General features: G+C 44.2%; 86 protein-coding genes and 1 other annotated feature (1 of these 87 only partly in view). Of the genes, 70 read left to right on the plus strand and 16 right to left on the minus strand.

Going from position 1 to position 102,260, the window contains the following annotated elements:
- The 8 genes from ASG89_RS07825 to ASG89_RS07860 all read left to right on the plus strand — a co-directional run.
- Window positions 1-464: the 3' portion of a helix-turn-helix domain-containing protein gene (locus tag ASG89_RS07825; protein ID WP_057310040.1), read on the plus strand. Its footprint begins 370 nt before the window's first position; the window shows 464 of its 834 coding nt (coding positions 371-834); its start codon lies off the left edge, out of view; the stop codon is at window positions 462-464.
- Between the two features lie 122 nt (window positions 465-586).
- Complete coding sequence (locus ASG89_RS07830) at window positions 587-1,594, plus strand: zinc-dependent alcohol dehydrogenase (RefSeq protein ID WP_057310041.1); 1,008 nt, start codon at window positions 587-589, stop codon at window positions 1,592-1,594.
- An 11-nt stretch (window positions 1,595-1,605) separates the two neighbouring features.
- Window positions 1,606-1,977 carry a Gfo/Idh/MocA family oxidoreductase gene (locus tag ASG89_RS07835; RefSeq protein WP_057310042.1) on the plus strand — a complete coding sequence of 124 codons (372 nt, stop codon included), beginning with the start codon at window positions 1,606-1,608 and terminating at the stop codon, window positions 1,975-1,977.
- Window positions 1,978-2,239: 262 nt separating this feature from the next.
- Window positions 2,240-2,773, plus strand: coding sequence for a hypothetical protein (locus ASG89_RS07840; protein WP_057310043.1), 534 nt, complete (start codon window positions 2,240-2,242; stop codon window positions 2,771-2,773).
- A gap of 138 nt (window positions 2,774-2,911) precedes the next feature.
- Window positions 2,912-4,306: a spore germination protein gene (locus tag ASG89_RS07845; RefSeq protein ID WP_157276562.1), complete on the plus strand. Its 1,395-nt coding sequence runs from the start codon at window positions 2,912-2,914 to the stop codon at window positions 4,304-4,306.
- A 26-nt stretch (window positions 4,307-4,332) separates the two neighbouring features.
- Window positions 4,333-5,472, plus strand: coding sequence for a Ger(x)C family spore germination protein (locus ASG89_RS07850; RefSeq protein WP_162259685.1), 1,140 nt, complete (start codon window positions 4,333-4,335; stop codon window positions 5,470-5,472).
- Window positions 5,469-6,560 carry a GerAB/ArcD/ProY family transporter gene (locus tag ASG89_RS07855; protein ID WP_057310045.1) on the plus strand — a complete coding sequence of 364 codons (1,092 nt, stop codon included), beginning with the start codon at window positions 5,469-5,471 and terminating at the stop codon, window positions 6,558-6,560. Before ASG89_RS07850 ends, ASG89_RS07855 begins: the two co-directional genes overlap by 4 nt.
- A gap of 119 nt (window positions 6,561-6,679) precedes the next feature.
- Window positions 6,680-7,186, plus strand: coding sequence for a hypothetical protein (locus tag ASG89_RS07860; protein WP_057310046.1), 507 nt, complete (start codon window positions 6,680-6,682; stop codon window positions 7,184-7,186).
- 46 nt (window positions 7,187-7,232) lie between these two features.
- Here ASG89_RS07860 and ASG89_RS07865 read toward each other — a convergent pair whose 3' ends face one another.
- Window positions 7,233-7,637 carry a CBS domain-containing protein gene (locus ASG89_RS07865; protein WP_057310047.1) on the minus strand — a complete coding sequence of 135 codons (405 nt, stop codon included), beginning with the start codon at window positions 7,635-7,637 and terminating at the stop codon, window positions 7,233-7,235.
- 289 nt (window positions 7,638-7,926) lie between these two features.
- Between ASG89_RS07865 and ASG89_RS07870 the strand changes: the two genes are divergently transcribed.
- Both ASG89_RS07870 and ASG89_RS07875 read left to right on the plus strand, forming a co-directional pair.
- A complete protein-coding gene (locus ASG89_RS07870; protein ID WP_057310048.1) occupies window positions 7,927-9,225 on the plus strand; it encodes a DUF4309 domain-containing protein in 1,299 nt (432 codons plus the stop codon).
- Between the two features lie 43 nt (window positions 9,226-9,268).
- On the plus strand, window positions 9,269-10,237 hold the full coding sequence (locus ASG89_RS07875) for an NAD(P)-dependent alcohol dehydrogenase (protein ID WP_057310049.1): 969 nt from the start codon (window positions 9,269-9,271) through the stop codon (window positions 10,235-10,237).
- A gap of 87 nt (window positions 10,238-10,324) precedes the next feature.
- On the opposite strand, the gene ASG89_RS07880 is transcribed toward ASG89_RS07875, so the two are convergent.
- On the minus strand, window positions 10,325-11,137 hold the full coding sequence (locus tag ASG89_RS07880) for an ABC transporter permease (protein WP_057310050.1): 813 nt from the start codon (window positions 11,135-11,137) through the stop codon (window positions 10,325-10,327).
- Window positions 11,134-12,156, minus strand: coding sequence for an ATP-binding cassette domain-containing protein (locus tag ASG89_RS07885; protein ID WP_057310051.1), 1,023 nt, complete (start codon window positions 12,154-12,156; stop codon window positions 11,134-11,136). Before ASG89_RS07885 ends, ASG89_RS07880 begins: the two co-directional genes overlap by 4 nt.
- Window positions 12,157-12,330: 174 nt before the next feature.
- Here ASG89_RS07885 and ASG89_RS07890 point away from each other — a divergent pair, with 174 nt between their 5' ends.
- From ASG89_RS07890 to ASG89_RS07920, 7 genes are all read left to right on the plus strand, one after another.
- Window positions 12,331-13,071 (plus strand): hypothetical protein, encoded by a 741-nt coding sequence (locus ASG89_RS07890; protein WP_057310052.1) that lies wholly within the window; start codon window positions 12,331-12,333, stop codon window positions 13,069-13,071.
- A gap of 3 nt (window positions 13,072-13,074) precedes the next feature.
- Complete coding sequence (locus tag ASG89_RS07895) at window positions 13,075-13,452, plus strand: GntR family transcriptional regulator (protein ID WP_057310053.1); 378 nt, start codon at window positions 13,075-13,077, stop codon at window positions 13,450-13,452.
- 1 nt (window position 13,453) lies between these two features.
- The gene (locus ASG89_RS07900) at window positions 13,454-14,143 is read left to right on the plus strand and encodes an ATP-binding cassette domain-containing protein (protein ID WP_057310054.1); all 690 of its coding nucleotides are present in this window, start codon (window positions 13,454-13,456) and stop codon (window positions 14,141-14,143) included.
- Between the two features lie 54 nt (window positions 14,144-14,197).
- Complete coding sequence (locus ASG89_RS07905; RefSeq protein WP_057310055.1) at window positions 14,198-14,908, plus strand: DUF4386 domain-containing protein; 711 nt, start codon at window positions 14,198-14,200, stop codon at window positions 14,906-14,908.
- Between the two features lie 140 nt (window positions 14,909-15,048).
- Entirely contained in the window at window positions 15,049-15,693 is a 645-nt protein-coding gene (locus ASG89_RS07910) for a peroxiredoxin-like family protein (RefSeq protein WP_057310056.1), read from the plus strand.
- A 103-nt stretch (window positions 15,694-15,796) separates the two neighbouring features.
- On the plus strand, window positions 15,797-17,275 hold the full coding sequence (locus ASG89_RS07915; RefSeq protein WP_057310057.1) for an Lsa family ABC-F type ribosomal protection protein: 1,479 nt from the start codon (window positions 15,797-15,799) through the stop codon (window positions 17,273-17,275).
- 187 nt (window positions 17,276-17,462) lie between these two features.
- Window positions 17,463-18,173: an AAA family ATPase gene (locus ASG89_RS07920; protein WP_057310058.1), complete on the plus strand. Its 711-nt coding sequence runs from the start codon at window positions 17,463-17,465 to the stop codon at window positions 18,171-18,173.
- 25 nt (window positions 18,174-18,198) lie between these two features.
- On the opposite strand, the gene ASG89_RS07925 is transcribed toward ASG89_RS07920, so the two are convergent.
- Together ASG89_RS07925 and ASG89_RS07930 are read right to left on the minus strand one after the other, a co-directional pair.
- A complete protein-coding gene (locus ASG89_RS07925) occupies window positions 18,199-19,164 on the minus strand; it encodes a TIGR03943 family putative permease subunit (RefSeq protein WP_057310059.1) in 966 nt (321 codons plus the stop codon).
- A gap of 21 nt (window positions 19,165-19,185) precedes the next feature.
- A complete protein-coding gene (locus ASG89_RS07930) occupies window positions 19,186-20,187 on the minus strand; it encodes a permease (protein ID WP_082592871.1) in 1,002 nt (333 codons plus the stop codon).
- Window positions 20,188-20,454: 267 nt separating this feature from the next.
- Between ASG89_RS07930 and ASG89_RS07935 the strand changes: the two genes are divergently transcribed.
- From ASG89_RS07935 to ASG89_RS07950, 4 genes are all read left to right on the plus strand, one after another.
- On the plus strand, window positions 20,455-21,162 hold the full coding sequence (locus ASG89_RS07935) for a metal ABC transporter ATP-binding protein (protein WP_057310060.1): 708 nt from the start codon (window positions 20,455-20,457) through the stop codon (window positions 21,160-21,162).
- Window positions 21,108-21,977, plus strand: coding sequence for a metal ABC transporter permease (locus tag ASG89_RS07940; protein WP_057310061.1), 870 nt, complete (start codon window positions 21,108-21,110; stop codon window positions 21,975-21,977). The genes ASG89_RS07935 and ASG89_RS07940 overlap by 55 nt, the downstream gene beginning before the upstream one ends.
- Before the next feature lie 13 nt (window positions 21,978-21,990).
- A complete protein-coding gene (locus ASG89_RS07945; RefSeq protein WP_057310062.1) occupies window positions 21,991-22,920 on the plus strand; it encodes a metal ABC transporter substrate-binding protein in 930 nt (309 codons plus the stop codon).
- A 105-nt stretch (window positions 22,921-23,025) separates the two neighbouring features.
- Complete coding sequence (locus ASG89_RS07950; protein ID WP_057310063.1) at window positions 23,026-24,234, plus strand: GTP-binding protein; 1,209 nt, start codon at window positions 23,026-23,028, stop codon at window positions 24,232-24,234.
- 333 nt (window positions 24,235-24,567) lie between these two features.
- On the opposite strand, the gene ASG89_RS07955 is transcribed toward ASG89_RS07950, so the two are convergent.
- On the minus strand, window positions 24,568-25,605 hold the full coding sequence (locus ASG89_RS07955) for a stalk domain-containing protein (protein ID WP_057310064.1): 1,038 nt from the start codon (window positions 25,603-25,605) through the stop codon (window positions 24,568-24,570).
- Between the two features lie 456 nt (window positions 25,606-26,061).
- Between ASG89_RS07955 and rpoN the strand changes: the two genes are divergently transcribed.
- Complete coding sequence (rpoN, locus tag ASG89_RS07960) at window positions 26,062-27,387, plus strand: RNA polymerase factor sigma-54 (protein WP_057310065.1); 1,326 nt, start codon at window positions 26,062-26,064, stop codon at window positions 27,385-27,387.
- A 34-nt stretch (window positions 27,388-27,421) separates the two neighbouring features.
- Here the strand turns inward: rpoN and ablB are convergent, their stop codons facing one another.
- Window positions 27,422-28,279, minus strand: a complete 858-nt coding sequence (gene ablB / locus ASG89_RS07965) for a putative beta-lysine N-acetyltransferase (RefSeq protein ID WP_082592875.1) — start codon at window positions 28,277-28,279, stop codon at window positions 27,422-27,424.
- Window positions 28,280-28,464: 185 nt separating this feature from the next.
- Between ablB and ASG89_RS07970 the strand changes: the two genes are divergently transcribed.
- Genes ASG89_RS07970 through ASG89_RS07990 form a run of 5 tightly spaced genes read left to right on the plus strand, consistent with a single transcriptional unit; the run spans window position 28,465 to window position 32,797 of the window.
- Window positions 28,465-28,728, plus strand: coding sequence for a YokU family protein (locus ASG89_RS07970; RefSeq protein ID WP_056621642.1), 264 nt, complete (start codon window positions 28,465-28,467; stop codon window positions 28,726-28,728).
- Between the two features lie 32 nt (window positions 28,729-28,760).
- Complete coding sequence (locus ASG89_RS07975) at window positions 28,761-30,113, plus strand: aspartate aminotransferase family protein (protein ID WP_057310066.1); 1,353 nt, start codon at window positions 28,761-28,763, stop codon at window positions 30,111-30,113.
- Window positions 30,110-30,844 (plus strand): CoA transferase subunit A, encoded by a 735-nt coding sequence (locus ASG89_RS07980; RefSeq protein WP_414813250.1) that lies wholly within the window; start codon window positions 30,110-30,112, stop codon window positions 30,842-30,844. The genes ASG89_RS07975 and ASG89_RS07980 overlap by 4 nt, the downstream gene beginning before the upstream one ends.
- Window positions 30,811-31,473 carry a 3-oxoacid CoA-transferase subunit B gene (locus tag ASG89_RS07985; protein ID WP_057310068.1) on the plus strand — a complete coding sequence of 221 codons (663 nt, stop codon included), beginning with the start codon at window positions 30,811-30,813 and terminating at the stop codon, window positions 31,471-31,473. Before ASG89_RS07980 ends, ASG89_RS07985 begins: the two co-directional genes overlap by 34 nt.
- Window positions 31,474-31,507: 34 nt before the next feature.
- On the plus strand, window positions 31,508-32,797 hold the full coding sequence (locus ASG89_RS07990) for a peptidase (protein ID WP_414813251.1): 1,290 nt from the start codon (window positions 31,508-31,510) through the stop codon (window positions 32,795-32,797).
- A 436-nt stretch (window positions 32,798-33,233) separates the two neighbouring features.
- Here the strand turns inward: ASG89_RS07990 and ablA are convergent, their stop codons facing one another.
- Window positions 33,234-34,631 (minus strand): lysine 2,3-aminomutase, encoded by a 1,398-nt coding sequence (gene ablA, locus ASG89_RS07995; protein ID WP_157276563.1) that lies wholly within the window; start codon window positions 34,629-34,631, stop codon window positions 33,234-33,236.
- 119 nt (window positions 34,632-34,750) lie between these two features.
- Window positions 34,751-36,190, minus strand: coding sequence for a sigma-54 interaction domain-containing protein (locus ASG89_RS08000; RefSeq protein ID WP_057310070.1), 1,440 nt, complete (start codon window positions 36,188-36,190; stop codon window positions 34,751-34,753).
- Between the two features lie 175 nt (window positions 36,191-36,365).
- On the opposite strand from ASG89_RS08000, the gene icmF reads away from it, so the two are divergent.
- The 3 genes from icmF to ASG89_RS08015 all read left to right on the plus strand — a co-directional run bounded on the left by icmF (window position 36,366) and on the right by ASG89_RS08015 (window position 42,489).
- Window positions 36,366-39,644 (plus strand): fused isobutyryl-CoA mutase/GTPase IcmF, encoded by a 3,279-nt coding sequence (gene icmF / locus ASG89_RS08005; protein ID WP_057310071.1) that lies wholly within the window; start codon window positions 36,366-36,368, stop codon window positions 39,642-39,644.
- Between the two features lie 91 nt (window positions 39,645-39,735).
- Window positions 39,736-40,503 (plus strand): sugar phosphate isomerase/epimerase family protein, encoded by a 768-nt coding sequence (locus ASG89_RS08010; RefSeq protein ID WP_057310072.1) that lies wholly within the window; start codon window positions 39,736-39,738, stop codon window positions 40,501-40,503.
- 654 nt (window positions 40,504-41,157) lie between these two features.
- On the plus strand, window positions 41,158-42,489 hold the full coding sequence (locus ASG89_RS08015) for a sensor histidine kinase (protein WP_057310073.1): 1,332 nt from the start codon (window positions 41,158-41,160) through the stop codon (window positions 42,487-42,489).
- A gap of 51 nt (window positions 42,490-42,540) precedes the next feature.
- Here ASG89_RS08015 and ASG89_RS08020 read toward each other — a convergent pair whose 3' ends face one another.
- Window positions 42,541-43,587, minus strand: coding sequence for a rod shape-determining protein (locus ASG89_RS08020; protein ID WP_057310074.1), 1,047 nt, complete (start codon window positions 43,585-43,587; stop codon window positions 42,541-42,543).
- 217 nt (window positions 43,588-43,804) lie between these two features.
- Between ASG89_RS08020 and ASG89_RS08025 the strand changes: the two genes are divergently transcribed.
- The 9 genes from ASG89_RS08025 (at window position 43,805) to ASG89_RS08065 (ending at window position 55,343) form a co-directional block, all read left to right on the plus strand.
- On the plus strand, window positions 43,805-44,599 hold the full coding sequence (locus tag ASG89_RS08025; protein ID WP_057310075.1) for a Nif3-like dinuclear metal center hexameric protein: 795 nt from the start codon (window positions 43,805-43,807) through the stop codon (window positions 44,597-44,599).
- A 5-nt stretch (window positions 44,600-44,604) separates the two neighbouring features.
- Complete coding sequence (locus tag ASG89_RS08030) at window positions 44,605-45,195, plus strand: GrpB family protein (RefSeq protein WP_321166483.1); 591 nt, start codon at window positions 44,605-44,607, stop codon at window positions 45,193-45,195.
- 47 nt (window positions 45,196-45,242) lie between these two features.
- Complete coding sequence (locus ASG89_RS08035) at window positions 45,243-46,226, plus strand: glycoside hydrolase family 43 protein (RefSeq protein WP_057310077.1); 984 nt, start codon at window positions 45,243-45,245, stop codon at window positions 46,224-46,226.
- 33 nt (window positions 46,227-46,259) lie between these two features.
- Window positions 46,260-47,219: a D-2-hydroxyacid dehydrogenase family protein gene (locus tag ASG89_RS08040; protein ID WP_057310078.1), complete on the plus strand. Its 960-nt coding sequence runs from the start codon at window positions 46,260-46,262 to the stop codon at window positions 47,217-47,219.
- Window positions 47,220-47,434: 215 nt separating this feature from the next.
- On the plus strand, window positions 47,435-48,874 hold the full coding sequence (locus tag ASG89_RS08045) for an SWIM zinc finger family protein (protein WP_321166484.1): 1,440 nt from the start codon (window positions 47,435-47,437) through the stop codon (window positions 48,872-48,874).
- A 24-nt stretch (window positions 48,875-48,898) separates the two neighbouring features.
- The gene (locus ASG89_RS08050; RefSeq protein ID WP_057310080.1) at window positions 48,899-50,737 is read left to right on the plus strand and encodes a HEAT repeat domain-containing protein; all 1,839 of its coding nucleotides are present in this window, start codon (window positions 48,899-48,901) and stop codon (window positions 50,735-50,737) included.
- Window positions 50,713-51,804 carry an ATP-binding protein gene (locus ASG89_RS08055; protein ID WP_057310118.1) on the plus strand — a complete coding sequence of 364 codons (1,092 nt, stop codon included), beginning with the start codon at window positions 50,713-50,715 and terminating at the stop codon, window positions 51,802-51,804. Before ASG89_RS08050 ends, ASG89_RS08055 begins: the two co-directional genes overlap by 25 nt.
- Complete coding sequence (locus ASG89_RS08060) at window positions 51,762-54,128, plus strand: DUF5682 family protein (protein WP_057310081.1); 2,367 nt, start codon at window positions 51,762-51,764, stop codon at window positions 54,126-54,128. Before ASG89_RS08055 ends, ASG89_RS08060 begins: the two co-directional genes overlap by 43 nt.
- Window positions 54,129-54,131: 3 nt before the next feature.
- On the plus strand, window positions 54,132-55,343 hold the full coding sequence (locus tag ASG89_RS08065) for a VWA domain-containing protein (protein ID WP_057310082.1): 1,212 nt from the start codon (window positions 54,132-54,134) through the stop codon (window positions 55,341-55,343).
- A gap of 125 nt (window positions 55,344-55,468) precedes the next feature.
- Here ASG89_RS08065 and ASG89_RS08070 read toward each other — a convergent pair whose 3' ends face one another.
- Complete coding sequence (locus tag ASG89_RS08070; RefSeq protein WP_057310083.1) at window positions 55,469-56,329, minus strand: helix-turn-helix transcriptional regulator; 861 nt, start codon at window positions 56,327-56,329, stop codon at window positions 55,469-55,471.
- Between the two features lie 108 nt (window positions 56,330-56,437).
- Between ASG89_RS08070 and ASG89_RS08075 the strand changes: the two genes are divergently transcribed.
- The 3 genes from ASG89_RS08075 (at window position 56,438) to ASG89_RS08085 (ending at window position 61,422) form a co-directional block, all read left to right on the plus strand.
- Complete coding sequence (locus tag ASG89_RS08075) at window positions 56,438-57,439, plus strand: glycoside hydrolase family 130 protein (RefSeq protein ID WP_082592879.1); 1,002 nt, start codon at window positions 56,438-56,440, stop codon at window positions 57,437-57,439.
- A 54-nt stretch (window positions 57,440-57,493) separates the two neighbouring features.
- Window positions 57,494-57,749, plus strand: a binding site (T-box leader).
- Between the two features lie 83 nt (window positions 57,750-57,832).
- A complete protein-coding gene (gene ileS, locus ASG89_RS08080) occupies window positions 57,833-60,916 on the plus strand; it encodes an isoleucine--tRNA ligase (RefSeq protein WP_057310085.1) in 3,084 nt (1,027 codons plus the stop codon).
- A gap of 62 nt (window positions 60,917-60,978) precedes the next feature.
- Complete coding sequence (locus ASG89_RS08085) at window positions 60,979-61,422, plus strand: cell wall hydrolase (protein ID WP_057310086.1); 444 nt, start codon at window positions 60,979-60,981, stop codon at window positions 61,420-61,422.
- 61 nt (window positions 61,423-61,483) lie between these two features.
- On the opposite strand, the gene ASG89_RS08090 is transcribed toward ASG89_RS08085, so the two are convergent.
- Window positions 61,484-62,578, minus strand: coding sequence for a phosphodiester glycosidase family protein (locus tag ASG89_RS08090; RefSeq protein WP_057310087.1), 1,095 nt, complete (start codon window positions 62,576-62,578; stop codon window positions 61,484-61,486).
- Window positions 62,579-62,759: 181 nt separating this feature from the next.
- Between ASG89_RS08090 and ASG89_RS08095 the strand changes: the two genes are divergently transcribed.
- From ASG89_RS08095 to ASG89_RS08140, 11 genes are all read left to right on the plus strand, one after another.
- Window positions 62,760-63,338: a TetR/AcrR family transcriptional regulator gene (locus ASG89_RS08095; protein WP_057310088.1), complete on the plus strand. Its 579-nt coding sequence runs from the start codon at window positions 62,760-62,762 to the stop codon at window positions 63,336-63,338.
- 76 nt (window positions 63,339-63,414) lie between these two features.
- Window positions 63,415-63,675: an SDR family NAD(P)-dependent oxidoreductase gene (locus tag ASG89_RS38180; protein ID WP_268795597.1), complete on the plus strand. Its 261-nt coding sequence runs from the start codon at window positions 63,415-63,417 to the stop codon at window positions 63,673-63,675.
- Between the two features lie 20 nt (window positions 63,676-63,695).
- Window positions 63,696-64,160, plus strand: a complete 465-nt coding sequence (locus ASG89_RS38185) for an SDR family NAD(P)-dependent oxidoreductase (protein ID WP_268795598.1) — start codon at window positions 63,696-63,698, stop codon at window positions 64,158-64,160.
- A gap of 46 nt (window positions 64,161-64,206) precedes the next feature.
- Window positions 64,207-64,539: an NIPSNAP family protein gene (locus ASG89_RS08105; RefSeq protein ID WP_057310089.1), complete on the plus strand. Its 333-nt coding sequence runs from the start codon at window positions 64,207-64,209 to the stop codon at window positions 64,537-64,539.
- A gap of 46 nt (window positions 64,540-64,585) precedes the next feature.
- Window positions 64,586-65,128: an NAD(P)H-dependent oxidoreductase gene (locus ASG89_RS08110; protein ID WP_057310090.1), complete on the plus strand. Its 543-nt coding sequence runs from the start codon at window positions 64,586-64,588 to the stop codon at window positions 65,126-65,128.
- 82 nt (window positions 65,129-65,210) lie between these two features.
- Window positions 65,211-65,444, plus strand: a complete 234-nt coding sequence (locus ASG89_RS08115; RefSeq protein WP_057310091.1) for a tautomerase family protein — start codon at window positions 65,211-65,213, stop codon at window positions 65,442-65,444.
- Window positions 65,410-66,546 (plus strand): NAD(P)H-dependent flavin oxidoreductase, encoded by a 1,137-nt coding sequence (locus tag ASG89_RS08120; RefSeq protein WP_235549661.1) that lies wholly within the window; start codon window positions 65,410-65,412, stop codon window positions 66,544-66,546. The genes ASG89_RS08115 and ASG89_RS08120 overlap by 35 nt, the downstream gene beginning before the upstream one ends.
- 248 nt (window positions 66,547-66,794) lie before the next feature.
- Window positions 66,795-67,568: a pirin family protein gene (locus ASG89_RS08125; protein WP_057310092.1), complete on the plus strand. Its 774-nt coding sequence runs from the start codon at window positions 66,795-66,797 to the stop codon at window positions 67,566-67,568.
- A 12-nt stretch (window positions 67,569-67,580) separates the two neighbouring features.
- Entirely contained in the window at window positions 67,581-68,057 is a 477-nt protein-coding gene (locus tag ASG89_RS08130) for a MarR family winged helix-turn-helix transcriptional regulator (protein ID WP_057310093.1), read from the plus strand.
- A gap of 99 nt (window positions 68,058-68,156) precedes the next feature.
- Complete coding sequence (locus tag ASG89_RS08135; RefSeq protein WP_057310094.1) at window positions 68,157-68,864, plus strand: DNA alkylation repair protein; 708 nt, start codon at window positions 68,157-68,159, stop codon at window positions 68,862-68,864.
- 170 nt (window positions 68,865-69,034) lie between these two features.
- A complete protein-coding gene (locus ASG89_RS08140; RefSeq protein WP_057310095.1) occupies window positions 69,035-69,643 on the plus strand; it encodes a class I SAM-dependent methyltransferase in 609 nt (202 codons plus the stop codon).
- Between the two features lie 45 nt (window positions 69,644-69,688).
- On the opposite strand, the gene ASG89_RS08145 is transcribed toward ASG89_RS08140, so the two are convergent.
- The 3 genes from ASG89_RS08145 to ASG89_RS08155 are packed head-to-tail and all read right to left on the minus strand — an operon-like array spanning window position 69,689 to window position 73,514.
- Complete coding sequence (locus tag ASG89_RS08145; protein WP_057310096.1) at window positions 69,689-70,771, minus strand: GerAB/ArcD/ProY family transporter; 1,083 nt, start codon at window positions 70,769-70,771, stop codon at window positions 69,689-69,691.
- On the minus strand, window positions 70,768-71,946 hold the full coding sequence (locus ASG89_RS08150) for a Ger(x)C family spore germination protein (RefSeq protein ID WP_057310097.1): 1,179 nt from the start codon (window positions 71,944-71,946) through the stop codon (window positions 70,768-70,770). The genes ASG89_RS08145 and ASG89_RS08150 overlap by 4 nt, the downstream gene beginning before the upstream one ends.
- Window positions 71,943-73,514 (minus strand): spore germination protein, encoded by a 1,572-nt coding sequence (locus ASG89_RS08155; protein ID WP_057310098.1) that lies wholly within the window; start codon window positions 73,512-73,514, stop codon window positions 71,943-71,945. Before ASG89_RS08155 ends, ASG89_RS08150 begins: the two co-directional genes overlap by 4 nt.
- A gap of 362 nt (window positions 73,515-73,876) precedes the next feature.
- On the opposite strand from ASG89_RS08155, the gene ASG89_RS08160 reads away from it, so the two are divergent.
- The 7 genes from ASG89_RS08160 (at window position 73,877) to ASG89_RS08190 (ending at window position 80,627) form a co-directional block, all read left to right on the plus strand.
- A complete protein-coding gene (locus ASG89_RS08160; protein ID WP_057310099.1) occupies window positions 73,877-74,611 on the plus strand; it encodes an MBL fold metallo-hydrolase in 735 nt (244 codons plus the stop codon).
- Window positions 74,612-74,627: 16 nt separating this feature from the next.
- On the plus strand, window positions 74,628-75,155 hold the full coding sequence (locus tag ASG89_RS08165; RefSeq protein WP_414813252.1) for a DinB family protein: 528 nt from the start codon (window positions 74,628-74,630) through the stop codon (window positions 75,153-75,155).
- A gap of 157 nt (window positions 75,156-75,312) precedes the next feature.
- The gene (locus tag ASG89_RS08170) at window positions 75,313-78,480 is read left to right on the plus strand and encodes an ATP-binding cassette domain-containing protein (protein WP_057310100.1); all 3,168 of its coding nucleotides are present in this window, start codon (window positions 75,313-75,315) and stop codon (window positions 78,478-78,480) included.
- Window positions 78,481-78,637: 157 nt separating this feature from the next.
- On the plus strand, window positions 78,638-78,976 hold the full coding sequence (locus tag ASG89_RS08175; RefSeq protein WP_057310121.1) for an ArsR/SmtB family transcription factor: 339 nt from the start codon (window positions 78,638-78,640) through the stop codon (window positions 78,974-78,976).
- 50 nt (window positions 78,977-79,026) lie between these two features.
- The gene (locus ASG89_RS08180; RefSeq protein WP_057310101.1) at window positions 79,027-79,545 is read left to right on the plus strand and encodes an SRPBCC family protein; all 519 of its coding nucleotides are present in this window, start codon (window positions 79,027-79,029) and stop codon (window positions 79,543-79,545) included.
- 138 nt (window positions 79,546-79,683) lie between these two features.
- Window positions 79,684-80,172: a MerR family transcriptional regulator gene (locus tag ASG89_RS08185; protein WP_057310102.1), complete on the plus strand. Its 489-nt coding sequence runs from the start codon at window positions 79,684-79,686 to the stop codon at window positions 80,170-80,172.
- Window positions 80,173-80,186: 14 nt separating this feature from the next.
- Window positions 80,187-80,627, plus strand: a complete 441-nt coding sequence (locus ASG89_RS08190; RefSeq protein ID WP_057310103.1) for an SRPBCC family protein — start codon at window positions 80,187-80,189, stop codon at window positions 80,625-80,627.
- An 89-nt stretch (window positions 80,628-80,716) separates the two neighbouring features.
- Here the strand turns inward: ASG89_RS08190 and ASG89_RS08195 are convergent, their stop codons facing one another.
- Window positions 80,717-81,154 (minus strand): DUF6376 family protein, encoded by a 438-nt coding sequence (locus tag ASG89_RS08195; RefSeq protein ID WP_057310104.1) that lies wholly within the window; start codon window positions 81,152-81,154, stop codon window positions 80,717-80,719.
- Window positions 81,155-81,335: 181 nt separating this feature from the next.
- Between ASG89_RS08195 and ASG89_RS08200 the strand changes: the two genes are divergently transcribed.
- The 10 genes from ASG89_RS08200 to ASG89_RS08245 all read left to right on the plus strand — a co-directional run bounded on the left by ASG89_RS08200 (window position 81,336) and on the right by ASG89_RS08245 (window position 101,597).
- A complete protein-coding gene (locus ASG89_RS08200) occupies window positions 81,336-82,913 on the plus strand; it encodes an ABC transporter substrate-binding protein (RefSeq protein WP_057310122.1) in 1,578 nt (525 codons plus the stop codon).
- Entirely contained in the window at window positions 82,901-83,893 is a 993-nt protein-coding gene (locus ASG89_RS08205; RefSeq protein ID WP_057310105.1) for an ABC transporter permease, read from the plus strand. Before ASG89_RS08200 ends, ASG89_RS08205 begins: the two co-directional genes overlap by 13 nt.
- On the plus strand, window positions 83,890-84,747 hold the full coding sequence (locus tag ASG89_RS08210) for an ABC transporter permease (protein WP_157276564.1): 858 nt from the start codon (window positions 83,890-83,892) through the stop codon (window positions 84,745-84,747). Before ASG89_RS08205 ends, ASG89_RS08210 begins: the two co-directional genes overlap by 4 nt.
- Window positions 84,748-84,778: 31 nt before the next feature.
- Complete coding sequence (locus tag ASG89_RS08215) at window positions 84,779-85,696, plus strand: ABC transporter ATP-binding protein (RefSeq protein ID WP_057310106.1); 918 nt, start codon at window positions 84,779-84,781, stop codon at window positions 85,694-85,696.
- Window positions 85,697-85,739: 43 nt separating this feature from the next.
- On the plus strand, window positions 85,740-86,294 hold the full coding sequence (locus ASG89_RS08220; protein ID WP_321166485.1) for an ABC transporter ATP-binding protein: 555 nt from the start codon (window positions 85,740-85,742) through the stop codon (window positions 86,292-86,294).
- A gap of 256 nt (window positions 86,295-86,550) precedes the next feature.
- A complete protein-coding gene (locus ASG89_RS08225; RefSeq protein WP_057310108.1) occupies window positions 86,551-87,618 on the plus strand; it encodes a metallophosphoesterase family protein in 1,068 nt (355 codons plus the stop codon).
- Window positions 87,619-87,635: 17 nt separating this feature from the next.
- Entirely contained in the window at window positions 87,636-88,568 is a 933-nt protein-coding gene (locus ASG89_RS08230) for a D-2-hydroxyacid dehydrogenase (RefSeq protein WP_057310109.1), read from the plus strand.
- Window positions 88,569-88,887: 319 nt separating this feature from the next.
- Window positions 88,888-97,578: a fibronectin type III domain-containing protein gene (locus ASG89_RS08235; protein ID WP_057310110.1), complete on the plus strand. Its 8,691-nt coding sequence runs from the start codon at window positions 88,888-88,890 to the stop codon at window positions 97,576-97,578.
- A gap of 138 nt (window positions 97,579-97,716) precedes the next feature.
- On the plus strand, window positions 97,717-98,388 hold the full coding sequence (locus ASG89_RS08240) for a response regulator transcription factor (RefSeq protein ID WP_235549663.1): 672 nt from the start codon (window positions 97,717-97,719) through the stop codon (window positions 98,386-98,388).
- The gene (locus ASG89_RS08245; RefSeq protein ID WP_157276565.1) at window positions 98,385-101,597 is read left to right on the plus strand and encodes an ATP-binding protein; all 3,213 of its coding nucleotides are present in this window, start codon (window positions 98,385-98,387) and stop codon (window positions 101,595-101,597) included. Before ASG89_RS08240 ends, ASG89_RS08245 begins: the two co-directional genes overlap by 4 nt.
- The last annotated feature ends 663 nt before the right edge of the window (window positions 101,598-102,260 follow it).

Here is a 102,260-nt window from a genome sequence, read left to right on the forward strand (position 1 = left end):
ATGAACTCATGCTTTCCATGTCCAGGAAAGGGCACTTGCCCAATGTTATATTACAAAAGGCAAAGTCGCTGGAATTACTGTATTTGCTCCTGGATAATGCTTTGGGGAGTGTCAAGCCAGCAATCGAGAGTCAGCCTTCTCACAGTTTTTTATCAATCCTGCTGAAAATTGTTAATCAACCTAAAGCGTCGTTTACACTCGCCGATTTGGCTGCCGAACTACACATGAATCCAACCTATGTCAGCAATCATTTCAAAGCCATGTTTGGCAAATCACCGATTCTACTTCATCGGGAAATTAAAATTGCTAAAGCCAAGTCACTGCTCGAAATGCAAGAAATGACGATTACAGAAATCAGTGAAATCCTGGGCTTTAACGACATTCAAACATTTACGCGACTTTTTAAAAAATATTCAGGGATCTCCCCCCGTCAATATAAAGAACTATTTAGTAAAACGCATTAAGTGGTGTTTTAACCACCTGTATAAGTGTTAAATTTCAGCAAATGTTTGCTCTGTTTTCCATAGACGTCTCGCTCTACACTTAACTCAAGGGTATAGAATTCCCACTTTAGGAGGTAAAGTCAATGGAAACAGTCAGCATCATTTTTTCAGAAAAGCAGAAGGTGGAGGTCCTCAAGCAATCTTTTGACGCTACCCTCGGCCAGACGGAGATTTTATGTGCGGCGATCACTTCGCTGATTAGCACAGGGACAGAGCTTCAGTGCCTGAGAGGCGTCTTTGATCCGGATACCAATTGGTCAAGTTGGGTGCAGTATCCGTTTCATCCCGGCTATTCCATGGTGGCAGAAGTGATGGAAGTGGGGGCGAATGTACAACGCATTCAAAAAGGTGACCGCGTCTTCGTGGAAAACGCACACACGCAATTCTTCAAAGCGGAGGCATCTCATGCTGTACTTTTGCCGAAGGAGATAAGTTCTGAACAAGCCGCTTGGGTCAATTTATCCAAAACGACACAGCTTGGCGTGAGAAGAGCAGAGCTGTTTCTCGGGGAAACGGTTGGCGTGATTGGTCTTGGGTTGCTTGGTCAACTGGTGACGCAATATCTGTATCTGTCCGGTGCCAAAGAAATCTACGCAATGGACCCTGCGGAGAGCCGCGTCCAGCTTGTACAGGATCGGCCGGGCATTCACCGGCTGGCGATGGACGCAGGTGCAGCGAAAGCGCAAATCGCGGATGAAACTAAGGGCAAGATGTTGGATGTTGTCTTTGATATTACTGGGCATCCTGCTGTATTAGCACAAGCGACTCAGCTGGTTAAACCATTGGGGCGCGTCATTCTGTTGGGAGATACCGCTACGCCATCCGTGCAGGGAATGGGCCGCAATGTCGTTTCCAACTCTGTCTCCATCTTAGGCATTCATGCGCTAATGAATTATAGAGGATGGCAACATCCGGAGATGGCGGATCTGTTCTTAACCTATCTCATGCAAGGAAGAATGGATGTCACACCGTTAATCACTCACCGCTTCTCCCCGCTGGATGCACCACAAGCGTACGATTTGCTCGTTCACAATCGAAGCTCAGCGATGGGTGTTCTTTTTGATTGGACTCGACTTGGGGTAGAGAGCTGAGGGGGGGCGCGATGAAGAAACCATTGCAAGTAGGACTTATTGGCTGCGGAGCGATCATGCAGCGTCGTCATTTACCCGAATACCTTTCTCATGCTGGTGCCGAGGTTATAGCGATCTGCGATCTGAATATAGAAAGAGCGCAAGCCGTTGCTAGGGAGTATGGGATTCCGTTTGCTTATGCAACATTCATCATTTTATCGACGGTATCCTATCAGGTAACGGGCATGATATTACCGGTGAAGATGGTTATGCCGCGCTTCAGGTCATTCTATCTGGAACGAAGACTCAGGAGCTTAGGCAGGTTGTCGATATTCCATTGGCGAGCTACTGATGAAATAAGCAATTGTACCGCTAAGCCCGAAAATGAGAAATACAGGATGTAGCTAATATTCAACCCTGAATATGTCAATATTGTATCTCGACTTCAAATTATATTGGATTATAATTACAAACATACTCCTACGACACTCAGAAATTTGTAAGGAGGAGGTGTTAATGTGCCGGAAAAAGATGCTGGCCAGCCAAAGAAAGGTTGGTATTGGGCGTTTAAAGTGTTCTTAATAGAATTTCGGTTGAAGTAATAAATTACTAAAATTCGCTAAATTGAACCGTACAGAATGAAAAAGAGATTCGGGAGTAATTCGCATGCGAAACAAATGTAAACTGATTTTGGTTGAAGGTTTGTGCGGCACTGGCAAATCGACACTTGCAGAAAGATTACATGACTACCTTGTTCAGCAAGGTATTCCCTCTAAATTCTATGATGAAGGTGCTCAAGAGCATCCAACGAGTTTGAATTGGCATGCTTTCTTTCGCGAAGAGGAATATAATGAACTTCTGTTGCAAAACCCAGATTATGCTGATGTAATCCGTTCATTGGCGGTCAAATATGGTCTCAATTATCTAATTCCGTATCGTCATGGCATCGCCAATCAGATTGCTGCTTTGAATCCCGTAGTGATTTATTTGACCCAACCTGATGTGCGAGAACAGCAGACTTGGATCTCTACCATTCGTTCAAGACCCAACTTTGCCACGGAACAAAATATTAAGTTTATGGAAAACCGCAAACGGATCGAATTGCGGCTGCTTGAAGTACTGCCATTTTCAACTTGTATAATTGAGAATAAATGCCTTGACTGGGAAGAGGTCTTAAGTAAAATGGTGGAGGCCATATAAACAAGCGAAAAGATAATTTCACGTCATTAATCCTAGGAAGCACTGCCACGAGCAGTGCTTCTCTTCGTTTTACTCGCATAAGGCAATATCTAAACGCGCATAATATTCTAAGAAATTTATGGAAAGGGGGGAGATGAAGTGGCAAGTCTACCTATGAATGTGAGCGAAAGCATACAAGTCAATCATAATGCGTTGCGGGACATTTTCCATAACTGTGCTGATGTCGTATTTAGACCGTTACAATTATCTGATCACGTCAACGTTCTACTTGTTTATATTGAAGAATTAACGGATTCTAGCAAATTGGAACAGATTATTTCAGCATGTATGATAAGTCGTGATGTGGATCGTCTGACACAGTATAATAGGGCCATAAACTTTTCAGAAATCGTTGCAAAAGTCCTCAAAGGAAGTACGGTCATCTTTATTGAGGGAGAGGCTTATGCATATTTGGCAGATATAACTGCATTCAAACAACGTGCAATCAATGAACCTTCCAATGAGGCATCTATACGCGGCCCGCGCGAGGGATTTACCGAAGATTTAAAAACGAATTTAAGCATGATTCGAAGAAAAATAAGTAATTCGAAACTTAAATTTGAAAATCATCAAGCAGGTAAGTTGACCAATACCTCATTTGTTGTTGCGTACATTGAAGATATAGTCAAACCAGAATTGCTTGAAGAAGTTAGGGCGAGACTTCATTCTTTCCAAACAGATCAACTTCTGGATTCAGGTTATATCGAAGAATTTATAGAAGACAAAACCTTTTCTCTTTTTCCACAAATTCAAAATACAGAACGTCCAGATACCGTTACCGCAAGTTTATTGGCTGGAAGAATAGCCATAATCGTTGACGGCTCACCGAACGTACTGCTGTTGCCAATGACTTTCTGGGCAGGATTTCAAGCAGCAGAAGACCATTATGAACGCTTCTTATACGTCTCATCCGTCCGAATTTTACGATTCCTATTGGCTATTATGTCTTGCTTACTTCCATCTATCTATGTTGCTCTGACGACGTTTCATCCACAAATGATCCCTCTTGCCCTGATGCTCAGCATTTCAGCTTCTAGAGAAGGCATTCCGTTTCCATCTGTCATTGAAACTTTGTTGATGGAGCTTATGTTCGAAGGTTTACGTGAAGCAGGACTTCGTCTGCCTAAAGCCATCGGTTCAGCTGTGAGTATTGTGGGTGCCCTGGTTATTGGGGAAGCAGCTGTCCAAGCTGGCTTTATTTCTGCTCCTATCGTGATGATTGTGGCTGGTACCGGAATTGCATCGTTCGCCTTTCCAAGCTATAGTCTGGCTTTACCTTTTCGAATTCTGCGTTTTCCTCTTTTGATTTTAGGCGGAGTCCTGGGATTGTACGGTATTGCGATTGGCATTATATTTATTCTGATTCATCTTGTGACACTCAAGTCTTTCGGTATACCTTATTTAACACCGTTTGCGCCAATTGGTTCAAATTTCTGGAAGGATACGCTGATACGGATGAATAAACGGTATGTTTCAGCAATACGAAAACAATGAAGAAAATAAGGAATTTCATCATTTTTTTGATACTGATACTGATACTGATACTCTCTGGATGCTGGGACAGAAATGAAATAAACGATTACGCCTTCTGGATTGGAACAGCCTTAGATATAACGGAAAATGGTAAGCTTCAAAAAAGCGCTCAGATCGCGGTTCCTGCTGATTTCAGGAGTATCCGAGGCGGTGGGGGAAAGAGTGAAAGGGCAAACATTGTATTAACGGCGACAGGATCGTCAATCGTAGATTTGACGCAACAAATTCAAGACAAACTGCCACGTAAAGTTTTCCTAGGGCATCGCAGATCTATTTTTGTCGGAGAAAAGTTGGCACGAAAAGGGCTCATCGATGTCATGGATCAATTCACAAGAAATACGGATACACGTCTGCGGACAGATATTTTCGTTGTGAATAACGGAGAAGGAAAGGAAGTATTGAATATTAACTCTCCTTTCAATCAATTTTCATCCATCGTAGCAGTTGATCAAGACCGTTATTGTCGTTTAGGTGACACTGCCTTGCGAGATGTATTAATCGATGTGCGGAGGGATGGCGTTCGCCCTGCTATGCCTATGATCGAGATTTCCCCGATGAATAACCAAGAGAAAGACAAAATATTTAATGTCAGATCAGTCGCTATCTTTAATAAAAATTTGCAAATGGTTGGAGAGGTGAGTGGAAGAGAATCTCTTGAACTATTTTGGGTAAAAGGAGTATTGAAAAATCAATTCGTGACAGAAGAGCTAGAGGAGGGAAGCATAGCTTTATATGAATCGAATTTAAAACAAATCATCCGAACTAGTTATGTTGGAAATAAATTAAAGGCTTACATCAAACTAATGGGAACTGGAAGAGTACTTGAAAATAATACAGATATTGATCTCTCTGTATCCAAGGATCGTCTGTATGTAGAAAAAAAGCTGAATGAAATTAAAGCAAAGAGAGTAGAAGAAACAATAAACAATATACAGTCTCAGTTTGGGCAGGACGTGTTCGGAATCGGCGAAGAATTTCATAGAGAACATCCTTATCAATGGAAAGAAATTCGAGAGCGGTGGGATGATATATTCCCGACGATTGAAGTGGCCGTTGATGTCAAGTTGAATATTCAGAGTACGGGAGATATCCGCAAGCGAATCGTTAGGAAAGGAGGAAAAGAATGAAAATTTCAACGTGGCAGTTATTTTGGATATTTACCACATTAGAAATTTCAATGTCGATTTGGTTGACGATTTCGCCTACGATCGAAATCGCAAAACAAGACGCGTGGATCTCGCTTGCGGTTGCGGGTTTAATTGGTGTGTTCGTAACATATATCATCGTTCGAGTAAGTCAGCTGCACGCATCACAAACGTTGGTAGAGTTTGCTCAGAAGCTTTTTGGAAAGTGGATTGGAAAACTAATCAGTCTGTTGTATATTCTGGTATGGTATTCCGTTTGTGCAGATATTTTACGTATATTTTCATTATTTATTAAGCAGATTCTTTTTCACGATACGCCCGTATGGAGTATTTCAGCATTGATGATGGCAGCGATGATATACATAACCATCGCAGGCAGCGTTGAAGCCATTGCACGTTTTAGTGAGTTGGCTGGACCTTTGATTCTTCTCGGCATTGTGATCACATTTGCCTTAAACATACCCAATTTGCATCTAGCGCTCATTCTGCCCATTTACGCGGATACAGGTGCTATCCCGATCATGAAGGGATCATTAGTAAATGCTTCTTTCCTTGGGGAGTCAATGATGCTAATGATGTTAACGCCATTTATTGCTAAGCCGGAAAAACTGCTCAAACCGATACTCTTGTCAATATGCATTCCATCTTTGCTCGCAATTATTGCGACAATGATGGTTATTTCAACATTCGGGATACATATTGGATCGAGCATGTACTTTCCCTATTTTGCCATGGTACGCTTTATTAATTATTTAGATTTTATCCAAAATATGGATGTGTGGATTGTATTCATCTGGATTTTTTGTGTATTAGTCAAGTTGTCTATTTACTTGTTCATCAACAGTTATGGAACTGCTCAATTAGTTGGAGTTAAGAATTGGCGGAGAATGATCGCAATAGCAGCTCCTGTCATTTTCGCTATTTCCTTAATACCAGCAAACATCTTTGGGATATTAGATTACGCGAACTTAGTCTGGACTTCCTATATTTTCCCTATTTTCATCGTAGGACTTCCCTTAGTTATTCTACTTGTTAGTCATATTAGAGGAAGACATGTGCAAGAGGTGTGAACATGCGTAGAGAGGCATATACGTGAATCAGTTTATGAATATTTAAGAAATGCTTTATAAGGAGTTAACTTCCATTGATTATCTTAGAGGTAAGAAGATATCAAGGAGATTCTAACATAATGAAAAACTTTTCTATGACAAAGAAAAAATGGATGTTAAGCTTACATATTTTATTTGCCGCGATTATGTTAGGTACAAGTGTGACATTTCTCATCTTGAGTCTTACAATCGCGAGTACCAGTGATTCTAAGTTAATACTTTCATGTTATAAAGCCATGCATGTATTGGCTGAGACCTCGGTACGAGCATCTGTGATCGGGACAATCGTGACAGGAGTGCTTTTATCACTCGGGACTCACTGGGGTTTGCTAAAATATTATTGGATCATTGCCAAAGAAGTGCTTACCGTTGTCGCGGTAATTGTAGGGCCTATAGGTATGTACATTTGGACATTGAATGGCATATCATTGTTGACAGAAGTTGGGGGAGAGAGTGCGAATCAAGGAGCATATGTTTCCAATATGCTATCGTTATTTATAGGGATTGGACTTCAATTACTTTCATTAATCGCCATGTATCTACTATCGGTGTTTAAACCTTGGGGGAAGAGAAAAAGCAGAGGATAGGAAAGGGAGAACCCTACTCTTATCCTCTGCTTTTTGATGTAACAGATTAATCCGTAATATTTCTTGTATAATATTCGATAATGTCCTTGCGTCGAATGATACCAAGGAAAACGCGATCCTTATCTACAACGGGAACAAAGTTCTGGTCAGCAGCTAGTGCTAACATATCTTCCATATGTGCATCGATGGCGACGCACTCGTTATAAATTCGTTTTCGAATGTTGGTTACAGACACTTCATCCATGTTAACGAAGGACAGGCCGGGCGTGCACTTCAGCTTCCATAATAAATCTCCTTCGGATAAAGTGCCGACATATTTCCCTTCCTCATCGATAATTGGAATCGCTGTATAATGGCAGGCTTCCAGTCGCTCTATCGCTTCTTTCATCGAGGCCGATGTCGTCAGATAAGATACTTTGTCTTTAGGTAGTAAAAACGATTTAATTTCCACTTTGTTTCGCTCCTTTTCATCCCGAATTAGTTTCACTATTTAATTAAAACATAAATCCGACCTAAAGAGTGCACAATTGACGAGTGTAATAAATGGAAATTTGAAAAAAGTTGATTTTTCGTAACATTAGAAACGATTGAAAATGTAAATAAATTTCCAAATAATCCATTTCACACAGAACATTCCCATGCTGCACACGTCTAATTGAATAGGAATGAGTTGGAGGGATGAGATGAGCAAATGGCTATTTGTAGCGACTTAGAATGAATGTAACCGTGAGGAGTGAGAAATGAATCTGATGACAAAAAAATATGTAGTGATCCTTATAAGTGTGTTAATCGTAGGGTTAGGATGTGGTTATTCAATCGCAAATCTCACTACTAAGTCTGAAACGGAGCTAAGTATGGAATCGACTCCGACGCCTATAGGGGAAAGTAACCAAACTCCAAGTGTTGCGAAGATCAGTACGAATCTAAAGGATAGAGATACCCTATTGCGCATATTATCTAGAGTTCATGATAGCACAGAAGGTTACGAATATACGGAAGATCAGCTAAAAGAGCTTCAAGTTAATCAAGAAAATAAGGAATACAGCAAGGTTCTGCAAAAGTTCGTCCAGTCACGGCTAAAACAGGAAATCACATCCTTTCAAACGATTGGTAAATCCGTAAATCCTCGTTCTGTACTCATAACTACTAGCGATCAACAAGTCTATATGGTCTATATGAAAAAAGATTATTCTCACGATGGAATCTGGATCATAAGTGCTTTTATGGATTATATGCCACAAGAAGATCAAATTAATGAGATCTATACCTCGCTTCCGCTCGCAGAAGCACCTGAGGATGTAAAAGAGTGGGCACAAGCTTTATTGAATCAGCCAGAGTGGAAAAAAGAATTTCGCACTTTTGGTGATCGCACGTATGCATTGATTAAATCATCTTCGTCTTTTTCGGATTCCGTGGAGTTGGAGGAAGTCATGAATTCGGCAGGTGAAGTGTTTATTTCTTATCAGTCGTATCAATATGCCGCGAATAGCAATAAGGATTTGATCAATGATTATCTATTTTTGGAATTAAAAGGTCCAAGTATTAGGGACGTTACCTTTGAGAATACCTACTCCAATGTTCCGCTTGTGGATGGAAAGGAGCCTATACCTGGAGATGAGACAACGATCTCACATTTGAAGGAAGCTATTGTGTTGAATCAGAAATTCATGGAGCTAGCTGCGATGGGAAAAATTCGAGGAATTGAATATGGCATCGGTGCCACAGAGGCTGAAGTGAGGGCAAAATGGGGGAAGCCTCATGAAATCGGTTCTAGGCAAGTGGAATTTCAGCGGTGGTATAATTATCAGTTAACTTTCTGGTCGCCAGATCATAAGCTCGGTGCCATTCGTATTCTTGGAGCTTCCGTGCCATATACCTTGCCTCAAGTCAAGAAGTCATTAGGAAACCCCAAAAGTGAAGTGAATGGGGTAGATGGCGTTTGGAGCTTATTGTACCAAGCTGGTGATTATGACTTGTATGTCAATGCTACAACCGAAGATGGGCAAGTTGAATCCGTGATGTTAAAAAAGAAAGAATAGCTGGATTGAAATGAAGAGTTGAATTATAAGAGGAGGTGCAGACATGAAGGCGGTAATCTACACGAAATACGGTACTCCGAATGAGCTAACATGTATAGAAGTGGAAAAGCCGCAGCCTAAAGATCATGAAGTATTGATTAACGTTCATGCGGCATCGATCAATTCATGGGATTGGGATCTATTGCGAGGCACTCCGTTCTTAGTGCGAATAGGAGCCATTCTCAAGCCCAGATATGCCATTCTCGGAGCAGATATTGCAGGGCGTGTTGAAGCGGTTGGTAAAGGAGTAAAGCAGTTTGTTCCGGGAGATGAAGTATTCGGAGACATTTCAGGCTGTAGGTGGGGCGGATTTGCAGAATATGTGTGTGCATCAGAAAAGGCATTGTCACTGAAACCAGCTCGTATATCCTTTGAGGATGCCGCGGCTATTCCCCAGGCAGCTGTCTTGGCCTTGCAGGGTTTACAGATCAAAGGTCTACTACGAGAAGGCGCTAAGGTGTTAATCAATGGTGCGGGTGGCGGTGTTGGAACATTTGCGATTCAACTGGCCAAATTATATGGAGCAGAAGTGACTGCAGTGGACAGTACGACAAAGTTGCCCAAACTCCAAGCGCTGGGTGCGGACTTTGTTATGGATTATACGAAAGATGATTTCACCAAAAGTGGAAAAAAATATGACTTTATTCTAGATGTCGTTGGTAATCGGTCCCTATTCGACTGCAAACGAGCCTTAAACCCAGATGGTCATTATGTAATGGTTGGCGGTACGGTGCCTCGAATTTTTCAGGTAATGTTTCTAAGTCCATTGATTTCCTTATTCAGTAAAAAGAAGATGGGGCTCTTAATGCACAAGCCTAACCAAGCAGATCAAAATGAATTGATGGCGCTTTGGGAGTCCGGCAAACTAAATCCAGTGAGGGATCGTCAATATCCGTTAGATGATGTTGCAGAAGCTTTTAGTTATTTTGGAAAAGGGCAGCACATCGGGAAAGTTATGATTCGTGTAAAATAACAGGGTAATTGTACTTATTAATCTAATTACTTAAAAGGCTGATCTTAGTAGAAACCCTACTTGAGATCAGCCTATTTATGTGGAATGTTACGTACGGCGCATATAAGCAATAACCGTAATAGGCGCAAATATAGCTACAATGACGATAGCTCCGAAGAGAGAAATCGTGAGATCCCAGCCTACCGTACCTTGATTTGCAAGCTGACGAACAGCTGAGACGAGGTGTGAGATCGGGTTTATTTTTACAAACCATTGAAGCCAGTTAGGCATCGTATCAACAGGAACGAACGCGTTAGATAGGAACGTAAGTGGAAATAGGACAAGCATCGAAATCCCCTGAACACTGGATGCTGTGCGAGCAATGACGCCGAAGAAAGCGAAAATCCAGCTGATCGCCCATGAGCAGAAAATGACAAGCAGCGCAGCGATTGCTACATTAGCCAAGCCACCTTCAGGTCGATACCCCATGATGAAACCCATGGAGAACGTAAGTACCGTCGCAATGGTATAGCGGATGGTATCCGCCATTAAGGCTCCGGCAAGAGGCGCTATACGTGCGATTGGCAGTGATTTGAAACGGTCGAAGACGCCTTTATCCATATCCTCTCGCAACTGGGTACCGGTAACAATGGAAGTTGTAATGACGGTTTGAACAAGAATACCTGGAATAATGACTGGCAAATAACTTATAACGTCTCCCGAGATGGCACCACCGAAAATGTAAGTGAACATGAGTGTGAAGATAATCGGTTGAAGTGTGACGTCAAACAATTGCTCTGGTGTACGTCGGATCTTGAGCAGACCTCTATAGCCCATTGTCAAGGAATTACGTACGGATTGACGGAAGCTTGTGTGGTTCTTCAAATGCCGTTCGGAAACGGGTTTAATCGATGCACTCATACTCTTGCCTCCTGTTTGTGACTTGTTGCAGTAGATATCTCAGCATCGTTCTCTTGTACACCATGTCCTGTAATGGTTAAAAATACTTCATCCAACGTTGGCTTTTGTACACTCATCTCGGCCAAGTGAATACCTGCTTCGCGCAGGGAAATAAGCAAGTCAGTCACACGATCAGCATTCGCCATTGGAGCGGATATCTTACCGCCAACAACAGTTGAAACTACCTTCAGTACTTGCTCAACGGTTCTGCGTGCTTGTTCAATATCTAACGGATTTGTGACACTAAGCTGCAAGGATGAGGTGCCGACAGAAGCTTTAAGCTCATCTACAGTTCCCTCAGCGACAACGCGCCCACGATCGATAACTGCAATCCGGTCAGCCAGTTGGTCGGCCTCTTCAAGGTATTGTGTTGTAAGCAATATCGTTGATCCTGTGTCGACCAGTCGACGGATGGTGTCCCACATCTGAGAACGTGTCCGAGGATCTAGCCCTGTTGTCGGTTCGTCCAAGAAGATGAGTGGAGGCTGCGCGATAAGACTCGCGGCGAGATCGAGTCGGCGTCGCATACCGCCAGAGAAATTCTTCAACGGGCGCTTAGCCGCTTCGGTTAAACCGAATTCTTCTAGTAATTCGTCTGACTTTTGACGAGCCTCTTTACGGCTTAGCCCGAGAAGGCGAGAGAAAATAATTAAATTCTCTGTTGCACTTAATGTTTCATCGACTGATGCGAATTGTCCGGTCACACCGATCAATTGACGGACGATATGCGATTCTTTCACGACATCGTAGCCAAAGATTTTGGCCGAACCTGCATCAGGTCTAAGAAGGGTCGCCAACATATTGATCGTGGTCGTCTTCCCAGCTCCATTCGGACCTAGAACGCCGTAAATTGACCCAGCCTTCACATTCAAATTGACACCATCTACCGCGCGATTTTCTCCAAAAGTTTTGACAAGGCCACTCGCCTGTACAGCCCACTCGCCTTGTTGCGCTGCTTCTTTTCTTTGTAAAGAATCCAAAGTAATTCCTCCTAGACAACAATTGATGTGGTGATTGTAACGTACATATTTAAACTGAATGTAAACAAATGTATATTTTTATTGTTTTGACTATTTACATGTTCTAATGAATTAGTGTACTATAACATTAATACAATTTTCGTGACATTTTTACGATAATAAGGAGTGATCAGGATGAGAGCTTGGACAGCATTATTTTTAAAAGATTTTAGAATAACAAGGTCCATTTTTTTTATAGGGCTTGTAATGAATGCACTCATTGTAATGCTGACGTTATATCTGGGGATGATAGCAAATGATAGCTTACTTATTTTCTTGCCCCTCGTTGCGGCAGTTATTTTTCACGTTTTATATATGCCGATCACACTTTTGATCAGTTTGAAAACAGAGGCCAACCAGCTCCATTTGTTGCTGCATAATCCGCGACCTGCATCGATATTGATGCTTAGTAAGCTTGTTAATAGTTTAATTATGATAGTTTGTTCATTATTGATGTTATATCTGATGTCTGGCTTACTAATCATTCCTAAGTTCAGTTTAATTGAATCGTATTGGACGGATACATGGAATTCAGGAATACTCATCGCCCTTCATACGATATTGATTTCTATCGTATTTGGGGTATGGATAATCCTGCTCTGGACGTTATTCCATTTCCTCAAAAATAAAATTGGGCGATGGAGTTGGTTCCTTCTTATTGCTGCTGTTGTCGTACCAAGTTGGATAAATGCCCTATTTGAAAATACCCCACTCTATCAAGTTTTGACAAAATGGGGAGGCATCACATATTACTTTCCTTCATTTAATATATCGCCGATACAAACGTATGCAGGTGAATATGTGTATAGCTTCCTTATCATTATTGGCTTATTCGCACTGACAGCATGGATCATAGACAACAAAGTTGAGGTGTAAGGAATGGAAGAATTTAATGCTTCAAAACCAATTTATCTTCAACTGGCTGATCGAATCAAACGGCAGATTGTAAGTAACGAATTGAAATCAGGTGAGAGGCTGCCTTCTGTACGGGATATGGGGTTAAAATACAGCGTAAATCCAAACACCATTCAACGTACGTACAGCGAGTTGGAGCGAGAAGGCATTTTGGAAACGAGAAGAGGACATGGCACTTTTGTTACGGAGAAAGAGGGGCATCTAACACAACAACGGGAAAATTTGAAAAATGAACAAATCCTAACCTTTGTCCAGGTCATGCAAGAAATGGGCTACAGCTCATATGAAATCATCTCGGGTGTTCAGGACCATTTGAATAAAATTGATAAAGGAGATGAATAAGATGATTCATTTGACGAATGTTTCTAAAAAGTATGTTAAACAGACCGTGCTCACCAACCTTTCAATTTCGCTTCCCATTGGTAAAATTATTGGCATTGTTGGTGAGAATGGCAGTGGAAAGTCTACGATATTAAAGCTTATTTCCGGATTAGCGCATCCCACGAATGGGAATGTCACTGTATTTGGGGAGAAAGCCAACCGTCGAATCAGCAAATTTGTTTCCTATTTATCCGAGCTAGGTGCATATTATTCTTTCTTCACAGTAGATGAAGCAATGGAATTTCACGCTTCGCAGTTTGCCGATTTTAACATGGGCAAAGCAAAGGAAATTATGAGTTTCATGAAGCTAGAACCGCATATGAAAATCAAAAATCTATCGAAAGGAAATCGAGGACGCTTAAAAATCATGCTTACTCTAGCCAGAGAAGTTCCCTACATTCTGATGGATGAACCCTTGTCAGGACTTGACCCTATGGTGCGAGACGCAATCGTGAAAGGTATGATTTCCTATATGGATTTGGAAACGCAGTCACTCATTATGACGAGCCATGAGATTATGGAAATTGAATCCTTACTCGACAGCTTCATTGCGATCAAGGAGGGTTCCATACTTCGAATGGCCGATGTAGAGGAGCTGTATGAATCGGAAGGTGTTGGCATCACGGATTGGATGAAAAAGGCGTATGTCTAAATGCAATTGAGTCGACCAGTAAGCAAATCTTGATACACGAAAGGTGAAAATCAAATGAATGTAAATCGAAGAACTGCAATCAAGGTAGGTATACTTTTTATCGTTGCGGCGCTAACCTCCATCATTGGTCTTATTTTGTACAATCCGCTTCTGAATGATGCTAATTATCTGATTCAAGGCGCAGAACATGCAAATCAAATTATCCTAGGTGCGATATTCGAGCTAACACTTGTTGTTTCCGCGATTGGGACGTCGATCCTGTTGTTTCCAATACTCCGCAAACATAATGAAAGCATTGCACTTGGGTATGTCTGCTTCCGCTTCCTGGAAGCCATCGTGATTATGATTGGTATCATCAGTGTTTTATCCCTATTGACGCTAAGTCAGGAATTTGTAAATACAGTCGCACCGAATGAATCTTCGTTTCGAACTTCCGGCACTCTTCTAATCGCGATACATGACTGGACCTTTTTGCTTGGACCAAATTTCCTGCTTGGCATTAATACGATGATGTGCAGTTATTTACTGTATAAGACCAAACTAGTTCCCCGATTTATTTCCTATATGGGTCTTACAGGTGCAACACTTATTTTCATTGCTGCTTTGCTAGAAATGTTCAGTATCATCGCGCAGCTTTCAACGTGGGGGGCTATCTTAGCGATTCCTGTAGCCGCATATGAAATGACGTTAGCGGTGTGGCTGTTAGTTAAAGGATTCGATGCTCCATCAAGTACTTCATCTGGAAAAATAACTATAAACAGCTAACATTCCTGATTATCCCCTTGTCATTAATTGGATATATGCTACAATAAAAGATACCATACGGTATCTTTTATTGCGTTAACAGCATGTAAGTATGCAATTTACAGAAGAGAACCATGCCCAAAAAAAAGGAGAGATGCACGATGTCTTTGAAAGAACAGCTGGAACAAGCTAAATCGGGATTTATAGCTAGGGTACCTGTTGATGCACAGACACAGATTTTTCGTCACATAGCAGAGCAGCTGCAAGAGGGAAGGGTTAACGGTTTACAAGTAGGAGACACCGCTCCGAATTTCGACTTAATCAATCCGCTCGGAGAGTTAATAACGCTATACGATGAGCTGGCCAAAGGTCCGGTAGTCCTCACCTTTTACCGCGGCAGTTGGTGTCCATTTTGCAATATTCAGTTAAGAGCGTATCAGGAAATTCTGCCAGATATTCATGAGCTTGGTGCCCAGCTGTTGGCTATTTCACCGCAAAGTCCAGACAATTCGCTAACGCAGAAAGAGAAAGAACAGTTAACTTTCCAGGTACTAAGTGATCCAGATGGTCTTGTCGCGGATCGTTATCAACTAATGTTTGAAATGCCAGACTATCTTCAACATACATTCAAACATTTTCTAGGTAGAGATCTTGCTGTGTTCAATGAGACCGACCGGTGGATCCTGCCGATTCCGGGCATCTTCTTGTTAGATAGGGAGAGGGTCGTCCGTTACGCGCATGTGAGCCCCGATTTCATGACTCGTTTGGAGCCGCAAGAGCTCATCTCTCAATTAAAGAAGCTATAATGGACTGGAGAATTTATCTATAGTTATCCTTTCCTTCGAAATGGTAAATCCTAATATGCTATGATGAGTTCATGCATCACGCATGGTACAGGAGGATCCTAACATGTCATTAATTAATGTTACAAACCTAACGTTTGCCTACGATGGCAGCTACGATAATATTTTTGAGGACGTCAATTTTCAAATTGATACCGATTGGAAGTTAGGCTTTACAGGTAGAAATGGAAGAGGGAAGACAACTTTTCTGAGCTTGTTACTTGGCAAGTACGAATACAGCGGACATATTTCTGCGAATGTCAGCTTTGAATATTTCCCTTTTCATGTTAACAACAAAGAAGACCAAACGCTTGATATCATCAATACGATTGTGCCAGATTATCAGCATTGGGAATTAATGCGTGAGCTCACTTTACTTAGGGTTACTGAGGATGTACTTTATCGATCCTTTGATTCATTGTCGAACGGTGAGCAAACGAAAGTCTTGTTAGCTGCTTTGTTTCTGAAGGAAAATAGCTTCTTGTTAATTGATGAACCCACCAATCATCTCGACATGAATGCAAGAAAGCTGGTCAGTGAGTACCTTAATACGAAAAATGGGTATATCTTAGTGTCTCACGATAGATCATTTCTGGATAACTGTGTCGACCACATCCTATCTATCAATAAGACCAATATTGAGATTCAGAAGGGTAATTTCTCGGATTGGTGGGAAAATAAGCAAAGGCAAGATCACTATGAGCTCGCAGAAAATGAGAAGCTGAGGAAAGATATCAAACGATTATCCGATGCGGCTAAACGAACGAGCAACTGGTCTCATGAAGTCGAGAAAACGAAGAATGGGACTCGAAATTCGGGCTCCAAGGTAGATAAGGGGTATATTGGCCATAAGGCTGCGAAAATGATGAAACGCTCTAAATCCATTGAGCAACGACAAGAATCTGCCATCGACGAAAGGTCTAAGCTGCTCAAAAATATAGAAAGTGCTGAAGACCTCAAGATTACCCAACTCGCCTACCACAAAAACCAACTTGCTGCGCTTGAACATGTCTCGATCCATTATGGTGAGAAAATAGTATGCCAAGATGTTAGTTTTACGATCGATCAAGGTGAGCGGATTGCGCTGTCAGGTAAAAATGGTTCAGGCAAATCAAGTATAATCAAGCTGCTCTGTGGGGAGCACATCGACTATACAGGGATCTACCGAAAGGGAAGCCAACTTCAAATATCCTATGTATCCCAGGACACCTCGCATTTACATGGTAATTTAACGGACTTCGCGAAGAAGAATGGGATTGAGGAGAGTCTGTTTAAGGCGATTTTGAGGAAGCTGGATTTCGCAAGGGTTCAATTCGAAAAAGATATATCTTCCTTTAGCGGCGGTCAGAAGAAGAAAGTGCTGATTGCTAAAAGTCTGAGCGAGAAAGTACATCTGCATATTTGGGATGAACCGCTAAACTTTATTGATGTGATTTCACGGATGCAGATCGAAGAGCTATTGCTTGAGCATGCACCAACACTTCTATTTGTAGAGCACGATAGGGAATTTTGCGACAATGTTGCGACGAAGATTATTGAACTTTAAGGATATGAAGGTTAGGAAAAATGCATCGAATAGATGGTGGAAGGGCCTGAGAAATCAGGCTTTTTTATATTTAATGGGGTTAATATTTAATGTTGTTAATCATTGAGATATCCGTGAATCTTTACTTCGACCTAGAAACCCTTAGAATAGAAGTATACTTTGAAATTTCAATGGGAGTTGATATATCATGTATTTGAGAAGACTAGAAGTTCAAAAGAACGAGCATTTCGATCCTGGAAAGTATCCTTTTTCCATACCGGCCATCCAATCGTTAACTTCGATTTCGTTTCAGAAGAATGTTACTTTTTTCGTGGGAGAGAATGGTTCAGGCAAATCAACAATCCTTGAAGCCATCGCATACCAATGCGGGTTTAACACGGCGAGTGGTGGGAGAAACAATGTGTATGACGTCGATGCAGCTCATTCCACTCTGGGGGAGCATTTACGTCTGTCTTGGATGCCGAAGATTACGAATGGCTTTTTTCTGCGAGCAGAAACCTTTTATAACTTCGCTAGCTATTTAGACACGATGCCTGAAAGCCTCCCCTATTACGGAGGCCGCTCGTTACACGAGCAATCGCATGGTGAAGCGTTTCTCTCACTTTTTAAGCATCGGTTTGGGAAAAAGGCGATCTATCTATTAGATGAACCAGAAGCAGCTTTATCTCCAGCAAGACAGTTGGCCTTAATGCGGGTTATCAAAGATTTGGAGAAGGAAGCTCAGTTCATTATCGCTACGCATTCTCCGATATTGCTTGGATATCCAGATGCGGAGATTCTTAGTTTCGATGATCAACCCATAAGTGACATTCCATATGAGGAAACGCTTCACTATATGATCACCAAACGGTTTCTTGACAATAGAAAAATGATTCTAGATGAGCTGTTCAAAGATTGATTAAGATCAGCTCATTGTCGCTCAACTACTTGAGAATTGTAAGTGGTTCGAAATTGGGATAGACATACGGCGAACTTGGCGCCTCAATTTTCTCAATTTTAGCAGCTTCTATTTTGAAAATATCGTTGCCATTGTAATGACCATTCTGAATGGTTCCGGTAACTTTCACCCACATATCTTGCGGGTAATTTGTCGCTGTAGGGAACTCCACCAAGACCCCGTATGGAGAAGCATCCGCTGAGCAGCAACTAACCGCGAATCGGCCAACTACGATTTGATCCGTCCTCATTTTGTCCTCTTCACGATACACAAATCCTGTTAACTCTATTTCCTTACCTATAAAGTTATCCTGGAATAGATCTATCGTCGACAGGATCTCCATGTAAATATCTGGCTGCACGAGAATACGATCCTTTTGATAAAGAATGACGCCCATCTTGGCAAAGTCTTCGTTCCACTCGTCAGGGGACTTAAATAGCTGCTCAATCTCAGACTCTGGCTGAGCTGTTTGTGCAGCTTCAGGCTGACTATCTCGCAAAGTTTGACTGCTAGTGGCAGGTTTAGGGATGCTAGGCATATTATACGATTCGGTACGAGAAGTTGTCATACTGGTTGTGGCAGCAGAAAGATTCATCCCTTTGGCAGCGACCATGGAGCTATTTAACGCAGTATCTGGAAGTAGAAAGCCGATCATCAGTGGAAGAACGAGTATCCCATATGCCACACTATTTCGCAGGATGGATCGCGGAGCTTGCGGGTGGCAGTCACAGGCTACTGGTTTTCTCCAATAGGATCGAAGTGCCATGAAGCCTTGAAAACATGCGATGATATACAAGACAACGGAAGCTATTTTGACGTAAATCATCATACGCGGGGCGATATATAACTGTAGTGCATCTGATTTTGATAGGACAACAATATAGCTAGAGAACCCAAGCAAAATCAGTGTACGAAAAAAATGATGATAGCTGGATTTACGCGTGTGATTCACATGAATCCCTCCTAGAATTAGTTAAAAAATGTATTCCCAAAGCAATGAGCAAAGGAGCACCGTGCATGAGATTAATAATGTCAGAAGTAAGACGAATCTGATTTTAAACACAGAAAGCAACATTAGCGTACTTTTGAAATCCAACATAGGACCGAAGACAAGGAAAGTTAGCAATGAACTGGATGTAAATGAGGTTTGGAATGAGGAAGCTACGAATGCGTCTGATGTCGAACAAATGGAAAGAATATACGCCAAACCCATCATGAAAAAGTGAGAGGAAAGAGGGCCTTGCCCAATGGCAAGCAGGCTCTCGCGCTGCATGAACACTTGGATAAGTGCAGTGAGTAGTGCGCCAAAGACAAGAAATTTACCCATTTCAAAAAACTCGCTTGAGCTATGTACGAAAAATGTCATTACTTTACTGGGTTTACCATTTTGTTTGTGATGATGATCATGGTCATGATGATGATGATGATGATGATGATGATGGTGATGGTGATGGACCTCATGCAGAGGCACTTTCGATTCCTGATTTGGAGCTAGTCTTAAAGGACTTTTCTTTACTAGCCGATAGAGAATCAAACCAATAATGATGACTACAAGGAAGGCAAGTCCCATTCGGGAGTAGGCGATGGAAGGGTGATTGCGAAACGCCATCAGTGTAGCCGCGAATACAATTGGATTGAGTATGGGGCCAGCGACAATAAAGACAACGGCAATGTAAACGGGCATGCCTTTTAAGATCAGTCTACGAACAATCGGAATCATACCACATTCACACATGGGGAAAAGAATTCCTATTAAACAAGCAAATAATATACCAAGAATGGGGTTCCGAGGTGTGAAGCGGCGAATGGTTGACTCGGGCACGAATGTTTGTAGCAAGGACGAGAGCAGTACGCCAAGTAAAATAAACGGTAATGCTTCAAGAATAAGGCTGATGAAAATTGTTTTAAAAGATTGCAGGCGGTCAACTGTAAAAAAGTTGTCTAGAAATGCAATAGGATAGGAATTACTTAGCATGTTGGAGACTCCTTTGTGTCCACATAGTTAAATTTTAAAAGTAATATTTACGATTAAAATCATAAGCTAATTTGGTATTTCTTGCAAGCACGATATTGACAGGATGGAAAAAGCAAGTTATATTACATTTTGTAATGCGTAAATTTTACTATTAAAAGTCGCCAAATGAGCTGATAATGGTGAATTTTCCTAGTTAGTAAATGAGCTTCCATTCATTCTATGATATATTCGTAAAATTTACGCATAAAATTCGAGGGAGTTGAAGTAATGTTAATTGCCTCTATGCAGCAGGTGGAGTTCGGGTATGCGGATACTCCCTGTATTCAAGATGCACAAGTGGACATCCAGTCTGGTGAATTCGTTGCTGTCATTGGACCCAATGGCGCAGCAAAATCGACCTTATTAAAACTCATGCTGGGTTTGATTGTGCCATGGAATGGTCATACGTTTTTATCACAGACGAATTCGAGAGGAGAGAAATTGCAAGTAGGCTACGTATCCCAGCAGATCGCAGGTTTCAATAGTGGTTTTCCAAGCAACATCTTGGAGTTTGTTCGCTCAGGTAGATTTTCCCGGGTTCCTCTGTTTAGCAAACTACGCAAGAATGATGAAGATGTAACCGAGACATCCCTTCGACAACTGGGGATGTGGGATATGCGCAAACGGAGAATCGGTGAGTTATCCGGTGGTCAGAAGCAGCGGATTTGTATAGCTCGAGCACTAGCGCAAGAACCAGATCTGCTTGTACTGGATGAGCCAACAACAGGTATGGATTATGATAGCCGTATAGGATTCTATCAACTGATGCATCTTCAAGTGAAGACGCTGGGCAGAACGGTTGTCATGGTCACACATAATCTGGAAGAGGTGCTTCCTTACATTAACAGAGTCATTGCACTAGAGAGAAAGGAGGAAGGGGGATGGAAATGCTGCACTACGACTTCATGCAACGGGCATTTTGTGCCGGTGGGCTAATAGCCATCATCGCTTCGTTACTAGGTGTGTATCTGATGCTTCGCCGACAAGCGTTAATGGCCGATATGCTTTCACACGTTTCGTTAGCTGGTGTGGCTGGTGGTGCGTATCTCCATATTCATCCAACAATAGGCGGCTTTGTCGTAGCAACGCTAGGTGCTGTCCTTGTCGAATACGTCAGGCGGTCGTATAAAGCCTTTAGTGAGATTTCAGTCGCGATTATTATGATCGGGGGTCTATCGTCAGCCGTTATTATCATGAGCTTAAGTCCCAGCATGAACAAGGGTTTATCCTCTTATTTATTCGGGTCTGTTGTGGCTGTAAACGAAACAGAACTTGTGCTCATGTTTATTGTAGCAGTTATCGGCGGCTTATTTTTCTACCTCTTTCGTCGTCAACTGTACCAAATCAGCTTCGATGAAGATACTGCGAGAACGAATGGCATTCCTGTCAAATGGATTTCACTTGGATTTAGCGTCTTAACAGGGATGATTGTTTCAGCAGCTATGCCAATCGTTGGGGTATTGCTTGTTTCATCGCTCATTGTACTTCCTGCTGCCTTAGCCATACGCATTGCACGCAGTTTTACAGCTTCTCTTTTGATTGCAATGGGAGTGGGGTTACTAGGTGTGTTTTCAGGTCTTACAGCATCCTATTCATTCAGTACACCGCCAGGCGGAACGATCGCGATCCTACTATTGTTCATTCTTATCTTAGGCTTAGGTATCCAGAAGGTTGTGGTGCGAATCCGTAAAACAACGAATAAGAGTATTGTTGAAGATAGAGTCCCCGTGCCTGTATTTCAAACTAATTAGGAGGAATTAATAGATGAAAACGTTATGGCTTACAAAATCACTGATGCTTACTGGCCTATCAACCATGCTGATGACAGGATGCGCAACGAACACCGCCTCAAGCGATGGTAAACTTGATGTCGTGACAAGCTTCTATCCGATGTATGAATTCACGAAACAAGTTGCTGGCGAGCATGCGAATGTTATCGCGTTAATACCAGCGGGTTCAGAGCCACATGATTGGGAACCGAGTGCCAAGGATATGAAAAAAGTGAAGGAAGCTGATGTATTTATTTACAATGGCATCGTTGAAGGGTGGGCAGAGCAGGCTTTGCAAAGCACTGCGAATACCAAGCGTGTTGTCGTTGAGGCGAGTAAGGGCATTGATCTCATTGAAGGTTTACATGAACAGGAGGAAGAGGGAGAAGGTCATAGTCATGATTTGGATCCTCACGTTTGGTTATCCCCGTCGTTAGCTCAACGTGAAGTAGAAGCGATCGCACAAGGACTGATAGCGGTAGATCCCACACATAAGGATGATTATCGGAGTAACGCTGATACGTATATCGCTAAACTCAAAGCGCTGGATGAAACGTTCCGTAATACGCTTGCAACTGTGAAACATAAAGAGTTCGTAACCCAACATGCGGCATTTGGGTATTTGGCCAAAGAATATGGATTAACGCAAGTTCCTATCGCTGGTCTTTCCCCGGAAGAAGAGCCCGCTCCTGACAAAATGGCGGATATCATTCAATTTGCGAGAGAGAAGCAAGTGAAAACGATCTTTTTTGAAACGTTAGTGGATCCTAAGGTTGCGACAACTATTGCCAAGGAAATCAACGCCCATACGGATGTCCTTAACCCACTTGAAGGTTTAACAGCTGAAGACAAGAAGAATAACCTGGATTACATAAGTGTCATGACGAACAATCTCCAAGCATTGAAGAAAGCCTTAGTTGAATAACAATGAATGGTTAGCTTGATGTGATGATGTAATGCAAACCTAAGTTTGCTTTTTATTTGAGATAAATACGTAAAATTTACGATTAATCGAAAGGGGGCATTGTCTATGCAGACAATACCTGTGACAGTACTAAGCGGTTATTTGGGAGCCGGAAAAACAACCTTGTTGAACCATATTCTACATAATCGAAATGGTTTGAAAGTAGCCGTGATTGTGAATGATTTAAGTGATGTTAATATCGATGCGGATCTCATTAGACAAGGCAATGGACTCTCTCGTACAGAGGAAAGTTTAATTGAAATGTCCAACGGTTGCATATGCTGCACCTTGCGCGACGATCTGTTGAAGGAAGTTGAACGGCTTGCCAAAGAAAACAAATTTGATTATATTCTGATCGAATCTACAGGTGTTGGTGAACCGTTGCCTGTTGCTCAAACCTTCACCTATTCGGACGAAGAACAAGGTATTGATCTTTCCCAACTGTGTCGATTGGACTGTATGGTGACCGTTGTGGATGCTTACCGATTCTGGACAGATTATTTCTCAGGAGAAACGCTGCTCGAACGAAGTCAAGCTGTTGGCGATCATGACACGCGAGAAGTTGTTGATCTGTTGATCGATCAGATTGAATTTTGTGATGTTCTTATTTTGAATAAATGTGATAAGTTGGAGGCAGAGGAATTGAATGAGTTAGAAAGTGTACTCCGACTACTACAACCTAGGGCAAAGTTTATTCGCTCAATACAAGGTCAGGTAGATCCTGCTGAAATTATGAATACACAGTTGTTCAACTTCGATGAAGTTAGTGCGTCACCTGGTTGGATGCGAGAATTGGAGAAAGGATCACACACACCTGAAACGGAAGAATACGGCATTTCTTCTTTCGTTTATGAAAGAGCTCGCCCCTTTGAGCCGTCGCGACTAATGTCTTGGATGGCAGACTGGCCAGCAGAAATCGTCAGATCCAAAGGGATTATGTGGTTGGCAACGCGCCAACATTACGCTCAAAGCCTCAGCCAAGCGGGGCCGTCTATCCGTTTTGGTCCTTCTGGCTATTGGATTGCAGCGCTTCCTGAAGAGGAAAGAATAGCTGTTCTGGAAGAGGATGCCGATGCACTCACACATTGGGATGACACTTATGGGGATCGAATCAATCAAATCGTTTTCATTGGCATTGATATGGATCGTGATGAAATTATGACATCCCTTGATGCATGTTTATTGACAGATGCTGAGATGCTAGGAGATTGGAAGGAGTTCCGCGATGAGCTGCCTAATATCATCATGGAACTCGAGGAAGTCTGTGTCCTATAGTTCAATTGAGCTGTGTTATACAGCACTATACAAAAGGTGGTTTGGGCTGAGCGGCACTGGAAGATGCGTTGCAAGCTTATCGTCCTGACTCCCGGCTTTAAGGCCCGAAAAGGGCGATCCGCGGCAGCACGTGAACAACCAATAGCGCCCCAAAAGGGCGCTATTACCTCAGTATCGCTGCCCTAGCGGCGGCTTCGCCCGACTTAAGGCCCGAAAAGGGCCTTATAGGCATGCGTGGCAGCACACGAACAGCCAATAGCGCCCCAAAAGGGCGCTATTACCTCAGTATCGCTGCCCTAGCGGCGGCTTCGCCTGCTTTGGGAACAGTATTTGTTAAAACAGTCTCCTTGCCGTAACAAATCGCTTCTTCCACTTCTCGTCGAATGCTGTGATGTGAACACCTAGCTCTTTGGAATACGTTTGAAGGATCCGACCATTGCCTGCATAAATACCTACATGACCGATATCGAGCCCGCGTGCCGTGAAAAAGAGGAGATCCCCTTTGCGAATGTCGTCAATCCCAACTTCTTTCCCTTGCCGTGCTTGGTCATAAGAAACTCGTGGCAAATCTATGGACAATATGTTGTCAAAAACGTATTGAACGAAAGATGAGCAATCGAATGTATGCGTTTGCCCTGGAGCAGCACCGAACTCGTAAGGTGTTCCAACAAATTTAGACCCGAAGGTAATTAAAGCATCTGCTTGCTTCGCCTCTATCGACGTGTTCGTGTAATCCGAATACATCGGGGCAGAGGAGATGAAACCTATTGTACCGTCTTGTACTTGCACCTCTAACCAATCCGAGTTGACTTCGCGAATGACGTGGATTTTTTCAGTTTTCGCAAGCATACGAATAATGTGGGTATCATTATCTTTAACTGGTGTGTCGCGTAAATTGACACCATATAGGATCGTACTTTCATAGTCGTGAACAGATGAAATTGTAATTGAGCGAGAGTAGTCATGCCATTTTACAAGGTTACCTAGTGATTCACTAATAAATCGCAGTGGCATCATCGTAAAGCCTTCAATAATTTTACCAGGTATGGGCAGTTCTAACCGATCTTTATTTAAATAAGCAAATTTGTCTCCGATGTGATAACTTACCGTGGTTCCTTCTTTCAGAGCTGTCACTGTTCGCGTGTTCTCATTCCATGTAATTGTAGCGCCTTCCGCCTCAAATAGAGCTCGCATAGGCACGAGGCTGAAACCCTCTTCTATAACAGGAGATGTTTGAAAGGACAGCTGAAGACCGTCCAAATATACAGTAGGCGGTGCATTCTCCACTGCCTTTACAGCTGTTGCATGGAGCAGCATCGTACTCAGTAATGCAATAGAGGCACCTCGATAGAGCTGATTTCTAATCCTCATGTTTGTAGTCCTCATACTTTCTGTTAATGCCTATATATTTCGTTAAGCAAGATTTCCTTGTGTCCGTATGAGGTGGAGAGATGGGGGATTCACTTATTCAGCATGTAATAATAAAGAAGACTGCCCTAAAGTAGACGAATCTACTTATCGGACAGCCTCTTCGACGGTGCGTTAATTGATGGAGCTCTTGCCTTGAACCTTACTTCGCTCGGTAACTACCTCATCACATCATTGCAGTACTGATACTACAGTAAGTTGTATGCGGCACATCTCCTCGCCTCCATATGGATTCAATAACAAATTCCCTTGTGTAAATTGTCTGCGACACAACACCTCACCACTGCGTCACCGTCATAAAATAGTATGTCCGCTCTCCTCCAACAATATACACAGATTTGGTTAAAAGTAATCCTTCATGAATACATATAGAAACAATAAGGAAAAGGGGTGATGTACATGCGCCCAGGCTACGGCATGTTCCAACAGCAAACTGCGAAGATGCGGATAACACCTCAACTACGTAAAGCGATTACGATCCTCAAGCTCTCGACACCGGAATTGATGGAAGTTATTCACCAAGAGGTAACTGAAAACCCGGTATTGGAAATAGCCGGCAATACATGGGACGCTGACTACCACACGCCAACATTTTTCCAAGTAGCTAGAAGAACTGATGACAACTATGACCCTTTACTTCACGTGACATCGAATGAGGTATCCCTAGAGAGGCACTTAAAGGAGCAATTAGGTTTTATCAAAAAAATACCGCCACCCATTCGACAGACGGTCTTATTTATGGTTGGAAATCTAGACCGTAATGGCTATTTGAGATCCCCCTTGCCTGAAATTTCTGAGGTGTGTAAAATCGAGCTTTCTCAAGTAGAGCGTGCTTTAAAAATCTTGCAAAGTTGTGAACCATGCGGCGTAGGGGCACGGGATTTGAGGGAATGTTTGCTTCTTCAAGTCCAGTCGATGGCAGATTCCTTTCCATTAGTCTCTTTATTAATTCAAAATCATTTGAACGATATTGCGAATTTCCACATTCACAAATTAACGACGATGCTGAAGGTATCTACACAAGAAATTCAGTCTGCGATCGATGTAATCAAAGGGCTGAATCCCAGACCCGGCGCAGCCTTTCATATAGAAGCGGTTCATTATATCATTCCGGAAGTCATTATTGAAAAAGCAGGTGAACAGCTCATAGTACGGCTACTTCAAACAGCTTCGCCGCGACTTTCGCTTAATGGTTATTATGAACGAATGGTCATAACGACTAGTGACAATAACGAGTTAACTAGGTTTCTCTCTGGTAAATTACATGCCGCGAAGTTCTTCCTGAAGTGCTTGGAGCAAAGACGAAGAACGATAGTCCGTGTAGTGCAAGCGATTGTTGAGGAACAAAATGATTTTTTCTGGCATGGAGCCGTTTATCTTAAGCCAATGACCTTAAAGCAGATTGCTGATAAATTAGGTGTACATGAATCAACGGTAAGTCGCGCTACAACTGGGAAATACGCTCAAACCCCCTGGGGTATCTTCGAATTGAAATACTTCTTTCCCTCTGGGCTGCAAATGGATTTAGGGGATTCGGCTTCATCAGAACATGTGAAATCGAAAATCAAGGCATGGATTAGTGACGAAAACCCCAAAAAACCATATTCCGATCAAAAGCTGGCTGATCTGATGAGGGGGGAGGGCATCTCCATTTCGCGTCGCACCATAACCAAGTATCGGGAAGAACTCGGTATTTCTTCTTCTGTGAGAAGGAAACGCATATAGTTGGAAGGGAGGAGCGAGCGTATTCGGCAGTACATCACTTCAATGATTTGGTCCACAAGTTCATGTCCTCAAATTTATCATAAATATCACAATTTTTCGTAAGTCTGCCGTAATATCGGTACCCCAGTTGGTAGAACACTGCATTCATACTGAAAGAAAGAGCCCTTGATAAAGAATAAGCGCAAGTAACTTGCCGCGCAATCAATTCATCTTCCAAAGCATGTATCAGCAGTCGCATGAGACCTTGATTACGATAAGCCGGGAGCGTAGCACAATCCGTCATTTCAGCATTCGCGTAGACCGAATTGATCTCTGCGGAAGCGGCGCTTATGAGTTGATCCTGCAATTCGATGAGATAATAGATTGTTCCTTCCCGCATCGTTTTCTCTACATACATGGAATCATTCATCGGTGTCGGATAGGTTTGGAAAATGTGGCTGTACAGAAGGGAGAGCTGTTCCGCATCCTCCAATCGAGCTAGTCGCATCGTCATACTGCTGGGAATCAATGGACGATCGAACTTAACCGGAAGAGTAAGAACTTGCTGAAGAATCTGATCTTCTTCAAGCCAGTAGTCGCTAGTCCGACGCGCGAGGTCATCATACATGGCCATACAGTAGGCATCGTTTCCATTAAAATATCCTTTATAAATACCTTCCAACATACATCCCTTCGATAAAAAAGACTGCCAATCCACTTCTCGTGATTTGATAAACACCTTGGTCAAAGCATGTGTTTTGGCTATTTCGACTACTCGCGTATAAATGACATCTATCTTTCCCGAATAGTCATCCACCCGCAGCCTTTTATTCGTAAAATCAAGGCAAAACATAATCCTATACTCGGTACCGTTCTCAACTTGATTCGTATAGGTTGGCAGATCACTTGGCATACAGCATCCCCCTTAACCCTCAATTTGCTGCAAAAATCTAACAACTGCCAAAAATTTTGCGGCTTTACCGCCTAATGAGCCTACGGAGTGCACAAATACCCCGTGAGGAAAGTTGGCATCCTTTTTGCATGAGTACCCGTTAGGCGTAAGAATGTTCTATACCATATGAGGGAGGTAGCACGCATATGAATTGCATGTGGTGTGAAACGGAAGATATACGTGAAAGTGTGAAAGATTGCTACTGGATTATGCCTGATGGGAGACTTGCGGTTCAAATACTTGACATTCCTGCGCTTGAATGTGCCAACTGCCGTACGTATGTCTTAGAGAGCACTGCTCAACAAATTGAAGAGACCTTATATTGGCATGATGTTTCTGCACTTGGAACAGCATTTCGTTATGAAGATCTATTAAAGGCTCCGCGGGTTAAGAATATGTTTCTCAAATAGAACCTTAGCCGCAAAATTTGTGGGGGTGCCTTATGAAGCGAGAGCATGTGATCAAGCCAGTTATGGATCACCATTATCCCACGATTCAATATGGGAAAGGCGTGTATCTCTACGATGAGCAAGGCAAAGCCTATATCGACGGTTGCTCGGGAGCGGTGACAGCTGGCTTAGGGCACGGAGTACAAGAAATCATCGATGCGATGATGGAGCAAGCGAACAAGGTTTCCTTCGTGTACCGTTCACAGTTTACAAGTGAGCCTGCTGAGAAACTGGCAGCCAAACTGAGCGAACTTGCCCCTGGCAACGATTATTGGAGCTTCTTTGTGAACAGTGGATCAGAAGCTACGGAAACGGCGATGAAGATTGCTATCCAGCATTGGCAGGAGAAAGGGAGACCTGGTAAAAATAAAGTAATTTCTAGGCGAATGAGCTATCACGGTATTACGCTAGGTGCACTTTCGATGTCAGGTCACGTTCTGAGAAGAAGGAGATTCATCCCCTTATTGGAAGATTTCCCAGTTGTTATGCCCCCATATTGCTACCGTTGTCCATTAGGGCAAACCGTAGGGAATTGTCAATTAGCGTGTGCAGACGATTTGGCAACTGCGATTAAGCGGATCGGAGCAGAACATATCGCCGCGTTCATCGCGGAGCCGATCATCGGAGCTGCGGGGGGAGCGATTGTACCGCCAGAAGGCTATTACAAGAGGATAAAAGCAATTTGCGAACAGTATGATATCTTATTTATCGCCGATGAGGTCATGACCGGAATTGCCCGAACGGGAGCCATGTTCGGTATGCAGCACGATGAGGTTGAGCCCGATCTTATGGCATTGGGCAAAGGGATGAGCGCCGGCTATACGCCGATGGCTGCAACACTTGTCAAAGATCATGTGATGGAGCCCATTCTGAAGGGGAGTAAAAGTATCATGTCTGGCCATACGTACAGCGCCAATCCGCAATCTGCTGCGGTATCGTTAGCGGTTCTTACCTATATCGAAATGCATCAGTTAGTCAGCGCAGCAGAAATTAAAGGTGTCTATTTATTGAACCTACTGCGTCAATTGGCAGATGGGATTGAGATCATTGGTGATGTGAGAGGCAGAGGATTGCTGCTGGCGATCGAATTTGTTGCGGATCGGACTACTAAACAAACATTTCCACCAGGATTACGTGTTGCATCGCGAATTATTGAGAATGCCTTTCAGAAAGGGTTGCTTGTTTACCCGGCTGCTGGAGCGATCGACGGGGAGGGGGATGCGATTATCATCGCACCGCCTTTCATTATCTCCGAATCGGAAATGGACCAACTTGTGCAGATATTATCTGATTCCATTCGGGAAGTCATGGCGGAGATTACCCCATCCACATCGGAGGAGATATGATGGTGCCAAGTGAGAATTCACGTGAGAACGAAGGCGACGGCAAAGTGAGAAGCTTGGATGATGCGCTTGAAACGATATCTAATGGCTGTACATTGATGTTCGGCGGGTTTGGAGGAATCGGAACACCGCCAACATTAGTCGAGGGCATCCTCCAAAAAGGCGTTGAGGACTTAACCATTATTGGAAATGATACGGGATTTCCCCACATCGGTATTGGCCGTTTAATCACGGCAGGACGAGTGAAGAAAGTCATCGCTTCTCATATCGGCTCTAATCCTAACGCTGGTCAAATGATGGAGCAGGGCACCATGGAGGTCGTCTTTTATCCGCAAGGAACACTATGTGAGAAAATTCGGGCCGGCGGTGTTGGTTTAGGAGGGATCTTAGTGGATGTCGGTATCGGAACCATCATGGAGCAGGGGAAGGACACCGTAACCATCGACGAGAAAACATATCTGGTAGAGCCAGCACTGACAGCGGATGTTGCCATCGTACATGCGAAAAAAGCCGATCCGTTTGGGAACCTTGTTTACGATAAAAGCGGTAGAAATCTGAATCCGCTCGTTGCCATGGCTGGCAAAATAACGATTGCCGAAGTCGATGAGATTGTACCACTCGGCGACTTAGACCCTGAAAGTATTGTCACACCAGGCATTTTCGTAGATATGGTGATCTTGAGCAGAGGGGTGACTTGGGAATGGGTATGGGAAAAGACACCCGCAACCGAATAGCAAAGCGGGCTGCTCAGGAGTTGAAGAACGGCATGGCTGTCAATCTCGGTATCGGTATTCCGACGAAGGTTGCGGATTATGTGCCGGACGGTATTCATGTCGTATTTCATGCAGAGAATGGGATATTGAGCGCTGGTGGCGCGCCGCTTCAAGGAGAGGAAGATGCATTTCTGTGCAACGCTGGCGGATATCCCATCACGATTCATCCAGGTGCATCCTACTGCGATAGTGCGATTGCTTTTGCCATGATACGAAGAGGCTGTATCGATATTACGATACTTGGGGCTCTTGAGGTGAGTGAGCGAGGAGATCTCGCGAATTGGATCGTACCTGGGAAGCGTGTAGCTGGAATTGGAGGAGCGATGGAGCTTGCGCAAAAAGCCAAAAAAGTCATCGTTCTGATGAACCATGTGAACCGTAATGGCGAGTCTAAGGTGAAAAAACAATGTGACTTGCCCTTAACTGCGGTGGCTTGTGTGAAATTGATTATAACGGAAATGGCTGTCATAGAGGTTTCGGAGCAGGGTTTGATTTTAAAAGAAGTCATGCTGCCCTATACGATAGATGAGGTTGTCCGACATACGGAAGCTGCCTTGCTTATTCCTGAAACCATTTTGTACATCCCTTAATAAGTCAGTGTAAGGCTTGAAGGAGGGAAATCCTTTGCCTAATGAGCATGTTGAGCTGCAAAAGAAAATACATGAATGGATAAGTCTTCATCGTGAGGAAAGTACAGCGTTTCTACAGAAGCTGGTAAGGATGCCTAGTACACAAGGAAATGAGCAGCGGGCGCAATTCCTCATCGCCGACAAATTGCTGGAACTATCGCTCGACGTTGATCTATGGGAACCAGACGGTATGACACTCGCGTCACATTCGTATTTTTGTTCCCCTAGAAATCATTTTATAGGGAGTCCGAATGTGGTTGGAGTTTTGAAAGGTGTCGGAGGTGGACGTTCTCTCTTACTAAATGGTCATATGGATGTTGTGCCTGAAGGAAATCGAGCGCAATGGCATGATGATCCATTTAGCGGCAATGTAGTTGATGGGAAGATGTATGGTCGCGGGGCAACGGATATGAAAGGCGGGAACGTCTCACTGCTTTTGGCGATCGAGGCTATTCAGAGTATCGGAATAAAGTTGAAAGGTGATGTTATTTTCGAAAGTGTCATTGAAGAAGAAAGCGGAGGAGCAGGGACTCTAGCGGCCATTCTAAAAGGATATAAGGCCGATGCGGCTCTCATTCCCGAGCCTACCAATATGGGCATTTTTCCAAAGCAACAAGGCTCCATGTGGTTCCGTATTGAGGTCAAAGGGCGTTCGGCTCATGGTGGAACACGATATGAGGGTGTAAGCGCAATAGAGAAAAGCATCGCTGTCATTCAGCATATTAGGGAGCTTGAAGTAGAACGAAATGCACGGATCACAGATCCATTGTATGCCAATAACCCAATCCCGATCCCTATTAACATTGGCGTTATCCAGGGAGGCAATTGGCCATCGTCCGTATCTGATACGGTTAAGTTGGAGGGGCGCATGGGTGTCTCACCGGAAGAAACACTTGATTGTGCCAAGGAGGAAATGCTTCACTGGATGGCGAGGCTGAGCGAGAAAGATCCTTGGTTTGAAGCACATCCACCAACGGTGGAATGGTTTGGTGCACAATGGGTACCAGGGAGCGTCGATCCTGAACATGCTTTCATGCAGGTGCTTATACAGCAATTCCGTGTGGTTAAACAGGAAGAGCCGACGATAGCAGCCTCGCCCTGGGGGACGGACGGCGGATTGCTCACCCAGCTCGGTGAAACGCCTTGTATTGTTTTCGGCCCGGGGATCACACAAGTTGCCCATTATCCGAATGAGCACATCGTACTGGACCATGTGTTCGAGGCTGCGGAAATTATCGCCTTGACCATCATTCAGTGGTGTGGTTGGGAGGGAATGGAAGGGTAGGGTAGGGTAGGTAATGCGATAGCAAGTTCGTGGTGTTTGGGATCGGAGATAACCTTTTACAGAATTAAAAAGCACCCAATTTGGGTGCTTTTTGTGTATATTTGCTATTTTAACTGTTCTAGGCGGGGTGTTTAGCCCATGATACAACAATAAATGGAAAACCTACAGCTAATTTCAATTCATTCCCGCCAAATCTGAGATTAACTGGAAAATTTCCAGTTATTTCAGCTAATTTGAGGCGTTCTAAGGAGAATATAGCCAAATTAGCTACAGAAAATCCAGTTATTTATCTAAAGTGGGGCTTTTTCGCCAAATTACCTACATGAAATCCAGTTATTTGCCTGACGAGTACCATTCCGTTGAATCACCTGCAGAATACGTAGATACCACCTCGCGATGGCAGAGTTTTCACCAAATTTAGCTGCAGAAAATCCAGCTATTCAACCGGCTGCTCATCTGCGCTCCCTTTCTTCTCTTTCTGCTGAGATTTCATCAATTTGTCCTTCATTTCATCCCTCATCGGACGTCGATCCTTCAACGACAGGTGATCTGGTGTTTCCTGATACGTTTTCCGTCTACCAATTCGGCGCAAATTTTCTGGCACTAAGTTAAATTTTTCATCTTTCATGAGGGCGATAATGCCGGTACTTTCCGACTGTTTTTGGATGCCATACATTTCGTTGAAATATTCATCTGCACGGCCGGGTATATAGTTTTTCGGCTCGGGGTAACCCACGATAACACCTTCGTAGTTGCGTAGAATCACCTTATCCTGACTTTGTGAGATGAGATAGTTTGGTTGAAGTGCGATTTTCCCGCCTCCGCCAGGTGCATCAACGACAAAGGTAGGTACGGCATACCCTGAAGTGTGACCGCGAAGAGATTCAATGATTTCAAGTCCCTTGGAAACTGGTGCACGGAAATGACCGATGCCTTCGGATAAATCGCATTGATAAATGTAATAGGGACGTACACGTATTTTCACCAGCTCATGCATGAGCTTCTTCATAATGTAGGTGCTATCGTTGATGCCCGCGAGAATCACGGATTGATTGCCAAGCGGAACGCCAGCGTTCGCAAGCATTTCGCAAGACTTCTTCGCTTCTTCTGTTATTTCCAAAGGATGATTAAAGTGTGTATTCAACCAGACGGGGTGGTACTTGCGAATGATATTGCACAGATGCTCTGTAATTCGCTGAGGGAAAACAACAGGCGCTCTAGTGCCGATCCGGATGATTTCCACATGGGGGATCGCCCGCAAATTTTTCAAGATATACTCCAGAATATTGTCGTTAATTAATAAGCCATCTCCACCAGACAGCAGCACATCACGTACTTCTGGCGTATTCCGAATGTATGCAATCGCATCATCCAACTGCTTCTTGGGAACGCCCATGCCTACCTGACCTGAGAAACGGCGACGTGTGCAGTACCTGCAATACATGGAACATTGATTTGTTACCAAGAACAGTACGCGATCAGGATAACGATGTGTTAATCCAGGTGTAGGGGAATCTTCATCTTCGAAAAGGGGATCTTCAAGATCGTATTTGGTTTTCAATAATTCGGCGGAAATCGGAACAGATTGCATACGAATAGGGCAGCGTGGATCATCGGGATTCATCAAAGAGGCATAGTATGGCGTAATATTTAAAGGAATGGTTTGCGTTGAAATGCGAACGCCTTCTTCTTCCTCAGGTGTTAAATTCACGACCTTTTTCAGATCATCTAGTGTTCGAATGGTATGTGTTAGCTGCCATAGCCAATCATTCCATTGCTCATCTGTCACATGTTTCCATAGCTCAACTTGTTTCCAGTCACGTCGTTCCATCATTGCACCTCCAACATGGATGTCTTCTCACGATTAGTAAGATGCAAGAAGGATGCCAACATTTCACTTTTTCCAATAAAAAAGAAAAAGACCCCAACAGGAGTCATACTAATCCTATGATATTAGGGCTTCCTTACAATGCCGTAGCGGTTCAGCTTATACTGTAAGGCTTGGCGCTTGATCCCGAGTGCTTGAGCGGTGAGCGTGATGTTATATTGATGTAATGCGAGCGCATCCGTGATGGTTTCTTTTTCCATTTGCTTCACTTTATCAGTTAATCTACTGGTCGGGAAATCTTCTATATGTTCGCTCCGACGAGTGGATTGAAGCGCTGTTGGTAGTGTATTTCCCAATAGATAGGCGGGCAGATGATGATCTTCAATCCTTTCGCATTCCAGCTCCATCATATTATAGGTAGATTCGATCGCATGGCTTAATTCACGAATGTTGCCTGGCCAATGGTAATTCATTAAGGTTGCCAATCCCGATGGAGAGATACCGTTTATTTTCATGCCGAATAAGTGATTGAATTTTTCAATAAAATGGGAAGTGAGGAGCGGAATATCATCTTTTCTGTGTCCTAGAGGAGGTAGGTGCAAATTCACCACGTTGAGTCGGTAATACAGATCGTTTCTAAGCAAGCCTTGGGCCAATGCTTCCTTCGGATCGATGTTCATGGCGGTAATGATGCGGACGTCGACTTGCTGCTCATGAGTTCCACCGACTCGGCGAACGATGCCATCTTGAAGGACTCGCAATAGTTTGGCCTGCAGAAATAAATCCAAGCTATTTAATTCATCTAGAAAAAGTGTTCCCCCATTAGCTTGCTCAAATAATCCAGCACGATCAATCGCGCCAGTAAACGCGCCTCTAGCAGTTCCGAACATAATCCCTTCCATCAGCTCGTTAGGAACTGCTGCACAGTTCTGAGCAATAAACAAGCGGTTCCGACGGGCTCCTGCATTGTGAATGCTCTGGGCGAACAATTCCTTTCCCGTACCGGTAGGTCCTGAGATCAGTACGGGCGAACTCGTGCGAGATGCCTTTTTGGCGAAGGCGATAGTGTGTAAAAAGGACTCGCTCTGGCCAATTAAATCGCTGAAATGGTAACGGGCAGCGCTTGTGTTTTTTTTATCCTTGGATGGTGATTCATAGATTTGATGCCTGAGATCCAGAATTTGATCATGGAGATGAACAATACTCGTGATATCCTTGGCTACCTCTAAAGCGCCGATGATTTCGCCATTTTCCAAGAGCGGGTACGTGCTATTAATAGTCGTAATTCTTTTCCCTGTAACATTCACGTACGTTTGGATTTTTTCGCGGATTTCAATTCCTGTCTGCAGTACTTTCATGAAAGTACTAGTTTCGTTCGTGAGTGAAGGGAAGAGGTCGAAGAAATTATTCCCAATAACTTGTTCCCTTTGTAAACCATCCGTCTCTGCCATCTTCTCGTTATAAAAAATAGTAATTCCCTTGTTATCAATCAGGTGAACACCGACATCAATGATCGTCAACATCTGCTCAAAATATTTAGATCCATAATCGTTCTGCTCGGACATTTGGTTCACCCGCCTCAAGAAGAATGGTTCAGTGGTTCAATTAACAGCTTATGATTGTATGCTTGGAAACATGACACGGACATGATTTGCAGCTCATTTGCATAGAAATCGAGTGAAAAGTGATAACAACGCTTGGATGCATCGACGACGACAATGATAAAAAGGTGGGTTTACTGTGAACACTCAAGTCTATCGGCCCAAGAATCCTGTACGATTTGTTACGGCGTCAGCGCTGTTTGATGGACATGATGCGACCATTCATATTATACGAAGGATTCTGCAAGCATCGGGAGTTGAAGTGATTCATCTAGGTCATAACCGCTCCGCTCAGGAAGTTGTTCATGCTGCGATTCAAGAAGATGTGCAAGGGATTGCAATTAGCACCTATCAAGGAGGTCATATTGAGTATCTGACTTACATGTACGATCTTCTCCAGCAAAAAGATGCCGGGCACATTAAAATATTCGCAGGCGGCGGAGGTGTCATCGTTCCTTCCGAGATCCATCATTTACAGCAATATGGTATTGCCAAAATTTTTTCGCCTGACGATGGTCGAGAGCTTGGTCTACAAGGCATGATCAATCATATGATTCGTGAAGTTGACAACCCAACGCCAAAGAAGGTATCAAATGACATAGATGATCTGCACATTTCGAAAGAAAACCATTGGCGTATAATAGCAAGCTTGATCACTGCGGCTGAAGAAGTCGTTGGCAGCGGACAGTGGGAACAATTGGCACCTATTTTAGCGCAAAAACAAGCTTCTCAAGCACCAGTACTTGGCATCACAGGAACAGGGGGAGCTGGGAAGAGTACACTAATAGATGAGTTGGTCAGACGATTTCTCGCCCGATTTCCCGATAAATGCATCGCAATTATTTCAATTGATCCTTCCAAAATGAAAACAGGAGGAGCACTCCTCAGTGACCGGATCCGCATGAATGCGATCAACAGTTCTCGGGTATATATGCGCAGCTTAGCAACAAGAGGCGCGAAGTCTGAACTGAGCCTTGCAACAAAGGAAGCCATTCAAGTGGTTCAAGCTGCTGGCTATCATTTGGTGGTAGTGGAGACAAGTGGGATTGGACAAGGCGACTCGGCGATTGTCAAGCTATGTGATGTGGCGATGTATGTGATGACAAGTGAATTTGGCGCAGCCACTCAATTGGAGAAAATAGATATGATCGATTACGCCGATATGGTCGTCATTAATAAGTTTGATCGACGTGGCTCGGAGGACGCATTGCGTGATGTACGTAAACAATTCCAGAGAAGTCATGGCTTATTTGATACACCTGCGCAGGAAATGCCTGTATTTGGCACGATAGCAAGTCAGTTTAACGACTGTGGAACAAACGTTCTATTCGAGTTGATGTTGAAGTTTATTGCGGAGAAAACAGGCGGAGATTGGCCTATTGTTGTGAAGGAGAAATTGCAGCCGGTATCAACTAAGCATGTGATCATACCCCCAAACCGTACCGGCTACCTCGGAGACATTGTACAAACGATTCGAACATATAGGCGATTTACTACTGTGCAGGTGGGGATCGCGCGTAAGCTATATCAACTTCGGGGGACGAAAGCGCTGATGCTGTCTGAGCATTCTAGTTTAAATAACTCTGGGGAACAAACAGATGCTATGATTGGCAAAATAGATGACATGATCGCACATTATCAGGCGAATCTTCACCCAACATGTCTCAAGCTGCTTCAAGAATGGCCGCACATTCGTGAAGCTTACTCGCAAGATGAACTCGTCTCTCGCGTTCGAGATCGTGAATTGAGATCTGCCTTGTTTACTGAATCGTTGTCTGGGAGTAAGATTCCTAAAATCAGTTTGCCAAGGTACGAAGATGAAGGGGAAATCCTTCAATGGTTATTGCGAGAAAATTTGCCAGGTTACTTCCCTTACACGGCAGGCGTGTTTCCTTTTAAGCGAACGAGTGAAGAACCTAAGCGTCAATTTGCCGGAGAAGGTACACCTGAGCGCACCAACCGACGATTCCACTATTTATGTCAGAATGAAGAAGCCAAACGATTGTCAACAGCATTTGACAGCGTTACTTTGTACGGCCATGATCCTGACTATCGCCCCGATATTTATGGGAAAATAGGGAACAGCGGAGTAAATGTGTGTACATTAGCAGATATGAATAAACTCTATGCAGGATTTGATTTATGCCATCCTTCCACAAGCGTTTCTATGACCATTAATGGACCTGCGCCGATGATCTTGGCCATGTTCATGAATACGGCAATTCAGCAGCAAGTTGAGAAATTCGTCCAGAACACGGGTATTCAACCTACGGATGATGAGTATGCAGCAATCAAAGCTTGGACGCTTCAAACCGTCCGAGGTACGGTGCAAGCAGATATTTTGAAGGAGGATCAAGGGCAGAACACATGCATTTTCTCAACTGAATTTGCTTTAAAAATGATGGGGGACATGCAGCAATATTTCATTGATCAAAAGGTGCGTAATTACTATTCGGTCAGTATTAGCGGTTATCATATTGCTGAAGCGGGAGCAAACCCCATTACGCAGTTGGCTTTTACATTAGCAAATGGCTTCACATTTCTTGAATATTATTTGAGCCGCGGTATGCATGTTGACGATTTTGCGCCGAATTTATCGTATTTTTTCAGCAATGGACTCGATCCTGAATATACCGTAATGGGCAGAGTTGCACGTCGGATCTGGTCAACGGTCATTCGTAATCAATATGGCGGCAATGAACGCAGTCAGAAGTTAAAGTATCATATTCAAACGTCAGGTCGATCTTTGCATGCCCAGGAGATGGACTTCAATGATATTTGTACCAGCCTGCAGGCGCTCATGGCGATCTACGATAATTGCAATTCCTTACACACGAACGCTTATGATGAAGCGATTACGACACCGACAGAGAATTCTGTGCGCAGGGCGATGGCGATCCAATTAATCATTAATAAGGAATTGGGCTTGATGAAGAATGAGAATCCACTGCAAGGTGCCTTTATTGTGGACGATTTAACGGATCTTGTGGAAGAAGCCGTGTTAGCTGAATTTGAGCGAATTCATGAACGTGGCGGTGTGTTAGGGGCAATGGAAACGCAATATCAACGTGGTAAGATTCAAGAAGAATCCCTCAATTATGAGTATAAAAAGCATGCCGGAGAGCTGCCGATAATTGGGGTAAATACGTTTGTTAAGTCAAGCGAACATCATCCTACGATTGAAATCGAGCTGGCGCGTTCAACCGTTCAGGAGAAGGAATCGCAAATTACTGGGCTGCAAGCCTTTCATGAACAGCACAAGTTGGCATGTCCCGATGCTATTGAACGTTTAAAGCAGGTAGCCCGCCATAACGGGAACCTATTTGAAGAACTGATGGAAACGGTTAAAGTAGCATCGCTGGGGCAAATCACAAATGCGTTATATGAAGTAGGCGGACAATATCGCAGAAATATGTAAATTACAAAAATTTCATAGAATCATATAGCTCATCTGTCCATTCCATGATATATATGAGAAGGTGCCAAAAAAGTTGAATGGAGTGAGATGAATGAGAATCGCCACGCAATTGTATACAGTTCGTAACTATCTACAAACCCCTGAGGATATTCGCGACAGCTTGAAGAAAGTGAAGCAAATGGGGTACCAATCGGTGCAAGCGTCAGGTGTTGGTCCCATTGGTATTCATGAATTTAAAGCGCTTACGGATGAAGCGGGTTTAAGCATTTGTGCTACACATATCGGGTATAACGATTTATTAAACGATATGGATTCCGTCATTGAGAAACATTTGGCCTGGGATTGCAAGTATGTTGGATTAGGTGGACTTCCGCCGGAATTCCGTGAAACGAGCCAAGGCTATGCAGCTTTTGCCAAGCAAGCATCCGATTTTGGCAGACAATTGAAAAGTGCCGGTTTACAGTTCATCTACCATAATCATGATTTCGAATTTGCTAAATATGATGGAAAAACGGGTATGGAGATTTTATTTGACGAGTCTGATCCCGAAGCAGTAGATTTTGAACTAGACGTTTATTGGGTGCAGGCTGGCGGAGCCGATCCCATTGAGTGGATTCGCAAAGTGGACGGACGCATGAAAGTTGTCCATTTCAAGGATATGTGCATAACGCCAGATCGGAAACAGCGTTTCGCTGAAATCGGTGAAGGTAATATGAATTTCAAAGGCATTATTCAAGCCTGCGAAGAAATCGGCGTGGAGTGGGCCGCGGTCGAGCAGGACGACTGCTACGGACGTAATCCGTTCGAAAGTTTGGACATTAGCTTCGCCAACCTTGCTAGTTTAGGATTAAAGGGATAGATTTGCTTGAGTGAATATGGAGCTAGGCGCTTTTGCGCGCTTGGCTCTTTTGTTTGTGGGCAAAATGCTCGCTCGCGTACACCACTAATGGATTTATTCGACTGACTCCTGATTGAAGCTCCGAATAGTCCGAATTTGCTTCGGCCAAATGCTAAAGTGATCTGTAGTACCTAACCGTTCTAACTATTAACTCCGGAGTATATTGTAGGGATAGTACAGGAGTTGTTAGGGAGGTTGATCACAATTGCCTGTATACTTCATGCTCATGCAGCTGCAAGTGTACGATCAGAAATAGGCAGTACAGCAGCAACATGATGCCATATATCGGGTTAAAGCAAACGGAAAGAACGGATATCAATTTTTCTAAAAGGAAGGATCACACATTTCACTCTCCAGTTACCATAAATATGTGTGCGAACTCCTATTCCACGAGGTGTGAGAGTTATGTTATAATCACGGAGTCATAATACCTGGCTTACAACCACACATGGTTGTAGGTCTTTTTTGCAGGAATCTGCTAGATATCGCAATGACAACTTAGGAAAATGCGGAAATTATCAAACAATTGTGATATTGAAAGTAGGTTCATTTATGAATTTTATTCTAATGGCTGCTATGTCTTTGGTGCCTCTGTTTTTAGGAATGTCGTGTAAAATGTTGTTTAAAACGAAACTTACCAATGCCATGGTACTATTCATGTTCTTCATGTCTATATGGCAATTAGATGTCAGTGTGTTATATAGCAACGACGTCATGAATAAGGATTCGATCTTATTTCTGTTCCAGCTCTTGCGAATTGGTTCGATCATGCTTCCTCCAGCTTTTTTGTATGTGGGCTATATTTCTCTAAAATATCTATCCAAAGATGAAGCAAAATGGATGAATCTAATCATAAATAAGTATACACTTATGGCTTATGGCTTGTGGTCTGTATTTATTTATATCATCAATTGGACAGATCTTGGCGTATTAGGGTTAAAGTCGATTCAAGGAATCGGTAATCAGGTAACTATCTTGTACCCAATCTATGGTGAATGGGGCAGTCTATTTGTTAACCACATTAAATTATTAATTGTAAGTATTCTATTGACATTAATTGCAAGTAGGAAAGTGGCGGATAAGTACGTGAGGAATTTCTTGACCTTATTCAGCCTTACCTTTCTATTAACCTATATGATCGGTGTTCTAAACTTACAGGCAGGCACTTTCATTTATTCAAGCCAAATTGCGGTCATGATGTTTTCTATCATTATTTTCTTTATTTTTGTTCATATGAGTACAAGGATGATCAGAGATACTTCTCAAATTCTGAAAAGAAAAGAGAAAGAAGAACAAATTGAAATATCGACTTCTGGACTCATTCATGAAATGAATAATCCACTTACTGTTGTGAAAGGATATTCCGACCTCTTGTCACGAAATGAGGAGTTGGACGGCAGCGCCAAAGGGATGATAAATCATATTGGAATTGCTGGAGACCATATGAACAGTATCCTTATTAACTATAATCAATTTATTAAAAGCGGCAAAATTCAAACGGAGGAAGCTGACATTCTGGATGTACTTAAAGAATCCATAGCCTTGACTTCCATACATACACAAGAAAAGAATGTAAGCATCGAATTCATCTCGCATAAAAATATTATTGTTTCAATAGATAGAGATAAAGTAAGGCAAGTCTTCATCAATTTAATCAATAACAGTATGGATGCCATGGAGAAGTCAGTTCGAAAAGTTCTCAAGATTGACTACTATACGAAGAACAATGAAATTCATATTCTACTCACAGACACGGGCTCTGGTATTCCTGAGGAGGATTGGGATCACATTTTCACACCATTCCATACTACCAAAAAAACAGGTATGGGTTTAGGCTTGTCGATTTCGCAGCGCATTATCAACTCACACGGCGGTTATATTGAAATTGTAAACAGTACGGAAGAAGGTACACAACTGAAAGTGATCATGCCGCTCTGGTCCGAATAACCAAAAAGCTTAGTCTACGGGACATCGCCTCGCAGACTAAGCTTTTTATCATTAACTAACAGCAACTTGGTCATCCTTCAAGTCTTCCTGCATAAGAGGTTTGCTCTTTGATCTGTATACGCCAAGCATTAAACCTGTCCCTAGTGCTGTGCATTCCAGAGGATGTTCAGCGATATGAACGGCAACGCCAGTATCAGCACGTATACGTTCATCAATTCCTTCCAGCAGCGCGCCACCTCCACAAAGCAATATGCCTTGTTCCATGACATCGCCAGCAAGTTCTGGCGGACAAAGCTCTAACGTAGACCTGATAGCCTCGATCAATGCATCCAAGAATTCATTAACTACTGTGTATATTTCACTTGAGACTAATCGGATAGAGCGGGGTAAACCATTAACCAAATCACGACCACGGATCTCTATCGAACGTTCTTCCGTTGCTGTGGTGGCAGTTCCGATTTGCATTTTGATAAGCTCAGCGGTCCGTTCCCCAATTTCCATGTTATATTGACGTTTTACATACTCCATAATATCGCGATCGATGGACAGACCACCGCGGTTGATCGTATGGCTAGCGACGATTCCGCCAAGTGACAACACGGCTACTTGACTTGTACCGCCACCAATATCCAGGACTAAGTGACCTACCGGTTCGTCGAGCATTAGTCCGGCTCCAAGCGCGGCTGCAATAGGTTCCTCGACTGCAATCGCTTTTTTGGCTCCCCGATGGACGATGGTTTCTTCAATCGCTCGTTTTTGCACGTTCGTAATGCCGCACGGCACCGTAATATAAATTTGCGAACTACGAAGAAAAGAGGGTCTACCTTGAATTTTTTTTATAAAATAGTTCAGCATCGTGCTGGTCTTGTCAAAATTAGCAATGACTCCATGTACCAAAGGATACGTGATATCCACATGCGCGGGTGCTCGTCCAATCATCGCTTGTGCTTCGATTCCTGCGGCTAATAATTCACCTGTCTGTTGATTAAATGCGACGACGGAGGGTTCATTAAGCACAATACCTTTACCCTTTTCGAAAATAACTGTGTTGGAAGTACCTAAATCAATCCCAAATAACTTATCGAACTGTTTGAACATTACTTGTTTCCTCCTTTGAATTGTAATTAGGCTTGATGGGGAGGTGGCATTCACGTCTGTATAGTATTCTTGTGCATTTGCAGATTTAAGGGGGCTGACGACAAAGGAAATATTTATGAGACCACGAATAGATAACTAAACCCAAGGTTCGAGCGGGAAATCCAGAGAATAAAGGAGCGTCGGATACAATTAAATGGAACGATGAGAGGGACTTACAATGCGAGTAAACATACAAACAGTTATCGATGCGTTGATATCTCCGGTCGCGAGGCTTGAGCAAACTGTCGATACCTTGAAATTCGGCCATCCAGATACCGAGGTAACCGGAATTGTGATCGCTTTCATGCCGACACAATTCATCATTGAGCAAGCGATTAGAAGCGGAGCCAATTTAATAATTTCTCACGAAGGACCCTTTTTTTCACATCATGATGATACGGCAATTCTGAAAGATGATCCTGTCTATGAGGAAAAGCGACGACTCTTGGAAACATCGGGTATTGCGTTATTCCGGTTCCACGATTACTTACATCGCTATACACCAGATGGTGTCATGGAAGGTTTGATTCAGAAACTCGATTGGATGCCATACGTACATAAGCATCATGCTGCTTTCTCCATCCTGCAAATTCCCACTGAAACTGTATTCAGTATCGCAGAGCATGTGAAGAAACGCCTTGGAATTTCTTTCCTAAGGGCACATGGTAATCGTGAGCTGATGTGTTCGAAAATCGGCGTGCTCGCAGGATATCGTGGTGGTGGTCAGAATACGCTGCCACTATTTGAAAGAGAGCAACTGGATCTAGTTATTTATGGAGAAGGACCTGAATGGGAAACGCCTGAATACGTAAGGGATGCTGTCTATCAAGGAAGACATAAGGCATTAATCGTGCTTGGTCATGCGGAGAGTGAAGAGCCAGGTATGGAATTCCTGGCCAATAAACTTAGAAGCTTGTACCCCGAGATTCCTGTTCACTACGTGAAAGAAAGACCGATTTTCCAAGTATTATAGACAAAATGAAGTCTTTGAAGTCGAATAGCGTGCAGGAACAGGTACTGCTATCCTGCAAGTCCGATTACTTCATAAGGGGGATATCTTTGGTACAAGAGGTCGTTATTACAGCCTATAAATCAGATTGGATTCGAGAGTTCGAGAAAGAAAAGAAGAAGATATCTGAAGCTTTATCGAGCAGTGCCATTCAAATTGAGCATATCGGAAGCACCTCGATCGCTGGGATGCCTGCCAAACCCATCCTAGATATCGCTGTTAGTGTGAATCATCTGGACGAAGCAGACTTATTTATTGAACCTTTAAGAACGCTTGGCTATGAATATGTTCCCAAATTGGAGTTTCCCAATCGTAGGTTTTTTCGAAAGGGAGAGTGTAAGAAGGGCACACATCACCTTCATATTTACGAATGTAGTAGTGACGAATGGGGCAATAACCTTCTCTTCAGGAATTATCTTAGAAGCCATCCAGAGCAAGCAGCAGCTTATGCCGAGCTCAAAAAGCACCTTGCTTCCTTATATGTTGAAGATAGAACGACATATACGCTAAGGAAAGCGCCTTTCATTCAATCAATTATTGAATTGGCCCAAAAAGAGTAGAGCTAAATTCGGTTATTGACCACACCTTATAAAGGAGTTGATTTCATATGCCTGTATACAATTCAGCTTGTGATGTGAATTCTCCACAAAAAGGGCTCCAACTGTCAGAGATTCCTGCACATGACCCTTTTATATTTGCCGATAACCTTACTGGTGTTTATTATTTGTACACAGGTGGATCACCGAGGATTCATGGGATGGAAAGTTATGGTGTCCTCACGTATAAAAGCACGAACCTATCCGAATGGGAAGGTCCTTATATCGTATTCACTGTTCCTGAAGGATGTTGGGCTAATCCGCAGCATGGTGCTTGGGCACCAGAAGTTCATGCGTATAAGGGGCGTTTCTATCTGTTCGTAACCTTACATAATAATGACAGACGATTAGAAGGGGAACCGATTCAAGGGTTTACCAAACATTGGAGAGGGTCCGTAATAGCTGTTAGCGATTCATTGGAAGGCCCTTTTCAACTGTTGAATGAAGAATCCCATGTTCTTCCAGAAACGATGATGACCCTTGACGGAACTTTATATGTAGACGAAGATGAGATACCTTGGATGGTTTACTGTCATGAGTGGATTCAGACCATTGATGGTACAATCGAAGCTGTGAGTTTGAAAGAAGATTTATCCGAAGCGGTTGGTGAACCGATCCAATTGTTCAACGGGTCGGAAGCACTTTGGGAAAACAATGAAGCACTTCCCGATGGCGACATTCGTGTTTATATAACGGATGGCTGCCAATTGTATCGAACTTCAGGTGGTCATCTGATTATGCTGTGGTCCAGTTATCAGGCAGGTAGTTATGTGCAGACCATCGCCCGGTCGATTACCGGTAATTTGAAAGGTCCGTGGGAACAACTTCCTCCTCTTGTGAAAGAAGACAGTGGTCACGGGATGTTGTTCCGTACATTTGAAGGAACCTGGATGCTCATCCTTCATCAACCTTTTCAAATGCCCAAATCAAGATGCAAAGTGTTCGAAATGGTAGACACAGGGGACAGCTTCCAAGTGGTTCGACAAATAGATTAAAGTAACCATGACAACTACGAAGGAGATATATTTATGGCGAAACTACGCTGTGCAATACTAGATGATTACCAGCAAGTAGCTTTGACTTCTGCGGATTGGTCGCAGATCATAGATCAGGTGGAGGTCAAGCGTATCGATCGGTATATCGACCACATGGATGAGCTGGTTGAACAGATCGCAGACTGCGAAATTGTCGTCATTATGCGTGAAAGGACGCCTTTCCGCGCAGCATTACTTGCAAGGCTTCCCAAGCTGAAGTTACTTATAACGACTGGCATGCGCAATGCTTCTGTCGATATGACCGCCGCTGCGTCGCAAGGCATTATCGTATGTGGTACGGGAGGGGCTGGCAATGCCACAGCCGAACTCACGTGGGCGCTGTTATTAGGCCTCGCACGTAACATTGTCACGGAACACAATGCGGTTCGTAATGGACAATGGCAAAGTACGGTTGGCGCAGATTTGTACGGTAAGACACTTGGCGTTATTGGACTCGGTAATCTAGGCACTAAGATTGCCAAATTTGGTCATGCGTTCGGCATGAATGTGATGGCTTGGAGCCAGAATCTAACGAAAGAGCGGGCCGATGAGGTTGGTGTGAGACTAGCAGCTTCTAAAGAAGAGCTGATGGCGAACAGTGATTTCGTGTCAATTCATCTTGTATTAAGTGACAGGACAAGAGGATTGATACGTGAGGAAGACCTTAAGCGGATGCGGCCAACGGCCTATCTCATCAATACGTCAAGAGCTCCGATCGTGGATCAGGCAGCGCTAGCGGAAGCCTTGCAGGGGGGATGGATCGCTGGAGCGGCGGTGGACGTGTTTGAAGTGGAACCATTGCCTAAGGATGATATTTATCGGTCACTCCCGAATCTACTCACCACACCACATATCGGCTATGTAGCCAAAGCGAATTATGAAGCCTTTTACAAACAAGTCGTAGAAGATATTGAAGCTTATTTATCTGGTGAGCCTATTCGAAAGTTAAATTAATTAATACCATTAACTATTAACGAAAGTGACTTAGATAAACGCGATGAACAATCGAAACTAGGAGGGTTGTTCATGGAATACGTGAGAGAAAATGGAACCTGAGACTATGTCTCAGGTTTTTTACATACATATGCATTATGGCGAGATTTGCCCATGAAAAAGGAAATACAGGAATTGTGTGGAAATGGGATGTATAACCAAGTTATGAGGAGTGCATGATGAAACATTTAACGGAAGCCTATGTGGACAGCCTGGCACTCAATAGCAGTGCGATCAAGAATGGCAAAGATTTGGTGAAGAAAAACAGCTTTCCGCTGCTTTGTCAGTCAGAGGATGAAACGATCATTTTTGGGGAGTGCAAGGGAAGCGGTAAGGATCCCTATCAATGTTCAGTCGATGTAATAAAAGAAGGCAATCCCGTCTTCCGGTGCACATGTCCAAGCCGACAATTCCCTTGTAAGCACAATCTTGGATTGATGTACGCATTCACTTCCGGTAAGACATTTACGATTGCCCCCATTCCTCAAGATATTGCTGACAAAAGAGAAAAAGCTGAAAAAAGGGAAGAGAAGCAGAAGGAAGCTACCGCCACGGATGCTCCTGTTCCTAAGCGTAAACCGAACAAGACGGCGCTATTCAAAAAAATAACGGCACAGTTAGAGGGAATAAGTATAGCTGAGAAATTAATTCTCCAACTGGTTACGTCTGGACTTGGCAGCTTGGATAAGAAAGCGCTTCAAACCGCGGATGAGCAAGCGAAACAGTTAGGTAACTACTTCATCCCAGGCATCCAATCATCACTTAGAGAGTTCATCCTGATATTCAGAAGCGAGCAAGAGCGAGAAAAAGTGTACCCTGTTAGCATTGAACAGCTTACAATCTTACATACGCTGCTTAAAAAAAGTAAAGAGTACCTGAGCAGTAGATTGGAGAATCCGGATCTGCCAATCGATGCAGAAACAACATTGGAAGAATGGATAGGACATGCCTGGCAAATCGCCGAGCTTAGAGAACTTTCCCGTATACGCAACGACATTGAGTTGCTGCAATTATCGTTCCGTTCATACTCGGATCCTGCAAGGGGGGAGTACATCGATGAGGGATATTGGGCTGATCTTCAAAGTGGCCAAATCCACCTAACACGAACCTACAGACCATTTCGAGCAGCCAAATATATTCGTGAAGAAGACTCTGTTTTTCAGGTAGTACGTGCGAAAGAACTTGCCGTTTACCCTGGTGAGCTGAATACAAGAGTACGCTTCGAGGAAGCGACATTCCGCGAGGCGGGACCGCATGATTATCACATTATCCAACAATTAGCTTCGAAATCATACACAGAGGTCATTAAACAAGTGAAAAATCTCATCAAGAACCCAATTTCTGACAAGCATCCGGTTGTATTGCTTCATTATTCAGAAATAAAAAAGACAGAAACTAGCTATGTATTAATGGATGAACATGGTAAGCAACTACCCCTTGCCGACATTCCGTATCTTCATGAGCCAACAACCTCATTGATTTCCATGTTAGCGAAGCCTGACCTCGAGAATCGGGTGATGCTTGTCATGTTTGAACATAACTGGGCGAATAATCAGCTTGAGGCACAGCCACTGAGTATAATTTCTGCAAATGAAATCATTCGCATGCTGTATTGATGAATAGAATTAGGAGACGATTCCATGAGTATAGCCATATTATTTGAGCTGCAGCATGAAGTGAGGCGTTTGTTTATCGCAGGGAGCGGGATGGCGGCAGGCGATTTACGTTTGCAGAAAATACTTCCCCAATTAAACAAGCTGGGCGAATCAGCACCGGTTTTTAAGCGAATAGCACAGTCCGTTGGTTTAGTTCTGGAATCGGGAACAAGCAATTCCGCTGAGAAGCTGTTGGAGCTGGGTACACTACTGAACTCGGTACTGTATACACAAGGGAAGACGGAATCACAAGATGAGCTCACCTCTGTAGTGGCAGTTGATACTGCTCGTACACCTCCCACTACGATTCCTTATCGCAAAGTGTATCCGCTGATTGAGGCGTTGACGCAAAAGGGGCAAGGACGAATGGAGCAGCTGCGTCGTGGGCACGAAGAGCAGTTGTATCATGATTTACGCGTAATACCTGCGGCCGTTGCTGCACTGGAAGACAGCTATGCGGAAATCCCAGACTTTCTGCAAAATATGGTAATACCTGCACTCGGCGCGGCAGCGCTTCCTGCTCTGAAGCAGCAATTCAAGTTGGACGGTGGAAAAGGGGATGCCCGACGGCTGGAGCTCCTTCATCGTCTACAACCGGCAGCAGACTTAGAACTGCTTCTACAAGCGGCCAAAGATGGATCGACAGAAGTCCGCTCTATGGCCATAGAGCTTATGAGTGACTTCCCTGAGCAAGCGGATTTCATTCTGGAACAGGCTGATGATAAGAAAAAGGAGATCCGCAGAGCCGCACTGTTCGCCTTGTCTCGTCTTGGAACAGAGGAAGCCATTGCTCGCTTATATAAAGCGCTCAATTCTAAGGATCAAGATATCGCTATTGAGCCGATCCAATTATGCGAAGCAAATGAGCTGACACGAAGCATTATTGATCATGCTGCTGTGATGATTAACCACATTAACCATCGGACGAATGTCGTCGAATCCGCGCAACAATTAATGGCCTATTTACGCAGTTTGCATGGTAAAAGAATGCCTGAGGTCGCTAGCCTATTAGAGCAAATGCTGTCTACGCCTGGCTTTATCGTTCCAGAAACGGAAGCCCTACAGGAGGCTGCTGCGAATTTATTGCTTGAATTGGATCTGCCGGAGGCGAATCATTTCGCAGTTTCGTTGCATAAGGCTTACAACCGCAAGTTCATTTCGTACAGCTTCCGAGCTGCACTACGAATACTGCCTCCTGAGGATGTTTATGAACGATATTGCCATGAACTCCAAGACAAAAAATCATCAGCAGCCAAGGATGTACTTCGTGTTCTGTTCGAGGTGACGCCATCGTTGCCTGCACAATTGTATGCCAATGATGCTGTAGTTTCTTCCGAACTTTCGCAATGGGATCCTAGATGGATGAACCACTTCATACAATTAGATCAGGAAGAGCTGGTATGCAGGTTTGCTCAAGATACAGACCCGAAAGTGACAGCTTATCTCGTTAAGAAGTGTGAAAATCATCAAAAGTTTTCACATTCGCAAACATCGCATTCCTTGCTGATCTTATTCCGTCAGAACGCTCCAGAAGCACCTCAACTTCTCATGAACCTTCTGGAGAAAGGCGGAAATAAGCAATTCTACTACTTGGATCGTATAGAATTGTTACTGATTACTCTGCTGCCTAAGTCTTATGCGGAAAGACTGCGACAATTCGCAGAAGGCTTATCCTATCAGGGCATGAAAAGTCAATTGTTGGATATCGCTGATACCATTGCGGCTAAGCCAGAGTTAGATCCAGAGAAGGAAATGAGAGCTAGTTCAAACTACGGAGAGAAGGGACAGGGATTATGGGGATGGATCAAAAGCAAGATGTCGTAAGATTGCCCTCCGAGAGGCTGTATATTGAAGAATTAGAGGCATTGAAAACGTTAGATCAGGATGCCAAACCTGCTGGCTGGCAGCTCTCTCCGAAAGCCGTGCTTACTTTTCTAACAGGCGGACAAGTGAAAGGGATAACCATCACACCCAAATATATCGGGAATAAAAGATTAGTTGAAATGGCCATCGCTACGTTATTAACAGATCGAGCCTTGATGTTAATTGGGGAGCCAGGGACAGCGAAGTCGTGGCTTTCGGAGAATTTGACAGCTGCAATAACTGGGGATTCCGGCAAGGTCATCCAAGGAACAGCTGGTACGAGCGAGGAGCATATCCGATATTCATGGAATTATGCGATGCTGCTGGCCCAAGGACCTTCTGATCAGGCGATTATTAAAAGCCCTATATTCCGCGCGATGGAAACTGGCCAGATCGCACGATTCGAAGAGATTTCTCGCTGCGCGTCAGAGGTACAGGATGCTCTGATCTCGATTCTATCGGAGAAAACCATATCGATTCCGGAATTGGGTAGAGAGCTATTCGCGTCCAGAGGTTTCTCCATCATCGCGACGGCCAACACGCGTGACCGTGGCGTGAATGAGATGTCAGCGGCATTGAAGCGCCGCTTTAACATCATTGTGCTTCCGTCACCATCGGAGATCGAGACGGAAGTAGAGATTGTTCGCAAGCGGGTCAGCGAAATCTCGGCCAGCTATGAACTGAAGGCGACACTTCCGGACGAGGAGGCGGTGCGGAAAGTTGTGACGATTTTCCGCGAGTTGAGAAGCGGGATGACGCTTGACGGCAAAGAGAAGGTGAAAGGGCCGAGCGGGGTTATCTCGACAGCTGAAGCGATTTCACTGCTGACTGGCAGTATGGCACTTGCTGGAAGCTTTGGCAGCGGCCGCATCAGTGAGGAAGATATCGCAGCAGGGCTCCAAGGTGCGATTGTCAAGGACGAAGAGAAGGATCGCGTCGTATGGAAAGAATATCTTGAAAATGTGATGAAAAAGCGGGGATCGACATGGAGAAATCTGTACTTCGCGTGTTCGGAGATGAACAATTAAACAATAGTCCGGGGTTTCATGTATTCGGTATTCGTCATCTATCGCCAGCAGGGGCGCTTCATCTTGTAGCTTTTTTAGAAGAAATAAAGCCTACGATTGTACTTATAGAAGGACCTAGCGATGCAAGTCATTTGATTCGTGAATTGTCATCACATGGGGTTGTGCCGCCGATTGCCATATTAGCTTACACCGATGGGCTGCCGGTAAGGACACTCTTATATCCGTATGCCAATTATTCGCCGGAATATCAGGCCTTTGTGTGGGCAAGCCGTAATCAGGCACAAGCAGCTTTTATTGATTTACCGTCTGTGCATGCTTTGGCGTTATATGAACAGCGGCAGCTTAAGCGAGCTGTAAGGGATTCTCAATCGCAAGAGCGAGAAGACTTTTCCATGTATGCTACGGAACAAAGCAATCTATATCAACGAATCGCTGAACTGTCCGAGGAGCCGGACTATGAGGCGTATTGGGAACGGCATTTTGAACATAATTTGAATAAAGATGCGTATCGGCAAAGTATTCATCAGTTTTCTGTGCAAATGCGTGAGCTTACTTCAAGGCAGGAGATGCAGCTTGCCCCACAAGAAACAGCATACAATGAAATCCGGGAAGCATATATGAGGCGTAAAATTCAAGATGCCATAGCGGATGGTCATGCCCCGGATAAAATTGTTGTCGTCACTGGTGCACATCACGCCTCAGCGATGAATTTACAAGCCCCAGCAATGACGGATGAAGAGTTAAAAGGTTTGCCACAAACAACAACAAAACTGACGCTGATGCCTTACTCGTACTATAAGCTGTCTTCGCATTCTGGATATGGTGCTGGGAATCAGGCTCCTGCGTATTATGAACTGTTTTGGCAGTGTCTGCAAAGCGGAGATCTTCACAAGCTGCCTGCACTTTATTTCTCACAAGTAGCGGCTTATCTACGAGCTAATGGCACTTATCGGTCTACCGCATCGCTTATCGAGGCTGTAAGGCTTGCAGAGGCGCTTGCCTCCATGCATGACGGGAACTTACCGACCTGGAAAGATTTGCGCGACGCGGCGATCGTATGCCTTGGTTTTGGCGAGCTTTCGACGATTGCTGAGGCATTGGCAAGAACTGATGTTGGCACGGCCATTGGTCGTTTACCCGAAGGCGTTAGTCAAACGCCAATTCAAGACGATCTGAATAGAGAGCTTAAGAGACTTAAGCTTGATAAGTACAAAACAGCGGTAGCCACGACGCTAGAGCTGGACTTGCGGGAAAACCGAAGAGTGAAGTCTGAGGAAGCAGCGTATCTGGACTTAAAGCGTTCTGTTCTTCTACAGCGATTGGAACTGCTAGGTATTCAGTTTGCCAGGAAGGAACGTGTCCATCAATCCTCAGCTTCCTGGGCAGAGAATTGGGTGCTTCGTTGGACGCCAGAAGCCGAAATTCAGGCGGTGGAGTCCACCTTAAAGGGAGAGACCATCGAGCTGGCAGCAGCTTTCGTACTTAAGGAGAAGCTTGAGGCGTGCGCAGACATCGCGGAAGCTTCACACATGATTCGTATTGCCTGCGACTGTAATTTAACTGAGCTCATGGATCAAGCTATAACCACGCTGCAAGGTCTTGCCATTGACGCGGGCAACTTTGAACAGATAGCTGGCGCAGCTTATGAACTATCCGTTCTGATCCGATATGGATCTATTCGCCGCATTGAAACAGAAACGTTAGTTCCGCTGCTCCAGCAGCTGTTCCTTCGGGGAACGCTATTGCTTGTCGATGCTTCTGGCTGCAACGATGATGCTGCTGGGGGCATGGTGCGGGGGATTCAGTCGCTCCATACCGTTGCTCAAGAACATTATAACCAAGTCGATGACGGGTTATGGATCAACAAACTGCAGGATTTGGCTTCACGTGATGATCGGAATGCGAAGTTGTCAGGCTTCGCCTTCGCTATACTGCTTGAACGTAATGAGATCGCGGATGAACAGGTCGAACGGGAGGTTTCGCGCCGACTGTCTCCTGGGATTCCCGTCGATTTAGGTGCAGGATGGTTCGAAGGGATGTCCATGCGTAACCGATATGCCCTATTATCAAGAGTGACACTGTGGCAACAACTAGATAGGTATATCGGTTCGTTAGAGAAGGACGCCTTCCATCGCTCGCTTGTCTTTCTGCGCCGAGCTTTCAGCTCATTCGAGCCTAGAGAGAAGGCGGCAGTGGCTGAAATGATGGGAGATATTTGGGGTGTAGGTGCAGATACAGCAGGTGCTGCTTTACAGCAACCTTTAAGTGAGGAAGAGAAGGAGAAGCTGGATGAGCTCAATGAATTTGATTTTGGGGATTTGTAGCCTATGACAATGATCAATCAAGAGCAAATGAAACGTTGGCGCTTGATATTGGGCGCAGCTTCCGAAGAGAAGCTGCAGTCGTACGGCGCAGGAGAAGTTATGCTCGACGAAGAGTCTCGTCTAATGGATGAAGCACTCGCAGCCATTTATGATGACACGGGCGGAGCCATCGCAGAGGATGCCTACCAGACCGGCAATTCACGTAAAGCAGCCGGACTAGGGCCATCGTCACCCAAGCTTGCCAAGTGGCTTGGCGATATCCGTACCTTTTTCCCTCCAGATGTCGTTTCTGTCATTCAGTCAGATGCTATCGAGCGCAAGGGATTGAAGCAGTTGCTCTTTGAGCCGGAACTGCTTTCTCAAGTAAAGCCGGACATTCAGATGGTCGCGACATTAATGGCGCTCAAAGGCAAAATACCAGAGAAAACGAAAGATACTGCGAGACAACTCGTAAAAGCGGTTGTCGATGAAATCGTGAAACGACTTTCACAGGATTTACGACGCGCTGTTACTGGTGCGCTCAACCGGAGACAGCATTCACCACTCCCATCTGCTTCGGGTTTGGACTGGAACACAACCATCCGCAAGAATTTGAAGAACTACAACCAAGAGAGGGGACTCTTGCTGCCAGATAAGGTATATTTCTTCGACCGCGCAAGGCGGAGTAAGGAGTGGACAGTCATCCTAGATATCGACCAGAGCGGTTCCATGGCGGGCTCAGTCATTTATGCTTCTATAATTGGTTCGATCTTCGCCAGTATGCCTGCGTTGGATACGCGTGTGGTGGCTTTTGACACAGAGGTTGTGGATTTAAGTGAACAATGTGCAACGGATCCCGTTGACATGTTGTTTGGGATTCAGCTTGGCGGGGGGACGGATATTAACAAATCCCTTGCTTATTGCTCTTCTTTTATAGCAGAGCCGAAGAAAACGTTGTTTATCCTGGTCTCGGATCTCTATGAAGGCGGCAACCGTACTGAGATGATACAAAGATTGATCGACATGCACCAATCTGGTGTGAAAACAATCTGTTTACTTGCTTTAACAGACCAAGGTGTTCCTTCCTACGACGATGTTGTTGCGAAAAAGCTGGCTCAGCATGGCATTCCATGTTTTGGCTGTTCACCAGATAAGCTGCCTGAGTTGATTGAGGGCGCCTTGAAAGGGCAAGACCTTGCAATGCTTGCTGAACGCGTGAAGCAGGGGCAGAAGTAGTAAAATTAAATCCATTTATTCATTAGGCGCACAGGAGAGTTGAGAAATTCCCATGTATTTCCGACACGCGCAAAAAATAACCGACCGAGCATCAACTCAGTCGGTTATTTCTATTTCTGCGACCTTCAACTGCCCCGCATAGAAGCCCTATACATGGTCGGTGAAATCTCCACAAGCTTAAGGAAATTACGACTAAAGCTAGCGAACGATTCATAACCGACTTCAAACGCGATATCCGTTACCTTCATTTCGGTTGTAGCTAACAAACTACAGGCGTGTCGGATCCGAGTTTCCTGAAGCAAGGTTACGAAGGTCACACCAAGATGTTGGGATAAGATTTGCGTCACCCTCGATGGATGACAATGGAAATGGGCGCCGATCAACTCCAACGTGAGCGGGTCACGATAGCGAGTATGAATGTAACGTAATATTGCCCATGGCAATGCGGTTTTTGATGGCAATTCAGATACATTCGGCTGATCTTCTGAGCGGCTCGGATGAAGCCTGTGAAGAAATGCCAGTATGCGTTGGAGTTCTCCTTTTAAGAGTAGAGCCTGCCAAATATCAGTGGATTGTTCATATTCACGCAGCATGCCATGCAGTTTCTGTCTGACGAGCTCACATTGTTCAGCATTCAAGTCATAATGTGTGAGGAAAGGATTATGATCCGAGAGGAGCAAGCGCTCTGCAGGATCCCCAAGCAGCTCTAAGCCAAACATACAGTTGAACAGAATGAGTGGACAACCTGGGTTCGCAGTGATTTCATGCACTTGATAAGGAAGCAATAGGGTAAAGGTTCCTGGTTGCATGGGATGGACTTGCCCGTTAACAGTTTCATATCCATAACCCTCAACAACCAAAGAGAACTCCAGGAAATCATGACGATGGCTGGGAAAATGCTGATCAACCCGATTAATGGAAAGATGAAATGGAAATGCACCGATATTGGGATAATCCGATAACTGCTTATTGATGGGAAATGTCATGAGAATCACAGCCTATTCAAGAAATGAGAGGTTTGTTCAAGGATTGATAGGTATAGTAAGCACACCTATTGTAACCTATTGATAGATAAGATTGAAGGAGGAACTCTCATGACATTAACCATTGGTTCATTAACGTCAAGTTCTGTTATTACAAGACATCCTGCTAATCCCATCCTAACGGCAGATTCCGTGCCCTATCCTACAGCGCTTACATTCAATGCAGGTGTTACCAAATTCCAAGGCCAATATATCATGGTGTTCCGTAATGACCACGGCTCCGTGAAAGATCAAACGTTAGAGCCATCGCATACGACAGATCTAGGCCTTGCCTACAGCAAAGACGGCATACATTGGGATGTACAGTCGAAACCATGTTGGAAGCTGTATGATGAGGAAATCACACGCGTTTATGACCCTCGACTGACCGTGATGGACGGTCGGGTTTACATGTGCTTCGCAGTAGATACGCGCCACGGTGTTCGAGGTGGGATAGCGGTAACGGATGACTTTGATAAGTTTGATATTTTGTCCATGTCAGCACCTGACAACCGGAATATGGTACTGTTTCCTGAGAAAATTAATGGCAATTATGTTCGTCTGGAACGTCCTTTCCCAGTTTACAGTCGTGGGAAAGATCAATTTGACATTTGGCTTTCACAATCGCCTGATCTTAAATACTGGGGAGAAACGGATCTCGTCCTAGGTGTTGAGCATGTGCCGTATGCGAATGATAAAATTGGTCCTGCCGCACCTCCAATTCGTACATCCAAGGGATGGCTAACGACGATCCATGCCGTTGATATCGATCCAAACCGTGGTAAAAATGGCTGGGAGTCGACGTGGAAAAAGCGCTATACCGCAGGTATTATGCTGCTTGATTTGGATAACCCGAAGAAGGTTATCGGACTGTATAAGGAGCCATTACTAGCACCCGAAGTTAGCTATGAAACGGATGGCGGCTTCCGGAATGATGTCATTTTCCCAGGTGGTATGATTCTAGAAGATGATGGTGAAGTGAAAATCTATTATGGAGCAGCAGATACCGTTGAATGTTTGGCAACTGCACATGTGGATGATTTGGTGAAGTTATGTTTGGAAGGAAATAAATAGCGCCTGTTGACATTTGTTGATGAAGATGTAAGAATGAGTTAACTGAATGTTCGAACAAATTCATTGACGAGAAAGAGTATAGGAAGCCCTTGTTCCACAGAGAGTTGGCACACGCTGAGAGCCAATGTTCAAGACTTCGTAGAAAATCCTCTCCGAGAAGGAAAGCTGAAGTAGGTGAGTAAGCTGACCCGGGTTCCAGCCGTTACTAAGGATGCGTATGATGGTACGTAGTTAGAGGTGTCGTAGGATTATGGTAATCATAATCCCTACGGAACTAGGGTGGTATCGCGAGATGAATCTCGTCCCTTATGGGACGAGATTTTTTGTGTTTTTCAATGAACCTTTTCGTCAAGGAACGAACGTTAAGTGGGATGAAATGAGAGGATGAGACCTATGAGAAAAGTGGATGTGAAAGAAAAGGCAAGGACGCGAGAACTCCGAGTTCTTGAACAGTGGAAACGTAATGATACTTTCCGTAAATCAATTGAAAACAGGGAGGGTCAACCCAACTTTGTTTTCTATGAAGGCCCCCCAACTGCGAACGGTGAACCGCATATCGGACATGTATTGGGACGTGTGATCAAAGATTTCATCGGTCGCTACAAAACTATGGCAGGCTACCGTGTCATACGCAAAGCGGGTTGGGATACACATGGACTTCCTGTCGAGCTTGGCGTAGAGAAAAAGCTTGGTATTTCTGGCAAACAAGAAATTGAATCCTATGGGGTTGCCAAGTTCGTGGAAGCGTGTAAGCGCAGCGTTTTCGAATATGAGAAGCAGTGGCGTGACATGACCGAAGCGATTGCTTACTGGACGGATATGGAGAACCCTTATGTCACACTAACTAATGATTATATCGAAAGTGTTTGGCACATTTTATCTACCATTCATACGAAAGGACTGTTGTACAAAGGGCATCGCGTAAGCCCGTACTGTCCTGATTGTCAAACAACACTCAGCTCACACGAAGTAGCTCAAGGCTATGAAGATGTGAAAGATTTGAGTGCTACTGTGAAATTCACAAATAAGAACGCAGATGAACATTTTCTTGCATGGACGACGACACCATGGACATTGCCTGCCAATGTTGCTTTAGCTGTAAATAAAAATGTGGACTATGTCAAAGTCAAACAACATGGTGAAGTTTACATTGTAGCAAGCAACCTTGTTGATAGGGTCATCAAAGGGGAGTATGAGCTCCTATCCATGCATAAAGGATCTGAATTTGTGGGAACACCTTATGTGGCACCTTTTGGTTATGTAGATGTGACGAAAGGTCATATCATCGTAGACGCTGACTATGTTAGCGACAGCAGTGGCACGGGGATCGTCCATATTGCGCCAGCTCATGGTGAAGATGATTATCGCACAGTACGCCAGCATGAATTGGATTTCGTGCATGTTGTTGATGCGAAAGGTCGTTACGTGGATCAGATTTCAGATTTTGCCGGTCGTTTTGTGAAGGATTGTGATATCGATATCGTAAAAAACTTATCTGAACGTGGTCTGTTGTTTAGCAAGGAACGTTATGAGCATAGTTATCCATTTTGCTGGCGCTGTAAATCACCGCTTCTCTATTACGCGACCGAGAGTTGGTTCATCCAAACAACAGTAATTAAAGATCAGCTAATCGCGAACAATAGCACAATCACTTGGTATCCTTCTCATCTGCAAGAAGGTCGGTTCGGGAAATTCTTAGAAGAACTCGTTGATTGGAATATCAGTAGAAATCGCTATTGGGGTACTCCGCTGAATGTTTGGATTTGCGAGGATTGCAATGAGGAATATGCACCTCACAGTCATAAGGATCTTCGTGATCGAGCGACCGATCCGATAGAGGGAAATCTTGAATTGCATAAGCCTTACGTGGATCAAGTGAAGCTGCGCTGCGCTTGCGGTGGTACCATGCATAGAACCTCAGAAGTCATTGACGTCTGGTTCGATAGCGGCTCCATGCCATTTGCCCAATACCATCAACCATTTGAACACAAGGAACAGTTTCAAGAGCAGTATCCCGCGGATATGATCTGCGAGGGGATTGATCAGACGCGCGGCTGGTTTTTCAGCTTGCTGGCGGTCTCAACCCTTTATAATGGGCAAATCCCTTATAAAGCCGTATTATCGACGGGGCATGTACTGGATGAGAATGGACAGAAAATGTCTAAGAGTAAGGGCAACGGGATTGATCCGTGGGAAATCATTAACGAATTTGGGACAGATGCGTTCCGATGGGCGTTGCTATCTGATAGTGCACCTTGGAGCAGCAAGAAATTCTCTAAGCAAATTGTCGCCGAGGCAAAATCTAAAGTTATTGATACGATCAACAACACACATGCTTTCTATGCGTTGTATGCACAAATAGATCAGTATGAACCAGAAGACTATCCGCAGATAACCTCCGTGAATGTGTTAGATCGATGGATTATGTCTAGGTTAAACAGCACCTTGCACCATGTAGTAAAAGGACTAGAAGTCAACGATTTCTTGAACCCCGCGAAGCAAATTGAAGCTTTCGTAGATGAACTTAGCAATTGGTATATCAGACGTTCGCGAGATCGGTTCTGGGGAAGTGAATGGACAGATGATAAAATTGCAGCTTATCAAACTTTACGTCATGTTTTGCTAACACTATCACAAATGATTGCTCCTTATACTCCGCTAATTGCGGATGATCTATATGCGAATTTGGGAGGCAAGGGGAGTGTACATCTGACCGATTATCCGAAATTGGATGAGACATTACACGATGTATCGTTAGAGAAAGAGATGGAATCCGTAAGGCAAATCGTGGAATTGGCCCGCAATATTCGAAATGAAACGGGAATTAAGACACGGATGCCGCTATCGGAGTTATTCGTTTCGTTTGATAGTGAGTGTAACATTGGAGGATTCGAAGATATCATCCAAGATGAGATCAATGTGAAATCGATCCAAATCGTGTCTAGTGATGTCAGCTTCGTTCGTTTCACGCTTAAGTTAAACTTGAAAGCAGCAGGTAAAAAGTTCGGCAAATTAGTGGGACCGGTGCAAGCTCTGTTAAAGCAGCTATCTGCGGTAGAGGCAAAAGCTGTGATTGACAATGGCTTCCTGGATACGAAGCTCGATGGGGAAAACCTGCATATCTTGCTCGAGGATTTACTTATTGAGAAACAAGCGAATGAAGGTTACTCCTCAGCATCGGGTTACCAAATGACGGTTGCCTTAAACACAATCATGACGGAAGAGTTAGAACAGGAAGGGTTAGTTAGAGAGGTCATTCGAGCTATTCAAGATTACCGCAAAAAGATAAGACTTCCGATCGAAAAACGCATCGATCTTGTTCTAGATGTTGATGTACAATTACTAGCTGCTTTAGAACGATTTGACCACATTTTACAAGAACATGTATTATTGAAAAGTGTTCGATATGCTGCGGAATCCAATATGGAAACCGTATCGTATGGGGAAGGCACGTTCCGTTTACTTATCATGGAATAGTAACATTTCCACTTCACCTACAATATGATGGGTCTAGACATATACTCAATTGAGGTGAGCGAATGGCAGTCGTAAAAGCTAGAAAGCAGGATATCGATATGTTGGCAAGGTTGCTTCGAGCTGAAGCTGAAACCGAAGGCGAAAACGGTATGCTTCTTGTTGGCAATGTTGGGATTAATCGAATAAGAGCGAATTGCTCTGATTTCAAAAATCTCCGAACAATTCCCCAAATGATCAATCAACCGCATGCATTTGAAGCGTTGCAGCACGGTTTGTACTATCAGAACGCAAGAGAAAGAGAGCGTCGCCTAGCACAAAGAGCTGTAAATGGAGAGCGGATTTGGCCAGCTAAATTTTCACTTTGGTATTTTCGGCCGGGAACGTTCGATAATCCTGGACCATGTCCGGATACCTGGTATAATCAGCCGAAAGCAGGCCGCTACAAGAAGCACTGTTTTTATGAGCCAACACCCAAAGAATGTCAAAATGTCTACAATACGTTTTAAGATTACAACAAAATCGTTCCATATGAAGAAAGAGCTGCCCATGGACAGCTCTTTACTTGTTTTACTTATTATTTAATTGATTTTGTTCCGCCAGATAACCTGGATTATCATAAGCACCACCAGGATCAATGTCGGTCACACCTTCCCAAATATTCGCCACATCAACCTGATCCGGATGTTCAAAAATAAGGAGCCCAGAAGGCAGTCTTCTTTCGCCATAACGGCTGGATGGATGCGTAACTAGATCGCTTCCGACGACCATTTCAGAGGAAGCACCTCCGTCTAAGAAACCGGCATTAACACAACCTTCTTTCAATAAAAGGTCTTGAACATCTTTTAAAGAAGCGCCAATACTTTTGGACTGACGTCCATCAATGACGATCATAATGATAACACCATCTGCGCGTTGCCCAATGGCTGTCCGCGGGTTAAGACCATCACCGACGATGGGGAGTGCTTTGCCATTCGCAATGATGCGCGGATAGAAAGAAACGGCGTCAGTTACATGCAAGGCTAATAGCTCATCAATCGAGTATTTTCCAATAATTAATTTACCTGTATGGTCAAACGCGACGACTTGTTGAGGTACAGTGCCATCTACGCTCGTATACAAAATCTTACCTCCAGACATAATAACCCCAATAGGAGCAAAGCCGTTGCCCAATCCTTGAGGGTCGTCGAAACCTCCACCATTTACACCTGCAAGTGCTCCTGTACGCTTCACCATTGAACTAATTGTTTCGCCTTGACCTACTTTACTTGGAACAACTACTCGAATTGCTCTAGGATCATATACAACCATTTTTTTGCCGACCCAGCCGCGTCCAGCGATATCTTCGACATCAATAATCTTCCCATCCTGTTTCTGTATCGTGATCGCATTCAAATCCTGCTTCTCAATCGAGTTATTTTCACTCATTTGCATGACATCATGAATCATTTCATCTCGCTTCTTCACACCTACAAAAATCCATGCCCACTCCCGATGCTGGGTAGCAATAAAAGTGTCCGCAAGGAACAGGCGGATTTTCGATCCTGGTGGGGTTAAGAACAGAAAGCTTACAGATAGAAATACAAATATCATACAAATGAATAAGGAACGTTTTAGCCAGCTCACGCTTTGCTCTTGTTTGTAATTAATTCCCGCTAGCTTCATGATAGTAAGTGCCTACTTTCTAGAAAATTTGTACACGGCGCATAGTTCTAAGTATACATAAGGAACCTCTAGCAAAGATGAACATAAGCTTAAAATCCACGATTTTCAGTGGTGTAAATAGAACCAATCCTGCAAATAAATAGGAGTTGACACACTACCTACTAAAAGGTAGAATAACGACATGACCAAAACCAACAACAACAAAAACACGTCAGAACTTATTCTAGACACTGCGCAAGCGATAGTTCAGCAGTATGGGTTTAACGGATTCAGTTATTCGCATATTGCGGAAAAAGTAGGCATACGAAATGCCAGTATTCATTACTACTTCCCGAATAAGGAGGATTTGGGAGAAGCTCTGATTAAACGTTATCTCAGAAATTTCCAACAATTTGTTGCTGGAATCGATGCCGAGATACCGAACAATCTAGAGAAGTTACGCAAATTCATCTTACTCTATAGTGGACCTGTTCAAGATTATTGCGCTTGTCTAAGTGTCATGCTATCGACTGACTTGGCTACATTATCAGGCAAAGTGCAGGTCGGGTTATCACAGTTTTTCACAGCCAATCTAGCTTGGTTGGAACGCGTGTTAGATGAGGGGCGGCGTGAAGGACAATTGAGTTTTGAAGGCGCCGCGGATGTTCAAGCTCACCAATTTCTGGCTGCGCTTCAAGGTGCACAATTATTGTCAAGAAGTTTTCATGATATAAGCAAGTATGAAAAGATAACAGAAGGCTTAATATCCGCTTTAGCTTGAAAAAGAAGGCGGATTATTTTTCGAGTCATACCTACCTTTTAGTAGGTAGAATATCAACTATAGAAGAGATGTAAATATGAGTTTTCAAAATAAGGTAGTCGTCATTACAGGTGCAAGTAGTGGTATTGGAAAGGCAGTTGCTAGACTTGCGAAACAAGGAGCATTCGTCGTCATTAGTGGCCGCCGTGAACATGCGCTGGAAGAGGTTGCAAGAGAAATCGATTCTACAGGTGCACGAGTGGCCTATGTTATTGGCGATATTTCAGATCCCCAAGTTGCTGAGCGTTTAATCCAGGAAGGACTTTCCCGTTTTGGGAGAATCGACACGACACCCTAGAGAATAATGCCGGTATCTTTATATCAAAACCGTTTACGGATTACACAGATGAGGATTTCAGCTCAGTGATGTCTAGTAATATGACAGGATTCTTCCATGTAACCCAGCGGGCACTGATCGAAATGATGAAGAATGGCTCAGGCCATATCGTTAACATTACAGCAAGTGGAGTCGCGGAACAGCCGCTCAAATCTGTACCAGCTGTACTTGCCGCGTTATCCAAAGGTGGCTTGAACACGGCAACGAAATCTCTAGCGATTGAGTATGCAGACAAAGGCATTCGGGTGAATGCAGTTGCGCCTGGGGTAATTAGAACGCCTATGCATGCGGTTGAGTCCTATGATTTCTTATCGAAAGTTCATCCTGTGGGTCGAATGGGTGAAGTGCAAGATATTGTTGACTCGATTGTGTATTTGGAGTCCGCAAACTTCGTAACCGGAGAAATTCTACATGTCGATGGTGGTCAAAACGCTGGTCAATGGTAAGCATATCATTTTTAGCAAGTACAACTTAAGTAAGGAGGTGAGAAACATGTTGTATGAACTGCGAATTTATCATGTTAATCCTGGCAAAATGCAGGCTCTTCATGAGAGATTCAGAGATCATGTGATCGATTTATTTTCGAAACATGGCATGAAGATTACGCATTATTGGGAAGCCATCCATGAATTAAATAACCGGCTCTATTATGTTGAGCATGACAATATGGAAAGTCGCAATCTAAATTACGAACGTTTCCGAAACGATCCAGAATGGATTGAAGTGAAACGGATTTCAGAAATGTATGGGCCTTTGCTTAACAATCAGGAAAGTATATTTATGAAAAACGCAGCCTTTTCGAGAACAAATAAAACAGGACAGTAAGCTGTCCACAACATAATAATATAATTAGAAATGGAGCAAACTTACTATGAAAACATTAGTCATCATCACTCATCCGAATATCGAGCAATCCACCTGGAATAAAGCTTGGCTTGAAGCCTTACAAGAACAAGGTGATGTCACAATTCATCAATTATATAAAGAGTATCCAGATGAAAACATTGATGTTGCCAAAGAACAGAAGCTAATTGAAGCACATGATCGGGTTATTTTCCAATATCCGCTCTATTGGTACAGTACGCCATCCTTACTTAAAAAGTGGTTTGTTACCGTTCTGCAATATGGCTGGGCTTATGGTCCAGATGGCAGTAAAACAGCAGGCAAACAAATCGGAGTAGCGATTTCAACATATGGCACGGATGCTTCTTATCAACCTACAGGTTCTAATCGTTATACACTTCAGGAAATATTACGCCCGATGGAAGCACTTGCCCAATTTATCAGCGCTTCCTATCTGCCTCATTTTGCATTAAACGATACTTCAACAGTTACCGATGAGCGGTTAGCACAAAGCGCGAAGGACTACATTCATCATCTGCAAACTGTAAAGCCTTCTCTTGTAAACCAATGAGTGTTGTCGCAAAGTAACTTTATTTTACCTTTTAGTAGATAGATACATGTTGTGGCTAACAATTTCAAGGAGGTCATTATCTATGCCAGTCGTTACGATTAAAGTAACCCGTGAGGGAAGCACGCCGGAACATCAGTCTGTTACGGCAGAAGAAAAGGCAGCGATTATTAAAGGTGTCAGCGAACTTCTTCTTAACGTGCTCAACAAGCCATTAGAATCAACTCATGTTATTATTGAGGAAGTCGAATTGGACAATTGGGGATGGGGCGGATTACCAGCACTTGAATACCGCAATCAGCGATCCTCTCACAAGTGATAGGAGGCAGAAGATCATTAATCTGAATACAGCACTTTGCCGCATATTTGAAATTCGTTATCCCCTCTTCCTAGCCGGTATGGCAGGAGGACCTGGAACCGTTAGCATGACAGCAGCTGTATCCAACGCAGGCGGGTTGGGGACCCTCGGAGCGGCCTATATGGAACCTGAAGCGATCCGTACAGCTATTCGAGACATTCGTAAGTTAACGAACGCTCCATTCGGCGTTAATTTATTCGTTACTCAGGCTCATGATGACAATGCGAGAACACCGGAAGTTCAACAGGAACTGAATGTGATGAGAGCTAAACTCGGCATTCCCCAGGTTGTGGCAGAAGAGGTGAAGACACCTGATCATTTTGAGCAACAATTCGCCGTTCTGTTAGAAGAACGAGTGCCGGTGATCTCTACGGCTTTCGGAGTACTTTCACCTCACATGACAGAGGCAGCTAAAGCGGCTGGGATTCGAATTGTGACGATGGTGACAACCGTCGATGAAGCCATTCTTGCTGAACAAGCCGGATGTGACGCGATAGTGGCTCAGGGAAGTGAAGCTGGAGGGCACCGCGGGACATTTGACATTACCAATCGACCTATGGGCGCAAACATAGGCACAATGGCGCTAGTGCCGCAAATCGTCGCGCATGTTCAAGTTCCCGTTATTGCAGCGGGAGGGATTATGGATGGTCGCGGACTGGTCGCCGCGTTGGTACTCGGGGCACAAGGGATTCAGATGGGGACGCGATTCTTGACTTCGATCGAATCGGGAGCTCATATCGCGTATCAACATAAACTGCTTGCTAGTACCGAGGAGAGTACAGTGATCACAAATGTATTTTCGGGGCGTCCTGCCAGAGGTATTGCGAACGAATTTATAAAAGTCTGGGATGGGAATGGGATACAACCACTTCCATTTCCGACTCAAAATACAGCGACAAGAGATATTCGTAATGCGGCGGCTAAACAAGATAATACCGATTATATGTCTTTGTGGTCAGGGCAAGGCTTGCGTTTGATTACAGCTGGCCAAAGTGCTGAGAGCATCGTGGAGGAAACCATCCAGCAGGCTCAAGCGATTCTCACCCAAATTAAAAACTCATAAGGTTGCAAACGTACCTTTACAGGAAATCTGCCCAAGTGGCAGGTTTCTTTTTTTTCACATGTCAGAATTTATCCAGGTAAATACGAGCGGACTCAATTAAGCAGGGATCCTCTTTGGGAGTTATTCCTGCTTATTTTTAACTGTTGACTGGCAACTGCAATAGTAATATATTTAATATTATTAGATGAAATAATATTAGGATATTTTATTCGCTAAATATACATCCTATCAGACAAGGAGATATTCCTATGAATATTCAAATACTAGGACCAGAACATCAGGGGAGAGAAGAATTCGACGGAGGCAAAATAATGGCTCAGAAACCATTAGGATTCTCGGGCCAAGGGGCAGTTACGGTTAGACTAGGTCCGTTATTCTATTGGGCATGGGGACATGCAGAAGCAGCAGGAGGGATTGGGTTTCATCCTCACCAAGGGTTCGAGATTCTATCTTATGGCATCACCGGTCAAGGCTTTCACCGAGACACGCTCGGAACGGAAAGCACACTGCAGCCTGGAGATATTCAACTCATGCAAGCAGGATCAGGAATGCATCATGCTGAGAGCGTCGAAGCGGGCTTTGAAAGCTTTCAAATTTGGCTTGAGCCTTACTTGAATGAAGCTGTACGGCGAGAGCCAACCTATTCACTATACAAGTCCGAGGAATTCCCTCAGACAGACCAGGATGGCGTTAAGGTGAAGACCATTCTGGGTGAAGGATCGCCTGTCCGTAAACTCTTTAGTGATGCACGTATGTTTGACATTGAAATTAATGCAGGTGCGTCCTACGTTCACCGGCTATTACCGAACCGCACACTTGCCGGACTTTCGATTAGAGGCAGCGGTGGTTCCTTTATCATACAGGGACAAGAGCCCGTCCATTTTGTGAATAAAGACTTTGCTATCGCTCAAACGGACCAAGAGGAGGATATCATCATTCGTGCGGATGGAGAGACACTTCGAATATTTCTAATTGAAGTTCCTATTCAAGTCGATTATCCTTTGTATAACAAAGCTAGATAAGGTGGTTGAAGAATGATTGAACGCGACGCTGAGGGTAAGGCACTTGATTTAAGGCTTACACGCGTACTAAAAAACATGGTAACTGTACTGTATGGAAGCTTAGAACGCGACATTGACAGCTATGGTCTCAGTAGGGAAACTTTTCAGATTCTTGAGTTTCTCTACAATAAAGGGCCGCACCCTATTCAGAAAATAAGTGATACCTTCGCAATCCCAAGTGGGAGTATCACGTATGTGGTTGATAAGTTGGAAAAGAAGGAGTTCGTGGTACGACTGCCGATTCCTGGAGATCGACGTAAAACGAATGTGGCCTTAACTGAAGCTGGACGTAACTACTTCGATACGATTTTCCCCACGCATGTGCAAACCATTTCCAACAATTTGTCTTATGTTACGGATGAGGAAAAGCTCCAACTTATTGAGTTGCTGAAGAAGATTGGGTACGGGATTAAGAATGCGCAACATGATCAGGCGGATAATGGTGAGTAACTTCTGACTCCTAAGCTTGCCTTGCTCAATGCATAAAGAATGGTTATGATAACAACATAAATGATGAGTAGGGGAGGTGTCATTATAACAACATCCATCATGAACGCAGAAGTAGTCATGCATGAACTTGAAGCTCTCGGCAAGGAACGAATGAAGAAAATGTATGTGTCGAATGGTGCTCACGAGCCGGTATTTGGCGTAGCAACAGGTGCGATGAAACCGTTAGTAAAGCAAATCAAAATCAACCAACCGTTAGCGGAAGAACTTTACGCAACAGGGAACTACGATGCGATGTACTTTGCCGGCATCATTGCAGATCCCAAAGCAATGACGGCAGCAGATTATGATCGTTGGATCGATGCAGCATATTTCTATATGCTGTCTGACTATGTCGTTGCTGTAACGTTGTCGGAGTCAGGCATTGCGCAGGAAGTTGCGGATACTTGGATCGCCAGTGGTGAGGAATTGAGAATGTCAGCGGGGTGGAGTTGCTACTGTTGGCTATTGGGGAATCGCAAAGACGCTGAATTTGACGAAAGTAAGATATCTAATATGCTCGAATTGGTAGTAACTACGATTCATGCTGCACCCGAACGAGCTAAATATGCGATGAATAATTTTATCTACACTGTAGGGGTATCGTATACGCCGCTGCATGAAAAGGCGATTGAAATTGCCAAAGCTGTAGGTCCCGTTGAAGTCAAACAGGACAAGACGAAAAGTAAATTTCTAAGCGCTTTGGATAACATCCAAAAAGACGTAGAAAAAGGCCGGATTGGATTCAAACGCAAGCATGTAAGGTGTTAATCCTATAGCACAATTGTATAATTCGTAGAAATAAGTCCGTGTATATCACGGGCTTATTTTATTTTTTGAACAGAATAACCATTTCATCGTCTAATATAAAAGGAAGATTTACCAATCCCAAGGGTGTTAGATGTGCCCACTGACGATCGTATAGGAGAGTGACATTCGTAATGGACGACAACTATTGGAATCACAATACGGCATTTCACGATGAGTTAGTTGCAGACGCTAAGCTACGCGGAGGACGCGTACTTGACATTGGGTGTGGTGACGGATTACTACTTCAACGACTCGCGCCATTCGCATCACAAGTGATTGGGATCGACCCCGATCCTACAGCCCTTGAGCTTGCACAAAGGCGACTTGCTGCGATTTCGAATGTGGCGCTTATGAACGGCGATTTCCTTACTTACCCAGTCCCAATCCATGAGGAACGATTTGCAACGGTAATCTCTGTCGCGACTTTGCATCATATGGATTTGAGAAGCGCACTGCTTCACATGCACCAAGTTCTCGCACCCGGCGGTCGACTTCTCATCATAGGCTTAGCCGATGACAAGTCACTAATGGATTTGCTATTCTCTGGACTACTGCTGCTTCCTATCCGTATCCTGGATCGACTTCACGGTGGGGTAAGCAACCCTAAAGTTCGAATTGCTGCACCAAAAGAAACCATCAGGGAGATTCGCCACATGGCACAGGAGATACTTCCAGGGGCAAAGGTTCGACGACGTTTCTACTACCGATATAGTCTTTCATGGGACAAACCATTGGAGTAAAACGTCGAGTGGATTTGATTCTCCAGTTAACGGAACTGTAAGCAATTACAACATACTTTTCTTTCGAATACTGCCAATCATCCATAATAGTAATGGAATCCCAATAAGATTAATGGGAAATATCACAGCTAGCCAAAACTTCGCATAATTCATGGAATCGTTCGTGTTACGTGGCAGCAGGGAAATTACAAACACAATAGGCGCTATCCACCAAATGGCATGCTGCCATTTTTTCATATCAAATAATTGCGCGGCACCATAACTGGTTATGAATACATAGAGAGATAGTTTAATGAAAATTCCTATGATCCATAATAAAACAGCCAAAACATCAACATTCTGGATAAAATCCATGACTGAAATATAGGACATAGCAGAATAGAGGGGGTAAATAAATTTAGCCGGTAATTGTGGACCAAAGACTAGAATCACAACCAAGACCATGGCAAGAACGGCGATGGAAGCAGCCGCTACACCCAATAAGGATGAGATCATTGCACGTTTTGGCTTAGACATGAAAGCTATTAACATTACTACCATAAAGGATTCTCCAAGGAACGAGGCAGGCGTAAAGCTTGCTTTCACGATGGGAATAATTCCTGAGTTTGCATACACCGGCAGTATGTTATACCAGTCCCAGTCCTTAAAGCTAAATAGAAGGATGAGTATACAGCCAAATGCACTAATAGGACCGATGATTTCACCACAACGACCAATACTTCTAAGACCACCGCTATAGGTCACATATACGATAGCACCTAGCATGATGAGAATAACAATCCAAAGGGGGGTTGAGCTAAATAAAGCAAGGTAGACAAAATCCGCAAATTCTCTAAGCATGATTCCGGTAACAGATAGCCACATCACAAAGTAAGAAAGCAGTATGATTTTGCCTAACCACTTTCCAAGTATCGTTTGTGTGTATTGAATAAAGGTTTGCTCGGGGTAAAGGAGACTTAATTTGACAGCAACGAATGTTGTAAACAAGCAAATTAAAGTTGCGAAGATCATTGAAATCCAAGCATCTTGTTTGGCAAGAAATACAGGGGTCGAGATCGTGAAAAGTGCAGTCATCCCAAATTCCATTGAGAATATCAGCCAAAATAGTTGATATCCGGAGATTTTCATTTCTTAATCTCACTTTCTTTTAATTGAAGTGAAGGACCAACTAAACCAATATATTTTAGCGTGATATGAACATTTACATTTACTTCTATGTCTGGAAAAATAGTATCCCATTGTCCTTTTAATTGATTCCAAACGCGGGGATGCTGACGATTCAAAGTTTGATTAAAACCAAATACGTCTGTACCAAATTGTTTTTGAACTTTAGTGATCATATCTCGGACATGCTCACTAGTTTTCATATTGATTACATGCTGAACAAGCATCAGATTGTGCTGCTCGCTAAGATCCCAATTCGTCGTGTTCTCGCCAACATGTCCAATGCCAGTCAGCATGATATCCATCTTCACCTTGTTATTTGGCAATATACTGCTCTTAATTTTACTTCCAAACTTGGTAATGATGATCCCTACTTCCCCATTCGCTTCGGGGATAGCTTCTACTGTGTCAAAGTAAGAAATTCGTCTGCGTATCCACTGCCGATAAGCGCCTTCGACAAAATTCAAATAACCAACTAGTTTATAATCGTGGCCAAAAATAGCACGTCCATAAAAGCGAATCGTTTTTTGTGGTGAAGTTCCCTGAACGATGTCTACCACAGGCAAAGTGGGGTAGCTACCTTCGGTACTTGCCGCTGTCATAAAATCAAGATAGGAGGTACCGGTAGTACCACCAACCGCTTTATGTATTTTGACAGAGGCGACGGATGGAATTTTCTCAAGCGGATAGGGCACTTGCAAAGCTTCCAAGCCTGTACTTCCTTTGACTACCCAAATGTCTAATCGAATGCGATTGCCTGGATCGCGAGAAAACGCATCCAACATGTCTTTGATCCCATTTTTCGCTAGATCCTCTCCGATATAATAATTGTGTCGATGCCCTCGAGTAATGATGCGAGAAAGCTTCTGCCTTGTTTTCTGAATAGATTCAATCGTGCTTTTACCACTACCAGACTCAATAAAGTAAGGTTTATCACCACCGCTTCCTCCTATGGAACCCGAACCTATTCTGGATGGAACTATGAATTGACCTGCAGTTAAATACGTGCCGTCTTTATTAAGATCAGCCGATGCAGCGAGATCGAACGCTCTGTCTGAAAGCTCATTGCGGTCCCAACACCCTGTAATGAGAGGGATACAGAACAGCCAAATAAAGCGACTTGACAGGCGAACTTTCATTTCACTTCATCTCCTTGGTTCCCTTTTCTTCGTTGCCCCTTGCGAAATCGCAATTTAGTTGTAGTTGAATCGGACATTGGCAAGGTATTCATACGCCATCTCGGTGCACGGATTAATACATCCTTTAATTCACTTTTCGTTAGTGGAGCTACCGGACTTAAATAAGGGATGCCGAATGACGCCAGATTCGTAAGGTGTATAAGCAGGAAGACAGACGCCATGGTAACGCCGTATAAGCCAAGGACCCCTGAAGAAATGAGCATAGGAAAGCGAAGTATTCTGAAAGGCATTCCCATACTGTATCTTGGGGTAATAAGCGATGCAATCCCAGTCAGCGAAACTACAATGACCATCGGAGCTGAAACAATCCCTGCCTGTACGGCTGCTTGTCCAATAACTAAAGCACCAACGATACTAACTGCTGAACCCACCGGCCTCGGCATTCGAATACCAGCTTCGCGTAAACCTTCAAATAGAAATTCCATGAGCAACGCCTCTATTACAGCTGGAAATGGGACACCTTCACGAGCAGATGTGATACTGAGTAGAAAATTAGTGGGTAACAATTGAGGATGGAACGTAGTGATAGCTACATAAATAGAAGGTAAGAACATGGAAGTTATTATCAAAAACATACGTAACAAACGGATGAGAGTAGCGTATATGAATCGCTCATAATAATCATCAGCGGACTGAAATGCGTTCCATAAGGTACAAGGGACAATAAGTACAAAAGGGGTACCATCAATGAAAATCGCAACTTTTCTTTCTGCTAGACATGCGGCGACAATATCTGGGCGTTCGGTGTTCTGCACTTGAGGGAATAAGGTGAAAGGGTGGTCTTCAATAAACTCCTCAATAAAATTCCCGCCAAGCACGGTATCGATTTCAATTTGAGCGATTCGTTTACGAACTTCTTCAATAATTGATTCCAGTGCGATACCTTCTATGTAAGCAATAACAATTGTGGTTTTGGAAAGGTTACCAACGGTCATGGACTCCATTTTTAGCTTGGTGCTATGAATTTTTCTACGAAGAAGGGTCGTATTCACAGAAATGGTTTCTGTAAAGCCTTCTCTAGGCCCACGAAGGGTCGTTTCCCCCATGGGCTCTTCAATAGCCCGTTTCTCAAAACCTGCCAGCTCTGCAATAACAGCTTTATCTATTCCTTCTGACAGGATGACTACGCTTGCTGATAAAATACCTTGAACAATATCGTCCATTGTGTCCGTTGTCTTTGTTTTGGCGATGGAAACCAGCTGTTGTTCAAGAATCCAATCTACTGGGTTCAATGCCTCTAATTCTGATGGTGGACTCTCTAGCATCCAAGGTTTTAACAAGTTACTATCTAACGATTTGGTATCCACCAAACCATCCATATAAACGATTAATACATAGACTTTCCCGAATAATTGGATATGTCGAAACACAATATCATAGCAATTGGTAAATATAGCTCGGATGTTGTGTTCATTCGTCTCTAGAGACTTACTAATTGCTTCTTTAAGGGCATGTTCAGGAGATGTATGGGTATAATTAGAGTTTTGTACAGTAGATATGGATGCCATCTCCTTAAGAACGTTTGCATCACCATGAGCAGGGGATTATTCACGCTATTATCCGTATCTTCCCTCAAACGATATCGAATTATGCATATTATGGAAAAGATGCATAATGTTCAGCATCTCGATGATCGAGCCCGGCCATGCTGACATTTTGTACCCCCTTTGAATCAAATTGGGTAATAGAGATGCATAATGCGAACTGTGTAACACCATATTCATGCTGAATTCTAATCGTGCCTAGGTTCATAGGAGGTGGTGTTATTTCGTCTAAGCAGGAAAACACTTTGTGCTTATCGAACAGAATGGATAATAATGGAGTTGCTGCTTTCTGAAGCAGCTTCTTTTCTTGGAAGGGGAGCATTTCTATGAAAATAAGAGTTATTGGTAGATGGGGCGCGTATCCAAAGCGAGGAGAAGCAACTGCAGGCTTTCTTGTAGAAGTTGGCAATCATAAAATCTTGCTCGATTGTGGCAGTGGAGTATTGTCCGTCTTACAAAATGTGATTGAACTTCGTGAATTAACGGCTGTATTTGTTTCGCACAATCACTTCGATCACATGGCGGACTTAGGTTCTCTTCAGTATGCTTGTTTAATTGATATGGATTTAAAACAACGCGAGCTGCCATTGCAGCTGCTAATTGCTAAGGAATCTAAAGACGATTGGACGATTCCTCTTATGAAAGGAACAACTGAACACGAAGTTAACCACAATACTGTCATTTCACTCGAGGATGGCTTAACGTTGACTTTCTTTCGAACTGACCATGATGTATATTGCTTAGGCGTGAAGGTTTCGTATGAGGGGAAGAATTTGGTGTATACGGCGGATACACGCTACGATGAAACACTGATACCATATCTGAAAGATGCAGATCTGCTTATTACAGAAGCATCCTTCTATGCTAACTTCGATGCAGCACAGTATGGTCATATGAATTCCTCAGAAGCAGGGAAGCTAGCATCGAAAGCAGGTGTAAAGAAATTACTTGTAACACACTTGCCTCACTTTGGAGATATTCAGTTATTGAGAGAAGAAGCAGCACTCATGTTTAGTGGTGAGGTCGTTTTAGCTGAATTCGGCTTACAAGTCGTCTTATAAATGAAGGAGGAAAACCATGTTAAATATGAATCAAATTTATCTCATTACAGACATACCTGGTTATACGCCACAGATTAGTCGTTTAGTTTCGATGATGAACTATGTAAGACATACAACGTTGGAATCTATAAAAAATCTTACCGTACATGAATTGGATTTTCTATCAGATGAGGAAAGTAATTCAATTGGTGCTTTGTTAATGCATTTCGCGGCGGTCGAATACGCATATCAATTAGAAACCTTTGAAAAAAGAGATTTGAATGATGAAGAAATGGCCATCTGGGGACCCGCTTTGAATCTAGGTTCAGAAGGGCGAGAAATGATTAAAGGAAATGACCTGGCCTATTATGTACATAAGCTAAATGAAATCAGGAATCGTACGTTTGAATTATTTAAAACGGTTGATGATGATTGGTTATACCAAGAAGAAGAGTTCTGGTATAAGAAACAAGCGAATCATTATTTTATGTGGTTTCATGTGTTTGAAGATGAAATCAATCATAGAGGTCAGATCAATTTGATCAAGAAAAGAGTAATCCGCTAGTGATAGATGAGCCGAATTTTAAAGGAGGTTGTGCAATTAACGAATATTCCTTGGTACTCCTATACCGCGGACAGACACCTTAGCAGCGCTTGCACTACAATAAGATAAATATGCTAAGATGGAATCAAGACATATAACCAATAGAAAGGAAGTAGTCATGCAAATAAAACAATTAATTTCGAACAATATTAACAAATTAGATGCAACAATACCTGTAGATAAATCATTAGGAATTGCTGGTTTATCTGGCTCAGGTAAAACAACCTTCTGTCAGACGATTGGGGAAGAATCCAAGAAACGTCTCGTTTCTTTATTACCGAAAGCTGAATATCAGTATTTATTTCCTGAGATTATGGAAACGAATTTCAGTGCCATCAAGATGGAGGACATGCCTCTAGTCCTTTTTCTCGGAAAATCATCGATTTCATCCAATCCTCGTTCAACCATAGGCACTCATACTGGCGTTTTCAAAGAGATCCGTGATCGGATGGCCGAACAATTCAATCTTTCTCCAGAAGTTTTTTCCTTTAACAACGCATTAGGATGGTGCCCGGACTGTAAAGGGCGCAGCACGACACAAAATGTTGAATGTTCGAAGTGTAAAGGTCAGCGCTACAGTCTAGAAGTAGAGCAATATAAATTGGAACTAAGGAATCAACTACATAGCATCTCCGATATTAATAACTTAAGCATCGAAACGATCCTTTCTCTGGCAGAGGAATTACATATTAGTGAAGCCAAGCAACATATTCTACAAAATTTGATCTCTATGAATATTGGCTACTTAACATTAAATCGTATTATGGGTTCGTTATCTGGTGGTGAATTAACGCGGCATTATTTGGCAGAGTTCATGGCAACAAGTGAAAATACCGTCATTATTATTGATGAAATCTCCGTTGGACTCGACCATGAAACGCTTTTGAAAATTCTAGAACAAATTAAACAATTAGGTTATAAGAATCAAATTTGGCTCATTGATCATTCAGATACGGTACTGGATACAACCGATGAGCAATTATTCTTTGGACCGGGCAGTGGTAAATATGGCGGGAAAATTGTCGAAGAATCACCTCGTCCTAAACCAGTCCTAAGGGAACCCAATAAAGCAGAGCCAACTGACTATTATCAATTTCTTGATCTTTACTGTCGAAATATTCAAATGGCTGAAATTCAAATTCCTAAGAACAGACTAGTAACCTTTACTGGCGAGTCAGGATGCGGTAAATCAACACTTGTGAATGAGTGTATGTCCAAGGATTTTCAGAAACGTTATCCCAAAGATAAACTGGTCATGGTTGGGCAAGATCGTAACCAATCAATTACGAGCCGGTCAACCGTTGCTACTTTCCTGGATATCAAAAAGAAGCTGACCAAATACAATGAAGATACTGCGGAAGATATTTTCCAACGTTCGATTGAGGATATTATTGAAGAACTGCCAAGCGAAGACATTGCACATAAACGGTTGAGTTTATTGAATAAACTTGGACTTGGCTATCTGACATTAGAAAGAAAAACACAATCGTTATCGACCGGTGAATTTCAATGTGTTCATTTAGTATCGGAGTTGTTTGCGAATTCCAGAAACCCGCATACATTGTTTATTTTTGACGAACCGTCCAAGGGTTTATCTCAAAATATTTTAAACCAATTCATAGATAGTGTTAGGGTCATTCTGGAAGATGACTCTGTCTCCTTCCTGATGATCGAACATAATGCTTATATGCTGGAAAGCTCTGATTATATCGTTGATTTTGGCAAAAGACAGCCTGAACCGATTGGGCATCTTAATGTCGTCCCTCATGATGAATACTATCGTTTACAAAATAGGGAAGATCATGCAGCTCCTTTGCACATTTCTTCCGCTCTTAAACAACAAAAAGGTATTCAATACGTGCAAGAAAACCAGATCAACTATTTTAAAAATGCAGAAAACATCTATAAGGGCGGTATCCTAAAAAGCTTATCGTCCATGGCTCGTTTGATCTACGGTGAATACGAATCCGACAAAATTGCACCTGTGATCGCGATTGATCTTGAACGACACCTGTATAGTCAATATAGTTTTCTTTATGAAATCGGTGGGCTGATCAACCATATTGTAGCTTCTCATCCGACTAATAAAGACACCAGAAGTTTTGATTTCTATTATCAAGATAATCATTGTCCATGCTGCTCGGGTCGACGTGTTATTGAAAGATTTGATATGGATGTCCTCATTCAAGATAAAACAGTGCCATTCTTCGATGGCTTATTACTGCCAGAAGTGATGGATGTCTTGAAATATTATCAGCATGCCAAGTTGCACTTCCTTTTCGAAGAGATCAAGAATGAACTCGGTCACGATATAAGTAAAAGCTATAATGAGATGACAGAAGCGGAAAAAAATACGTTCCTTTATGGCTATTGGGAAAAGTCGTTTTATGATAAAGCTGGTAAGGCATCAAGAACCTGGGAAGGCTTTAATCTCATCCTTGGGCGCTATATGGTGATTTCGAAGAACCTGACGATTAAAGAGGCAATGAAAGCATCAAGAGAAATGATCACCTGCCCAGTCTGTCATGGAACTGTCTTAAACCATCATAAAAAATTGAAGTTTAATGGCTCGGATATTCGTGAGATCATTGGGCAGCCGCTAGATCAGGTCATTCAAACCGTAGGGAATTTGCCAGAATTAGAAAGATTGAAATCCATTGTTGGCGGTGACCTTACACTTTCGGAAGAGGTCTCCTTACTGCCTAGGGAAACTCAAGTTGCCCTGAAAATGTACGAACTGGAGCTCGCTAGCTTTGTGGGTTATGAAGTGGTGTTACAAAATGCCGTGCCTTTCTGGGACAAAATTAAAAGTAATCTTGATGCGATCAGCAGTAAAAATTTGATAACCATCTGTGATTTCCCCGATATTACAGAAACAAGAGAAACCATTATTGATAAGTATTTCACCAATGGAAAATATAAGAAACTAACTTATGTTTATGAAGCGTTTGGTTACAATAAGATTGTTACTCAAATTAATAAAATCAAAGGAAGTCATCCATGCCCATTCTGTGGCGGTAAGCGAGTCATTTCAGAAGATGGACTCCATGATGGCGTACACAAATTATCGGTACCGTGTGTGAGCTGTTCTATGAGTGGGATCAATGATGAGGGACGTAAAGAAATTGTCGAGGGTGTTGCTGTACAAACATGGCTAACTGGCAAAGTAAGTGATGTTGTTGATCATAGCAAAGTGTCGGAGTCAGTTGCCGATATACCGATCTACAATCGAATTCGTGAGTTGAATAAACAAGATATGATGGCCGTTTATCATAGCTTGAAGTGATTTCAAAGAGCGCTGATCTTCGGGTCAGCCTTTTTTTATTTATTTCCAATATTCACTTGCGAGAATATTCTCCATGTGGTATATTGAGTTCAGTAAGAAAAACAGCCTCGACAACTTAGAAATGCATGTAATTACAGCAAGAGGGCGGATGATGAGCATGGATCCTAACGTCATGAGTGCGTTGGCAGAGCCTAACCGCATGAGGATCGTTGATCTTTTGCGTGAGCGGCCACTCACTGTAGGTGAAATCGCGGAACGGCTACAACTGCGTCAGCCTCAAGTATCCAAGCATTTGCGTGTACTTAGTGAGGCTGCCATCGTCGAGGTAAGGGTGGATGCAAATCGTCGTATTTACAAGTTGCTGCCTGATCCTTTCCGAGAGCTGAACGACTGGCTGGAGAACTACCGCGTCATCTGGGAGGAGCGGTATAACCGACTAGATGACTATTTACAGAAGCTGCAGGGCAAGAATTCGAAGAAAGAACAGCAAGACTGAACGAACAGGACTATTTACCCAACTATTAAAATTCTAGGAGGAAGTTTAACATGACAAATCAAATGGTTTCCAAGGTAGAGGACAAAGTTCTTATTCTAGAGCGTGAATTCAATGCCCCTCGCGAGTTGGTTTTTCAGGCATTCACTCAAGCAGAACATTTGAAGCATTGGTGGGGTCCACAAGGTTGGGCACTCCCAGTATGTCATGTTGATTTTCGCGTCGGTGGGGTTTGGCATTATTGCATGAAGTGCGAAGATAAAAATCAAGGTGAATACTTTGGGATGGAATCATGGGGCAAGGCAGTTTACAGTGAGATCGTCGTACCAGAGAAAATTGTGTATGTGGACTATTTCTCTGATGCGGAAGGCAATGAAGCGGCAAACATGCCATCTACGCGGGTAACGCTGACTTTCCTCGAAACAGAAACAGGAACTCTAGTCATAAACCGCGGGGAATATGCATCCGCTGAAGGACTGCAGCAAGTTATGGAAATGGGTATGTTGGAGGGTGTCACACAAACCTGGGACAGACTGGTTGAGCTTTTGGCATCCATACAAAAAAGTGCATAAACGCATTCTGAGGCCGCAAATTTGCGGCCTTTTCATTATTTTGCAAATAAATGACTTCAAACACTTGAACCTTACGTTACGTCATGTTTTATAGTATAGTTACCGGTAAACAGCTAGCACAGCAAAAAGGAGATGATTATGAAGCAGCTTTGGAAAGTGGGAGAGCTTGCTAAACTAACAGGACTTACGATACGAACATTGCGATTCTACGATCAAATCAACTTGTTCTCGCCTTCGGCACATTCCGAATCAGGACATAGATTGTACAATGAGGCTGATCTGTCGCGGCTGCAACAAATTTTATCGTTAAAAGAGCTCGGTTTATCACTAGATGAAGTCAAGTCCGTATTAATTGGCGAGCAATTCAGTCCGTTGGAAATCGTTTCGTTGCAAATCGCCCGGCTGAAAGATAATATTCGGATGGAGCAGAACTTGTTGCTCGAACTAGAGTATGTATCCAATCTGATGTCGTTGAAGGAACCTGTAACAGTTGATGATTTTACCAAATTGTTGGAGACAATGAAAAAGAGCCATGAGAAAGTGATTATCGAACGTCGGATGTCGTGGGAACGCCGGTTAGATCTGCTAGGTGAACTCCTTGATTTCAAATCCGGTGATTCAAATTAAAGGAGCTGACAAGCATGAATGAACGAGTTGCCGTACATAACACATTTGTTGTCGAACGAATATATAACGCCTCGCCGACACGTGTTTTTGCCACATGGGAGGATCCCAAACTGAAAGAGCTGTGGTTTTCCAAAGCAGATGAATTCGACTTCCGAGTTGGTGGTAAAGAAACGAGTCAAGGAGGACCTCCGGGGGGACCGATATTCACTTTTGATGCCACGTATCAAGACATTGTTCCTAATGAACGTATTGTATACAGTTACACGTTGGATATGGATCAGACGCGGATTTCAATTTCCGTGACAACTGTTGAGTTCAAGCCTGAGGGTACGGGAACCAAGCTGATATTCACTGAACAAGGCGTCTTTCTAGACGGCCATGATACTCCAGCTTTACGCGAACACGGTACTAAGGAAATGCTGGACAATCTGGGCAAGCAGTTGGACAACATCTAAATTAGCAGAATCAATCGCACAACCGGCCGAAATGCCGGTTTTTTTGCGTTCATTTATAAAAGAAAAAACTTCACGTAAGTGTGAAGTTCTTAAGGTATTAAATTTTGAATTCGATTGACTAAGACTGTTATATCAGTAATCGTCATGATGATTTGTGAATTCTGAAGCTTATCAAGTGCCAGATGTCCATTGACTAACACTTTATTGATCTCATCCAGCAATATTCTATTTTTATCTACCAACTGTTGATGAACATCCTCTGCAATCGTAGGGACACTTTTTACATTGAATTGTTCGATGTCTTTTTTTATCCCGATTAATTGATTTTCGAGTGCTTGTTTGGTCTCTGGATTCAAAGCCGCATCTTTGATCATTTGAGGTGCTTGTTCTGCAAAAGTACTCAATTTATTAATATGTTCAGTAGCTTGACTGGCGTAATCGACAGAACTATTTACTTTCTCTACTAACGCACAGGCACTCAATTGAAGGGTTGACAAAACTAAAATTAGTACCAGCAATTTCTTCATGATTTTGATCTCCTTTACGGTTCGATTTCAAAGAAAATTGAACTTGACTTATTGGTTAGTACGTTTGTGAAGAAAAAGGGTTTCATTACCAGCACAACTTGTGTTACTATTTTAACGAATCGTAACACTGCACACGTGAACATTTAGAAAAGGAGTGACTAATTTGAAGCCCCGTTTAACCATGATTCTGATTGTATTGACCGTATTAACCTTAGTAACTGCTTGTACGAAACAAAAGCCTCAGCCAGTAACTGAATCGGCAAAGAAGGAGATTGTTCTCGCCATCGGGGGTGAGCCGGAGGCAGGATTTGATCCGACAACGGGATGGGGGCGTTACGGTTCTCCCTTATTTCAAAGCACCTTGCTTAAACGAGACAAAGATTTGAATATTGTCAATGATTTGGCTACAGGGTATGAGGTAAGTCAGGATGGCATGATTTGGACAGTGAAGGTACGTAAAGACGCCAAGTTCAGCGATGGAAAACCACTTACTGCTGCAGATGTGCAATATACCTACCAAGCCGCTTCAGCTAGCGGTTCGTCCATCGATCTGAGTAACGTGAAGAGTGTAGAAGTCTCCGATGAAACAACAGTAAAGTTTACGCTCAAAGAACCTCAATCCACCTTTTCACAAATGCTTGTGTCAACTGGAATTGTGCCCAAGCATGCGCATGGGAAAGACTATGCCCTTAAACCGATTGGCTCGGGACCATACAAAATGGTTCAGTGGGATAAAGGTCAGCAATTGATCGTAGAAGCCAATCAAGATTACTACGGGAACAAGCCATTTTTCCAGAAGATCACGTTTCTCTTCCTAGGTGAAGATGCTGCTTTCGCTGCTGCGAAGGCGGGAACGGTTGACATTGCAGCAATTCCTGCAGCATTCAGCAAGCAATCGGTAAGCGGTATGGAACTGAAAGCTGCCAGAACTGTCGACAATCGCGGCATTATGTTTCCTTATGTGAAATCTGGCGGCAAAACGAAAGAAGGCTATCCAATTGGTAATGACGTTACAGCCGATTCATCTATTCGTAAGGCTATTAATATCGCCATAGACAGAAAAAGCTTAGTACAAGGTATTCTAGAAGGACATGGTACACCAGCTTATACACTGAACGACGGTCTGCCATGGTTCAACCAAGAGTCTGTTATCGCTGATGCAGACTTGAGTGCCGCGAAGAAACTCCTTGCCGATAATGGATGGAAAGATACAGATACCGATGGCATTGTTGAAAAAGGGGCATTAAAGGCAGCCTTTAATCTGCTTTACCCATCAAGTGATGTTACACGTCAATCACTTGCCATTGCTGCAGCGGATATGTTGAAACCTTTAGGTATTGGGGTTAAAGCTGAAGGAAAAAGTTGGGACGACATTGAGAAACAAATGCATGCGAATCCAGTTCTTCTTGGCTGGGGCAGCCATGATCCGCTCGAAATTTATAATGTATACAGTAATAAATTTGGTGGAGTAGAATATTACAATCCTGGATATTACAACAATCCGAAAGTCGAAAACTACATGACACAAGCCTTGCGTGCAACGAATGAGAAGGATGCTTGGGCATTTTGGAAAAAGGCACAATGGGATGGTGAAACAGGGTTAAGCGGCAAAGGTGATGCGCCATGGGCGTGGTTGGTCAATCTAGATCATCTTTATTTGGTTAAAACTGGTCTCAATATTGGTAAGCAGAAAATTCATCCGCATGGACATGGTTGGCCAGTAACCGATAACATTGAGGAATGGCAATGGAACTCTTAAAACTCTTTTCATTTATCCTTCGTAAAGGACTAGGATTACTACTGCTGCTGTTTGCTGTGAGCGCCATTTCATTTATGCTTGTTCACTTATCTCCAATTGATCCCGTTCAAGCTTATGTAGGCGCGGACATGATGAGGGTTAGTCCCGAACAGCGTGAAGCCATCGTACAATATTGGGGGTTAAATGATCCGCCACTCCTACGATACTGGTATTGGTTGAGCGCTCTAGTAAGTGGTGATTTAGGTACATCTATGATTTACCGTCGACCTGTGCTGGAGGTGATCAGTGAACGTTTCGCTGCATCTCTTGCGCTTATGGGGGCTGCTTGGCTGTTATCCGGACTCATCGGATTCGTCTCAGGCGTCTTGGCGGCAATGAATCGAAATACGTGGATTGATAAAAGTATCCGATGGTACTGCTATACGCTTTCTTCAACTCCAACTTTCTGGGTCGGCTTGCTATTCATGCTTGTATTCGCGGTATGGCTAGGTATCTTACCCGTAGGACTTTCTGTACCTGCTGGTACCACTTCAGATCAGGTAGAATTCATCGATCGAATCCGACATATGATTCTACCCGTGCTAACGCTTAGTGTCACAGGGATCGCAGCCATTTCCCTGCATACGAGGGAAAAGTTACTCGAAGTGACGTATAAAGAATACTGGTTGTTTGCAAGAGCTCGCGGTGAGCGAGGATTCACCATTTTTTGGAGGCACGGCCTGAGGAATGTGGCTTTGCCAGCTATTACACTGCAATTCGCGTCATTCAGTGAACTGTTCGGTGGAGCTGTACTAGCTGAACAAGTATTTTCTTATCCCGGTTTGGGACAGGCGGCAGTAGAAGCTGGACTTCGCGGTGACATCCCCTTGTTAATGGGCGTTGTGTTATTTAGTGCCCTATTCGTGTACTGTGGAAATGCGATGGCTGATCTCAGTTATCGATTTATTGATCCGAGGATGAAGGAGGGAAGTCGTTCATGAAGCAACTTTTGGGTGTCGGAATGGTGCTTCCCAAGATTCATTCTCGATTGAAAATATGGATTTCAACCATGATTGCATTGTTCGTATTGCTAACTTTGATCGCGATGTCCATGTGGCTTGATGACTCGGGTTTAGCTACCAATTTGACACAGCGTAATGTAGAGCCATCAACCCTGCATCCATTTGGGACAGACTGGCTAGGCAGGGATATGTTTACCCGTACAATGAAAGGATTACTACTTAGTCTGAAAGTAGGGCTTACTGCTGGTATTTCAAGTGTTGTGATTGCCAGTATAATGGGACTTACAGCTGCAGTCATGGGTCGTATGGTGAATCGTTTCATTAACTGGTTAACAGATCTATTTCTAAGTGTGCCTCATTTAGTCACACTGCTCTTGATTTCATTTGTGCTAGGTGGAGGCGCCAAAGGTATTATTATTGGGGTCGCGTTGACGCATTGGCCAAGCCTGTCGAGAGTTATTCGCGCAGAGGTTATGCAGATTCAAACGGCACCTTATGTTGTTATCTCACGTAATTTCGGTAAATCCCGTTGGTGGATCGCAACTAGGCATATCATTCCTCACCTGGTTCCACAACTATTGGTGGGAATCATTCTAGTCGTTCCACATGCTATCCTACATGAAGCCTCAATTACCTTTATTGGAATGGGTCTATCGCCGCATGAGCCTGCAATTGGTATCATTTTGTCTGAATCCATGCGCTATCTATCTTCAGGTCTGTGGTGGTTAGCCTTGCTCCCTGGATTGTGCTTGTTAGTATTGGTACGGACTTTTGCTATGTTAGGCGAAAACTTAAAACAGGTCGTGAATCCACAATATACTCATGATAAATAAGGACAGAAATTGAAGTGAGAGGAGCTCGCTTATGCTAGAAATTAGCAGGCTTACTATCCGGTTTAATCGGCTTGACCGCCGCATGCGGCAGGTGCATACAGAAACGGTCCATAATCTTCATCTATCCGTTGCAGCGCAAGAGATTCTAGCCGTTGTAGGCTCCAGTGGTTCTGGTAAAAGTCTACTCGCACATGCCATTTTAGGCATTCTCCCCAGTAATGCGCAAGTCACGGGCAGCATTCAATTTAAGGGCGAAGAATTGACCCCGGATAGACAAAGACGTATACGAGGGAAAGAAATCGCCCTCATCCCACAATCAGTAGCGTATTTAAACCCTTTGATACGTGTTGGGGAGCAAGTACAGCAATCCGTTCGTCAGGGGGACCCGGTGGCACTTAGGCGGAAGGCTTTTAACAAGTATAACCTTGCAGATTATGTGGCAAAATGGTTTCCCTTCCAGCTATCCGGCGGGATGGCTCGTAAAATTCTTGTCTCGACTGCGACGGTAAGCGGAGCTAGACTGCTAATCGCCGATGAGCCGACGCCAGGGTTAGATACCCAAGCAATGACGGAGACATTGAGTCGTTTCCGTCAGTTAGCGGAGAGCGGCTGTGCAGTGATGTTAATCACACATGATATTGAGGCAGCTTTAACTGTCGCAGATCGAATTGCCGTCCTGTATGCGGGGACTGTTGTGGAAACTGCTCTTCGCAGCGACTTTACCGCAAATGGGGAGAAATTACGTCATCCCTATACGAAGGCATTATGGAACGCACTTCCTAGTCAGCAATTTGCAGCCATTCCTGGCTCTCAACCGTTGCCGGATGCATTACCTAAGGGGTGCGTATTTGCTCCGCGTTGTTTGTCTGCTACAAATGAATGTGTAGAATCTCCACCTGAGCCTCGCCCACTTAGGAACGGAGAAGTGAGGTGCTTGCATGCCACTTGAGGGGGAAAACCTGAGTTTTCGATATACCAAAGAGGAATGGGTTTTGCGGCAAATACATATTAGTATGGAAGCTGGAGAGGTCGTTGGCCTTGTCGGTCCAAGTGGTTGCGGCAAATCTACGCTTGGGAAATTACTCGCGGGTCACCTTCAACCGACGGAAGGGCATGTTCATCTTGACGGTGTCCCGATTCCTCCTGGGATTCGAAACCCTGTGCAGCTAGTCCTACAGCATCCTGAACAAGCGGTGAACCCCAAGTGGAAGCTGCGGAGAACATTAGCGGAGTCAGGAAGAATTGACGATAATATGCTAGCCGAGCTAGCCATTGAGGATGAGTGGTTAAACCGTTACCCTAGCGAACTATCTGGCGGAGAACTGCAGAGAATCTGTGTGGCTAGGGCGCTCGGATCAGGCACTCGTTATTTGATTGCGGATGAAATGACCACCATGCTCGATGCCATTACACAAGCCCAAATTTGGCAGTCGGTACTGAGATGGGCTGAACGAAATCATTCAGGTGTACTGGTCATTAGTCACGAACACCAATTAGTGAACAGATTGTGTAGTAGAGTAGTGGAGTGGCAGAGTAGTGGAAATTAGTTATTATATGTAACAAAGTTATAATGGCTATCGCAGTTCTCCTTGCAGGAATATTCTTTAACGAAGATAAGGCTGCCACGTGGCAGCCTTTTGTGTTATTTGGCAGTTTAGTGCTAAAAAGAATTTCAAATGTTTATAGTAGATTTAAGACTACAATATGATAATATTTAAACATATTTATGTTATATACAACGCGAGCCATCATCTGGTTTTTAATGGCTAAATACGGAGAATAACACAAAGTGGGGGAAGGTTCATGATCTCGAGAAGACAGTTTATCAAAAGATTACTTGCAACCGCGGTTGCATTAACTGGTGTAGGTGCACTGCTGAAACAATCGCTTAAGGGGCCTGAGACGAAAGTCGCGATAACGGATGCCTCAGAGGTGAAAGTAATCCCACAAGCATCTGCACAACCAGCTATGGCTGATTCCGAGACTAATCAATTATTGTTATCCTTTTTCCTTCTCAGCGATGTACATATATCCAACAATGGGACTACTACGATTATTGATAAGCTTCATTCCGCGTTGAAAGATATCACTCACTTTGATTCTCCAGTTGATACGATCGTGTTCGGAGGGGATATCACCGATGTAGGTCGTGATCAGGATTACAAGCTTTTTCGGAAAGTATTAAACAACTACAAACTGCCGCCGATATATGCGAATATGGGCAATCATGATTATTACGATATTTGGATAAACAGTAAGGACGATTGGTCCGCAGAAACGGTACCCAACGGCAAAACCGATGCGATGTCACGTGAACGCTTCATGAAGTTTTTCGGCTACAAGGATAAGCCCTACAAGGATGTCTGGATGAATGATGTACATCTGATTATGATGTCCCAAGAGACCTATGTGGAGGAGAAGCCAGAGGTAGGAGAGGGGGCATGGTATTCGGATGAGCAGGTTGCATGGCTCGAGAATATTATGAAATCCCATGTGGATGGAAAGCCTGCTTTCGTCTTCATTCATCAGCCGCTCCCGGCGCTGGATATGGATGGGAAACCGCCTCAGTTGCTTAGAGCGAAGGAGTTTCGCGCAATTTTAGCGCCTTATAAGAATGTTTTTGTATTGTCTGGTCATACTCATCGTAACTTCGCAACGGAGAATCACTATAATACACAGAACACCTTTCACTGGTTCAATAATGCCTCAGTCGGCAAAACACGCAGTACAGACAATCCAAAAGCCGCGCAAGGTATGTATGTCCAGATCTACAATAACGAAGTGGTGGTACGTGGCCGTGAATTTTCCAATCAGACATGGATCGAATCAGCAAAGTATACCGTACCAATGGTTGATACTAATAAAGTGTAGTGCAGGGGGCAATGTAGTTGGAAATCAATAGAATACTAGTGACCGGGCGTATGTATAAAGAGCTTGAAAAGCTTGCGTTACTGGACACGAAGAGGGAGTACCTGTTTCTTCCAGAGGAGGAGGTTCATTCGAATCACTTTGATTGGGCTGATGGATATGTCGCATTTAAACCGACAGAGACGTTTCATTTCGGTAACCTGCAGTGGGTGCATGCGCTTGGAGCCGGCGTGGACTCATTCTTATTTCATCGCGAATGGAACATGGATGTCGTGTTGACGCGTACGGTCGGCAGTTTCGGACGGAAAATAGGAGAATATTGTTTAAGCTATATTCTTGCTGATATTCAACGTCATGATAATTTCCAGCATGCTCAGGCCCATAGGCAATGGAAGCCGTCACAACAGAAGCTACTTCATCAATTGAGCATTGTCATTTTCGGAACGGGAACGATTGGCGAGGAAGTAGCGAGAATGCTTCGATCATTCGGGGTAACTGTCTACGGAATATCACGCAGCGGTGCAGAGAATTGTCATTTTAACAGTGTCCATCCGATTACTGAGGTGAACACAGTGTTACCAAATGCAGATTGGGTCATAAACACACTACCCTTAACACCTATCACGGAAGGTTTATTTGCAAAACAATTGTTTTCCTATGTGCAGGGAGCAGGTTTTATTAATGTTGGTAGGGGAAATTCGGTAGATGAGAATGCACTACTTGAAGCGATTGGATTTGGACAGGTACGTAGAGCTGTTCTTGATGTTTTTAATGAGGAGCCTCTGCCCGTACATTCGCCGCTCTGGGCTCATCCGAACGTGATTGTTACTCCGCATATTTCGGCTGTGACTGGTGTGGATGAAGCGATTGACGGCTTGCTCGCTGTGCTTGGAGAAATGGACAATGGACAAGCACGAATTAGCCAGTCAGTGGATGTTCAACGAGGATATTAGCTCCATAGCGTATAGTATCCTTTCACATCAATTAGCCGCTTTTCATGCATACAACATTTCGATAGAGTCCAATTAGGGCTCTTTTTGGCGTTGCGGAGTAAAGAATTTCTGAATTAACTAGGTTGTGCAAGCCTTTGAGACAAGCAACTAAAGGTTACTTGAGTCTGTTGTGATCATGACGAGTAAACGCGGTACTTATGACTTGTCATGGATAGAATGATGACGAGTCAGTGGGAATTTTATGTAATTAGTCTCTACTCCGAGCCTAGTAGCAACTTCATAATGAAGGGAGATGTGATACAAGGTCAGGAGGTTTCAAATGAGAATGCGCAAGTGGTATCGAAATTGGGCGATCATGCTCAGCTTGCTTGTAATGATTCAAACCGCCTTACCTATCATGGTGAGCGCTGAAATGGGAGATGAGGTGCTGCAGACAGCATCAACATCAGCATCTCCACCCTCAACTTCTGCTGCTACCCCACCTATTGCAGAAGATGATGCTCTACCTATTTGGGCCAAAGATGAGATTGAGGAACTCCTTATGAAAGGAATTGTGGATAACCATTCACTCAGCGGTACCTTCCAACCGAGTACATCGTTAACACGAGCGGATGCTGCGGTTTGGCTCTTGCATGTCGCCGAATTGAGTAATATGAATACTACAGCCAAGAATGAAAACCCAATTTTCAAGGACATTGATGAGCAGCTGCATCGCAATGAAATTGCAAAGGCAGCCAGATTCGGACTCATCGAGGGCTATGAGGATGGTACATTCCGCCCTGAAGCGTCGATCTCCCGGATTGAAATAGCTGTCATGATTCAGCGCGTGCTGAAGTTGGATATGTCTCATTCATCCGCTTTTGCAGACCAATCCAATATCCCTGATTGGGCTGAGCTTGCCGTTGGAGCAATGAGTAAGGCAGCCATCGTTAGGGGGTATGAAGACCATACCTTTCGTCCTTACAATCAGGTAACGAGAGCTGAAGCGGCCGTCATTCTGCATCGCGCATGGAAATTGTCAGCTATTAAACAAGAAGGCGTATTGATGCTGTCGATAAAAGCAACCGACGGTCGGCCACTTCCAGGTGCCAATGTGCAGATTCATGCCAAGGGCAAGCGAGCCATTCTAGCGGCCGGAACGACGAACACTTCTGGCCTATATGAAGTCAAGCTACCCTTCGGAACATACGATGTCAACGCTGCTAACGATCGTGGAGCCGTAGCGTATCAAGTTGTGGAGCTAAGCAAGCAAAGCCAAAGCGTTAATGTGCAAACCGTTCAGGCTGCAAGCCTTTCGGGTAAAGTAGTGGGGGAAAACGCTGAACCTCTACAAGGGGTTATCGTGTCATTCACAACGAACCCTACTTTCTTCGCAGTGTCCGGTACAGATGGGACATTCAAAGCTTACGTACTACCAGACCACACATACCAGTTATCTTTGCTAATATTGGAAAACTGGAAAGCATACACGGATCAAGCAGGAATACCGGATTCCATTCTAACAAATGGTGCACTCCAGGACATCCTGAAGGTTCTGGATGAGAGCGAGAAACATACATGTTCTTGTCAGCTCGTTAATGTACAGCAAGAGGTAAGTGCGCCAGGGCCTGGCCAACTGGCTGAGATTGGCCGATTATCTGCGCTTGACGGAACTGTTAGTCCAGCAGGTGTCTATTCAGGTGGGAGCCCAGGAAGTGGAGGCGTCTCACAGGGTGGTGGTTCAACCGATGTGACGGCACCTGCCATCCCAACCGGCTTACAAGCAGAGCGGGCAAATCAGCAGGCTGCGCTGAGTTGGACTGCGAATTCGGAAGCCGATCTGGCAGGCTATAAGGTTTATGTCTCCTTAGATGCCGGAATAACGTGGTCACTTGCAGCCGATGCGATACTTACGGCTTCTTATACGGCTACAGGATTAGTGAACGGTACTGTGTATACCTTTGCTGTAACGGCATATGATCAAACTGGCCATGAGTCGTCTAAATCAATGCCGCTAACCGTGCAACTCAGCCTGCAGAATCCATCAACGCCAGCTGGTTTTGAGGGCACGGTTGGCGATAGTGAAGTTTACTTAACCTGGCTGCCGAATACCGATACGGTTACAGAAGGCTATAAAATCGTAATCACATCGGCTGAAGATGAAGGAGCATCCTATCACGAAGAGTGGGATGCCGAGAACAATACGACTCTGACTTGGGGTGGAATAACTAATGGTCAGCCCTATCAATTTAAGCTGACAGCTTATAGTCAAGACGGTCAAGAATCGGAAGCCACATTTCTTGAACTGACCCCAGGAAGAGAGGTAACACCTGATACGACGGCTCCTGCTGTACCAGCAGGTTTTGCTGGTACGACTAGCGGAGATCGCGTGTCCGTGGTTTGGCAGACGAATGACGAAAGCGATCTTGCCGGATATAATCTTTATGTTTCATCTGACGATGGAAGTAACTGGATACTTGAGGGTCAAATTTATCCTTATCTATCTTCGTATACATTTACGAACTTAAGTTACGAAGTAACATACAGCTTCGCTATTTCCGCTTATGATGCTAGCGGCAATGAGTCGGAGAAATCCGCTGTCATCTCCCTTACACCACATGAGGAGCTTGACACGGAATTTCCTGCTCCGCCAATGGGGCTTGCAGCATCCACCGGAGATACGAAAATTCAGCTGACATGGTCACCGAACAGTGAAGAAGATCTGGCGGGCTACATGCTTTATATATCTGAGGACGGCGCAGTAACATGGCGCAGCGGCATCTCAACAGGTTATGCAACCACATATCAAGCGACAGGCTTAACCAACCGCAAGGTGTATACTTTTGCCGTAACAGCACTCGACTATGCCGGCAACGAATCGGCCAAATCCGCATTTGTGACGGCATCGCCGATCAGCGCTGATCAAACAGCACCTTCTGTACCAGTCGGTCTGAACGGCAACGCAGTCGACGGAAGTTCATCACTCATCTGGCAAGCGAACAGTGAGAACGATTTAGCGGGTTACAGGATATATTCGTCAACGGATAACGGAGCCACTTGGCACTTGAAAGGCGATGCCAAGAAGTTGACGGTCTTTACTGCCTCTGGCTTAACGGACGGAACGTCTTACAACTTCACCGTTTCCGCTTACGATAGCAATGGCAATGAATCGGCCAAATCGGCAGCTATTAATCTTACTCCGATGAAGCAAGACATCCCGGAGGATCCTGCTACTGCTGCCCCTGACATTCCGCTGACGAGCATACCTTCTTTCGATGAGCAAATTCAATTCCTGTATACGGGCAGTAATGCCGTGCAGGCAGGGGTTATCCCAGGTGCGATACGCTCCGATGTTTCGGCGGTGCTGCGTGGTAACGTGCTTGATGCGGATGGCGTGCCTCTAAGCGGAGTGAAAGTGAGTATTCTAAACCACCCGGAATTTGGGCAAACATTAAGCCGTGTAGATGGCGCTTATGATTTCGTGGTAAACGGAACAGGAACGTTAACTGTCCAATTCAGCAAGCAGGGTTACCTGCTGGCTCAGCGCCCAGAGATAGTGACATGGGGGACCTATACTAGCGTGGATGATGTTGTACTGCTTGCATATGATGCCAATGTGACTGAGCTAAACCTTGCAGATGCGACTGATACTCAGGTAGCACGCGGAACGACGGTCCAAGATGAAGATGGCGAGCGAACATCGACGATTGTTGTGCCGAAGGGTACAACCGCTACGATGACTCTGGCAGATGGAACGGTTCAACCGCTTCCGCAAATCCATTTCCGAGCAACGGAGTACACGGTCGGCAACAGAGGACCGGAAGCAATGCCAGGCGTACTGCCGCAGAATGTCGGCTACACCTATGCGGTGGAGCTGTCGGCGGACGAAGCCGTGGAGGCGGGGGCGACCGAAGTTACTTTTAGCCAACCTCTGTATCACTATGTTGATAATTTCCTTGAATTTCCTGTAGGATCTTCCGTTCCCAATGCTTATTATGACCGCAAGGCGGGGCTCTGGGTGCCAGCACAGAATGGTGTTATTATCCAGATTGTTGGGATTGAAGCAGGCATTGCACAGGTAGATACGGATGGCGACGGCGTGGCCGAAAGCGGGACGAAGCTAAGCAGCTATCAGATCACGGAAGAAGAGCTGCAGAAGCTAGCCACCTTATACACGGATGGTCAAAGCTTATGGCGTGTACCGATTCCGCATTTTACTCCTTGGGATCATAACTGGCCATATGGACCCCCTGCTGACGCAATCGCACCGCCGAATCCGCAACCTAAGAAATCACCTCAGCCGGATCCCCGAGAAGAACCCTGTAAGCAGCCAGGCTCCATCATTGGCTGTCAGGATCAATCCCTCGGAGAGGCGATAGCCATTCCCGGTACACCATATACGCTTCGTTACCAAAGTGAACGGACGGAAGGTTATGAGGAGCCTTCGACGATTCAATTTCCAGTAACAGGATCATCACCGCTTCCGGCATCCGTACAAGGCATTTCTGTCAGCATTCGTGTGGCTGGCCAAACGGTCTATGAGTCACTGCCATTAACGCTCAACCAGTGGTATACGTTCAAATGGGACGGAGTCGACGGATACGGCCGCAAGCTTATCGGGGATCATCCTTATCAAGTTACGGTAAGTTATCACTATAAAGCTGTGTATTACCCCACACCCGGAGGCTTCGCAATGAGCTGGGCAAGACTTCCATCTGCTGCTGGGGCTATCGGTTCTCGAAATAGTTCGGAAATGATGGTGACGAGATCGTATGAAGGGATTATTAGCTCGCCTGTGAATCCTTATGAAGAGCAAGGTATCGCAGGTTGGAGCTTGGATACGCATCATATTTTTGATAATACAACGAAGAAATTGCTTAACGGTGATGGGCAATCGCAGAAGAAAGACAGCGGTCAATTCAACCCGCTCAGTCCACAGACGGGGCAGCAACAAAATTATGTAGATCAATCCTTATATGCCATCGTTGGATCTGATTTTTATTTTCTAGTAAGAAACAATAGTAATATAAATGAAGTGTCGATCATACGGGTAACGCCAGACAATGTTTCGCTCAAAGTGGCTACGTTCCCCTCACAAGGCTTTCCTAATGCTTTTGCGGTTAGCCCGGATGGTACCTTATTTCTGTCCTATTTGTATGATGGTATTTATAAAAAAGGACCTAGCGATTCCGATTGGAAGCGTGTTGTCGGCAAGGGATCATACGGTTCAGCCGTTATTCCTGACGGAAGCAAGGGAACCGAAACTGGCGGCGGGGATTTTAGCGCATTTGCGACGGATAGCGAAGGAAACTTGTATTTTGAAGGCCGCCATCCTACTAGTGGAAGTAATACTACGATTCAATATTATAAACTCGATGTGAGTGGTTATGTGTATCACGCAGGCAGGACTGGATACGGCCCTGACACCGGACCAGCTACACCAGCAAATATCGGGTACGGAAGATTGACTTCGAGCCCTAACGGCACAATTTATGTGATAGATAACATGTACGACTATTGGGGCGTTAAGAGCCGTATTCGCAAAATGACAAAAGACGGCTCGTTAGAACTTATTGCCGGTGATGCAAGCATGGGGAAGAGAGACCCTGTTATCGCTGATGGCTCGTCCGCACTTCAATCGCGATTCTATGTACGGGAGATATTTGTGGACGGACAGGAAAACATCTACATGCAGGTAGATGGGGTCAACACGACATTAGGGTCAATTTTCAAAATCACCTCAGATAAAATGGTTCATCTTGTTGATCAGAAGGATGCTATGTCCTATGTGAAAAGAAATAACTTTACGCTAAATTTTGTGAAGTTAATTGGTGTGGATCAGAAAGGGAATCCTATGTATAGAACCTATGATCAACGTGGAATCACACCTAACTTCTTCCGTATCGGAGTTGATGTGAATAAGACCAGCATTCCTAACGATGATGGAATTACGATGACCCAGATCGATACGGTGAATGGTCGTCATACGGAAACAGTTCATGTCCTTACGGGTAAAGTGATGCAAAGCTTCGGTTATGATGCAGAGGGGCGATTGATTCAGCTAGAAGATGACTACGGAAATCGTACAACGATTGAGCGGGATACGTCAGGCAAGCCGACTGCAATCATTGCCCCTGGCGGGCAGCGTACGGAGCTGACGGTTAATGAGCAGGGTCAACTTGTAACTGTAAGCGGTAAGCTCGGTTATCAATATGACATGACGTATGATGCGAAAGGATTGTTAACATCGTTTACAGACCCGAATCGGCACAAATCTGACTATCTCTATGATGAAAAAGGCTACCTTATCCAGGCTAAGACACCTGCTGGCGGGGTAAAAACCTTAACACGCACAGAACGAAGTGATGGCCTGTCCGTTACATTCACCGATGCTGCGAACCGGCAAACCGTTTATGAGACTCGCAAAGTTGGCAGCAATACAATTCGTACCGTAACCGAGCCCGGCGGAGCCAAGTCTGTTGTGGCTTATCAATCAGACGGTTCCAAAGAAATGACGTATACGGATGGCACCAAAGTCACGCAAAAGCTTGAAAGTGATCCTCGATACGGCATGGATGCCCCCGTACTTAATCAGATGAAAATTACAACACCAGACGGACGTGTTGTAACGTATTCGGAGACGCGAGCGGTGGAGAGAGACAATCAAGGTCGTTTTACTTCCTTAACACAAACGTATGTGGTCAATGGCGCAACGTCTACCGTGAAATACGATGCAACGGCAAGAACTTATGTAGAAACATCTGCGGAAGGGCTGTCTAAAGTATCCCATTTGAACGACAAGGGAACAATTGTGCGGGTTGAATATCCGAATCAGTCGCTGCAACCGGTATTGTACTTGTATGATGAGCGCGGACGCTTTCGGATGATCTCGCAGGGCAGTCATTCTATTACTTATGCCTATAACGCAGGTGGAGAGCTCGTTTCGGAGACAGATGAAGCTGGCAACCGGAAGGAATATGGGTATAATGAGGCTGGTTTCCTGACGATGATCAAACAGCCAAGTGGTAAGACATATTACAAAGATTATGATAAGAATGGTAACCCTGCGCAAACTACACTGCCTGACGGAACCATTTACACGCAACAGTATAATAACTTGAATCAATTAAGTACGTTTAAGCCGGAAGGTGTGCAGCCATGGCTAACACTGACACATGATGCAGCCGGGTTTGTCGATCAGGCAATTCTAGCCAGCGGTCGCGCTCTTCAATATGGATTTGAGTCTGGTGGCAGCAAGCGGATCCAGAGTATGAATGATCCTGATCTGAACCGATCTTTTACGTATGGGGACTCAACCGACCGTGTCACACAGATGGTAAGTGAGCAAGCAGGGGATCCCGATCTGCGGCAATCTGTCGGTTACACATATGGTGGAGGCGAGGTCCTTCAGATGGTTCTGCAGGGTGCAGCGAACGCCACTTTCGACTACAGCTTTGATACTGGAGCTAATGTGACGAACATTACGAACATCCGCACCACCGTAACAGGGGAAGTTTACGGGCAGCCGAGGACAGTCATACAAAACACACAACTCGGCTGGGATCGCGATGAACAGATGACTAAGTTTGGACCGTTTCAATTCACTCATGAGCCTAGCGGTCTTGTAAGTTCAATCACTGACGGCTCGTTCCAGATTCTGAATAGCTACGATGACCTTGGCAAGCTCGAACAACGCAACTATCTATGGGAGGGGCAAATCCGTTCCAGCACAGAGTTTACGTACGATTCGAGAGGACTTATGTCTGATGAAACAGAAACTTTTACCGAAGGAGCAGCAAGTCAAACTCATTATAGTTACGACGCGGACGGTCAACTATTAGCTTCGCTCAGAACCGGCACAGACGGTACCTATAATGAAGTATACACATATGACGTCACCAAGAACCGCGTCAGCAAGCAGGTGAATGACGCAGCTCCAGAGATGAGTAGTTATAATTCACGCGGTCAGCTCCTGACAGTAGACTCAGTGGGGTATGTCTTTGATGCCGACGGTTTCCTGACGAATCGAGGCGGAGACACTTATCGCTATGGTATACGCGGTGAGCTTTTGGAAGCGACTGTTACTGGTAATACGTACCAGTATGCTTATGATGCAATTGGGCGACGGACAGCACGCGAAGGGGGCGGAAATACGGAGAAATACTTGTATGGCCACCCAGAGTTCATCCATATGCTGACGGGTTCCATTGACAAGAATGGTATACTGACGAACTATTTCTATAATGAAGAGGGCTTACTCATCGGCTTGGAACGTGATAGTCAGCGCTATTACGTAATAACTGACAATGTAGGTACACCAAAGGAAGTTCTGAATATGGCAGGCGTTTCTGTCAAAAAACTAAGGTACAGCTCCTTCGGTGTATTGCTTAGCGACTCGAATCCAGGCTTCGAGTTGATGATTGGCTTCGCAGGTGGTCTCGAGGATCGGGCTGTCGGACTCGTACGCTTCGGCGCACGTGACTATGACCCATTCTCCGCAAGATGGACAGCACGCGACCCGATTCTGTTAGACAGCGGGGAAACAAACGTCTACGCCTATGTCGGTAACAACCCGATTGTGTTGCGTGATCCGTGTGGTTTGTTCTGCATCGGTGCTTCCGCTTATGCCGGCGTTGGTATCGGCGGTAAGGTATGTGCAACGGAAGATGGCATATCGGCTTGTGTGGAAGCAGGTGTGGGTGCAGGCGGCGGTTTGGAAGTCGATCCATTCGAGGACCTGTCCAAAGGTGGTTCTTCCTTCGAAGCTGCAGCCAAAGTGCAGTATGGCCCAATAAAAGGAGAATTAGGGGCGAAATACTTCAAAGCATGGGATCCGTGCAAAGAAGGGGAAGGATCCCTCATTGCGAAGCTAGGGGCAGGGCCGGTTCAACTCGATGTCACCGATTTGTCTAAATCCGCGATCAAGGGAAAATTTGATGATTTACGCAAAAATATAAAGGATCTATTCAAACCTTCAGTTAAACTTGAAGCTGCAGCCAAAGTGAAGCAATGCTTGCAATATAAGTGGTGATTGAGGAAACCGTTAGGGCTGATGGCCTTGACGGTTTTTTCTAACAACTTAATTAATCAACCTTTGTATTGAAAAATCTGGATTTGTGTGGTTCACTCGATAAGAAGATAGATTCCATAAGGACAGGGAGTAGATTTAGTGATATCAGTAGTGATAGCGGATGATCAAACATTAATGCGGGATGGGCTGCAAACCATACTCAGCCTGCAAGAAGATATCCATGTCGTAGGCATGGCCAAAGATGGCGCGGAGGCGCTTCAGCTTGTGAAAACTTTATCCCCGAATGTCGTGCTGATGGATATTCAGATGCCTGTGATGAATGGCATTACATGCACCCGGCACATCCGTGCGGAGTATCCAGACACACTGGTACTGATCCTTACCACTTTTGCCGATGACGATTATATTATTGAAGCGCTTGCCGGAGGAGCTACAGGCTTCTTGCTCAAGGACATTCCTGGTGAGAAGCTTGCTCAATCCATACGCGATGCAGTGAATGGCCACTTCCTGCTGCCTTCCGTCATTGCAGGCAAATTAGCAGCACGTTTGTCTTCCGCTTCGGCTTCGATTCAAGGTATGAAGCATACAGTTCGTGCGATCGCAGATGGGATCACTTTATCCGATAAGGAACTTGAAGTCGCGCGTTGGATGCTGGAGAGCAAAACGAACCGAGAAATTGCGGCAGGGATGTTTATGAGTGAAGGAACGATTAAGAACTATGTGAGTGCCATCTATGCCAAAATCGGAACGAATGATCGGACTGTGGCTATTCTAACATTACGTCAACTGTTGGGCGGTGGGGATACTTGAGTAGGCGCTCCCCGAAGCGTTTCACAGGTGTAATCCTATTCTTGCTGCTGATTATTCTCTGTTCGGTTGGCGCCACTTACTTTGTGAATGACGGATTCTCCCGGCTGCAGGTACTTCCTCCGAAGGTTTTGCCTAGCATGAGCAAATGGGAGGCGCACTTAGGAAAGCTGCCGATTGTGGATAACCAGCTGCAAGATACGGAATCCGACTGGAAACCTTACTTGCAGATTGCTTCAACCGCACAAGGACAAACCAATATGGCTGAGTTCTGGGTTCGTGTTCGCCTGCCTAGTGGCGTTGCGGCGCTGCGTGATGCCCAGTTGAATATTCAAGATATAAAGGCTTTTGAAGTTTTCGTTGATCATCGCAAAATTGCTTCAATTAATGCGGATCTCCAGGAGACAAAGACGAAATCCATCTTCATCTGGAAGCAGGTTCCGCTGCCAGATGATGCTACTGGTAAATGGCTTCAGATACGGATTATCCCTCAAGGTTCTTCGGTAATGGGTGTGTATCTGCCAATGCGAATTGTGGAAGCTCAGGATAATCTTATAGAGCTGATACGTATAGATACAATAAAATGGGCACTTATTGCGTGTTTTTTATTTCTAAGTGTGGTCTCCTTAGGTGTTTTCATCATGCACCGAGATGTTTTGTATGCGTATTTTTCCGTGCTGAATTTTACTTGTGCATTTGCTTGCTTAGCGCTTACTTATACCTTGCAGATTTATGGCGACTGGTCGCACATCACCTATTATTACAGCGTCTGTATTCCAGTCGGAATGGTTGCCGTTGTCGGTATTTTTGAAAGATTAACGGATGCCAGTCTACATAATCGGTTCCGGATAAGCCGTTATCTGTTAAAACTCTTTGCTTTGACTTGTATAATAATAGCTTATTTACATGAACCATGGGTTTCGCGATTCATCCATATTTACCTTGTCGTTCTAGCCATCATCATCCCACTTCTTGCGATTCCCGTGATGCGTATATTCTATAAACAACGGGATGGCGAAGCCGCATGGCTTGTAATGGGGATAGGCGCGATAACACTAGGATTATGTTTGAATTACGCTACTTATTTCTTCCCGCGCTTCGGCAAATTCGCGTATGATTACGCACCTTATTATTATATTTATTGGATTGAGAATATCGGAATTTTCGGAGTTTTCATTTTTGTTTTATCCTTAGGAATGGTTTTTATTACAAGATTACGCAGTGTTTTTGTACAAAATCAAGTCATTTCCGAACGTCTCCAGGACCAAAACAGCCGGCTTCAGGAGCTCGATCGGTTGAAGGACGACTTTCTGGCTAATACGTCCCATGAACTGCGTACACCGCTACAGGGCATAATTGGACTTACCGAATCCCTCCTTGATGGTGTAGCAGGTGCGCTGCATCCCAAGGTGCAAACGAACCTGGAGCTCGTCGTAAGCAGCGGCAAAAGGTTGTCCAGACTTATTCATGATCTGCTCGACTTGTCTAAACTTAACCATCAAGATATCGCTTTAGATTTAGTTTCTCTACCTTTGCCTGACACGGTATCACTTGTCCTGGCTGCTTTCGAGCCGCAGGCTGCCGCTAAAAGTATTCAGCTTGTGAAGAGGTTTCCAACTGGTCTTCCGCTCGTAAGTGCGGACGCTAATCGGTTGCAGCAAATTTTGTACAATTTGATCGGAAACGCAGTCAAATTTACAGATACCGGCGAGGTGTGCGTAACCGCGAAACAAGTAGGAGAATTTGTAGAGGTATCTATCATAGATACAGGCATTGGTATTCCCAAAAATAAACTGCATACCGTTCTTGCCCCTTTTGAACAGGCAGAACTTGGCGCCAGAAGGGGAGGGACGGGACTTGGATTGACCATCTCGCATAAATTGATTGCCATGCATGGCGGGCAGTTTCACTTGGATGCGGCAGAGGGGAGCGGAACGACAGCCAGCTTCACGATCCCGATCAGTCGAAAAGAGGAGGATGTTGCTGCGTCCGAGGGCAGCTTCCTGCTGCCCGTACTCGACAATCAACTCCAATGGGAGTTATCCGCAGCAGCTGCTGCGGAGGGGGCAACAAGTGAAGCGGGAAATTTCCCTGCGTCACGGATACGAAACCCGTTGCCGTCAGCTACGGTGTTGCTTGTGGATGACGAGCCTGTTAATCTGCAGGTTCTGGACAATTATTTGAGCGGTTCCTCTCTACGATTGCTGAAGGCGGCGAATGGCAAAGAGGCACTTGCACTTATCGAACAGCATGTGCCTGATCTCCTACTGCTAGATGTGCTGTTGCCTGATATGAACGGTTATGACATCTGTCGTCGACTTCGCGAACGATATGACGAAAGTACCTTGCCGATCATCCTGCTAACGGCCAAAGGACGACTGGTCGATTTACTGGAAGGCTTCGATGCCGGTGCAAATGATTACATCGTGAAACCGTTCACCCGGCATGAGCTGCTAGCCCGTGTTGGTATTCAACTGAAGCTATCGCGCTTCACGTTGGAGTTAGAACGGATGGTCCAGGAGCGTACCTCCGAACTAGAGTTTACAACAACTCGTCTTCGTGAATCCGTTCGTGAAACAGCCGAGACGCTCAACGAGTTGACGCTTATGGAAGAGCGGAACCTGCTCGCCCAAGAAATTCATGATCATGTTGGACACACACTAACCACGTCCATCGTACAAATGGAGGCTGCCAAAATGCTGCTCGAACGTGGCGACCCACGGGGCAACGATAAGCTGGCGCTTTCGCAGCAACTGGTTCGTAAAGGGTTGGACGATATTCGAGAATCGGTCCGTACCTTGAAACAGCAAGGGGCCGATTTCCAGCTGGAGCCTGCGCTTAAGCTCTTGCTGGCACAAACGGAGGATGTAGCCGGCATGAACGTCGAACATGACATTTCACCGCTTCCGCCATTAAGCTCCATGCACAAAAAAGCGATCTACCACGCGCTCAAAGAAGGACTCACTAACGGAATCCGCCATGGACGCTGCACTAGTTTTCAGTTCAAGTTGATGACACATGACGACAAGCTGATATTCTCGTTATGGAACGACGGTGAGCGCTATGAGGAGACTGCCCTAGGTTTCGGTCTGCAGTCGATGATGGAGCGTATCACACAATTGGGAGGCAGTCTTCGGATATCCGGCGACGAGGAGCGAGGCAATCGTGGATGTTTGTTAATTATTGAGTTGCCAGTTGTAGGGTATAAGTAGAAGGGATGAGTCGGCAAATGGCTCCCGCGGGGGTGAGATAGTCGAAATAATCGACTATCCCAAGTGAAATCGGCGCCGGCAGGGGTGAGATAGTCGAAATAATCGACTATCACGAGCGAAATCGGCGCCGGCAGGGGTGAGATAGTCGAAATAATCGACTATCTCGAGCGCAATCGGCGCCTACGGGAGTGAGATAGTCGAAATAATCGACTATCTCGAGCGAAATCGGCGCCGGCAGGGGTGAGATAGTCGAAATAATCGGCTATCACGAGCGAAATCGNGCGCCGGCAGGGGTGAGATAGTCGAAATAATCGACTATCTCGAGCGCAATCGGCGCCTACGGGAGTGAGATAGTCGAAATAATCGACTATCTCGAGCGCAATCGGCGCCCGCGGAGGTTAGATAGTCGAAATAATCGACTATCTCGAGTGAAATCGGCGCCCGCGGAGGTTAGATAGTCGAAATAATCGACTATCACGAGCGAAATCGGCGCCGGCAGGGGTGAGATAGTCGAAATAATCGACTATCTCGAGCGAAATCGGCGCCGGCAGGGGTGAGATAGTCGAAATGTATCTGAGTCAATAGAGTGGACACAAAAAAAGCTAAGAAATCAGTTTCTGTTGTTTGTAAAACTGTGATTCAAACTTATCTGGAGACAAATAG

Origin of the sequence: Paenibacillus sp. Soil766, from assembly GCF_001428105.1 — a bacterium.
Taxonomy (GTDB): Bacteria; Bacillota; Bacilli; order Paenibacillales; family NBRC-103111; genus Paenibacillus_E.

Excerpts from the sequence above, each read along its gene's own strand:
- ASG89_RS08070 (WP_057310083.1), bottom strand. The coding sequence starts at position 56,329 with ATGACATTTCCCATCAATAAGCAGTTATCGGATTATCCCAATATCGGT.
- ASG89_RS07955 (WP_057310064.1), bottom strand. The coding sequence starts at position 25,605 with ATGAGGATTAGAAATCAGCTCTATCGAGGTGCCTCTATTGCATTACTG.
- ASG89_RS08205 (WP_057310105.1), top strand. The coding sequence starts at position 82,901 with ATGGAACTCTTAAAACTCTTTTCATTTATCCTTCGTAAAGGACTAGGA.
- ASG89_RS08180 (WP_057310101.1), top strand. The coding sequence starts at position 79,027 with ATGACAAATCAAATGGTTTCCAAGGTAGAGGACAAAGTTCTTATTCTA.
- ASG89_RS07935 (WP_057310060.1), top strand. The coding sequence starts at position 20,455 with ATGTTAATTGCCTCTATGCAGCAGGTGGAGTTCGGGTATGCGGATACT.
- ASG89_RS07975 (WP_057310066.1), top strand. The coding sequence starts at position 28,761 with ATGAAGCGAGAGCATGTGATCAAGCCAGTTATGGATCACCATTATCCC.
- ASG89_RS08000 (WP_057310070.1), bottom strand. The coding sequence starts at position 36,190 with ATGTCCGAGCAGAACGATTATGGATCTAAATATTTTGAGCAGATGTTG.
- ASG89_RS08135 (WP_057310094.1), top strand. The coding sequence starts at position 68,157 with ATGAACGCAGAAGTAGTCATGCATGAACTTGAAGCTCTCGGCAAGGAA.
- ASG89_RS07950 (WP_057310063.1), top strand. The coding sequence starts at position 23,026 with ATGCAGACAATACCTGTGACAGTACTAAGCGGTTATTTGGGAGCCGGA.
- ASG89_RS07985 (WP_057310068.1), top strand. The coding sequence starts at position 30,811 with ATGGGTATGGGAAAAGACACCCGCAACCGAATAGCAAAGCGGGCTGCT.
- ASG89_RS07920 (WP_057310058.1), top strand. The coding sequence starts at position 17,463 with ATGTATTTGAGAAGACTAGAAGTTCAAAAGAACGAGCATTTCGATCCT.
- ASG89_RS08010 (WP_057310072.1), top strand. The coding sequence starts at position 39,736 with ATGAGAATCGCCACGCAATTGTATACAGTTCGTAACTATCTACAAACC.
- ASG89_RS07905 (WP_057310055.1), top strand. The coding sequence starts at position 14,198 with ATGAATGTAAATCGAAGAACTGCAATCAAGGTAGGTATACTTTTTATC.
- ASG89_RS08075 (WP_082592879.1), top strand. The coding sequence starts at position 56,438 with ATGACATTAACCATTGGTTCATTAACGTCAAGTTCTGTTATTACAAGA.
- ASG89_RS07940 (WP_057310061.1), top strand. The coding sequence starts at position 21,108 with ATGGAAATGCTGCACTACGACTTCATGCAACGGGCATTTTGTGCCGGT.
- ASG89_RS07895 (WP_057310053.1), top strand. The coding sequence starts at position 13,075 with ATGGAAGAATTTAATGCTTCAAAACCAATTTATCTTCAACTGGCTGAT.
- ASG89_RS08175 (WP_057310121.1), top strand. The coding sequence starts at position 78,638 with ATGGATCCTAACGTCATGAGTGCGTTGGCAGAGCCTAACCGCATGAGG.
- ASG89_RS08025 (WP_057310075.1), top strand. The coding sequence starts at position 43,805 with ATGCGAGTAAACATACAAACAGTTATCGATGCGTTGATATCTCCGGTC.
- ileS (WP_057310085.1), top strand. The coding sequence starts at position 57,833 with ATGAGAAAAGTGGATGTGAAAGAAAAGGCAAGGACGCGAGAACTCCGA.
- ASG89_RS38180 (WP_268795597.1), top strand. The coding sequence starts at position 63,415 with ATGAGTTTTCAAAATAAGGTAGTCGTCATTACAGGTGCAAGTAGTGGT.
- ASG89_RS08125 (WP_057310092.1), top strand. The coding sequence starts at position 66,795 with ATGAATATTCAAATACTAGGACCAGAACATCAGGGGAGAGAAGAATTC.
- ASG89_RS08095 (WP_057310088.1), top strand. The coding sequence starts at position 62,760 with ATGACCAAAACCAACAACAACAAAAACACGTCAGAACTTATTCTAGAC.
- ASG89_RS07945 (WP_057310062.1), top strand. The coding sequence starts at position 21,991 with ATGAAAACGTTATGGCTTACAAAATCACTGATGCTTACTGGCCTATCA.
- ASG89_RS08105 (WP_057310089.1), top strand. The coding sequence starts at position 64,207 with ATGTTGTATGAACTGCGAATTTATCATGTTAATCCTGGCAAAATGCAG.
- ASG89_RS08160 (WP_057310099.1), top strand. The coding sequence starts at position 73,877 with ATGAAAATAAGAGTTATTGGTAGATGGGGCGCGTATCCAAAGCGAGGA.
- ASG89_RS08050 (WP_057310080.1), top strand. The coding sequence starts at position 48,899 with ATGAGTATAGCCATATTATTTGAGCTGCAGCATGAAGTGAGGCGTTTG.
- ASG89_RS08150 (WP_057310097.1), bottom strand. The coding sequence starts at position 71,946 with ATGAAAGTTCGCCTGTCAAGTCGCTTTATTTGGCTGTTCTGTATCCCT.
- ASG89_RS08145 (WP_057310096.1), bottom strand. The coding sequence starts at position 70,771 with ATGAAAATCTCCGGATATCAACTATTTTGGCTGATATTCTCAATGGAA.
- ASG89_RS08210 (WP_157276564.1), top strand. The coding sequence starts at position 83,890 with ATGAAGCAACTTTTGGGTGTCGGAATGGTGCTTCCCAAGATTCATTCT.
- ASG89_RS08110 (WP_057310090.1), top strand. The coding sequence starts at position 64,586 with ATGAAAACATTAGTCATCATCACTCATCCGAATATCGAGCAATCCACC.
- ASG89_RS08195 (WP_057310104.1), bottom strand. The coding sequence starts at position 81,154 with ATGAAGAAATTGCTGGTACTAATTTTAGTTTTGTCAACCCTTCAATTG.
- ASG89_RS08040 (WP_057310078.1), top strand. The coding sequence starts at position 46,260 with ATGGCGAAACTACGCTGTGCAATACTAGATGATTACCAGCAAGTAGCT.
- ASG89_RS07880 (WP_057310050.1), bottom strand. The coding sequence starts at position 11,137 with ATGAGTGCATCGATTAAACCCGTTTCCGAACGGCATTTGAAGAACCAC.
- ASG89_RS08170 (WP_057310100.1), top strand. The coding sequence starts at position 75,313 with ATGCAAATAAAACAATTAATTTCGAACAATATTAACAAATTAGATGCA.
- ASG89_RS08140 (WP_057310095.1), top strand. The coding sequence starts at position 69,035 with ATGGACGACAACTATTGGAATCACAATACGGCATTTCACGATGAGTTA.
- ASG89_RS08165 (WP_414813252.1), top strand. The coding sequence starts at position 74,628 with ATGTTAAATATGAATCAAATTTATCTCATTACAGACATACCTGGTTAT.
- ASG89_RS08225 (WP_057310108.1), top strand. The coding sequence starts at position 86,551 with ATGATCTCGAGAAGACAGTTTATCAAAAGATTACTTGCAACCGCGGTT.
- ASG89_RS08065 (WP_057310082.1), top strand. The coding sequence starts at position 54,132 with ATGACAATGATCAATCAAGAGCAAATGAAACGTTGGCGCTTGATATTG.
- ASG89_RS07890 (WP_057310052.1), top strand. The coding sequence starts at position 12,331 with ATGAGAGCTTGGACAGCATTATTTTTAAAAGATTTTAGAATAACAAGG.
- ASG89_RS08030 (WP_321166483.1), top strand. The coding sequence starts at position 44,605 with ATGAAGTCTTTGAAGTCGAATAGCGTGCAGGAACAGGTACTGCTATCC.
- ablA (WP_157276563.1), bottom strand. The coding sequence starts at position 34,631 with ATGATGGAACGACGTGACTGGAAACAAGTTGAGCTATGGAAACATGTG.
- ASG89_RS07840 (WP_057310043.1), top strand. The coding sequence starts at position 2,240 with ATGCGAAACAAATGTAAACTGATTTTGGTTGAAGGTTTGTGCGGCACT.
- ASG89_RS08045 (WP_321166484.1), top strand. The coding sequence starts at position 47,435 with ATGATGAAACATTTAACGGAAGCCTATGTGGACAGCCTGGCACTCAAT.
- ASG89_RS08155 (WP_057310098.1), bottom strand. The coding sequence starts at position 73,514 with ATGGCATCCATATCTACTGTACAAAACTCTAATTATACCCATACATCT.
- ASG89_RS08035 (WP_057310077.1), top strand. The coding sequence starts at position 45,243 with ATGCCTGTATACAATTCAGCTTGTGATGTGAATTCTCCACAAAAAGGG.
- ASG89_RS08085 (WP_057310086.1), top strand. The coding sequence starts at position 60,979 with ATGGCAGTCGTAAAAGCTAGAAAGCAGGATATCGATATGTTGGCAAGG.
- ASG89_RS08190 (WP_057310103.1), top strand. The coding sequence starts at position 80,187 with ATGAATGAACGAGTTGCCGTACATAACACATTTGTTGTCGAACGAATA.
- ASG89_RS07860 (WP_057310046.1), top strand. The coding sequence starts at position 6,680 with ATGAAAAACTTTTCTATGACAAAGAAAAAATGGATGTTAAGCTTACAT.
- ASG89_RS07970 (WP_056621642.1), top strand. The coding sequence starts at position 28,465 with ATGAATTGCATGTGGTGTGAAACGGAAGATATACGTGAAAGTGTGAAA.
- ASG89_RS08115 (WP_057310091.1), top strand. The coding sequence starts at position 65,211 with ATGCCAGTCGTTACGATTAAAGTAACCCGTGAGGGAAGCACGCCGGAA.
- ASG89_RS08130 (WP_057310093.1), top strand. The coding sequence starts at position 67,581 with ATGATTGAACGCGACGCTGAGGGTAAGGCACTTGATTTAAGGCTTACA.
- rpoN (WP_057310065.1), top strand. The coding sequence starts at position 26,062 with ATGCGCCCAGGCTACGGCATGTTCCAACAGCAAACTGCGAAGATGCGG.
- ASG89_RS07900 (WP_057310054.1), top strand. The coding sequence starts at position 13,454 with ATGATTCATTTGACGAATGTTTCTAAAAAGTATGTTAAACAGACCGTG.
- ASG89_RS08200 (WP_057310122.1), top strand. The coding sequence starts at position 81,336 with ATGATTCTGATTGTATTGACCGTATTAACCTTAGTAACTGCTTGTACG.
- ASG89_RS08020 (WP_057310074.1), bottom strand. The coding sequence starts at position 43,587 with ATGTTCAAACAGTTCGATAAGTTATTTGGGATTGATTTAGGTACTTCC.
- ASG89_RS08235 (WP_057310110.1), top strand. The coding sequence starts at position 88,888 with ATGAGAATGCGCAAGTGGTATCGAAATTGGGCGATCATGCTCAGCTTG.
- ASG89_RS08015 (WP_057310073.1), top strand. The coding sequence starts at position 41,158 with ATGTTGTTTAAAACGAAACTTACCAATGCCATGGTACTATTCATGTTC.
- ablB (WP_082592875.1), bottom strand. The coding sequence starts at position 28,279 with ATGCCAAGTGATCTGCCAACCTATACGAATCAAGTTGAGAACGGTACC.
- ASG89_RS07830 (WP_057310041.1), top strand. The coding sequence starts at position 587 with ATGGAAACAGTCAGCATCATTTTTTCAGAAAAGCAGAAGGTGGAGGTC.
- ASG89_RS07910 (WP_057310056.1), top strand. The coding sequence starts at position 15,049 with ATGTCTTTGAAAGAACAGCTGGAACAAGCTAAATCGGGATTTATAGCT.
- ASG89_RS08185 (WP_057310102.1), top strand. The coding sequence starts at position 79,684 with ATGAAGCAGCTTTGGAAAGTGGGAGAGCTTGCTAAACTAACAGGACTT.
- ASG89_RS08060 (WP_057310081.1), top strand. The coding sequence starts at position 51,762 with ATGGAGAAATCTGTACTTCGCGTGTTCGGAGATGAACAATTAAACAAT.
- ASG89_RS07855 (WP_057310045.1), top strand. The coding sequence starts at position 5,469 with ATGAAAATTTCAACGTGGCAGTTATTTTGGATATTTACCACATTAGAA.
- ASG89_RS07915 (WP_057310057.1), top strand. The coding sequence starts at position 15,797 with ATGTCATTAATTAATGTTACAAACCTAACGTTTGCCTACGATGGCAGC.
- ASG89_RS07835 (WP_057310042.1), top strand. The coding sequence starts at position 1,606 with ATGAAGAAACCATTGCAAGTAGGACTTATTGGCTGCGGAGCGATCATG.
- ASG89_RS07870 (WP_057310048.1), top strand. The coding sequence starts at position 7,927 with ATGAATCTGATGACAAAAAAATATGTAGTGATCCTTATAAGTGTGTTA.
- ASG89_RS08055 (WP_057310118.1), top strand. The coding sequence starts at position 50,713 with ATGGATCAAAAGCAAGATGTCGTAAGATTGCCCTCCGAGAGGCTGTAT.
- ASG89_RS08090 (WP_057310087.1), bottom strand. The coding sequence starts at position 62,578 with ATGAAGCTAGCGGGAATTAATTACAAACAAGAGCAAAGCGTGAGCTGG.
- ASG89_RS08215 (WP_057310106.1), top strand. The coding sequence starts at position 84,779 with ATGCTAGAAATTAGCAGGCTTACTATCCGGTTTAATCGGCTTGACCGC.
- ASG89_RS07980 (WP_414813250.1), top strand. The coding sequence starts at position 30,110 with ATGATGGTGCCAAGTGAGAATTCACGTGAGAACGAAGGCGACGGCAAA.
- ASG89_RS07930 (WP_082592871.1), bottom strand. The coding sequence starts at position 20,187 with ATGCTAAGTAATTCCTATCCTATTGCATTTCTAGACAACTTTTTTACA.
- ASG89_RS07875 (WP_057310049.1), top strand. The coding sequence starts at position 9,269 with ATGAAGGCGGTAATCTACACGAAATACGGTACTCCGAATGAGCTAACA.